This is a genomic window from Cyanobium sp. LEGE 06113 (genome assembly GCF_015207615.1).
Genome location: NZ_JADEWM010000003.1, coordinates 1 through 111,002, shown reverse-complemented (window position 1 = coordinate 111,002; position 111,002 = coordinate 1). Strand labels below are relative to the sequence as shown.

Annotated in this window: 107 protein-coding genes, 2 tRNA genes and 5 pseudogenes (1 of these 114 running past the window's edge); 69 read left to right on the top strand and 45 right to left on the bottom strand. The window is 67.7% G+C overall.

Translation table 11 applies throughout. The annotated features are described in order from the left end of the window. The 3 genes in view from IQ220_RS06685 to IQ220_RS06675 are tightly spaced (at most 22 nt apart) and all read left to right on the top strand, a layout consistent with a single transcriptional unit that may run on beyond the window. Nucleotides 1-974, top strand: partial view of an ABC transporter ATP-binding protein gene (locus IQ220_RS06685; RefSeq protein ID WP_193913856.1) — the 3' portion only. It extends 811 nt beyond the left edge of the window; 974 of the gene's 1,785 nt are visible here — the last part of the coding sequence; the start codon falls outside the window, past its left edge; its stop codon occupies nt 972-974. Beyond that, the gene (locus IQ220_RS06680) at nt 971-1,333 is read left to right on the top strand and encodes a hypothetical protein (RefSeq protein ID WP_193913855.1); all 363 of its coding nucleotides are present in this window, start codon (nt 971-973) and stop codon (nt 1,331-1,333) included. The genes IQ220_RS06685 and IQ220_RS06680 overlap by 4 nt, the downstream gene beginning before the upstream one ends. Before the next feature lie 22 nt (nt 1,334-1,355). After that, nucleotides 1,356-1,577, top strand: coding sequence for a DUF6447 family protein (locus IQ220_RS06675; protein ID WP_186696836.1), 222 nt, complete (start codon nt 1,356-1,358; stop codon nt 1,575-1,577). Nucleotides 1,578-1,608: 31 nt separating this feature from the next. On the opposite strand, the gene IQ220_RS06670 is transcribed toward IQ220_RS06675, so the two are convergent. From IQ220_RS06670 to carB, 3 genes and pseudogenes are all read right to left on the bottom strand, one after another. Then, nucleotides 1,609-2,973: a sodium:alanine symporter family protein gene (locus IQ220_RS06670; RefSeq protein WP_228008997.1), complete on the bottom strand. Its 1,365-nt coding sequence runs from the start codon at nt 2,971-2,973 to the stop codon at nt 1,609-1,611. Nucleotides 2,974-3,070: 97 nt separating this feature from the next. Continuing rightward, nucleotides 3,071-3,718 (bottom strand): DUF3386 domain-containing protein, encoded by a 648-nt coding sequence (locus tag IQ220_RS06665; RefSeq protein WP_193914177.1) that lies wholly within the window; start codon nt 3,716-3,718, stop codon nt 3,071-3,073. Between the two features lie 113 nt (nt 3,719-3,831). Further along, nucleotides 3,832-7,151 (bottom strand): annotated as a pseudogene (gene carB, locus IQ220_RS06660) (carbamoyl-phosphate synthase large subunit). A gap of 125 nt (nt 7,152-7,276) precedes the next feature. On the opposite strand from carB, the gene IQ220_RS06655 reads away from it, so the two are divergent. The 10 genes from IQ220_RS06655 to asnB all read left to right on the top strand — a co-directional run bounded on the left by IQ220_RS06655 (nt 7,277) and on the right by asnB (nt 15,244). Further along, nucleotides 7,277-7,912: a DUF3318 domain-containing protein gene (locus IQ220_RS06655; RefSeq protein ID WP_186696840.1), complete on the top strand. Its 636-nt coding sequence runs from the start codon at nt 7,277-7,279 to the stop codon at nt 7,910-7,912. Beyond that, nucleotides 7,905-8,363 carry a ribosome silencing factor gene (gene rsfS, locus IQ220_RS06650; RefSeq protein WP_228008956.1) on the top strand — a complete coding sequence of 153 codons (459 nt, stop codon included), beginning with the start codon at nt 7,905-7,907 and terminating at the stop codon, nt 8,361-8,363. The genes IQ220_RS06655 and rsfS overlap by 8 nt, the downstream gene beginning before the upstream one ends. Nucleotides 8,364-8,371: 8 nt before the next feature. After that, complete coding sequence (locus IQ220_RS06645; RefSeq protein WP_186700572.1) at nt 8,372-8,866, top strand: CGLD27 family protein; 495 nt, start codon at nt 8,372-8,374, stop codon at nt 8,864-8,866. Between the two features lie 27 nt (nt 8,867-8,893). After that, on the top strand, nt 8,894-9,865 hold the full coding sequence (locus tag IQ220_RS06640; RefSeq protein WP_193913854.1) for an asparaginase: 972 nt from the start codon (nt 8,894-8,896) through the stop codon (nt 9,863-9,865). A gap of 46 nt (nt 9,866-9,911) precedes the next feature. Beyond that, nucleotides 9,912-9,988 (top strand) — tRNA-Met (locus tag IQ220_RS06635). A gap of 78 nt (nt 9,989-10,066) precedes the next feature. Beyond that, complete coding sequence (locus IQ220_RS16015; RefSeq protein ID WP_255510594.1) at nt 10,067-10,195, top strand: hypothetical protein; 129 nt, start codon at nt 10,067-10,069, stop codon at nt 10,193-10,195. Nucleotides 10,196-10,207: 12 nt separating this feature from the next. Continuing rightward, nucleotides 10,208-11,641, top strand: coding sequence for an urea transporter (locus IQ220_RS06630; RefSeq protein ID WP_193913853.1), 1,434 nt, complete (start codon nt 10,208-10,210; stop codon nt 11,639-11,641). Nucleotides 11,642-11,662: 21 nt separating this feature from the next. Continuing rightward, nucleotides 11,663-11,836, top strand: a complete 174-nt coding sequence (locus IQ220_RS06625; protein WP_193913852.1) for a hypothetical protein — start codon at nt 11,663-11,665, stop codon at nt 11,834-11,836. A 182-nt stretch (nt 11,837-12,018) separates the two neighbouring features. Next, on the top strand, nt 12,019-13,104 hold the full coding sequence (locus tag IQ220_RS06620) for an aspartate carbamoyltransferase (protein WP_193815215.1): 1,086 nt from the start codon (nt 12,019-12,021) through the stop codon (nt 13,102-13,104). 73 nt (nt 13,105-13,177) lie between these two features. Continuing rightward, the gene (gene asnB / locus IQ220_RS06615; protein WP_193913851.1) at nt 13,178-15,244 is read left to right on the top strand and encodes an asparagine synthase (glutamine-hydrolyzing); all 2,067 of its coding nucleotides are present in this window, start codon (nt 13,178-13,180) and stop codon (nt 15,242-15,244) included. Here asnB and IQ220_RS06610 read toward each other — a convergent pair. Then, nucleotides 15,214-15,975, bottom strand: a complete 762-nt coding sequence (locus tag IQ220_RS06610) for a DUF1028 domain-containing protein (protein ID WP_228008955.1) — start codon at nt 15,973-15,975, stop codon at nt 15,214-15,216. The genes asnB and IQ220_RS06610 overlap by 31 nt on opposite strands. A gap of 222 nt (nt 15,976-16,197) precedes the next feature. Here IQ220_RS06610 and IQ220_RS06605 point away from each other — a divergent pair, with 222 nt between their 5' ends. Together IQ220_RS06605 and IQ220_RS06600 are read left to right on the top strand one after the other, a co-directional pair. After that, nucleotides 16,198-17,529, top strand: a complete 1,332-nt coding sequence (locus tag IQ220_RS06605; RefSeq protein ID WP_193913850.1) for a Zn-dependent hydrolase — start codon at nt 16,198-16,200, stop codon at nt 17,527-17,529. A gap of 10 nt (nt 17,530-17,539) precedes the next feature. Then, nucleotides 17,540-19,174, top strand: a complete 1,635-nt coding sequence (locus tag IQ220_RS06600; RefSeq protein WP_228008954.1) for a GMC oxidoreductase — start codon at nt 17,540-17,542, stop codon at nt 19,172-19,174. A 250-nt stretch (nt 19,175-19,424) separates the two neighbouring features. Here IQ220_RS06600 and IQ220_RS06595 read toward each other — a convergent pair whose 3' ends face one another. Both IQ220_RS06595 and IQ220_RS06590 read right to left on the bottom strand, forming a co-directional pair. Continuing rightward, entirely contained in the window at nt 19,425-19,673 is a 249-nt protein-coding gene (locus IQ220_RS06595) for a DUF2811 domain-containing protein (protein WP_193913848.1), read from the bottom strand. A gap of 376 nt (nt 19,674-20,049) precedes the next feature. Next, a complete protein-coding gene (locus IQ220_RS06590; protein WP_193913847.1) occupies nt 20,050-21,156 on the bottom strand; it encodes a sirohydrochlorin chelatase in 1,107 nt (368 codons plus the stop codon). Between the two features lie 202 nt (nt 21,157-21,358). Between IQ220_RS06590 and IQ220_RS06585 the strand changes: the two genes are divergently transcribed. From IQ220_RS06585 to IQ220_RS06560, 6 genes are all read left to right on the top strand, one after another. After that, the gene (locus IQ220_RS06585; protein WP_186696849.1) at nt 21,359-21,565 is read left to right on the top strand and encodes a chlorophyll a/b-binding protein; all 207 of its coding nucleotides are present in this window, start codon (nt 21,359-21,361) and stop codon (nt 21,563-21,565) included. Between the two features lie 75 nt (nt 21,566-21,640). Then, nucleotides 21,641-22,312 carry a ParB-like protein gene (locus IQ220_RS06580; RefSeq protein WP_193913846.1) on the top strand — a complete coding sequence of 224 codons (672 nt, stop codon included), beginning with the start codon at nt 21,641-21,643 and terminating at the stop codon, nt 22,310-22,312. Between the two features lie 3 nt (nt 22,313-22,315). Continuing rightward, entirely contained in the window at nt 22,316-24,403 is a 2,088-nt protein-coding gene (locus IQ220_RS06575) for a cation:proton antiporter (protein ID WP_228008953.1), read from the top strand. Nucleotides 24,404-24,498: 95 nt separating this feature from the next. Beyond that, nucleotides 24,499-24,945, top strand: coding sequence for a universal stress protein (locus IQ220_RS06570; RefSeq protein WP_193913845.1), 447 nt, complete (start codon nt 24,499-24,501; stop codon nt 24,943-24,945). Between the two features lie 64 nt (nt 24,946-25,009). Continuing rightward, the gene (locus IQ220_RS06565; protein ID WP_193913844.1) at nt 25,010-25,645 is read left to right on the top strand and encodes a TMEM165/GDT1 family protein; all 636 of its coding nucleotides are present in this window, start codon (nt 25,010-25,012) and stop codon (nt 25,643-25,645) included. A 21-nt stretch (nt 25,646-25,666) separates the two neighbouring features. Further along, nucleotides 25,667-26,350: a hypothetical protein gene (locus IQ220_RS06560; RefSeq protein WP_228008952.1), complete on the top strand. Its 684-nt coding sequence runs from the start codon at nt 25,667-25,669 to the stop codon at nt 26,348-26,350. Nucleotides 26,351-26,354: 4 nt separating this feature from the next. Here the strand turns inward: IQ220_RS06560 and IQ220_RS06555 are convergent, their stop codons facing one another. Beyond that, nucleotides 26,355-27,107, bottom strand: coding sequence for a phycobilisome rod-core linker polypeptide (locus tag IQ220_RS06555; protein WP_193913843.1), 753 nt, complete (start codon nt 27,105-27,107; stop codon nt 26,355-26,357). Between the two features lie 164 nt (nt 27,108-27,271). Here IQ220_RS06555 and bioA point away from each other — a divergent pair, with 164 nt between their 5' ends. Further along, nucleotides 27,272-28,585 carry an adenosylmethionine--8-amino-7-oxononanoate transaminase gene (gene bioA, locus IQ220_RS06550; RefSeq protein WP_228008951.1) on the top strand — a complete coding sequence of 438 codons (1,314 nt, stop codon included), beginning with the start codon at nt 27,272-27,274 and terminating at the stop codon, nt 28,583-28,585. 19 nt (nt 28,586-28,604) lie between these two features. Here bioA and IQ220_RS06545 read toward each other — a convergent pair whose 3' ends face one another. Next, a complete protein-coding gene (locus IQ220_RS06545; RefSeq protein ID WP_193913842.1) occupies nt 28,605-29,246 on the bottom strand; it encodes a histidine phosphatase family protein in 642 nt (213 codons plus the stop codon). A gap of 223 nt (nt 29,247-29,469) precedes the next feature. Here IQ220_RS06545 and IQ220_RS06540 point away from each other — a divergent pair, with 223 nt between their 5' ends. From IQ220_RS06540 to IQ220_RS06530, 3 genes are all read left to right on the top strand, one after another. Next, complete coding sequence (locus tag IQ220_RS06540; RefSeq protein ID WP_186696854.1) at nt 29,470-29,751, top strand: 2Fe-2S iron-sulfur cluster-binding protein; 282 nt, start codon at nt 29,470-29,472, stop codon at nt 29,749-29,751. Nucleotides 29,752-29,870: 119 nt separating this feature from the next. After that, nucleotides 29,871-32,297 (top strand): glycogen/starch/alpha-glucan phosphorylase, encoded by a 2,427-nt coding sequence (locus IQ220_RS06535; protein WP_193913841.1) that lies wholly within the window; start codon nt 29,871-29,873, stop codon nt 32,295-32,297. A 177-nt stretch (nt 32,298-32,474) separates the two neighbouring features. Then, the gene (locus IQ220_RS06530; protein ID WP_186696856.1) at nt 32,475-32,786 is read left to right on the top strand and encodes an RNA-binding protein; all 312 of its coding nucleotides are present in this window, start codon (nt 32,475-32,477) and stop codon (nt 32,784-32,786) included. A gap of 148 nt (nt 32,787-32,934) precedes the next feature. Here IQ220_RS06530 and IQ220_RS06525 read toward each other — a convergent pair whose 3' ends face one another. The 3 genes from IQ220_RS06525 to IQ220_RS06515 form a co-directional block, all read right to left on the bottom strand. Then, nucleotides 32,935-33,735: an acyl-CoA desaturase gene (locus tag IQ220_RS06525; RefSeq protein ID WP_193913840.1), complete on the bottom strand. Its 801-nt coding sequence runs from the start codon at nt 33,733-33,735 to the stop codon at nt 32,935-32,937. Nucleotides 33,736-33,849: 114 nt separating this feature from the next. Further along, nucleotides 33,850-34,299 (bottom strand): helix-turn-helix domain-containing protein, encoded by a 450-nt coding sequence (locus IQ220_RS06520; RefSeq protein WP_193913839.1) that lies wholly within the window; start codon nt 34,297-34,299, stop codon nt 33,850-33,852. A 317-nt stretch (nt 34,300-34,616) separates the two neighbouring features. Further along, nucleotides 34,617-36,785, bottom strand: a complete 2,169-nt coding sequence (locus IQ220_RS06515) for a glutamine synthetase III (protein ID WP_193913838.1) — start codon at nt 36,783-36,785, stop codon at nt 34,617-34,619. A gap of 484 nt (nt 36,786-37,269) precedes the next feature. Here IQ220_RS06515 and IQ220_RS06510 point away from each other — a divergent pair, with 484 nt between their 5' ends. The 6 genes from IQ220_RS06510 (at nt 37,270) to IQ220_RS06485 (ending at nt 41,493) form a co-directional block, all read left to right on the top strand. Beyond that, entirely contained in the window at nt 37,270-37,521 is a 252-nt protein-coding gene (locus IQ220_RS06510) for a DUF2811 domain-containing protein (RefSeq protein ID WP_186700588.1), read from the top strand. A 19-nt stretch (nt 37,522-37,540) separates the two neighbouring features. Next, nucleotides 37,541-37,924 carry a DoxX family protein gene (locus IQ220_RS06505; RefSeq protein ID WP_193913837.1) on the top strand — a complete coding sequence of 128 codons (384 nt, stop codon included), beginning with the start codon at nt 37,541-37,543 and terminating at the stop codon, nt 37,922-37,924. A gap of 77 nt (nt 37,925-38,001) precedes the next feature. Beyond that, nucleotides 38,002-38,613, top strand: a complete 612-nt coding sequence (locus IQ220_RS06500) for a sigma-70 family RNA polymerase sigma factor (RefSeq protein ID WP_228008950.1) — start codon at nt 38,002-38,004, stop codon at nt 38,611-38,613. Next, nucleotides 38,613-39,344, top strand: a complete 732-nt coding sequence (locus tag IQ220_RS06495; protein ID WP_193913834.1) for an anti-sigma factor — start codon at nt 38,613-38,615, stop codon at nt 39,342-39,344. Before IQ220_RS06500 ends, IQ220_RS06495 begins: the two co-directional genes overlap by 1 nt. Further along, on the top strand, nt 39,344-40,357 hold the full coding sequence (gene arsS / locus IQ220_RS06490) for an arsenosugar biosynthesis radical SAM (seleno)protein ArsS (RefSeq protein WP_193913832.1): 1,014 nt from the start codon (nt 39,344-39,346) through the stop codon (nt 40,355-40,357). Before IQ220_RS06495 ends, arsS begins: the two co-directional genes overlap by 1 nt. A gap of 26 nt (nt 40,358-40,383) precedes the next feature. Next, entirely contained in the window at nt 40,384-41,493 is a 1,110-nt protein-coding gene (locus IQ220_RS06485) for a methyltransferase domain-containing protein (protein ID WP_193913830.1), read from the top strand. A gap of 62 nt (nt 41,494-41,555) precedes the next feature. On the opposite strand, the gene IQ220_RS06480 is transcribed toward IQ220_RS06485, so the two are convergent. Further along, nucleotides 41,556-41,627: transfer RNA gene (locus tag IQ220_RS06480), tRNA-Lys, on the bottom strand. 136 nt (nt 41,628-41,763) lie between these two features. Between IQ220_RS06480 and IQ220_RS06475 the strand changes: the two genes are divergently transcribed. The 4 genes and pseudogenes from IQ220_RS06475 to crtH all read left to right on the top strand — a co-directional run bounded on the left by IQ220_RS06475 (nt 41,764) and on the right by crtH (nt 45,559). Next, on the top strand, nt 41,764-42,270 hold the full coding sequence (locus IQ220_RS06475; RefSeq protein WP_193913828.1) for a gamma carbonic anhydrase family protein: 507 nt from the start codon (nt 41,764-41,766) through the stop codon (nt 42,268-42,270). A gap of 80 nt (nt 42,271-42,350) precedes the next feature. After that, nucleotides 42,351-42,473, top strand: coding sequence for a photosystem II protein Y (locus tag IQ220_RS06470; protein WP_186696866.1), 123 nt, complete (start codon nt 42,351-42,353; stop codon nt 42,471-42,473). Nucleotides 42,474-42,501: 28 nt separating this feature from the next. Continuing rightward, nucleotides 42,502-43,878 carry an FADH(2)-oxidizing methylenetetrahydrofolate--tRNA-(uracil(54)-C(5))-methyltransferase TrmFO gene (gene trmFO / locus IQ220_RS06465; RefSeq protein ID WP_193913826.1) on the top strand — a complete coding sequence of 459 codons (1,377 nt, stop codon included), beginning with the start codon at nt 42,502-42,504 and terminating at the stop codon, nt 43,876-43,878. Between the two features lie 140 nt (nt 43,879-44,018). After that, nucleotides 44,019-45,559 (top strand): annotated as a pseudogene (gene crtH / locus IQ220_RS06460) (carotenoid isomerase). A gap of 83 nt (nt 45,560-45,642) precedes the next feature. Here the strand turns inward: crtH and IQ220_RS06455 are convergent. Next, the gene (locus IQ220_RS06455; RefSeq protein WP_193913824.1) at nt 45,643-46,704 is read right to left on the bottom strand and encodes an amidoligase family protein; all 1,062 of its coding nucleotides are present in this window, start codon (nt 46,702-46,704) and stop codon (nt 45,643-45,645) included. Nucleotides 46,705-46,714: 10 nt separating this feature from the next. Next, on the bottom strand, nt 46,715-47,311 hold the full coding sequence (locus tag IQ220_RS06450; RefSeq protein WP_193913823.1) for a hypothetical protein: 597 nt from the start codon (nt 47,309-47,311) through the stop codon (nt 46,715-46,717). Nucleotides 47,312-47,533: 222 nt separating this feature from the next. Here IQ220_RS06450 and IQ220_RS06445 point away from each other — a divergent pair, with 222 nt between their 5' ends. From IQ220_RS06445 to IQ220_RS06430, 4 genes are all read left to right on the top strand, one after another. Then, entirely contained in the window at nt 47,534-48,295 is a 762-nt protein-coding gene (locus IQ220_RS06445; RefSeq protein ID WP_193913821.1) for a TIGR01458 family HAD-type hydrolase, read from the top strand. Between the two features lie 263 nt (nt 48,296-48,558). Further along, nucleotides 48,559-49,809, top strand: a complete 1,251-nt coding sequence (locus IQ220_RS06440; protein ID WP_193913819.1) for a hypothetical protein — start codon at nt 48,559-48,561, stop codon at nt 49,807-49,809. A 248-nt stretch (nt 49,810-50,057) separates the two neighbouring features. Continuing rightward, nucleotides 50,058-50,354: a hypothetical protein gene (locus tag IQ220_RS06435; protein WP_186696869.1), complete on the top strand. Its 297-nt coding sequence runs from the start codon at nt 50,058-50,060 to the stop codon at nt 50,352-50,354. Beyond that, nucleotides 50,351-50,902, top strand: coding sequence for a hypothetical protein (locus IQ220_RS06430; RefSeq protein ID WP_193913817.1), 552 nt, complete (start codon nt 50,351-50,353; stop codon nt 50,900-50,902). The genes IQ220_RS06435 and IQ220_RS06430 overlap by 4 nt, the downstream gene beginning before the upstream one ends. Here IQ220_RS06430 and IQ220_RS06425 read toward each other — a convergent pair. After that, on the bottom strand, nt 50,867-51,634 hold the full coding sequence (locus IQ220_RS06425; protein ID WP_225875612.1) for a response regulator transcription factor: 768 nt from the start codon (nt 51,632-51,634) through the stop codon (nt 50,867-50,869). The two genes, IQ220_RS06430 and IQ220_RS06425, sit on opposite strands and share 36 nt — an antisense overlap. Before the next feature lie 262 nt (nt 51,635-51,896). On the opposite strand from IQ220_RS06425, the gene IQ220_RS06420 reads away from it, so the two are divergent. Beyond that, nucleotides 51,897-52,175 (top strand): DUF6761 family protein, encoded by a 279-nt coding sequence (locus IQ220_RS06420; RefSeq protein WP_186696871.1) that lies wholly within the window; start codon nt 51,897-51,899, stop codon nt 52,173-52,175. A gap of 31 nt (nt 52,176-52,206) precedes the next feature. Here IQ220_RS06420 and grxD read toward each other — a convergent pair whose 3' ends face one another. From grxD to IQ220_RS06400, 4 genes are all read right to left on the bottom strand, one after another. Continuing rightward, the gene (gene grxD / locus IQ220_RS06415) at nt 52,207-52,530 is read right to left on the bottom strand and encodes a Grx4 family monothiol glutaredoxin (RefSeq protein WP_186696872.1); all 324 of its coding nucleotides are present in this window, start codon (nt 52,528-52,530) and stop codon (nt 52,207-52,209) included. Between the two features lie 4 nt (nt 52,531-52,534). After that, entirely contained in the window at nt 52,535-52,768 is a 234-nt protein-coding gene (locus IQ220_RS06410; RefSeq protein WP_193814745.1) for a BolA family protein, read from the bottom strand. A 43-nt stretch (nt 52,769-52,811) separates the two neighbouring features. After that, complete coding sequence (locus IQ220_RS06405; protein WP_228007197.1) at nt 52,812-53,306, bottom strand: hypothetical protein; 495 nt, start codon at nt 53,304-53,306, stop codon at nt 52,812-52,814. A gap of 72 nt (nt 53,307-53,378) precedes the next feature. After that, nucleotides 53,379-54,200: a 1-acyl-sn-glycerol-3-phosphate acyltransferase gene (locus IQ220_RS06400; protein ID WP_193913815.1), complete on the bottom strand. Its 822-nt coding sequence runs from the start codon at nt 54,198-54,200 to the stop codon at nt 53,379-53,381. 128 nt (nt 54,201-54,328) lie between these two features. Between IQ220_RS06400 and IQ220_RS06395 the strand changes: the two genes are divergently transcribed. Together IQ220_RS06395 and IQ220_RS06390 are read left to right on the top strand one after the other, a co-directional pair. After that, nucleotides 54,329-55,078, top strand: coding sequence for a pyridoxine 5'-phosphate synthase (locus tag IQ220_RS06395; RefSeq protein WP_193913813.1), 750 nt, complete (start codon nt 54,329-54,331; stop codon nt 55,076-55,078). Beyond that, complete coding sequence (locus tag IQ220_RS06390; RefSeq protein WP_193913811.1) at nt 55,075-55,395, top strand: MgPME-cyclase complex family protein; 321 nt, start codon at nt 55,075-55,077, stop codon at nt 55,393-55,395. The genes IQ220_RS06395 and IQ220_RS06390 overlap by 4 nt, the downstream gene beginning before the upstream one ends. A 6-nt stretch (nt 55,396-55,401) precedes the next feature. Here the strand turns inward: IQ220_RS06390 and IQ220_RS06385 are convergent, their stop codons facing one another. After that, on the bottom strand, nt 55,402-55,767 hold the full coding sequence (locus IQ220_RS06385; protein ID WP_193814750.1) for a hypothetical protein: 366 nt from the start codon (nt 55,765-55,767) through the stop codon (nt 55,402-55,404). Nucleotides 55,768-55,917: 150 nt separating this feature from the next. Between IQ220_RS06385 and IQ220_RS06380 the strand changes: the two genes are divergently transcribed. The 7 genes and pseudogenes from IQ220_RS06380 to IQ220_RS06360 all read left to right on the top strand — a co-directional run bounded on the left by IQ220_RS06380 (nt 55,918) and on the right by IQ220_RS06360 (nt 67,625). Next, on the top strand, nt 55,918-56,388 hold the full coding sequence (locus tag IQ220_RS06380) for a metallophosphoesterase (protein ID WP_370566359.1): 471 nt from the start codon (nt 55,918-55,920) through the stop codon (nt 56,386-56,388). Then, nucleotides 56,340-56,609, top strand: a complete 270-nt coding sequence (locus IQ220_RS16485; RefSeq protein WP_370566358.1) for a hypothetical protein — start codon at nt 56,340-56,342, stop codon at nt 56,607-56,609. The genes IQ220_RS06380 and IQ220_RS16485 overlap by 49 nt, the downstream gene beginning before the upstream one ends. Before the next feature lie 14 nt (nt 56,610-56,623). Continuing rightward, nucleotides 56,624-57,562 (top strand): annotated as a pseudogene (locus IQ220_RS16480) (exodeoxyribonuclease V subunit gamma); the annotation flags it as partial. A 1,495-nt stretch (nt 57,563-59,057) separates the two neighbouring features. Then, nucleotides 59,058-59,879, top strand: coding sequence for a hypothetical protein (locus IQ220_RS15650; protein ID WP_370566379.1), 822 nt, complete (start codon nt 59,058-59,060; stop codon nt 59,877-59,879). Continuing rightward, nucleotides 59,876-63,637, top strand: a complete 3,762-nt coding sequence (locus tag IQ220_RS06370) for a UvrD-helicase domain-containing protein (protein ID WP_193913803.1) — start codon at nt 59,876-59,878, stop codon at nt 63,635-63,637. The genes IQ220_RS15650 and IQ220_RS06370 overlap by 4 nt, the downstream gene beginning before the upstream one ends. Beyond that, nucleotides 63,634-65,247, top strand: a complete 1,614-nt coding sequence (locus tag IQ220_RS06365; protein WP_370566357.1) for an ATP-dependent RecD-like DNA helicase — start codon at nt 63,634-63,636, stop codon at nt 65,245-65,247. The genes IQ220_RS06370 and IQ220_RS06365 overlap by 4 nt, the downstream gene beginning before the upstream one ends. Before the next feature lie 563 nt (nt 65,248-65,810). Continuing rightward, nucleotides 65,811-67,625, top strand: a complete 1,815-nt coding sequence (locus IQ220_RS06360; protein WP_193914165.1) for a DEAD/DEAH box helicase — start codon at nt 65,811-65,813, stop codon at nt 67,623-67,625. A 15-nt stretch (nt 67,626-67,640) separates the two neighbouring features. On the opposite strand, the gene IQ220_RS06355 is transcribed toward IQ220_RS06360, so the two are convergent. Continuing rightward, nucleotides 67,641-67,841, bottom strand: coding sequence for a hypothetical protein (locus tag IQ220_RS06355; protein ID WP_186696882.1), 201 nt, complete (start codon nt 67,839-67,841; stop codon nt 67,641-67,643). A 309-nt stretch (nt 67,842-68,150) separates the two neighbouring features. Between IQ220_RS06355 and IQ220_RS06350 the strand changes: the two genes are divergently transcribed. From IQ220_RS06350 to IQ220_RS06340, 3 genes are all read left to right on the top strand, one after another. Continuing rightward, nucleotides 68,151-68,477, top strand: a complete 327-nt coding sequence (locus IQ220_RS06350; RefSeq protein ID WP_193913801.1) for an RNA-binding protein — start codon at nt 68,151-68,153, stop codon at nt 68,475-68,477. A 48-nt stretch (nt 68,478-68,525) separates the two neighbouring features. Continuing rightward, nucleotides 68,526-70,376 carry an ABC transporter ATP-binding protein gene (locus IQ220_RS06345; RefSeq protein WP_193913799.1) on the top strand — a complete coding sequence of 617 codons (1,851 nt, stop codon included), beginning with the start codon at nt 68,526-68,528 and terminating at the stop codon, nt 70,374-70,376. A 153-nt stretch (nt 70,377-70,529) separates the two neighbouring features. Further along, nucleotides 70,530-71,372, top strand: a complete 843-nt coding sequence (locus IQ220_RS06340; protein ID WP_228007136.1) for an LCP family protein — start codon at nt 70,530-70,532, stop codon at nt 71,370-71,372. Between the two features lie 30 nt (nt 71,373-71,402). Here the strand turns inward: IQ220_RS06340 and IQ220_RS06335 are convergent, their stop codons facing one another. Further along, the gene (locus IQ220_RS06335; protein WP_193913797.1) at nt 71,403-72,449 is read right to left on the bottom strand and encodes an FAD-dependent oxidoreductase; all 1,047 of its coding nucleotides are present in this window, start codon (nt 72,447-72,449) and stop codon (nt 71,403-71,405) included. Between the two features lie 34 nt (nt 72,450-72,483). Next, on the bottom strand, nt 72,484-73,050 hold the full coding sequence (psbP, locus tag IQ220_RS06330; RefSeq protein WP_186696887.1) for a photosystem II reaction center PsbP: 567 nt from the start codon (nt 73,048-73,050) through the stop codon (nt 72,484-72,486). 109 nt (nt 73,051-73,159) lie between these two features. Here psbP and recR point away from each other — a divergent pair, with 109 nt between their 5' ends. Together recR and lipA are read left to right on the top strand one after the other, a co-directional pair. After that, complete coding sequence (recR, locus tag IQ220_RS06325) at nt 73,160-73,729, top strand: recombination mediator RecR (protein WP_255510577.1); 570 nt, start codon at nt 73,160-73,162, stop codon at nt 73,727-73,729. A 10-nt stretch (nt 73,730-73,739) separates the two neighbouring features. Then, nucleotides 73,740-74,651, top strand: coding sequence for a lipoyl synthase (lipA, locus tag IQ220_RS06320; RefSeq protein ID WP_193913795.1), 912 nt, complete (start codon nt 73,740-73,742; stop codon nt 74,649-74,651). An 18-nt stretch (nt 74,652-74,669) separates the two neighbouring features. Here lipA and IQ220_RS06315 read toward each other — a convergent pair whose 3' ends face one another. Both IQ220_RS06315 and IQ220_RS06310 read right to left on the bottom strand, forming a co-directional pair. Further along, nucleotides 74,670-76,058, bottom strand: a complete 1,389-nt coding sequence (locus IQ220_RS06315; protein WP_193913793.1) for a glutamate decarboxylase — start codon at nt 76,056-76,058, stop codon at nt 74,670-74,672. 56 nt (nt 76,059-76,114) lie between these two features. Then, a complete protein-coding gene (locus tag IQ220_RS06310; protein ID WP_370566355.1) occupies nt 76,115-77,104 on the bottom strand; it encodes a carbon-nitrogen hydrolase family protein in 990 nt (329 codons plus the stop codon). Nucleotides 77,105-77,472: 368 nt separating this feature from the next. On the opposite strand from IQ220_RS06310, the gene IQ220_RS06305 reads away from it, so the two are divergent. Further along, entirely contained in the window at nt 77,473-77,964 is a 492-nt protein-coding gene (locus IQ220_RS06305; RefSeq protein ID WP_193913791.1) for a globin domain-containing protein, read from the top strand. A gap of 29 nt (nt 77,965-77,993) precedes the next feature. Here the strand turns inward: IQ220_RS06305 and corA are convergent, their stop codons facing one another. The 5 genes from corA to IQ220_RS06280 form a co-directional block, all read right to left on the bottom strand. Next, on the bottom strand, nt 77,994-79,145 hold the full coding sequence (gene corA / locus IQ220_RS06300) for a magnesium/cobalt transporter CorA (protein WP_193913789.1): 1,152 nt from the start codon (nt 79,143-79,145) through the stop codon (nt 77,994-77,996). After that, on the bottom strand, nt 79,142-79,291 hold the full coding sequence (locus IQ220_RS06295) for a hypothetical protein (protein WP_193913787.1): 150 nt from the start codon (nt 79,289-79,291) through the stop codon (nt 79,142-79,144). Before IQ220_RS06295 ends, corA begins: the two co-directional genes overlap by 4 nt. 109 nt (nt 79,292-79,400) lie before the next feature. After that, the gene (locus IQ220_RS06290; protein ID WP_370566354.1) at nt 79,401-80,075 is read right to left on the bottom strand and encodes a Coq4 family protein; all 675 of its coding nucleotides are present in this window, start codon (nt 80,073-80,075) and stop codon (nt 79,401-79,403) included. Between the two features lie 20 nt (nt 80,076-80,095). Next, nucleotides 80,096-80,701 carry a nitroreductase family protein gene (locus tag IQ220_RS06285; protein ID WP_193913785.1) on the bottom strand — a complete coding sequence of 202 codons (606 nt, stop codon included), beginning with the start codon at nt 80,699-80,701 and terminating at the stop codon, nt 80,096-80,098. A gap of 56 nt (nt 80,702-80,757) precedes the next feature. Further along, nucleotides 80,758-80,913, bottom strand: a complete 156-nt coding sequence (locus IQ220_RS06280; protein ID WP_186696894.1) for a hypothetical protein — start codon at nt 80,911-80,913, stop codon at nt 80,758-80,760. Between the two features lie 49 nt (nt 80,914-80,962). On the opposite strand from IQ220_RS06280, the gene IQ220_RS06275 reads away from it, so the two are divergent. Next, nucleotides 80,963-81,760: a carboxylesterase gene (locus IQ220_RS06275; protein WP_193913783.1), complete on the top strand. Its 798-nt coding sequence runs from the start codon at nt 80,963-80,965 to the stop codon at nt 81,758-81,760. Here IQ220_RS06275 and katG read toward each other — a convergent pair. Then, nucleotides 81,738-83,957: a catalase/peroxidase HPI gene (gene katG / locus IQ220_RS06270; RefSeq protein WP_193913781.1), complete on the bottom strand. Its 2,220-nt coding sequence runs from the start codon at nt 83,955-83,957 to the stop codon at nt 81,738-81,740. The genes IQ220_RS06275 and katG overlap by 23 nt on opposite strands. A gap of 568 nt (nt 83,958-84,525) precedes the next feature. Between katG and IQ220_RS06265 the strand changes: the two genes are divergently transcribed. The 3 genes from IQ220_RS06265 (at nt 84,526) to IQ220_RS06255 (ending at nt 87,422) form a co-directional block, all read left to right on the top strand. Continuing rightward, a complete protein-coding gene (locus IQ220_RS06265; RefSeq protein ID WP_193913779.1) occupies nt 84,526-84,993 on the top strand; it encodes a hypothetical protein in 468 nt (155 codons plus the stop codon). 138 nt (nt 84,994-85,131) lie between these two features. Continuing rightward, on the top strand, nt 85,132-85,719 hold the full coding sequence (locus tag IQ220_RS06260; protein ID WP_193913777.1) for a hypothetical protein: 588 nt from the start codon (nt 85,132-85,134) through the stop codon (nt 85,717-85,719). A gap of 233 nt (nt 85,720-85,952) precedes the next feature. After that, on the top strand, nt 85,953-87,422 hold the full coding sequence (locus tag IQ220_RS06255) for an N-6 DNA methylase (protein WP_193913775.1): 1,470 nt from the start codon (nt 85,953-85,955) through the stop codon (nt 87,420-87,422). Nucleotides 87,423-87,444: 22 nt separating this feature from the next. On the opposite strand, the gene IQ220_RS06250 is transcribed toward IQ220_RS06255, so the two are convergent. Next, on the bottom strand, nt 87,445-88,047 hold the full coding sequence (locus IQ220_RS06250; protein ID WP_193913773.1) for a hypothetical protein: 603 nt from the start codon (nt 88,045-88,047) through the stop codon (nt 87,445-87,447). A 462-nt stretch (nt 88,048-88,509) separates the two neighbouring features. On the opposite strand from IQ220_RS06250, the gene IQ220_RS06245 reads away from it, so the two are divergent. The 5 genes from IQ220_RS06245 to IQ220_RS06225 all read left to right on the top strand — a co-directional run bounded on the left by IQ220_RS06245 (nt 88,510) and on the right by IQ220_RS06225 (nt 93,703). Then, the gene (locus tag IQ220_RS06245) at nt 88,510-88,791 is read left to right on the top strand and encodes a hypothetical protein (protein ID WP_193913771.1); all 282 of its coding nucleotides are present in this window, start codon (nt 88,510-88,512) and stop codon (nt 88,789-88,791) included. Between the two features lie 257 nt (nt 88,792-89,048). Further along, entirely contained in the window at nt 89,049-91,559 is a 2,511-nt protein-coding gene (locus tag IQ220_RS06240) for a hypothetical protein (RefSeq protein WP_228008949.1), read from the top strand. Nucleotides 91,560-91,789: 230 nt separating this feature from the next. Then, the gene (locus tag IQ220_RS06235; protein ID WP_370566353.1) at nt 91,790-92,338 is read left to right on the top strand and encodes a GNAT family N-acetyltransferase; all 549 of its coding nucleotides are present in this window, start codon (nt 91,790-91,792) and stop codon (nt 92,336-92,338) included. 87 nt (nt 92,339-92,425) lie between these two features. After that, nucleotides 92,426-93,046, top strand: a complete 621-nt coding sequence (locus IQ220_RS06230) for a LysE family translocator (protein ID WP_193913769.1) — start codon at nt 92,426-92,428, stop codon at nt 93,044-93,046. Nucleotides 93,047-93,193: 147 nt separating this feature from the next. After that, nucleotides 93,194-93,703, top strand: coding sequence for a bifunctional 2-polyprenyl-6-hydroxyphenol methylase/3-demethylubiquinol 3-O-methyltransferase UbiG (locus tag IQ220_RS06225; protein ID WP_193913767.1), 510 nt, complete (start codon nt 93,194-93,196; stop codon nt 93,701-93,703). A gap of 8 nt (nt 93,704-93,711) precedes the next feature. Here IQ220_RS06225 and IQ220_RS06220 read toward each other — a convergent pair whose 3' ends face one another. Genes IQ220_RS06220 through lysA form a run of 10 tightly spaced genes read right to left on the bottom strand, consistent with a single transcriptional unit; the run spans nt 93,712 to nt 102,744 of the window. After that, nucleotides 93,712-95,136 carry a mechanosensitive ion channel domain-containing protein gene (locus IQ220_RS06220; RefSeq protein WP_193913765.1) on the bottom strand — a complete coding sequence of 475 codons (1,425 nt, stop codon included), beginning with the start codon at nt 95,134-95,136 and terminating at the stop codon, nt 93,712-93,714. Continuing rightward, nucleotides 95,136-95,660, bottom strand: a complete 525-nt coding sequence (locus IQ220_RS06215; RefSeq protein WP_193913762.1) for a hypothetical protein — start codon at nt 95,658-95,660, stop codon at nt 95,136-95,138. The genes IQ220_RS06220 and IQ220_RS06215 overlap by 1 nt, the downstream gene beginning before the upstream one ends. Further along, on the bottom strand, nt 95,660-96,013 hold the full coding sequence (locus tag IQ220_RS15640; protein ID WP_228008948.1) for a hypothetical protein: 354 nt from the start codon (nt 96,011-96,013) through the stop codon (nt 95,660-95,662). Before IQ220_RS15640 ends, IQ220_RS06215 begins: the two co-directional genes overlap by 1 nt. Continuing rightward, entirely contained in the window at nt 95,932-96,693 is a 762-nt protein-coding gene (locus IQ220_RS06210; protein ID WP_228008947.1) for a hypothetical protein, read from the bottom strand. The genes IQ220_RS15640 and IQ220_RS06210 overlap by 82 nt, the downstream gene beginning before the upstream one ends. Continuing rightward, the gene (locus IQ220_RS06205; RefSeq protein ID WP_193913760.1) at nt 96,687-97,703 is read right to left on the bottom strand and encodes a DUF952 domain-containing protein; all 1,017 of its coding nucleotides are present in this window, start codon (nt 97,701-97,703) and stop codon (nt 96,687-96,689) included. The genes IQ220_RS06210 and IQ220_RS06205 overlap by 7 nt, the downstream gene beginning before the upstream one ends. Then, nucleotides 97,696-98,655, bottom strand: a complete 960-nt coding sequence (locus IQ220_RS06200; protein ID WP_193913758.1) for a rhodanese-related sulfurtransferase — start codon at nt 98,653-98,655, stop codon at nt 97,696-97,698. The genes IQ220_RS06205 and IQ220_RS06200 overlap by 8 nt, the downstream gene beginning before the upstream one ends. 10 nt (nt 98,656-98,665) lie before the next feature. Continuing rightward, a complete protein-coding gene (gene bioB / locus IQ220_RS06195; RefSeq protein WP_186696904.1) occupies nt 98,666-99,637 on the bottom strand; it encodes a biotin synthase BioB in 972 nt (323 codons plus the stop codon). A gap of 57 nt (nt 99,638-99,694) precedes the next feature. Continuing rightward, a complete protein-coding gene (locus IQ220_RS06190) occupies nt 99,695-100,471 on the bottom strand; it encodes an isoprenyl transferase (RefSeq protein ID WP_193913756.1) in 777 nt (258 codons plus the stop codon). Beyond that, nucleotides 100,468-101,298: a diadenylate cyclase gene (locus tag IQ220_RS06185; protein WP_186696906.1), complete on the bottom strand. Its 831-nt coding sequence runs from the start codon at nt 101,296-101,298 to the stop codon at nt 100,468-100,470. Before IQ220_RS06185 ends, IQ220_RS06190 begins: the two co-directional genes overlap by 4 nt. Before the next feature lie 21 nt (nt 101,299-101,319). After that, nucleotides 101,320-102,744 carry a diaminopimelate decarboxylase gene (lysA, locus tag IQ220_RS06180; protein ID WP_370566352.1) on the bottom strand — a complete coding sequence of 475 codons (1,425 nt, stop codon included), beginning with the start codon at nt 102,742-102,744 and terminating at the stop codon, nt 101,320-101,322. Nucleotides 102,745-102,788: 44 nt separating this feature from the next. Here lysA and IQ220_RS06175 point away from each other — a divergent pair, with 44 nt between their 5' ends. From IQ220_RS06175 to IQ220_RS06155, 5 genes and pseudogenes are all read left to right on the top strand, one after another. Continuing rightward, nucleotides 102,789-103,325: a GNAT family N-acetyltransferase gene (locus tag IQ220_RS06175; RefSeq protein ID WP_193913751.1), complete on the top strand. Its 537-nt coding sequence runs from the start codon at nt 102,789-102,791 to the stop codon at nt 103,323-103,325. A gap of 162 nt (nt 103,326-103,487) precedes the next feature. Beyond that, nucleotides 103,488-106,065: pseudogene (locus tag IQ220_RS06170) on the top strand (ATP-dependent Clp protease ATP-binding subunit). Between the two features lie 63 nt (nt 106,066-106,128). Further along, on the top strand, nt 106,129-107,322 hold the full coding sequence (locus IQ220_RS06165) for an iron-containing alcohol dehydrogenase family protein (RefSeq protein ID WP_193913749.1): 1,194 nt from the start codon (nt 106,129-106,131) through the stop codon (nt 107,320-107,322). A 47-nt stretch (nt 107,323-107,369) separates the two neighbouring features. After that, complete coding sequence (locus tag IQ220_RS06160) at nt 107,370-108,230, top strand: alpha/beta fold hydrolase (protein WP_228008990.1); 861 nt, start codon at nt 107,370-107,372, stop codon at nt 108,228-108,230. After that, nucleotides 108,227-108,835, top strand: a complete 609-nt coding sequence (locus IQ220_RS06155) for an LmeA family phospholipid-binding protein (protein WP_228008946.1) — start codon at nt 108,227-108,229, stop codon at nt 108,833-108,835. The genes IQ220_RS06160 and IQ220_RS06155 overlap by 4 nt, the downstream gene beginning before the upstream one ends. A 6-nt stretch (nt 108,836-108,841) precedes the next feature. Here the strand turns inward: IQ220_RS06155 and IQ220_RS06150 are convergent, their stop codons facing one another. The 3 genes and pseudogenes from IQ220_RS06150 to IQ220_RS16215 form a co-directional block, all read right to left on the bottom strand. Continuing rightward, entirely contained in the window at nt 108,842-109,687 is an 846-nt protein-coding gene (locus IQ220_RS06150; RefSeq protein ID WP_186696912.1) for a phosphatidate cytidylyltransferase, read from the bottom strand. Next, on the bottom strand, nt 109,684-110,337 hold the full coding sequence (cbiT, locus tag IQ220_RS06145; protein WP_225875617.1) for a precorrin-6Y C5,15-methyltransferase subunit CbiT: 654 nt from the start codon (nt 110,335-110,337) through the stop codon (nt 109,684-109,686). The genes IQ220_RS06150 and cbiT overlap by 4 nt, the downstream gene beginning before the upstream one ends. Nucleotides 110,338-110,372: 35 nt before the next feature. Continuing rightward, nucleotides 110,373-111,002: pseudogene (locus IQ220_RS16215) on the bottom strand (lysine decarboxylase); the annotation flags it as partial.

The following is a 111,002-nucleotide window of genomic DNA, read 5'->3' as shown; positions in this document are numbered from 1 at the left end:
CCGGCATCCTCACCGTGCTCTGGATCGGCGCCTGGCGGATCCAGTCGGGGCAGCTCGACAGCCAGGGCTTCAGCAGCTACGTGGCCGCCCTGCTGATGCTGATCGATCCGATCGCCCACCTCACCACCAACTTCAACGAATTCCAGCAGGGCCAGGCCTCCCTGCAGCGGCTGCGGGCGATCGAGAACGAGCCCGTCGAAACCCCCGACCGTCCCCAGGCGCAACCCCTGGGTCCGGTGCGCGGCGCCCTCCAGCTCGAGCAGGTGTGGTTCGCCTACGGCGACGGCGAGCCGGTGCTGCGCCAGGTGAGCCTGGAGGTGAAGCCCGGCCAGGTGGTGGCCCTGGTCGGCCCCTCCGGAGCCGGCAAGAGCACCCTGTTCTCGCTGCTGCTGCGCTTCAACAACTGCCAGCGGGGCCGGGTGCTGCTGGATGGCCACGACCTGGCCGACCTGCGCGCCCGGGAGCTGCGCCAGGCCGTGGCCCTGGTGCCCCAGCAGAGCAGCGTGTTCTCGGGCACGGTGGCCGAGGCGATCGCCTTCGGGCGGCCGGCCACCGCCGAGGCGATCCGCCAGGCGGCCCGCCTGGCCAACGCCGATGGCTTCATCAGCCAGCTGCCCCACGGCTATCAGAGCCGGCTGGAGGAACGGGGCCGCAACGTGTCCGGCGGCCAGCTGCAGCGGCTGGCGATCGCCCGGGCCGTGCTGGGCAATCCCGCCGTGCTGTTGCTCGATGAGGCCACCAGTGCCCTCGACGCCGAGGCCGAGGAGGCCGTGCAGGCCGGCCTGCAGACCGCCATGGCCGGCCGCAGCGTGCTGGTGATCGCCCACCGCCTCTCCACCGTGCAGAAGGCGGATCGCATCGTGGTGCTGGAGGCGGGCCGGATCGTGCAGCAGGGCAGCCACAATCAGCTGATGGCTCAGGACGGTCGCTACCGGCAGCTGTGCCGCCGCCAGTTCATCCACCTCGAACCATGACCGGCAGCCCCATCGGCTCGGCATTCGGCTGGGAATACCGCGTGATCCAAATCGATGTGGAGAGCGGCAACCCGCCGGAGCCGCCCTCGCCCCAGAGCGACAGCGAGCGGCTGGGCGGCGCCCTCAGCCCTGAGTTCCTGGAGCGGGAGTTCCCCCAGCAGTACAGCCCCCTCAACAGCACCCCCCGGCACCCCGCCGAGCAGCTGCAGTTCTTCCTCAATGCCCTGGGCCGGGAGCACTGGGAGATGGTGGAGGCCGCCCAGGTGGGGCCGTTGCTGATGTTCGTGTTCAAGCGGCCCCTGGCAAGCGCAGGAGGGTCCCTTCGCGCTGATCCCGGGGCAGGTCCGTCCGTAACCTGAGGGCACCTCAGCGTTGCGCATCTTGACCTCCACCCCCCAGCAGCCTCCCGTCCTCACCTTCGAGGGCAAGCGCTACGACCTCAACAGCCTGCCCAGTGAGCTCAAGGAACTGGTGAAGGGCATGCAGGTGGCCGATGCCCAGTTGCGCATGCACGAGGACACCCTCAAGGTGCTGGCCGTGGGCCGTCAGGCCATGGCCAGCCAGCTGAACGACAAGCTCAAGGCGATTGCACCCCTGCCCTGAGCCCCTGCCCCGATCCAGCGGTGGCCCGCCCTCAGCTGCGGGCCTCCCCATCGAAGCGGTAGGCCCGGGTGAGCCGGAACACGGTGCCGGAGAGCAGCAGCAGGCCGATCAGGTTGGGGATCGCCATCAGGCCATTGAGGGTATCGGCCACGGCCCAGACGGCGCCGCGGTCGCCGGCCACCGAGCCGATCACCACCACCGCCACCCACACCAGCCGGAAGGGCAGGATCGCCTTCACCCCGAAGAGATATTCGGTGCAGCGCTCGCCGTAGAAACTCCAGCCCAGCACCGTGGTGAAGGCGAAGACCACAAGCCCCACGGTGACCATCCAACCGCTGCCGGCGATGCCCATGTTGAAGGCACTGATCGAAAGATTGGCGCCGGATTCACCACTTTCATAGGCACCGGTGATGATGATCACCAGCGCCGTCATGCTGCAGATGATGATCGTGTCAATGAAGGTGCCGAGCATCGCCACCGTGCCCTGGCGCACGGGATCGCGGGTGCTGGCGGCGGCGTGGGCGATGGGGGCGCTGCCGAGGCCCGCCTCGTTGGAAAAGATGCCCCGCTTGAAGCCCATCAGGATCACCTGGGCCAGGGTGCCACTTGCCGCGGCCTTGCCGGTGAAGGCGTTGGAGAAAATCGTGCCGAAGGCGGCAGGGATCTCGGAAGCATTCGCCAGCATGATCAGCAGGCAGGCCAACACATAGAGAATGGCCATGGTCGGCACCACAGCGGATGCGGCCTGGGCGATCCGGCTGATGCCGCCGATGATCACACCGAACACCAGCGCGCCCAGCACCACGCCCGTGACCAGACGCGGGATCCCCACGGTCTGCAGAGCACTCGAAACCTCAAAGCACTGCACTCCGTTGCCGATTCCAAAGCCGGCAAGCATGCCGAACAGGGCAAAGAGGCCACCGAGCCAGGCCCAGCCAGGGCCAAGACCGTTGCGGATGTAATACATCGGCCCGCCCACATGGTTGCCGAGGGGATCCAACTCGCGGAAGTGCACGGCCAGCACGGCCTCCGCATACTTGGTGGCGATGCCGAAGATGGCGATCAGCCACATCCAGAACACCGCCCCAGGTCCGCCAATGGCGATGGCACCGGCGACACCGGCGATGTTGCCGGTGCCGATCGTGGCCGAGAGCGAGGTCATCAGGGCCTGGAACGGCGAGATCTCACCGTCCTTGGCGGAGCCGGCATGGCCCAGCATCATGCGCACGCCATAGGGGAGCCGCCGCAGTGGCATGAACCCCAGCCCCACCATCATCACCAGGCCGGTGAGGGCAATCAGGGTCACCGTGGGCCAGCCCCAGGCGAAGCTGTTGATCGGGGCGTTGATGGCCCTGATCGTGTCTTCAAGGCCGACGGGAAGTTGCCCCAGTGGCAGGGGGTTGCCAACAGGGGCTGTGGGAATACCCAAGGCGGAGCGCACGGTGGTGCGTGGATGGTGTCACAGGCAACGCCTTCGGGCAACGCAGCCGTGCTCAGCAGGCCTGAAGATCCAGAAACCTGAACAGCTGGCGGCTGGCCGGAGTCTCGCCATGGGCCTCGGTGGCCACCTCCCGCTCGCTCAGCACCCAGGGGCCCCCGTCGCAGAGGGGCACGAAGGTGTCGGTGAAGCGGCTGAGGCCGCCGCGGGCGGCGCCGGTGGCCGGATCGGCGTACTGGCTGGTGTAGGAGCGGCTCAGATAGCCAGCACCGGTGTGGGTCACCGACTCGGTGAAGATCGTCACCACCGTGCCGTGGATGTGGCGGTGCACCATCGTCACCACGTCGTCCTTGATGCGGTAGCGGTCACCGCTGTTCTTGCCACCCACGATCACCTCGGTGCCCACGGCATCGGTGCTGCCAGCCGTGAAGGTGTTGGCGCCGTGGGTCTGCTCGAAGCTGCGGCGCACCCGGTGGATCGCCACCTCCCAGAGCTGGGAGGCCATCGCCTTGTGGATCTCCTCGTCGGCGATGCCCTCCACCTGGGCCTTGAGGTCGGCGCCCACGCTGAAATGGCCCTCGGCGCGGCGATCAGCCTGCTCCCAGGAGCAGCGGCCCTTGTAGCCCGCGAAGCCAGGATCCCAGGTGTAGCGGTTCTCGTAGGCGGCGCGGAAGGCGGCGGTGCAGTCGCTGCCTTCTGGAATGGCGGCAACAGTCGTGCCGGCTGTCGTGGCGGCAGTGCTGGCGGAGCTGGTGGTGGCGGTCACGGGCTTGGGCGCAGGGCCCCAACGCTACCCAGGTGAACGGCGGAGCTGGCTCAGACCCTCGCCATCGGATGGATGTCCTGCAGGGCCGTCACCGTCAGGTGTTGCTTCTGCAGGGCCCCGATCGCCTCCACGGCCGCCCGCGCTCCCGCCAGGGTGGTGAGGGTGGGCACGGCGTAGTCAAGGGCCGCCCGGCGCAGATAGGCGTCATCGAAGGTGGCCTGGCGGCCGATCGGCGTGTTCACCACCAGCTGGATGCGACCGGAGCGGATCGCGTCCTCGATGTTGGGCCGCCCCTCATGCACCTTGAGGATCACCTCCACCGCCAGGCCCTGCCGGGCCAGCACCGCGGCGGTGCCGGCGGTGGCGATCAGCTCGAAGCCCAGGTCGGCCAGGCCGCGGGCCACGGGCACCAGGGCCGGCTTGTCGCGGTCGTGGGTGGAGAGGAACACGCGGCCGCCGGTGGGCAGGCTCTCGCCGGCCCCCTGCTCGGCCTTGGCGTAGGCCATGCCGAAACTGGCGGCGAGGCCCATCACCTCACCGGTGCTGCGCATCTCCGGGCCCAGCAGGCTGTCAGAACCGGGGAAGCGCTTGAAGGGCAGCACCGCCTCCTTCACCGCCTGCAGCGGCGGCTGCGGCTCGCTGCGCAGGCCCAGCTCGTGCAGGGTGCGCCCCGCCATCAGGCGGCTGGCCACCTTGGCCAGGGGCACGCCGGTGGCCTTGGCCACGAATGGCACCGTGCGGGACGCCCGGGGGTTGGCCTCGATGATGAACACCCGCTCCGCTCCGTCCGGGCTGCGCTGCACGGCGAACTGCAGGTTGATCAGGCCGCGCACGTTCAGGGCCAGGGCCAGATCGCGACTCCAGGCGCGGATGGTGGCGAGGCTCTCCTCCCCCAGGCTCACCGTCGGCAGGCAGCAGGCCGAATCGCCGGAGTGGATGCCCGCCGGCTCGATGTGCTCCATTACGCCGCCGATCATCACCGTGCCGGTGCTGTCGCAGAGGGCATCCACATCCACCTCCACGGCGTTGTCGAGGTACTGGTCGATCAGCACGGGGTGGTCGGGCTCCACGGTCACGGCCTCGGCCATGTAGCGGTTGAGCTCCTGGGCGTTGAACACCACCTCCATGGCCCGGCCGCCGAGCACGTAGCTGGGCCGCACCACCACCGGGTAGCCCACCCGCTCGGCCACGGCCAGGGCTTCCGGCTCGCTGCGGGCCAGGCCGTTGCGGGGCTGGCGGATCTCCAGCCGCCGCAGGATCGCCTCGAACTGCTCGCGGTCTTCGGCGGTGTCGATCGATTCGGGGGACGTGCCCCAGATGCGGGTGCCGGTGGCCTGGCCCTCGGCCGAGGCCAGCCAGCGCAGCAGGGGCAGGGCGAGCTTCAGGGGCGTCTGGCCGCCGAACTGCACGATCACGCCGGTGGGCTTCTCGCTCTCGATCACGTTGAGCACGTCCTCGAGGGTGAGCGGCTCGAAGTAGAGGCGGTCGCTGCTGTCGTAGTCAGTCGACACCGTTTCCGGGTTGCTGTTCACCATCACCGTGGCGAAGCCCTCGTCCTGCAGGGCAAAGGAGGCGTGGCAGCAGCAGTAGTCGAACTCGATGCCCTGGCCGATGCGGTTGGGACCGCCACCCAGGATCATCACCTTCTGACGACTCTCGGGCTGCACCTCATTCTCCGGGGGCAGCGCCGCCAGGCTGCCATCGGCGGCGATGCGCTCCAGCGGTCGCTCGTAGGTGGCGTAGTGGTACGGGGTGTGGGAGGCGAACTCAGCGGCGCAGGTGTCCACCGTCTTGAACACCGCATTCACCCCGAGGGCCTGGCGGTGCCGCCTCACGGCCAGCTGGTCGCTGCCGGTGGCCCAGGCGATCTGGGGATCGGAGAAGCCGAGCTGCTTGAGCCGCAGCAGGGGGCCGGCCTCCAGCTGCTCGAGGCTGCGCCCCCGCAGCAGCTGCTGCTCGGCGCTGAGGATGCCGCGCAGCTTGGCCAGGAACCAGGGATCGATGGCGCTGAGGCGGTGGATCTCGGCGTCATCGAGGCCAGCCACCATGGCGGTGCGCACCGCGAAGATCCGCTCCGGCGTGGCCGTGCGCAGGGCCGCGTTCAGGGCGGCGGGCTCAGGGCTGGCATCAGGCGGTCACAGCCCCAGCCGGCATGGCCGGTTTCCAGGGAGCGCAGGGCCTTCTGGAACGACTCCTCGAAACAGCGGCCGATCGCCATCGCCTCCCCCACCGACTTCATCGAGGTGGTGAGCACCGCCGGGCTGCCCTGGAACTTCTCGAAGGCGAAGCGGGGAATCTTCGTCACCACGTAGTCGATCGTGGGCTCGAAGCAGGCCGGCGTGGCGCCGGTGATGTCGTTGGTGATCTCGTCGAGGGTGTAGCCCACCGCCAGCCGGGCCGCCAGCTTGGCGATCGGGAAGCCCGTGGCCTTGGAGGCCAGCGCCGAGGAGCGCGACACCCGCGGGTTCATCTCGATCACCACCACGTCGCCGTTGGCGGGATTGATCGCGAACTGGATGTTGCTGCCGCCGGTGTCCACGCCGATCTCGCGGATGATCGCGATCGACTGGTCCCGCAGGCGCTGGTACTCCCGGTCGGTGAGGGTCTGGGCCGGCGCCACCGTGATCGAATCACCGGTGTGCACCCCCATCGGGTCGAGATTTTCGATCGAACACACGATCACCACGTTGTCGGTGGTGTCGCGCATCACCTCCAGCTCGAACTCCTTCCAGCCCATCAGCGACTGCTCGATCAGGATCTGGGAGACGGGGCTGGCCTCCAGACCGCTCTTGCAGATGGAGCGGAACTCCTCCGGGTTGTAGGCGATGCCGCCGCCGCTGCCCCCCAGGGTGAAGGCCGGCCGGATGATGCGCGGGTAGGTGCCGATCACCTCGCCCACCGACTCCGCCTCCTCGAGGTTGTTGGCGATGCCGGAGGGACAGACGGCCACGCCGATGCGCCCCATCGCCTCCTTGAACAGCAGCCGGTCCTCCGCCATGCGGATCGCCTTGAGATCGGCGCCGATCAGCTCCACGCCGTGCTCGGCCAGGGTGCCGTTCTCGGCCAGGGTCACCGCCAGGTTGAGGGCGGTCTGGCCGCCCATGGTGGGCAGCAGGGCATCGGGCTTCTCGGCAGCGATCACCCGGGCCACCACCTCGGGCGTGAGGGGCTCGATGTAGGTGCGATCCGCCATGTCCGGATCGGTCATGATCGAGGCCGGGTTGCTGTTCACCAGCACCACCTCAAACCCCTCGGCCCGCAGCGCCTTGCAGGCCTGGGTGCCGGAGTAGTCAAACTCGCAGGCCTGACCGATCACGATCGGTCCCGAGCCCAGCAGAAGAATCCGCTTCAGGTCCGTGCGGCGGGGCATGGGCGTGGTCGGCGGCCAAACCCGATCAGGCTCTCATGCCCTGGTGGCCCCTGACGTTCAGCGCCAACCGAGCCAGGCCGCAATGGTGGCTAGGCTGCATGTTCTCCAGATCACCATTCCTGTCGATGAGCGAACTCCAGCGCCTCAAGGGGCTGCTGCCTCCGGAAATGCAGAGCTGGGTGTTCGTGGAAGCCGCAGCTTCGGTTGAACCTCCCCTGATCACCATCGAGGAGATCGGTCGCGATGAGATCGAGATCCAGGTGGACCTCGAAACCTGGGATGGCCTCGCCCTCGACCACCGCAACCTGCTGTTCTGGCACGAGGTGGGCCGGGTTCAGAACGACGCCGTGCCCCGGGACGGCTGGGAGATGGCGGCGCTGGCGATCGGCCTGGGCGGCGCCATCGGTGAGCTCTGGGTTCAGGATGGTCTGCTGCTGCTGATGGCCCTGGGCCTGTCGGGCTTCGCGGGCTACCGGCTCTACCTCAAGAACAACTCCGAAAAGCGGCTGCAGGATGCGATCAGCGCCGATGAGCGGGCGATCGATCTGGCCTGCCGCTTCGGCTACACCCTGCCCAACGCCTACAAGAGCCTCGGCGGTGCCCTCAAGGAGCTGGCCGAGCAGACCCGCAAGAAGAAGAAGCGCACCTTCTACGAAGACCGCCTCGAAGCCCTGCGCAAGAGCGCCGGCAAGGCCCGGGCCGAGATGGCCCAGCAACAGGGATCACGGCAGTCGGTCACGAGTGAAAACGTCTATGGCTGAGCCGATCAACGCCGCCCCATGGCCTCCGGCCGCGCCAGTGCCCGCGGCCCAGGCCACCGCCCCGCTCCACTCCCCCCGCGACCCCCAGACCGAAGCCCTGGCCCGGCTGGTGGCTGACGCCTGCGACGACCGCAAGGCCGTGGACATCCGCCTGATCCGGATGGATGAGGTGTCGTCCCTGGCCGACTGGTTCGTGATCTGCAGTGGCCTCTCCGACGTGCAGGTGCGCGCCATCGCCCGCTCCGTGGAAGACAGGCTCGAGGAGGTGCATGGCCGCCTGCCCCTGCGCCGCGAGGGCCAGGCGGAGGGCCGCTGGGTGCTGCTCGACTACGGCGAGGTGATCGTGCACGTGCTCACCCCGGCAGAACGCAGCTACTACGACCTGGAGTCGTTCTGGGGCCACGGCGAACAGGTGCCCTTCGTAGGCTCAGCTGCAGATCTCAACGCCTGAGCGTGACCATGGAGCTGCTCGGGCCCTGCCCGGTACCGCCGGACCAGCGCCCGCTCAGGCAGTACGAAGAGCTGCGCGGCTCCTGGTTCTTCGCCTGGCCTGCCGAAAGCCTCGATGGCCTGATGCGTCCCCTGCTGATCAGCTGGCTGCTGGTGGCCCCGCTGAGCGTGCTGGTGGCCAGCGGCAGCTGGGTGCTGCGTCACGATCCGGCCCGCATGGTGGTGGCAGGGGCGGCCGCCGCCATCGCCCTGCCCACCCTGCTGCTGGTGCGCCAGTGGCTGGGCTGGAGCACGATCCACAGGCGCCTGGTGAGCGAGCGGGTGGACTACGAGGAGTCCGGCTGGTACGACGGCCAGGTCTGGGAGAAGCCCCTGTCCTGGCGGCAGCAGGATCTGCTCGTGGCCCAGCACCAGGTGCGGCCGATCCTGGCCCGGCTGCAGCAGGCCATCGGCCTGGCGGCCACCTTGATGTTGCTGGGGGCGAGCCTCTGTCAGGCTCTCTGAGCACGGCCAGATCGACCGCCTCCCCGTATGTCCCTGCCCCCCAGCTTCGGCGGATCGGCCCGCAGCTCCATCCCGCCCCTGGAAGTGAGGCTGCTGCGCAACGGCATTGCCGAATCCCGCCACCGGGTGCATGCGGTGGTGTGCGACGGCCGGGGCCGCGTGCTGATGCGGGCCGGCGATCCCCAGCAGCTGAGCTTCGTGCGCTCGGCCCTGAAGCCGTTTCAGGCCTCGGTGTTCGTGGCCAGCGGCACCGCCGACCAGATCAACTGCGGCGAGCGGGGCCTGGCCATCGCCTGCGCCTCCCATGCCGGCACCTCCAGCCATGCCCGCGAGGCCTTCCGGCTGCTGTGGGGCGCCGAGGTGGAGGCCGAGCAGCTGCAGAGCCCGGTGCCCGAGCACGGCAGCAGCCCCCTGGAGCACAACTGCTCCGGCAAGCACGCCGCTTTCCTGGCCACCTGCCGGCGCATGGGCTGGGCCCTGGAGGGCTACCTGCAACCGGAGCATCCCCTGCAGCAGGAGGTGCTCAAGCGGGTGGCCGAACTGCTCGGCCTGCCCGCCGCTGAGCTGGTCACCGCTCGCGACGACTGCGGCGCCCCCACCCTGCAACTGCAGCTGGCCCAGATGGCCCTGCTCTACGCCCACCTGGGAGCCGGGGCCCAGCCCGACCTGGAGCGGCTCAGCCGGGCGATGCTCAGCCACCCGGAGCTGGTGGCGGGCGAAGGCCGCTTCGACACCGAACTCATGCGCCTGGGCCATGGCCAGGTGCTCAGCAAGGGCGGAGCCGAGGGGATCCAGTGCCTGACCAGGGTGGGTGAGGGCCTGGGGGTGGCGATCAAGGTGGAGGACGGCGCCGGGCGGGCCAAGCACGCCGTGGCCCTGCACCTGCTGGAGCAGCTCGACTGGCTGACGCCGATGACCCTGGAGGAGCTGCGCCGCTCCTTCCTGGAGCCGGCACCCCATCTGCAGCTGGACGTACGCGGCGAACTGCGCTTCGACTGAGCTCAGCCTGTAGCGCAGGACACCGGCTGGTACAGTCCTCTGGTGCCGCGGGGTAGAGCAGCCTGGTAGCTCGTCGGGCTCATAACCCGAAGGTCGCGAGTTCAAATCTCGCCCCCGCCACCACTTGTTTGCTCTCCAACAGGCCCCGGTTTTCCGGGGCTTTTTTTGTGTTCAGGCTGTGTTGCGTTGGAGGCTGGCGCCATGACCGAGCTGCAACGGGCCCTGCTGATCTTCGTGCTCGGCGGCCTGGTGACCCTGGCCACGGTGGTGATGGTGCTGCGGGGCCACCGGCGCTGGCACCAGCGCGATCCCTTCGATGACCCCGGTTGATGCCCTCCGCCCATGACAACTGACGCGATGCTGGCGCCGGGCACCGCCTGGCTGCTCCTGGTGGGCTTCTCCGTGCTCTGGATCGCCCTGGGCATCTGGTGGGGCAGGCGCGGCAGCGGCGACGCCGACGACTACCTGCTGGCCGGCCGCAACATCGGCCTGGCCCTGAGCACGGCCACCCTGATGGCCAGCTGGGTCACCGGCAACACCACCCTGGCGGCGCCTGAGGTGGGGTACACCCTCGGCCTCTGGGGCATGTTCGGCTACGCCCTCGCCGGCCTGGGGCTGTTCCTGTTCGCCCCCCTGGCGGTGCGGATCAAGCGGCTGATGCCCCGGGCCCGCACCAGCGGCGACTTCGTGCGGCTGCGCTACGGGCGGCTCTGCTGGGCCCTGTTCCTGCTGATCACCATGGCCTACACCCTGGGCTTTCTGATCACCCAGGGGATGGGAGCCGGCCTGCTGCTGCAGTCGCTCTCGGGCTTCGACTACCGCCTCGGCATGGTGTGCGTGATCGGTGTGTCCACCACCTACACCCTGTTCGGCGGCATGCGGGCGGTGGTCGGCACCGACTTCATCCAGTCGCTGCTGATCATGGCGCTTCTGGTGCTGGTGGCCGTGCTCGGCTTCAGCCGCTTCGGCACCGATCAGGTGTACACGGCTCTGGCCAGCGAGCATCCCGGCCGCCTGAATCTGCTGCTGCCGGCAGGGCTGCTGTTTGCCTGGAACACCGGGCTGTTCAGCATGGGCGAGGTGTTCCACAACAACATCTGGTGGTCGCGGGTGTTCGCCAGCCGCCCCTCGGTGGTGTTCCGCTCCTTCGTGCTCGGCGGCTTCGCCTGGGTCACGGTGCCGATCGTGACGGGCGCCATCGCCCTGATGGCCCTGGCCCAGAACCTCGAGATCCCCCAGGTGAACATGGTGTTCCCGATCGTCACAGCCCAGCTGCTCGGCAGCGGCGGCGCCGCGGTGGTGTTCGTGATCATCTTCGCCTCGCTCACCTCCACCCTCGACTCCCTGCTCGCCGCCACGGCCGATCTGATCGCTGAGGATGTGATCGCCCACTGGTTGCGACCCGAGTCCACCGACCAGCAGATCCGCCAGGCCGCCCGCCGGGTGGTGGTGGCCCTGGGACTGCTGACCATGCTGCTCTCCTGGCAGTACGTGACCTCGATGTACCAGCTGCTGCTGTTCACTGGCGCCCTGGTGGCCTCCACGATCTGGCCGATCGCCATGGGGCTCTACTGGCGCCAGGCCAACCGCCAGGCGGCCATCGCCGCCATGCTGCTCGGCTCGATCAGCGGCCTGCTGGCCTACTGGCTGATCGCCCCCTACTGCGCCGCCCTGGTGTCCGCCGCCGTCTCGGCCCTGGTGATGGGCCTGGGCAGCCACTACTGGCCCGAGCAGTACGACTGGCGCCAGCTGGCCGGCGAACCCGAGAGTCCCTGAGTCGTGTCCATCCCCCAAGCCATGGCCCTGTTTCCCTCCCTGCTGCTCAGCACCAGCGCCCCGGCCGGCTCGTGGCTGATCTCCGGCTGGTGGTTCGGCCTGGTGGTGTACGGCAGCATCGCCGGCCTGGTGCTGGCCGTGCTGGTGATCCTGGGCATCTGGTTTGTGGAGTGGCGCAATGGCCGGGTCTGGTAGCGACGCAGCGGGCTGGCCGTCAGCGCGAGCCCCTCGGAAACGGTAAATACCGCTACTTTCTACCGCTTCCGATGTTGCAGAAAACACAAGATTTTCCAGTCAGCCACCCGATCGAGGCGGAAGATGGAGCCTTCCACCCCGTTCGACCACAACATCCCCAGCCCCCGGGATCAACTTTGACGATGCACTCTCCCCACTTCAATCGGCTCGGTCCTGATGTCTATGGGAACGCCCACCCACAGGCCCTGCTCGAGCAGATCCGCGAGCACGGCGGGGCGCTGAGCGATCTGATGAACCAGCATGTGATCTCCACCCTGCAGTACAGCGCCAACTCGCTGCTGCAGGTGTTTCGGCTGGCGGCGAAGTTCGAGAGCAACCCCGAGCGCTACATCCGCTTCAACAGCCCGCTGCAGCGCAAGATCCTGATCAACGCCTTCTACGAGCCCAGCACCCGCACCCGGCTCTCCTTCGACAGCGCCTGGCACCGGCTGGGCGGCGACACGATCACGATCACGGATCGCAGCACCACCGGCATCGCCAAGGGGGAATCGCTGCGGGACGTGGCGGAGATGTTCAACAACTATGGCGACTGTGTGGTGTTACGGGATACCAACGCTGAGGCTATCTACCAGATGACCGAATCGCTGCGGATTCCGATCATCAATGCCGGCAATGGCATCGATGAGCACCCCACTCAGGCCATGGCCGACCTCTACACCATCTTCAAGTGGCGTCCCCAGCTGGTGGAGAAGGATGTGCCCGCCGATCAACGCATCCGCATCGGCATCGTGGGCATCCCGAAGCGCATGCGCACGGTGCGGTCACTGCTGCGCATCCTCACCAAGTTCCCTCAGATGATCGATGAGCTGGTGCTCTTTCACGAGCCGGGGATCGACCCCGGCGAAGCCGAGAGCTACTTTGATCCAGGCCAGCGGGAGGAGCTTGAGCAGGCTGGCATCAAGGTGCTCACCAGCGACGATCTCAGCGCCGCCGTTCCAGACCTCGATGTGATCTACATCAATGCGATCGCCTGGGTGGGGGACAACTACGAGGTGCACGGCCGCAGCTTCCACCTCACCGCCGATCTGTCCTACCGGCCTGAGGCGATCATCCTCCACCCCCTGGCCAGGGGAGCGGAGCTGGGCACCTGTCTCGATGGCACCCCCCACAACTGGTACTTCTCCCAGGCGCGCGGTGCCGTGTTCATCCGCATGGCCCTGCTCACCTGCATGGTGGAGCGCACAGACCAGGTGATGGACATCATCTGAGGTCCAGCGGGTGCGCCGTTCAGGCCGATCCCCTCACGTTCAGCATTTCGAGATTTCATCCAGGAGACGGTCTATGTGTGGCATCGGGGGAGTGTTCCAACTCCAGCCCCAGCAGCCGATCGACGAGCAGGTGCTCGTCAACATGGCGGCGATCCAGGTGCATCGCGGCCCTGATGGCTTCGGGGTGAGGGGCCTGCCCGATCAGGGTGTGGGCTTCTGCCATGCCCGCCTCTCGATCATCGACCTCGATGCCAACCGCGGCCGCCAGCCATTCGTGTCTGAGGACGGCCAGCTGCTGATGGCCCACAACGGCGAGTTCTACGACTTCCAGGCCATCCGCGCCTCGCTCACGGCCCAGGGCCATCACTTCAGCAGCAAGAGCGATTCGGAAATCCTGCTGCGGCTCTACCAGCAGCGGGGCCTCGAGGCCAGCCTGCCCCTGCTGCGCGGCGAGTTCGCCTTCGCCCTGTTCGACAGCCGCCTCGACACCCTCTACCTGGTGCGCGACCGCTTCGGCGTCAAACCCCAGTACTGGACCCTCACCGAGGAGGGCCTGGTGTTCGGCTCCGAGCTCAAGGTGCTGTTCGCCCATCCCGGCGTGCAACGGCGCTTCAGCTCCGAGGGCCTGTTCCACCAGCTGATGCAGACCATGGTGCCGGGCAGCACGGCCTTCGAGGGGGTGCACCAGCTCAAACCCGGCCACGTGCTCACGGTGCGCCGCCGCGACGGCCGCTTCAGCATCGAGGATCAGCCCTACTGGGACGTGGATTTCCCCCGCAGCGGCGAGCGCGATGCCGGCCGCAGCGAGGCCGACCACATCACCGCGGTGCGCCAGGCCCTGCTGGAAGCGGTGGAGGTGCGGATGGTGGCCGATGTGCCCGTGGGCTGCTACCTCTCCGGCGGCATCGACTCCTGCTCGATCCTGGGCCTGGCCGCCGCGGTGAGCCAGAACCCTGTGAAGGCGTTCACGATCGGCTTCGACGACAGCCGCTACGACGAAACCCCGATCGCCACCTCGATGGCCGAGGCCACCGGCGCCGATCAGCTGGTGATGCGTCTTTCCGGCAACGAGCTCTATGGCCATCTGGAGGCCACGATCTGGCACACCGAGCGCACGATCTACAACACCCTGGCGGTGGCCAAGTTCCTGATGAGCCGCGAGGTGAACCGCTCCCACTACAAGGTGGTGATGACCGGCGAGGGCTCCGATGAGCTGTTCGGGGGCTATCCCGCCTTCCGCCGCGACATGTTTCTGCATGGGCTGCAGGACCTGCCGGAGGCGGATCGCCAGGAATGGGAGCAGCTGCTGCAGGAGGCCAACCAGCTGGTGCAGGGGGCGATGCTGGCCGAGGAGCAGGTGCACGATCCAGCCCTGGAGGCTGTGGTGGGCTTCACGCCCAGCTGCCTGCAGCCCTGGCTGGCCTGCGCCCCCCTGGTGCCCGATCTGCTGGCACCGCAGCACCGCCAGGCCTGCGCCGATTACCAGCCCGGCGCCGCCATCGCCGCCACCCTCGATGCCTCCCAGCTGGAGGGCCGCCATGCCCTCGACCGGGCCCAGTACGTGTGGATCAAGACGATGCTGGAGGGGCAGATCCTCACCTGGGGCGGCGACCGGGTGGACATGGCCCACGCCATGGAGGCGCGCCCCGCCTTCCTCGATCACCATCTGGCCGCTGTGGCGGTGCAGGTGCCCCCGGAGCTGCGCATCAAGGGCAAAACGGAGAAGTACGTGCTGCGGGAGGCCATGCGCGGCCTGCTGCCCGAGCAGCTCTACCGCCGCGAGAAGTTCGCCTTCATGGCCCCACCGGCCCACGCCGACCCCGAGAAGCGCGCCGCCATGCAGGTGCTGGCCGACCGCCACCTCAGCCCCGAGGCCATCGAGCAGGCGGGTCTGCTGGATCCAGCCGGGGTGGCGGCACTGTTCGCCCGCCACGACGATCCCGCCACCAGCCCGGCAACGCGGGTGCAGCTCGACGCCGTGATCAATCACCTGATCGGCGTGCAGATCATGCACCAGCTGTTCGTGGCCGCCGATGTGCCGGCCCAGGCCCGGGAACTGGCCGACCGGCTGGGTTGGCGACCGGGCGCCGCCGATCAGGCGGAGCCGGCCTACGCGCTGATCGGCATGTCGGGCGGCTGAGCCGTATCCACCGCTGCCGCTGCCGCCGCTGCCGACGGAAGCTCGGCGGTCTGGGCCACCCCCAGGGTGGTGGGCAGGGTGGCGCGGAAGCCGGTGTAATAGGTCTCGCTGGTTTCGGCCAGGATCTCGCGCAGGGCCAGCAGCGGCTCGGGGTGATGGTCCACCCGGAAGTCGATGTGGGGGTAGCTCTCCTGGTGCATCACCAGCAGGGCTGCCGACTGACGGCCGCGGTAGTCGCCGCCGTGGGCTTCAGCGGCCTCCAGGGCCGCCATCAGGCGCTCCTCCAGGGCGAGGCCGTGGCGCTCAGCGGCCATGTAGGCCTCGGCCATCGCCAGCAGCACCAGCTCGGAGGCCAGGTAATTGCCCGCCACCGAAAAGCCCGGGTAGCAGCGATGGGCCGCCAGGCCAGCGCAGTCAGGGCCTGTCCAGGCGGCGGTGCGGCCCTGGCTGTCCACCAGGTGCACCTGGCGGCCGTCGCGACCCGGATCGTCCTGCAGCAGCGACTCCAGCACCGCCTCGGCGCCCAGCTCACCGCCGCTCTGCAGCTGAAGCTGCTCCAGCCGGTCGAGCCCCCAGGGACCGAAGTAGGGGTTGGTGCTGGCCTGGGTGGCCACAGCTCCCACGCCTGATCGGGCATGGGGTACGAGGGAACCCACGGCCAGGTGGCGGGTGGCAACGCCCACCCCGGTCATCCCGGTGGGGCGATCCCAGGCAACGATCGAGTAGGTCATCGCGGGTGGGTGGGTAGGACGTGATGGGAGCCATGGAGGCCCACCACGCGTGGTGCGGAGAATTAGGTTCTGGAGATGATTGACGATCCTGGTTCGTGAGTTTGTGCCTAACGGCACCGTTGATCAGACCCGCACCCGGCCGGGTCGATCAACGGGGATCGTGCGCACCCCGATCAGCCGATTCTCCTCAGCCGCTTTTCCTCAGCCGACACGGCCCCTGCCATGACTCAGCTTAGCGCCGCTTCCCTGGGCCAAAGCCCCCTCAGCAACGGCCATCTCGGCACCGACAGCGCCTCTCTGGCGGCAGTCAGCTCGCTGCTGGCGCTGCGGGCCGATCGGGAACGCCTGGCCCTCAGCCTCGAAGCCCTGGCCTGCATCGGCCGGGTGCCCTCGGGGGCCGTGCGCCGGCTGGCCTTCAGCGACGAAGACCGCGCCGCCCGCGCCCTGGTGCAGGGCTGGATGGAGGAGGCCGGCATGGCCGTGCGCATCGATGCCGCCGGCAATCTGATCGGCCGCTACGGGGGCCTCGACCCCACGGCTCCCGTGCTCGCCACCGGCTCCCACATCGACACGGTGCCGGAGGGGGGCCACTACGACGGAGCCCTGGGGGTACTGGCCGGGCTGGAGGTGGTGCGGGTGCTGGCGGAGCACAACCAGCGCCTGCAGCACCCGCTCGAGCTGATCGTGTTCGCCGATGAGGAGAGCACCATGGTGGGCTGCAAGAGCCTGGTGGGCCGCGCCTCCGACGACCCCAGCACCTACACCACGGCCCTGGGGGTGCCGATTCAGGAGGGCCTGGCCAGCATCGGCGGCTCCTGGGAGGAGCGCGCCAGCGCCCGCCGGGCGCCCGGGGAGATCGCCGCCTTCGTGGAGCTGCATGTGGAGCAGGGGGGCGTGCTCGAGGCCGTGGGCAAGGACATCGGCGTGGTGGAGGGGGTGGTGGGCCAGCAGCGCTACACGATCAGCGTCAGTGGCCAGGCCAACCACGCCGGCACCACCCCCATGGGCATGCGGCGCGATGCCCTCACCACCGCCGCCCAGATCATCCTGGCGGTGGAGGACATGGCCCTCCACTTCCCAGGCGATCCGGTGGCCACGGTGGGCAAGCTGCAGGTGTGGCCCAATGCCGCCAACATCGTGCCTGGCCGGGTGGAGTTCACCCTCGACATGCGCGATCTCTCCCACAGCGTGATCGACCACATGCGCGCCCACCTGGAGCGCAAGATCGAGAACATCGCCGTGGCCAGCCGCACCCGGATCGCGATGACACCGCAGTTTGTGGTGGATCCCAGCCCGGCTGATCCGATGGTGCAGGCGTTGATCACCGAGAGCTGCCAACAGCTGGGGCTGAGCCACACCCACCTGCCCAGCCGCGCCAGCCACGACTCCCAGGAGCTGGGCCGGCTCACCGCCATGGGCATGATCTTCGTGCCCAGCCGCGACGGCGTGTCCCACTCGGCCGACGAGTACACCACGCCGGAGCAGTGCGAACAGGGCGTGAATGTGCTGCTGCAGACCCTGATCCGTCTGGATGCCAGCCTCTCCGGCAGCTGAACTCGGGCCGATGACCGAGCGCCCTGACGCCATCGTGGTGGGATCGGGCGCCACCGGGGGGGTGGCCGCCATGGTGCTGGCGGAGGCCGGACTTCGGGTACTGGTGCTCGAGGCCGGGGCGGAACTGGGCGCCGCCCGCGCCCGTGGCGCCGAGCCGCTCAACAGCCTGCGGCGGCTCGCCCACCTCTCCAGCGGTCGGCAGCGCCTGCAGGCCCACCACCCCGGCTACTGGAAGCACAACCCCGAACTGTTCGCCGACGAGCGCCTCAACCCCTATTCCACCCCGCCCGACCGCCCCTTTCTCTGGACCCGCGGCCGCCAGCTGGGCGGCAAGAGCCTCACCTGGGGGGGCATCACCCTGCGGCTGAGCCGCTACGAATTCAAGGCCGGTGAACGCGATGGCCAAGGGCCCAGCTGGCCGATCGACGAGCCGGATCTCGCGCCCTACTACGACCGCCTCGAGCGGTTGCTGGGGGTGCATGGCCAGGCCGACGGCCTGCCCCAGCTCCCCGACGGCCAGTTCCTCGATCCCCTGCCCCTCACCCCGGGCGAACGGCACCTGCGCCAGGCGATCGGCCGCGAGCTGGGCCTGCCCCTGATCCACTCCCGGGGCTTCAACCTGCACCGCGGCCCCGGCTGGTGCCGCTCATCGAGCCCCGGCAGCACCCTGGCCCGGGCCGTGGCCACTGGCCGCACCGTGGTGCGCAGCGGCACCCTGGTGAGCCACCTCGTGATGGAGCCGGGCCAGGAGCGGGCCCGCGGGGTCGTGGTGGTCGACAGTCACAGCGGCGAGCGGCAGGAGCTGCAGGCGCCGCTGGTGGTGCTGTGCGCCTCCACGATCGAGACGCTGCGGATCCTGCTGCACTCCGGCGAGGCCTGCAGGCGCGGCGGGCTGATCGATCCCTCCGGCAGCCTGGGGCACTATCTGATGGACCACGTGTCCAGCAGCCGCTTCTTCTCGGTGCCCGGCCTGGCCCCGCCCCCTGAACCAGCCGAGCTCTCCGGCGCCGGCAGCTGCTTCATCCCCAACACCGTGAACCTGGATGGGGCCAGCCAGGAGGGCTTCCAGCGCGGCTACGGCCTCTGGGCGGCGGTGCAGCGCTTCGATCCGCCCAGCCTGCTGCAGCGCCGCCGCGGTGAGGCCGTGGGCTTCCTGATCGGCCATGGCGAGGTGCTGCCCCGGGCCGACAACCGGGTCAGCCTGAACGGCGATCAGGTGGATGCCTGGGGGCTGCCGACGCCGCACATCTCCATGGGCTGGGGGCCGAATGAAGCCGCGATGGTGGCCCACATGCAGCAGCGCATGGAGGCCGTGGTGGCCGCGGCCGGGGGCGCGATCCGTCCGCTGGAGGATCTGTTCGTGCTGCCGCTGCTGGAGCCCTGGATCCGCTCCAGCCACGCCACCGGCCAGGGCGCCGCGCCCCCCGGCTACTACATCCATGAGCTGGGTGGCGCCCGCATGGCCGCCAGCGAGGAGGAGGGGGTGGTGAATGCCTTCAACCAGTGCTGGCGCGCCCCCAATGTGCTGGTGGTGGATGGGGCCTGCTGGCCTGGCGCCGGCTGGCAGAGCCCCACCCTCACGGCCATGGCGATCACCTGGCGAGCCTGCGAGGCCGCCACCAGGCGACTGCGCCGGGGGGACTGACCCCGGTGCCGGGGGGAACATCTGAGGCCCCTGCGTCAGGAGACAGCCACAGCGGAGCAGATCCTGTGTCTGTTGGCACAACCGCTGAGGCCCCTGGTCCGCACAATGGCGGGGCGACCTTTAACCGGGTCGGGCAAGGGAGAACGAGAGCGAAGGTTGGCGCCTTCGCTCTTTTTTTATGGGCGATTGCTGCTTCGCTCGGCGCGGCTGGCTCGGAGTGGACGCTCTGAGTGGGAGTCATATTTGCGCCTCAGAGCAGGAACAGACCGTTCAGGTAGTGCTGTTGCACGCAGGCATCGGTGCAACCGTTCTGGAACAGAAATGTGGCCAGGGCCGAAGTTGTGAGGCCATGCTGATTCCAGCCCGGGTGGGTGGCGAGAAAGCGCTGCAGCGCGCTGAACACCACATCCGCCACCTCGCTCTCCAGCACCGCCGCAGACTCTCCCCTGGCGCCATCACCAGCCTCAGGCTCCTGGGCAGGGGGAGGGGTCCAGTCCATCGGCATCAGCGCTGCGGCAGTGGGGCTCAGTACGCCACATCCCCGAGCCTTCGTCAAAGCCGGGGCGCCCTGACCACGGCAGGGCATTGCAGGCTGAGACTTGCTGCCGCGCATCAGCTGTTGATCAGCTGAAGCAACAGCCGCCGACCCAGGAGCGCCCCAGCGCCACGGTGTCAAGACGACGCTGAACAGATCGCCGAAATCCCCAGCACCCCCGCCGCAACGGTCATCGGGAGCACCGTTCTGGGGAAAACCCCCTGCCAATCTGGGGAAAAGCCCCAAAACATGGGGAAAGGCTTCAATGATCAGTCTTGCTGATCTGGGGGCCTGGAGCCGCGAAGCTCCCACGCGAGACAACTGCGCCAGGTGCGGCTGGCTACGCCGTCGCGCCACCGGAGCGCAGGGTGCGGGGGCCCAGGGGGTGGTCGGCGTGGGGGTAGACAGGGTGGTGGTGGTGGCCATGGCCATGGCCGTGCTCGCTGGCCGCGGCCCCCAAGGGGATGGGAACCCCATCGGGCTGACAGGCTCCGGTGCATTCGCGCTCGCACAGGTCACAGCCATCCGTGAGCCCTTCCACATGGTGGTGGTGGCTGTGCTGCGGCGCCCCCACATCCGTTTCAAAGCCGAGCACCTGGGCCCGGTATTTGCAGAGGGAGCAGTTCATCGCGGTGTCGCCCCGAACCACATCCATCACCCGCTCCTCGAAGGTGTCGAGCACATGGGGATGGTCACCTAAATAGGCGGCCTGAATGAATTCCAGCTCGGGATGATCGGCCGCCACGCGCTCGGTGTGCTGCACGATCCGGCTCACCAACACCCCTGAAAAAAGGAAGTAGGGAAACACCACCACCCGGCGGTAGCCCAGTCGCACCGCCTGGCGCAGGCCTGGCTCCACCAAGGGAAAAGTGACGCCTGAGTACACCGTTTCGCCCCAGCCGAAACCAAAGCCCTCCACCAGCATGCGGGTGACCTTGGCCACGTTGGAGTTGGCATCGGGGTCGGACGACCCGCGCCCCACCACCACCAGCAGGGTGTCCTGCAGGGGCACAGAGCCGGTGGCCCTGGCGAGGGCCTCCCGGATCCGGGCCCCGGCGGCCTGGATCATGCGGCGATCCACCCCGAGCTCCCGGCCGTAGTCGATGCGCAGTCCGGTTTCGGCCGCGTAGGTGTTGAGCACCGAAGGGATGTCGTTCTTGGCGTGGCCCGCCGCAAACAGCATCGCCGGCACCGCCAGGATGTGCTCCGCACCGCGGCGGCGCAGGGTCTCCAGACCGTCGCGCAGGATCGGCCGGGCGAACTCCAGGTAGCCGTATTCCAGGGGCAGCGGCCGCAGCCGCTGCTGCAGCTGCTCGGCCAGGGCGGCAAACTCGGCCACCGCCAGGCGGTTGCGGCTGCCATGGCCACACACCAGCACCCCGAGGGAACGGCCCCCGGCCGTGGGGGCGGCATCGGCCAGAAACGAAGCGGAAGCCTGTGAACTCATGGCAACGGAAGCCTGTCACGACCCTATCGCCGCCTCAGCCGCGTCCTGCTGGGCCTCCGAGCTGAGCGGCAGGACGCAGGAGGGGCGGGCCCGGGGCGGACCGATCAGCGCTGCTAAGGCCAAAAATAAGCAGATCAAAACCCATTGGTGGTCAAGATCCTGCATTGATTCGTAACATTGGCCCATCGTTGCCATGGCTCCCATGACGTCCTCCTCCCCCCAAGCCGACGAGCGCTGGTTCCTGAACGCCGCCGCTGCCCAGATCCATGCCGAGCAGCTGCAGCGGGCCGAGCGCTTCAACGGCCGCGCCGCCATGCTCGGCTTTGTGATCGGCGTGCTCACCGAAGCCATCACCGGCCAGGGCATCCTGCACCAGATCGGCCTCGGCACCCTGTTGAGCCAGGGCTGAGGCCCTTCCGGCGCCCCAGGATGGTCCCGGCGGCTTTCCAGGCGAGGATGGCACTGATCCGGTCCGTCCTCGCCGATGGCGCTGCGCCTTCCCCCCTATCAGCAGTTGCCCCCACCCCGGCCGGACACACCCCTGATCGAGCTGCCTGTGGCCAGCCTGCGGCCCACCCAGCTCTGCGTGGGCATGGCCGAAGTGCGCAGCCGCCAGAACGACTTTCAGGCTGAAGACCGCGGCGAACGCCAGCGCTACCTGGGCACCAAGCCTGTGCCCCTGGTCCGCAGCGGAGCAGGGGAGGTGTGGATGGTGGATCGCCACCACCGCCTCAGGGCCCTGCTGGAGCTTGACCCCGCCGCCACCGCCTTTGGCTATGTGGTGTTGGATCTGCCCACGGGCGACCGCACCGCGGTGCTCCAGCACCTGCTGGGCCTCGGCTGGCTGTACCTCTATGACGGTCGCGGCCTCGGTCCCCTGCCTGCCTCGGTGCTGCCGGACCAGCTGCTGGGCCTGCATGACGACCCCTTTCGCAGCCTCGTGTGGCGCCTCAAGAAGGAGGGGGTGATCGAGCCGGCACCCCTGATCCCCTTCCACGAGTTCCGCTGGGGCGCCTGGCTGCGCAGCCGCTCCCTGCCCCCCTTCAGCTCGGCTCAGCTGCAGCCGGCCCTGCCCGCCGCCCGCACCCTGGCCCGTTCCGCCGCCGCCAGCCACCTGGCCGGCTGGAAGAGCGCCCTGCGGCGGCGGAGCCCCTGAGCCATGCCCCCCAGCAGCGGCATGGCCGTCTTCCTGCACGGATCGCCCCTGGCGGTGTTCGCCCTGCTGCTCAGCCTGAGCGTGCTGGTTCCGCCCCTGGCCCGCTGGCTGCGGCTGCCCGATCTGGTGGGCCTGCTGGCCGCCGGCGTGCTGATCGGCCCCCATGCTCTGGGGTGGCTGCAGACCGAGGGCCCCACCGTGGGGCTGCTCTCCGACATCGGCGTGATCTACCTGCTGTTCATCGCAGGACTGGAGATCGATCTGGCCGAATTCGCCCGCATCCGCCAGCGCTCCTTCCAGTTCGGCCTGCTCACCTTCAGCCTGCCCCTGCTGGGGGGGGCCGGCCTGGCCCTGGCCTACGGCTACGCGCCCCTGAGCGCCGTGCTGCTGGGCTCGGTGCTCGCCTCCCACACCCCTCTGGGCTATCCGATCGTGCGCAGCTACGGCGCCGTGGGGGAAGAGTCGGTGGTGGTGGCCATCGGCGGCACGATTTTCACCGACCTGGCCGCCCTGCTGCTGCTCGCCCTCTGCATGGGGCTGAGCCGCGGGGAACTCTCAGCGCCGGCCGTGGCCCTGCTGCTGGGCAAGGTGGCCCTGTTCGCCCTGCTGCTGGTGGGCACGATCACCCAGCTGGGCACGGGCCTGGTGCGCCGCAGCGTCAACAACGACAGCCAGCTCTTCGTAGCCGTGCTGCTGACCCTGTTTGTGGCCGGCCTGGGGGCTGAACTGGCGGGGGTGGAGAAGATCGTGGGGGCCTTCCTGGCCGGCCTGGCCGTGAACCGCGTCCTGCCGGAAGGGAGGGTCAAGGAGCAGGTGGTGTTCGTGGGGGCCGCCCTGTTCATCCCGATCTTCTTCATCGACCTGGGGCTGCTGCTCAACCTGCCCACCTTCTTCAGCACCATCCTGGGCAGCCCCTTCGCGATCGCCCTGATCGCCACGCTGATCACCACCAAGGGGCTCGCCGCCCTCTGGGCCGGCCGGATCTACCGCTACAACAGCACCCAGGTGCTCACCCTGTGGTCGTTGTCGCTGCCCCAGGTGGCGGCCACCCTGGCCGCCACCTTCGTGGGGTTTCGCGCCGGCCTCTTCGACGCCGCGGTGCTCAACAGTGTGCTGGCGATGATGGTGGTCACCGCCACCCTCGGCCCTGCCCTCACCGCCCAGGCCATCCCCAGGCTGGCCCAGGCCACCGCCGCGTCGCTGACCGCGGAGGGGGCCGGTCGCCTGGCCCTGGTGCGGCGCTCGCTGCGGGTGCTCCTGCCGGTGTCGAACCCCAGCAGCGAGGCGCGGCTGTTCGCCCTGGCCGGGCTGCTGATCGGGGGCTCCTCCGAGGATCCCGGCCTGGTGCTGCCCCTGGCAGTGGTGTCACCGCGGCAGGCGGAGGCCGGCCACGCCAGCCCCCTGGCGATGGCGGCGAGCCTGGCCAGGGCCCGGGAGCTGCTCCAGAGCGCCAGCTCGATCGCCGAGGCCGATCAGGTGCCCTGCCAGCCCCTGCTGCGCGTGGACAGCGATGTGGCCGCCGGCATCGCCCGGGTGGCGATGGAGCAGGCCAGTGACCTGGTGCTGATGGGCCTGGCCCGCCCCGGCAGGTTCGGCCAGTGGCTGTTCGGCGACCTGGTGGAGGCCACCTGCCGCCAGGTGAGCTGCCCGGTGGTGGTGGCCGGTCTGCGCCGCGATCCCGCCAGCCTGAAGCGGCTGCTGGTGCCGATCAAGGACGTCACCGCCGGCGCCCTGGAGCAGTTTCAGCTGGCCGAGCGGCTGGCCGCCGCCCTCGGCGGCAGCATCACCCTTCTGCACGTGCCCGACCTGGGGCAGAGCAGCCAGCAGCGGGCTGAGGTGGAGGCCCAGCTGGCCCGCTGGCAGCCCGGCGCCGAGGGCCAGGCGGTCTCGGTGGCGATCAAGGTGGACATCCGGCCCGACCAGAACATCGAAACCAGCATCGAGGACGCCGCCCGCAGCCACGACCTGGTGATCCTGCGGTCCCAGCGCCGCCTGGTGGCCGGCCTGCCCATTCCCGCCGGCGGCCGCATGGGAGGGCTGATGCGACGCCTGAGCATCTCGGTGCTGGTGATCAGTGATCCGCTGCACTGAAGGCGCTGCCCTGAATCCGCTGCAGCGGGAGTGCGCGAAGCCCGGGCGCCAGGCCAATGGCGGGGCTAAACCGGAGTCAGGCACCGGGCTTCACCATGACGTTTCAACACCTGCTTGTCGCCACCGATGGTTCGGAGCTGTCGCAGCGGGCCCTGCTGCAGGCCCTGGCTCTGGCCAAGGCCCTGGGGGCTCGGCTGCGCATCCTGACGGTGGAGGGGACCTTGCCGGTCTCCCTGGTGGGAGCGGGAGAACTGGTGGACACCGGCGCCATCGAGGCGCTGATGAAGGCGGCCCAGCTGCAGTCGCAGCAGATCCTGGACGCCGCCGCCGCCACGGCGGAACAGGCCGGGGTGAGCGCTGAGGTGGTGAAACGGATCAGTGCCCAGCCCTCCATGGCGATCCTGGAGGAGGCCCGCAGCCAGGCCTGCGACCTGATCGTGATGGCCTCCCACGGCCGGCGCGGGCTGCAGGGGCTGCTGCTCGGCAGCGAGACCCAGCGGGTTCTGACCCAGAGCTCCTGTCCGGTGCTGGTGGTGCGTTGAGCGGGTGTGGCAGCAGCCGCTTTGGTGGTATTAAGAGGATTCGCTGGGGGCTGGGGCGGTGAGCATGGATCCGGGCCTGGCTGCCTTCGGCTCCGGCCTGAGTGCCATCACCGTGGCGGAGCTCGGCGACAAGACCTTCTTCATGGCCCTGATCCTGGCGGTGCGGCACCCGCGCCGCTGGGTGTTTCTCGGCAGCTTCGCGGCCCTGGCGGTGGTGACCCTGCTCTCCCTTGGGGTGGGCTACGGCCTGCGGGAGCTGCTGCCGGTGCGCCTGCTGCCCTGGCTGGCGGGGGGCCTGTTCCTGGTGTTCGGCATCCGGCTGCTGCTGGAGGCCCAGGCCCTGCCGGCCGATGCCGCCCGTGGCGAGGCCCTGGAAGCCGAGCAGGCCGTGATCGCCGCCGATCGCCAGCTGCTGAGCAGCCGCCCCCTGGCCGTGATCTGGGAGGCCTTCGCCCTGGTGTTCATCGCTGAACTGGGCGACCGCACGCAGCTGGCCACGATCGTGCTGGCCACCGCCCCCGGCTTCACCTTCGCCGGACTGCTGGCCGGCACCCTGCTGGGCCACGCCCTGGTGACGGCCCTGGCTGTGGGATCAGGCCGCTGGATCGGCGACCGGGTGGATGAACGACTGCTCTACCGCCTGGGGGGCGGCCTGTTTCTGCTGTTCGCCGTGGTGGCCTTCCGCCAGGCCCTGGGCTGACCCTTACGCTGCCCACCAACCTTGCGTGAGCTGGTGGTGGTGAAGGACGAGAGCAGCAGGACCGAGGAACTGCAGGCCCTGGGCTGGTCCGCGGAGGACCTGCGCCGCTATGAGGAGCTGTGGGAGTACCGCCAGCGCTGGGGAGCGATCAACCTCGAGCCGGAGGATCGGGCCTTCCTGCGCAAGGCCGAGGCCCTGCTGCCCAAGCGCCAGAAAGGGAAGTCGGCCCAGAAGAAGACCCTCCAGGAGAAGTCCCACTACCGCTGGCTGGCTCTGCACCGGGACGCCATGGCGGCCAGCCCGGCCGAGCAGCAGCTGGCCGAAGGGGAGATCGGTGCCTGGCGCGTGCTGCTGGAAGAGGAGCTGGCCGTGCTCGATCACTACCAACCCGTGCTCGGCCTGCCCGACACCCTCAAGGCCCGCACCCTGCAGGAGCGGCGGGAGGCCTGGATCGCAGCACTGGACGAGACAGCCTCCAGCCTCAGCTTCGACTTCCAGGCCCCGATGGCGGAGTTGAAAGCACGGGAGAGCACCAGCTGGAAGCCCCTGCGCGGCGAGGCCAACAGCGACCAGAGCTATCCCGTGCTGACGGCCGAGGCGGCCAGGAGCTTCCGGGCCAGCATCCGTCAGGAGCTGGCCGCCGCCATCAGGGAGAGCTTTCCCTCCCTCCAGGACAGCAACAAGCCAGCCCCCCCCAGCCCCTGAGGGCTCAGGTGCGCAGCATGGCGACCACGGTGATCAGGCTGACGACACTGAGGAAGCCCACACCGAAGAGGATCGTGCCCGACCAGACCTTGCGGGCCAGGGGGCTGGGCTGATCGCGCAGCCAGGCGGGCCTGGGCACACCGGGCTGCCAGGGGCTGGAACCGGCGGAGGGCAGGCGGCGGGCATTGGTGTCACGCCAGTAGGCCCCGTAACGGGGAGCCTGCTGGTTGAAGGGGACCTGGCCCACCGCCTTGCCGGCCAGGGTGCGGGAGCGCTGGAACGGCACCTGATCGTCGCCGAACTGGCAGAGGTACTCGTCAGACTCCAGCAGGGCATCCACAAAGGCGGGCAGCCCCTGTTCAGCGATCAGGATCGACCAGGCGATCCGCTCCTGGTCGCCGTACACCGGCCGGCCCAGCACCCGGCCCACCACCTGCTCCACGATCTGGTAGTTGCTGTTGCAGCGGTAGAAGTCCTGGCGGAACTTCTCGGAGAGCAGCAGGCCCCGGATGAAGTCGCGCATGCGGATCTGGCCTGAGCGCAGTTGCGACTCCAGCACGGGGTCGCGGTCGCTGCGGAAGGCGTGGAAAAAGATCTGGCGGTAGGCCTGGTCGATCTGCAGATCCACGCTGGCGGGATCCTGGGTCGGCGTCAGGGCGAAGGGGGCCCTCAGCGGCGACTCCTCGGTGGCCGGCATGAAGTTGGCGACCCGGGCGTTCACGGCCGTGGGCTTGACATCCAGCAGGGGCAGAGCCATGGAAGAGAGAAGAGGGCGTTGAGGGAAGGTATCCAGCTCCGTCCAAAATCTGACGCTGCCTGGGTAAAAACTCACAGAGCGTGACCTCAGTTCATGGACCTTTGTTGCCGCGGCCGAGCAGACTCTCCCCTGGCCGGCACGCAGCCCGTCTGAGACAGCCCACCATGCAGCTGAACGTGCCGCTGACCATGCCGCAGGACTTCGATCCTCAGCCCCGCTGGCATCCGCACCTGTGGCACCCCACCACCCAGGTGGCCACGGCGCCGGTGCCCCTGCGGGCCGTGGCCGGCCGTGGCGCCCTGCTGGAGCTCGATGACGGCCGCACCCTGATCGACGCCATCAGCAGCTGGTGGGTGACCCTGCATGGCCATGCCGAGGCCAGCATCGCCGCGGCCGTCAGCGCCCAGAGCCAGGCCCTCGAGCAGGTGATCTTCGCCGACTTCAGCCATGGCCCGGCCGAGCGGCTGGCGGAGCGGCTCAGCGCCCTGACGGGGCTGGAGCGGCTCTTTTTTTCCGACAACGGCTCCACGGCAGTGGAGGTGGCCCTCAAGATCGCCTGGCAGTGGTGGCACAACCAGGGGGCGGAGCGCCGCCAGCTGGTCGCCTTCGAGGGGGCCTACCACGGCGACACCGTGGGGGCCATGGCCGTGGGGGCCCGCTCCCTGTTCACCACCCCCTTCGATACATGGCTGTTCTGCGTGGCCCGGGTCGACTGGCCCCACACCTGCTGGCACGACGCCAGCGTGGAGACCAGGGAACAGGCGGCCCTGGAGGCCCTGGAGCGGGCCCTGGCCGTGCCCACGGCGGCGGTGATCCTGGAACCCCTGATCCAGGGAGCTTCCGGCATGGCGATGGTGCGGCCGGCCTTTCTGCAGGCGGTTGAGGCGAGGGTGCGGGCCAGTGGCGCCCTGCTGATCGCCGATGAGGTGATGACCGGCTTCGGCCGCAGCGGCGCCCTGTTCGCCTGCCAGCGGGCGGGCCTCCAGCCCGACCTGATGGCCCTCTCCAAGGGGCTCACCGGCGGCTTCCTGCCCATGGGGGTGACCCTGGCCAGCGAGCGGCTCTACCAGGGCTTCGTCAGCAGCGACCCGATGGCCACCTTCTTCCATGGCCACAGCTTCACCGCCAATCCCCTGGGTTGCGCGGCCGCCCTCGCCAGCCTCGACCTGCTGGAGGCCTGCCCGGAGCGCTACGGCAGCTTCGAGGCGCGCCACCGGCCCCGGCTGGAGGCCCTCAGCCGCCACCCGCTGGTGCGGCGTCCCCGCTGCCTGGGCACCGTGGCGGCCTTTGACGTGGCTGTGAACCAACCGGGCTACCTCAGCGCGGTGGGCCGCCAGATTCAGCGCCACTGCCTGGCGGAGGGGGTGTACGTGCGACCCCTCGGCAACGTGGTGTACCTCCTGCCGCCGCTCTGCCTCGACGAGGCCCAGCTGGAGCGCTGTTACAGCGCTCTGCACTCAGCTCTCGATCAGCTCTGAAACAGAGCCGAAGCCCCCGTCAGCCGGGGCCCGCCACGGGGGCATTCCAGCAGCCCAGAGCCGGGATGCCCCGATACCACGAGAGCACTGAGCGTGAGGAGGTGTCGAGCAGCAGCTGGGCACCGGCCGCCGCCGGCAGCTCCAGCCAGCGGGCCGCCAGCACCCGCAGCAGGTGACCGTGGGCGAACAGCACCACCGGCCCCTCGGCCGCGCGGGCCCTGGCGATCACCCGATCCGCCCGGCGGGCCACCTGGCCCGGGGATTCCCCCTCCGGGCAGCCATGCCGGAACACCAGCCAGTCCGGCGCCTCGGCGTGGATCTGGTCTGTGGTCAGCCCCTCGTAGCGGCCGTAATCCCACTCCCTCAGATCGGGGTCGATGACGGCCCGCTCCGCCAGCCCCGCCAGGGCACAGGTCTGGCGTGCCCGCTGCAGCGGGCTGCAGAGCACCAGGGCGAAGGGCCGCGCCGCCAGGGCCGGCTGCAGCTGACGCGCCTCGGCTTCGCCCCGCGCGCTGAGCGGCAGATCGGTGCGGCCGGTGTGCTGGCCCGAAAGGCTCCAGGCGGTCTCGCCGTGGCGCACCAGCAGCACCTCGTGGGGCGTCGCAGCAGCTGGCGGGGGTGGCTGGCGACCAGAAGGAGGGGGCGGAGCCGGGGCGGTCATCGCTCAGGGGCCTGCGGCGGCGGTAATGGGCTACCAGCCTGCCGCCGGGCCCGAGCGACTGAGGGCCGAGCGGTGTGTCCCTGCTCCCCCACGCCCCATCGGGGCACGGGGGAGGGAAGCCAATGTGATCGAATCATCACAGCGGTGTTCCCGATCACAGGATGGGAACGGCGCCGGGGATGCAATGGAGTTCTCCCACCGAGCGCCCCTGGGCTCCCTTGCCATGGCCAGCTTCACCATCAGCCTCGACGACGGCCGCAGCTTCAGCTGCAGCGACGACACCTACATCCTGGATGCGGCTGAAGAGGCGGGCATCGATCTGCCCTATTCCTGCCGGGCCGGCGCCTGCAGCACCTGTGCCGGCAAGGTGCTCAGCGGCAGCGTCGACCAGTCGGACCAGAGCTTCCTGGACGACGAACAGATCGAAGCCGGCTTTGCCCTGCTGTGTGTGAGCTACCCCCAGAGCGACTGCTCAATCAAGCCCGACATGGAGAGCGAACTCTGAGCTGCCCCGACGAGCCCTGACCCGCTTCCCTCACAGGGCCGGCCTTCTGTAGTGATCCCGACAGCACCAAGCTGGCGCCAGAAGCAGAACGGATCTTCTTTCAGCCCGTCCCGGCTCCCATGGCCGATCCCAGCTCCATGAGCCGAAGCTGCTTCATCCACCGGCCCCTGGCCGAAGACATGCAGCGGCATCTGTTCTTCAGCCAGGCCAAGGCCCCCTCGCTGGCCACGCGCCACGACCACTACCGCAGCCTCGCCCTGGCGGTGCGCGATCGCCTGCTGCACAACTGGGTCGACACCGCCGAGACCTACACCCGCGCCCAGGTGCGCACGGCGGTGTACCTGTCGGCGGAGTATCTGCTTGGACCTCACCTCGACAACAACCTGGTGAACCTGGGCCTGCGCCAGGAGGCCGAGGACGCCTGTGCCCAACTGGGGCTCGACCTGGAGAAGCTGATCGACGAGGAGCCGGAACCGGGGCTGGGCAACGGCGGTCTCGGCCGGCTGGCCGCCTGTTTCCAGGAGTCGATGGCCACGCTGGAGCTTCCGGCCATCGGCTATGGCATCCGCTACGAGTTCGGCATCTTTCGTCAGCAGATCACCTCCCGGGGCCAGCAGGAGATCACCGATGCCTGGCTGGCCCAGGGCAACCCCTGGGAAGTGATCCGGCCGGAGTGGAGCTACCCGGTGACGATCGGCCAGCACACGGTGATCGGCGTGGCCTACGACACGCCGATCCTCGGCTATGGGGTGCGCACCGCCAACACCCTGCGCCTGTGGGCCGCCGCAGCGCCTGAGGCCCTCGACTTCGCCTCCTTCAACGCCGGCGATTACACCAAGGCCGTGCTGCACAAGATGCAGTCGGAAACCCTCTCCAAGGTGCTCTATCCGAACGACGAGATGGAGCAGGGCAAGCGCCTGCGCCTCTCCCAGCAGATCTTCTTCGTGAGCTGCTCTCTGCAGGACATGTTCCGGATCCTCAAGGGTCAGGGGCTACCCGCCACCGCCTTCCACACCAAGTTCGCCGTCCAGCTCAACGACACCCACCCAGCCATTGCCGTGGCCGAGCTGATGCGGCTGCTGCTGGATGAGCACCACCTCGACTGGGAGACCGCCTGGGGAGTCACCACCGCCAGCCTCAGTTACACCAACCACACCCTGCTGCCGGAAGCCCTCGAAACCTGGGGGGTGGAGCTGTTCGAGCAATTACTGCCGCGCCACCTGCAGATCATCTATGAGATCAACGCGCGCTTCCTGCGCATGGCCCGGATCAAGTACCCGGGCCAGCCTGAGAAGCTGGCGCGCCTCTCATTGATCCAGGAGGGTCCGCAGCGCAAGGTGCGCATGGCCAACCTGGCCGTGGTGGGCTGTCACCAGACCAACGGGGTGGCCGAACTGCACAGCGACCTGCTGCGCCGCCACGTGCTCGCCGACTTCGCCGAGCTCTGGCCCGATCGCTTCACCAATGTCACCAACGGCGTCACGCCGCGGCGCTGGATGCTGGTGTCCAACCCCGGCCTGGCCAGCCTGCTGGATGAGGTGATCGGCAGCCAGTGGCGCCGCGATCTCACCCATCTGCAGGATCTCTCCGGCCACATGGAGGATCCGGGCTTCCTGGCCCGCTGGATGCAGGTGCGTGACGCCTCCAAACAGCGCCTGGTGCACCACATCCACCAGAGCCAGGGACTGCTGCTCGATCCGGCCTCGATTTTCGATGTGCAGGTGAAGCGGATCCACGAATACAAGCGCCAGCACCTGGCGGCCCTGCACGTGGTGGAGCGCTATCTGCGGCTGCGCAACGGCGAGGACCTGCCGCCCCGCACGGTGATCTTCGGGGGCAAGGCCGCTCCAGGCTATGCCATGGCCAAGCTGATCATCCGGCTGATCATCGGCATCGCCGAAATCGTGAACATGGATCCCGCCATGGAGGGCCGGCTGCGGGTGGTGTTCGTGCCGAATTTCAGTGTGAGCCTCGGCCAGAAGATCTATCCCGCCGTGGACCTCTCCGAGCAGATCTCCACCGCCGGCAAGGAGGCCTCCGGCACGGGCAACATGAAGATGGCCCTCAACGGCGCCCTCACGATCGGCACCCTCGATGGCGCCAACGTGGAAATCCGGGACCGGGTGGGCGCCGAGAACTTCTTCCTCTTCGGCCACACCGCTGAACAGGTGCAGGAGTTCGATCAGATGGGCTACCACCCCATGCCCTGGATCGAGAAAGACCCCGTGGTGCGCGCCGCGATCGAGTTGATCGGCGCCGGCCACTTCAGTGAGGGCGATCGCGACCTCTTCCATCCACTGCTGGCCAACCTCACCAGCCACGATCCGTTCAAGGTGATGGCCGACATCGGCGGCTACCGGCTGGCCCAGGAGCAGGTGGATGCCTGCTGGCAGGACCCGACCCGCTGGGCGCGCATGTCGGTGGCGAACACCATGGGCTGCGGCTTCTTCTCCAGCGATCGCTCGATTCAGGAGTACGCCGAGCGGATCTGGAACGTGCAGCCCATCGCCGTGGAGGCCACAACCAACGCCTTCCAGAAGGCCTGAGCCCCTGGGCCAGCTTCCGGAGCGTCCTGCTTCAGTCGTGTAGGGTGAAAGGGATTCAAAAGCAGTCTTCAGCAGGTTTCTCTCCGAAACGGCGGCTCCAACAAGGTTTCTCCACTAGGCCAGCAACTTTTCTCAGGGCTTCGACGAATCGATTCATTGACTCAAAGACCAGATTTCATGACCATTTACGTAGGCAACCTCTCGTTCGACGCTGAGGTTGAAGACGTTCAGCACCTGTTCTCCGAATACGGCGCTGTGCGCAAGTGCACCCTGCCCCTCGACCGTGACACCGGTCGCAAGCGCGGGTTCGCCTTTGTTGAGATGGCCAACGAGGCCGACGAGACCAAGGCCATCGACGATCTTCAGAACGTCGAATGGATGGGCCGCAACATCCGTGTCAACAAGGCTGAGCCCCGCACCGGTGGTGGCGGTGGCCGCCAGTACGCCGGCGCCGGTGGCGGTGGCGGTGGCGGCGGCAGCCGCTGGTGATCAGACCGGTTGACTCGGCTGGTCTCACCAGCTGAGTCAACCGGCACGCACTGATTCAGCTCCCCAAGCCGTCCCTCTCGGGGGCGGCTTTTTGCTGTGACCTGTTGTGTGACTCCCGGCGCCGGCAGGGGCCGCAGTGGCGCCAGCCTCAGCGTGCCCTGGCCAGGAGCGCGTGATCACTCGGCAGCCGCAACTGACTGGCCCAGCCGAGTTTCTGCAGCAGGCGCACGAAGCTGTAGGTGGGATCAGGCAGCCGGCGCACCTTGCCATGGCGCAGCGTGAACCCCTGCCGCACCGAAGCCTGGAAGCCATGGTGCAGGTTGTGCCAACCCTCACCCAGGGTGATCAGTGCCACGAAGCCATTGTTGCGGCTGTCATCGCCCGTGTTGAAGGGCTGGTCGCCGAAGAGGTGGGCCAGGGAGTTGACGCTGGCCACAGCGTGGTAGAGCACCACGGTGCTGAGACAGAACGCGCCCAGCCACTCCAGCCCGCCCAGTTGCCAGGAGAGTGCCGCCAGGGCCAGCACGGGCACCACGTGCAGGCGATCCATCGTGCGCAGCACCGGATCGGCTTCGATGTCTGCCGGGAGTTCGGCAGGGTGGAACTGGGGCGTGAGCAGCCAGCCCACCTGGGAGTGCCAGAAACCGCGCCAGCCGTTGGCGGATTGCAGCGGCGTGTGGGGGTCGGCCGCCGTATCCACATGGCGATGGTGCTGCAGGTGGTGGGCTTTCCACCAACTGGGGCCCATCTGGCCCGAGGAGCAGGCCACCAGGGAGCCGATCCACCACACCATGCGCGGAGCTCGGTAGCTGCCGTGGGTGAGCAGCCGGTGGTAGATGGCGGTGGTGCCGAGCATCCTGAGCAGATAGAGGGCCAAGGCCCAGAGGGCCGCTCCCACACCCAGCCCAGTCCACAGCAGTACGGCGCAGCCCAGATGGATGAGAATCATCAGCTTGGGGCCCAGGCCGTGCAGCAGCCGCCTCAACAGGAAGGGGCGTTGGCCGGCCGCAACAGGGGTTGACAGAACAATCTCACGGACAGGATTGATCCTAGGCAAATGGGCCTAGGCGGATGAGGCCTGCGCCAGCACCAGGGCCGCCCGCTGCGGATGGCCACGGCGAAAGTGGCGATCTTGCTCAGCCCGCCGGCAGGTGAGCAGGAACAGGGGCATGGCGATGCCGAAGGTGGCTTCGAAGCGTGTCAATGTGTCTGGACTGCGCTGCAGGCCACAGGCCAGGATGGCCCTGGTGAGTGAGCGGCAGGGCTGCCTGGTGATGGCCGCAAACAGGCGGTTGAGCCGATGGTGCTGCAGGGCCTCGTAGGGGGTCATGCCCCGCGACTGGTCAAAGCAGAAGTCGAGGCAGGCCTCCGAAATGCCCAGGGCGTCGGCCACTGCGGCCATGGCGATCGGACGCCGGAAATGCAGAGCGAAATAGCCCAGGGCCTGGCCCACCACCAGGCGGCTCAGGGCTGGGCTCGCCGCGGGGCAATCCCTGGGAATGGCGCGGATCAACGGCAGGACTCCCGATCCTGAGGGCATGCCCTCGTCATAGGCAGGACATGACGGGAGCACCAGAAGTGTGGGCTGGAGTGGAACAGATCGATGCCTGCTGCAACCAACCGAATCAGGGCTGATGAGCGCGAATCAGGGCCTGCGATCGGGAAGGTCGCTGGGGCGCAGCACAATCACCACCGCGCCTACCACGATCAGCACGATCAGCACCAGGCCGGCCCCGATCGGAAGCGCCACATCTGGATCCATGGGTCGCTCTGGGCAGGGGGCTTTCGCCATCCTGCCCAGAGCCAACCGAACGTGCGAGCCAGCCAGGCTCAGCGCATGAACAGCATCTCCTGGTAGGTGGGCAGCGGCCAGGCGTCATCGTCGATGAGCTGCTCGAGACCATCGGCGGCGGCGCGGATCTTGAGCATCACCGGCAGCAGCCCATCGGCACAGTGGCGCAGGTGGGCATGAATGCCGTCGGGATGCACCACCATGGCCTCCTCCAGGGCCGTGCAGCCTTCCAGCAATTGCCCGCAAAGCGTCTCCATCGTCTTGAGCATGGAGGTGTCGGGGGACAGGCCCACCTTCTCCTGGCTCTTGATCGAGAAGGCCATCTTGCCCAGGGTGTCCGACACCGCCGGATAGATCTGGGTGCGGGCCAGGCGCACCAGCAGGCGGGCCTCCACCTCGATCGCCTGCACGTACTGCTCGGCGTAGACCTCGAAGCGGCTTTCGAGCTCCAGCGGCGAGAGCACGCCCTGGCGCTCGAACAGGGCCGTCACATCAGGCCGCTCCAGCACCGGCAGGGCGTCGGCGGAGGTGGGCAGGTTCTCGAGTCCACGCTCCTCCACGGCGATGCGGTGCCATTCGGAGGAATAGCCATCCCCCCCGAACACCACATCACCGTGCTGGTTCATGACGTCCTTCATCACCGCCAGGGCCGCCTCATCGAGGCTGCTGCCGGCGGCCATGGCGGCCTCCAGCTGGTCGTTCAACCACTCGAGGGAATCGGCCAGGATCGTGTTCAACACCACCAGGGGACCAGCCACCGACTGGCCGGAGCCAACAGCCCTGAACTCGAAGCGGTTGCCGGTGAAGGCGAAGGGTGAGGTGCGGTTGCGGTCGCCGGGATCCTTGTTGAGCTCGGGCAGGGTGTCGATGCCAAGGGACATCAGCGCCGCCTGGGCCGAACCCTGCAGGCTGCCGGAGCGGATCTGCTGGAACACATCCTCCAGCTGACTGCCCAGATACACCGAGATGATCGCCGGCGGCGCCTCGTTAGCCCCGAGGCGATGGTCGTTGCTGGCGGTGGCGATGGCGGCCCGCATCAGCGGACCGAACAGGTGCACGCCGCGGATCACGGCGGCGCAGAACAGCAGAAACTGCAGGTTCTCGTGGGGCGTGGAACCCGGATCGAGCAGATTGCCCTGGGTGGGGTTGCCGATCGACCAGTTGACGTGCTTACCGCTGCCGTTGACGCCGGCGAAGGGCTTCTCGTGCAGCAGGCAGCTGAAACCATGCCTCTTGGCCGTGCTCTTGAGCACGGTCATGGTGAGCTGCTGGTGGTCGGTGGCCACGTTGGCGGCCTCGAAGTAGGGCGCCAGCTCGAACTGACCCGGGGCCACCTCGTTGTGGCGGGTCTTGGCGGGAATGCCGAGGCGATACATCTGCCGCTCGACGTCCTGCATGAACACCTGCACCCGTTCGGGGATCGCACCGAAGTAGTGGTCATCGAACTGCTGGCCCTTGGCCGGAGGGGCTCCCACCAGGGTGCGACCGGCGAGCTGCAGATCGGGCCGCAGGGCGGTGAAGGCCGAATCCACCAGGAAGTACTCCTGCTCAGCACCGCAGCTGGAGTTCACCGTGGCGATTTCGGTTTCACCCAGCAGCTTCAGCAGGCGCTGGGCCTGCTTGTTCATCGCCTTGTTGGAGCGGAGCAGCGGGGTTTTCTTGTCGAGGGCCTCGCCGGTCCAGGACACGAACACCGTGGGGATGCAGAGGGTGACCCCATTGGGGGTCTCCATCAGATAGGCCGGACTGGTCACGTCCCAGGCGGTGTAGCCGCGGGCCTCAAAAGTGGAGCGGATGCCGCCGTTGGGGAAGGACGAGCCGTCAGGTTCCCCCTGAACCAGCACCTTGCCACTGAATTCGGTGAAGGCTGAACCATCCCCCTGGGCCGAGATGAAGCCGTCGTGCTTCTCCGCGGTGAGGTTGGTGAGCGGGTAGAAGACGTGGGCGTAGTACAGGGCACCGCGGCTTGTGGCCCAGTCCTTCATGGCCTGGGCGACCACATCGGCCACGGAGGTATCGAGCTTGCTGCCTTCGCGGATGCAGCGCTGGATCGATTTGAAGACGTTCTTCGGCAGCGCCGATTTCATCTTCTCGAGCGTGAACACATCGCTGGCCCACAGCTCTTCAAGAGAGGTGGCGGGCGTGGTGGGCACCAGGGGCCGCGCCAGGATCGTGTCGATGGCGTGGAGCCGCGGGTTTGAAGGCATAGTCCGAAAATGGGCTGTGGGTTAGCCAAGCCCGCCGACCATCCCCCCCAATGGCGCGATTGATACAACTCGTCGAAGTGCTTCTGGACCGACGCGGTGGAGCGATGACCAGAAGGCCTCTGGGCCGCTGCGACCGATCACCATTGCTGAGCAATCAACTTTTCCGCCGCTCCTGTGGTTTTTCCCCACTGGCACGCGGGGTTTTCCCCAGCCTTCACGGCGGGCAACCGGCCCAGCGGCGCCGGCGTGGCCAATCTCCGTGGAAAAGCGGTTCTCCCGTTGACGGCCCGGGACTGAGGCCTGACGGACTCGGGGCAAGCCGGCAGCAACTCCCCAGGAAGCCCCATCCCCACTCACTTCTCACCGTGCGTCTTGGCGGGATAGGGCCCTGAGCCACAGCTTTGACGCCGGCCACACGCCATGGCCTGATGGGGTCGAAGCGCGACTGAGCCCCTTGAGCGACACCCCGTTGAGCCGCAGCCCGATGAGCGCCATCCCCAACCATGCCCCGGCCACCGTGTCGATCGAGAACCAGTTCCCCGAAGACCTGTTCGAGGCGATGGGCGAGTTCGTGCGCACCCATCCCCAGTGGGACCAGTACCGGCTGATGCAAGCCGCCCTGGCAGGATTCCTGTTCCAGCAGGGCTGCCAGGATCGGGCCGTGGTGCGTCACTATCTCGACGGACTGTTCCAGCGGGAGAACACCTCCGGCAAGCCGGGATCGGCCCCAGCCTGAACAATCTGCCTGCCCAGCCATGACCCGCTCGTTTTCCTGGTGGGCCGCCCTCGGGCGCACCCTGCTCTGCCTGGTGTTCCTGCAATCCCTGCTGGGCAAGCTGGGGGGCTTCGGGGCGGTGGCAGCCCAGATGCAGCAGCGGGGGCTGCCCATCCCAGCAGTGGTGCTGGCGGTGTCGATGGCCCTGATGGCCGTGGGCTCGGTGCTGGTGATCAGTGGCTGGCGTCAGCGCCTGGGGGCTGCCCTGTTGCTGGTGTTCCTCGTGCCCGCCACCCTGGTGTTCCACACCGCCCTGGAGGATCCCCAGGAACGGATCCAGCTGTTCAAGAATCTGGCCATCATGGGGGGCCTGCTGCTGGTGATTGATCGGGAGGCGCCATCCGATCGGCCTGTTCGCCGGTAGAGGATCCAGACCCGCTCCCTACCAAGACGGCCATGGCGCCCCCGCACCCCCGATCTGCCCAGGGAACAACTGGCGCCTTGAAGCAGCCAGCTGGGCTGCACGCCGGCTCAGCCGACGCGCCGGACCTGGAGATCGACCACGGTGATCTGGCGTCGCTCTACGACGCCTACAGCCCGGCGGTCTACCGCCTGGCCCTGCGGCTCTGCCGCAGCAGCCACGCCGCCGAAGACCTGGTGCACGATGTGTTCCTGCGCTTCTGGCGGCAGGGCAGCTATGACCCCAGCCGGGGGCCCGTGCTGGCCTATCTGCTGCTGCTCACCCGTTCGATGGCCCTGAACAAGCTGTCCCAGCAGCGCAACCGCTGGCAGATCCTGCAGCAGTGGTCCCACCAACTGCTGGGCCACGAGCCCCCCAGCACCCAGCGCTGGGCCGAACTCACCGACCTGGGCGAGCGCATGGCCCTGGCCCTGGGTCAGATCGATCCCAAGCAGCGGCAGGTGCTGGAACTCGCCTACTACCAGGGCCTGAGCCAGTCCGCGGTGGCGGAGCGGCTGCAGATCCCCCTGGGCACGGTGAAGACCCGCTCCCGCCAGGGCCTGCTGGCCCTGCGGCGCCACATGGTCGATTTCCAGGCCGGTCCTGGCCCCGTCGGCCAGCCCAGTCCCCCCTCTCCCTCCCCGCGCCGCTGATGTCCGCACCCGATCTGACACCACCGACCGGCAGCGCTCTCGATGAACTGCTGGCCGGCCACGCCCTTGGCGATCTCGATGAGGCCGAGCAGGCGGAACTGCAGCGCCACCTGGCCGCCGACCCGAGTCTGCAGGTGCGTCTCGACGAGCTCACCACCACCCTGCAGCTGTTGCCCCTGGCCCTGCCGAACCAGGAGCTCCCGCCAGCACGGCTGCGGCGGCGCCTGCTCAAACCGGCTGCCCCCGCCCCGGTCCGGCCCGCGACCGCGCCACGCCCCCGCTGGGCGGGTGTGGCCATGGCCGCCATGGCCGGCGCTCTGGTGCTGATGGGCGTGCAGGTGCAGCAGCTGCGCCACCAGCTGGCCGAACGGCCGCCGACCAGCGGCTCCCCGGGAGATCCCCTGCCCGTGAGCCGCACCATGGCCCTCAAGGGCATGACCCCCAGCGGTGCCGTGAGCGGCCAGGTGGTGGTGCAGGCCGACCAGGGCTACAACCTGTTGCGGCTGAAGGGCCTGCCTGCGCCCCCGGCCCAGCACGTCTACCGCCTCTGGGCGGAGGTGGACGGCCACCAAGTGGGCTGCGTGCAGTTCGTGCCCGACCTGGCCGGCACCGTGTCGATGCCGATTCCCACCGAACCCTCCAGCAGCGCCACCAAGTTGAGCATCAGCCTTGAACCCCTGCGCCCGGGGGGGGATCAGCCCCGGGGTCCCCGCGTCCTCACCAGCGTCTGATGTCCAGCGTGTTCCTCGGCACCAGCACCAGTCCAAGCAACGGCACCAGCAGCGGCAGCAACGGGTTATCGGCAGGGCCGCAGGCCTTTCCAGCCCTGCGGCGCCAGGCCCTCAGCTGCCTGCAGGTGAACCTGGGCTACCGCTGCAACCAGAGTTGCAGCCACTGCCACGTGGGGGCGAGCCCGACCCGCACCGAAAGCATGGATGCCGCCACCGCGGCCCTGATCCCCCAGGTGCTGAAGGCCAGAGGTCTGGGCAGCCTGGATCTCACCGGCGGCGCCCCGGAGCTGCATCCGCTGTTTCGCCAGCTGGTGCGGCAGGCGCGCCAGCTGGGGGTGACGGTGATCGACCGCTGCAACCTCACCATCCTCAGCGAACCCGGCCAGGAGGACCTGGCGGCCTTCCTGGCCGACCAGGAGGTGGTGGTGGTGGCCTCCCTGCCCTGCTACTCCGCCGACAACGTGGATCGTCAGCGCGGCGATGGCGTGTTCGAGCGCAGCATTGCCGGCCTGCAGCAGCTCCAGGCCCTCGGCTACGGCGAGCAGGGCTCAGGCCTGGTGCTGAACCTCGTGTACAACCCCCAGGGGGCCGCCCTGCCGCCGCCCCAGCAGCAGCTGGAGGCGCAATACAAGCAGGTGCTGGAGCGCGATTTCGGCCTCCGCTTCAACCAGCTGTTCGCCCTGGCCAACATGCCGATCCAGCGCTTCGCGGCAGTGCTCAAGGCCAGCGGCCAGCTGGAGGGCTACCTCGAGCTGCTGCGCTCCAGCCATCGCGACGCCAACCTGGATGGCGTGATGTGCCGCTCGCTGATCAGCGTCGACTGGCAGGGGCAGTTGTTCGACTGTGACTTCAACCAGATGCTCGACCTGCCTGCCGGCGGCAGTGACAGGCCCAGGCTCCACCTGAGGGATCTGCTGCGGCTGGATCCCAGGCACCAGCCGATCGCCGTGGGCGAGCATTGCTTCGGCTGCACCGCCGGCAGTGGCTCCAGCTGCAGCGGCTCCCTGGCCTGACGCCACCCGGACTCCTTCCTCTCGCCATGACCACCACCAGTGACCGGGCCGCCTGCGACGCCGCCCAGCCCGACCAGGACCTCAGCCGCCAGGTGCAGCACTATTACGGCACGGTGCTGAGCAGCAGCGCCGACCTGCGCACCAGTGCCTGCTGCGACGCCACCGCCCTGCCGGCCGACCTGAAGCCACTCCTGGCCCGCCTCCACCCCGAGGTGCTGGCCCGCTACTACGGCTGCGGCCTGGTGATGCCCCCCCTGCTGGAGGGCGCCCGGGTGCTGGATCTGGGCTGCGGCAGCGGCCGCGACGTCTACCTGCTCGCCCAGCTGGTGGGCCCCACCGGCAGCGTGGTGGGGGTGGACATGACCGCCGAGCAGCTGGCGGTGGCCCGCGAGCACCAGGCCTTCCATGCCGAGCAGTTCGGCTTTGCCAACGTGCAGCTGCTGGAGGGGCGGATCGAGCAGCTCGACGCCCTGGGGCTTGAGCCGGGCAGCTTCGATGTGGTGGTGTCCAACTGCGTGGTGAACCTGAGCACCGACAAGCGGGCGGTGCTCAGCGGCGTGCGCCGCCTGCTGCGGCCGGGGGGAGAGTTCTATTTCGCCGATGTCTATGCCGACCGGCGGGTGCCCGAGGCGCTGCGCCTCGATCCGGTGCTCTACGGCGAATGCCTCGGCGGCGCCCTCTACTGGAACGACTTCCTGCGCCTGGCCCGCCAGGCCGGCTTTGCCGACCCGCGCCTGGTGGAGGACCGTCCCCTGGCGATCACCGACCCGCAGCTGGCCGCCCGCACCGGCGCACTGCAGTTCTTCTCAGCCACCTACCGCCTGTTCCACTGCGACAGCCTCGAGGACGCCTGCGAGGACCATGGCCAGGCGGTGATCTATCGCGGCAGCGTGCCGGGCCAGCCCCATCAGCTGGACTTCGACAAGCACCACAGCATCGAGACCGGCCGGGTGTTCCCGGTGTGCGGCAACACCTACCGGATGCTGGCGGAGAGTCGCTTCGCTGAGCACTTCAGCTTCATCGGCGACTTCAGCCGGCACTACGGCCTGTTTCCCGGCTGCGGCGGCACGCTGCCCTTTGAGCCCGGTGGCCGGGAGCTGCCCACTGCCGGGGCGGAAGCGGGCAGCTGCTGCTGAGCAGTCGAGCGTCTGCAGACAGATCAGCGGCGCCGCTGGATCAACGCCGCGTCGGATCGCAATGGGTCGCCTGAGATTCGAACTCAGGACCAATCGGTTAAAAGCCGAGTGCTCTACCGCTGAGCTAGCGACCCGCGCCCTTGGGGCACCCATGGAACGTATCACCCCGTGGCGACCTCCTCCAAACAGCACAGCGGGCGGGTTCTGGAGCCCGGAAAATGGCTCCGACCCAGTCCGCCAGTTCGCCACCCCAACCTCCGGCATTCGACCATGGCTCCCCTCCCCTGGCCCGACCCCACCATCCACCCCGACGCCTGGGTGGCCCCCAGTGCGGTGGTGATCGGCGCCGTAGAGCTGGCTGAGGGGGCCAGCCTCTGGCCCACCGCCGTGGCCCGCGGTGATCTCTGCGCCATCCGCATCGGTGCCGGCAGCAATGTGCAGGACGGGGCTGTGTTGCACGGCGATCCTGGCCAGCCCGTGCTGATCGGCGCCGGCGTGACCATCGGCCATCGGGCCGTGATCCATGGCGCCACCCTGGAGGACGGGTGCCTGATCGGCATCGGCGCTGTGGTGCTCAACGGCGTGACCGTGGGACGGGGAGCCCTCGTGGGGGCTGGATCGGTGGTGACCCGCGATGTGCCGTCCGGCGCCGTGGTGATGGGGGCCCCGGCCCAGGTGAAACGCCAGCTCAGCGAGGAGGCGATGGCCGAGCAGCTCGACCATGCCCGCCACTACCGGGAGCTGGCCATGGTCCATGCCGGGCGCGAGGCCACCTAACAAAACCAATCAGAGCACCAGCCCGGAGGCACCACAGCGGCGGCCTGTCCTTAAGATCACCAAACTTCCCTCTGCCCTCCATGGACGCTCGGCTGGTGCTGGTTGCCGCTCCGATCCTGCTCGCTGCAGGCTGGGCCGTGTTTCACATCGGCCGCGCTGCCGTGGGCCAGCTGCAGCTGATGATCAGGCGCGCCCGCGCCTGAGTTCACGGCAGACCAAACCGATTCCTCCGTGCCCTCTGAGCAGCCAGTGATCACCGTGGTAGGGGCTGGCCTGGCGGGCACGGAAGCTGCCTGGCAGATCGCCAGCGCAGGTCTGCCCGTGCGGCTTGTGGAGATGCGGCCCTTGCGCCACTCCCCAGCCCACCACAGCGCTGAATTCGCCGAGCTGGTATGCAGCAACAGCTTCGGCGCCCTCTCCAGCGACCGGGCGGCCGGGCTGCTGCAGGAGGAACTCAGGCAGCTGGGTTCGCTGGTGATCGCCATGGCCGATCGCCATGCGGTGCCCGCCGGTGGCGCCCTGGCGGTGGATCGGGGCCGCTACAGCGCAGCCCTCACCGCCACCCTGGAGCAGCACCCCCTGGTCAGCGTGGAACGCCGCGAGCAGACCGACCTGCCGGGGGCCGACGCGATTGCCGTGCTGGCCACCGGCCCCCTCACAAGCGAGCCCCTGGCCGACGATCTGCGCCGCTTCACCGGCCGGGACGACTGCCACTTCTTCGATGCCGCCAGCCCGATCGTGGCTGGGGAGAGCATCAACCTGGAGGTGGCGTTCCGGGCCTCGCGCTACGACAAGGGCGACGCTGACTACATCAACTGCCCGATGGATCGGCAGCAGTTCCTCGCCTTCCGCGAAGCCCTGCTCAGCGCCGAACAGGCCGAACTCAAGGACTTCGAGCAGCAGAGCGCCACCTTCTTCGAGGGCTGCCTGCCGATCGAGGAGCTGGCCCGCCGCGGCGAGGACACCATGCGCTATGGCCCGCTCAAGCCGATCGGACTCTGGGATCCCCGCTGGGGCGATCTGTACGACCGCGACGTGCGCCGCGCCAAACGGGCCTACGCCGTGGTGCAGCTGCGCCAGGAAGACAAGGACGGCCGCCTGTGGAACCTGGTGGGCTTCCAGACCAACCTCAAATGGGGCGAACAGAAGCGGGTGCTGCGGCTGATTCCCGGACTTGAGCAGGCGGAGTTCGTGCGTTTCGGTGTGATGCACCGCAACACCTTTCTCGAGGCCCCGCAGCTGCTCGATGCCACCCTGCAGTTCCGGCGGCGCCCCAACCTGCTGGCCGCGGGCCAGATCACCGGCACCGAGGGCTACGCCGCGGCGGTGGCCGGCGGCTGGCTGGCCGGCAGCAACGCCGTGCGCCTGGCACGGGGCCAGCAGCCCCTGAGCCTGCCGCCCACCACGATGATCGGCGCCCTCACCCACTTCATCGCCGAGGCCCCCAGTGGTCGCTTCCAGCCGATGCCGCCGAACTTCGGGCTGCTGCCGGAGCTGCCCCAACGCATCCGCGACAAGCGCCGCCGCTACGGCGCCTATCGCGACCGGGCCCTGGAGGCCCTGAAGCCCTTCGTTCAGCGGGAGCTGGCGGGCCTGGCCGCCTGCTGAGACGGCCCAGCCTGTCGAGCTGTGGGTGGACCAGCCGCTCAGGTCCCAGCTGGCGATCGGGCCGGATGTGCAGTTCCCCGCGCCAGACGCCACGGCTGGTCTCGGTCCTAGGGTCGCGCCCTGTTGAGAGCGAGACCACGGTGGAGCGGCCAGAGTGGGACGCGATTGTGATCGGCTCCGGCATCGGTGGGCTGGTCACCGCCACCCAGCTGGCTGCCAAGGGCGCCAGGGTGCTGGTGCTGGAGCGCTACCTGATCCCGGGCGGCAGCGGCGGCAGCTTCAGGCGCGAGGGCTACACCTTCGATGTGGGCGCCTCGATGATCTTCGGCTTCGGCGAGAAGGGCCACACCAACCTGCTCACCCGCGCCCTGGCCGATGTGGGCGAGCACTGCGCCACGGTGCCCGATCCAGCCCAGCTGGCCTACCACCTGCCCGATGGCCTGGAGGTGGCGGTGGACCGTGACTACGACACCTTCATCGCCGATCTCACCGCCCTGTTCCCCCACGAGGCCAGGGGCATCCGCGCCTTCTATGACACCTGCTGGCAGGTGTTCCGCTGCCTCGATGCGATGCCGCTGCTGTCGCTGGAGGATCCCGCCTACCTGGCCAAGGTGTTCTTCAAGGCGCCGCTGGCCTGCCTGGGGCTGGCCCGCTGGCTGCCCGAGAACGCTGGAGCGGTAGCGCGGCGCCACATCCGCGATCCGGCGCTGCTCAAGTTCATCGACATGGAGTGCTTCTGCTGGTCGGTGATGCCGGCGGATCTCACGCCGATGATCAACGCCGGCATGGTGTTCTCCGACCGCCACGCCGGCGGCATCAACTACCCCCGCGGCGGCGTCGGCACGATCGCCGAGAAGCTGGTGGCGGGCCTGGAGCGCCACGGCGGCACGATCCGCTACCGCTGCCGTGTCACCCGGGTGCTGCTGGAGAACGGCCAGGCCGTGGGGGTGGAGCTGGCCGATGGCGAACAGATCCACAGCCGCCGGGTGGTGAGCAATGCCACCCGCTGGGACACCTTCGCGGGGGAGGATTCGCCGCGAAGCACCCTGGTGGAGGCGGCTGACACCCCCGCCGCCGAGGCCACCTGGCGGCGGCGTTACAAGCCCTCCAGTTCCTTCCTCTCCCTGCACCTCGGCATCGACGCCGCCCTGGTGCCCGAGGGCTTCCACTGCCACCACCTGCTGCTGGAGGCCTGGGAGGCGATGGAGGCCGAGCAGGGGGTGGTGTTCGTGTCGATGCGACGCTGCTCGATCCCTCCCTGGCGCCTGAGGGCCGCCACATCCTGCACAGCTTCACCCCCAGCGCCATCGACGCCTGGAGCCAGCTCAGCCCGGGCGCCTACGCCGCCAAGAAGGAGGCCGATGCGGCGCGCCTGATCCAGCGGCTGGACACGATCCTGCCTGGCCTCAGCGGCGCCATCCGCCACCGGGAGATCGGCACCCCCCGCACCCACCGGCGCTTCCTGGGCCGCAGCGGCGGCAGCTACGGGCCCGTGCCGGCCCTGCGGCTGCCGGGGCTGCTGCCGATGCCCTTCAACCGCACCGGCGTCAGCGGGCTCTACTGCGTGGGCGATTCCTGCTTCCCCGGTCAGGGCCTCAACGCCGTGGCCTTCAGCGGCTTCGCCTGCGCCCACCGGATCGGTGCCGACCTGGGGCTCAACCCCTGGGCGCTGCCGGCCTGAGCAACGGGGCATACCCAACTGGCCGGTGACGCCTCTGCCTGGCGCCCTTGTGTTTGAAGGTATCACCCCTGCAAGGGGCGGGATCATCGGACAAAGATCCGATCGAACGCGGCCATGGCGGCCGGGCTGGCATCCAGGGGATCACGGCAGACCTGATGGTGGGGGAGCATGGCCTGGCGCAGCACTCGTTCCAGGAGCCTCGCCGAAGAGATGACACTGGCCGTGTCCAGAATCACAGGCAGGATCCTCACTTCAAAGGTGAACTTGTTCGGCTCACCTTTCACAAGATTGCAGAGGTTGAAATCGCAGAATTTGGTGAGAGGAATCTGGGCCAGCTGCGCCCTCGCCTCGGGCCAGTTCAGGCTGGCAAACGCCTCGGGGCGCACGAGATCGATCAGGCCTGGAGGCCATCCCCCCAGCCGTGTGCAGAGGGGATTAGTGCGCAGCGTGCGTTTCAGAATCTCTCCATAGTGGTTCAGGAGCAGAATCAGGTTGCGCATGGTTCGCGCCGAGCAGAGTGGAGCGGCATCGAAGTGCAGGTGGGTGGCCCCCTCCACGGGAGCCCGGAATCCGAGCGCCCGAGCCTGCTCCAGCAACAGGCCCAGGTGGAGGGCGTGGTCGCTGTCGAACGGTGGCGTAATCAGCTCACAGGGCCGTTCCCGTTCTCCGGGCAGTGGAACCGCCATGGCGATGGGTTGCCCGGCGACATCCGTGAGTCGCATGACTGAGCCCGGGAGGGTCTCCACCCGGCCACCGAACAGCTCAGCCACAGGGTTGAGCACCTGCGACAGAGGGAGTTCGGCACGGGTGTGCCTGTCGATCAGGCGCAGAAGTCTGGCGTCGTCGCTGACGATGCGATACCAGCCAGATTTCGATGGCTGGCTCTTGTCCAGGTCACGTTGAAGGGTCAGGTCATCAACACAGCGGGCCCGCAGCCTGCCGCTGCGATCGATCACCTGAAACCCCAGCGTGAGGTTGTCGGCAATCGGGCTGGCCCCGAGATGGGCGGTTTCTTCCTGCGGGTGAAAAAAAGGCTGAACACATCCACCGCAGGCCCGAGCGATGACCAGAGCCAGATCCCGTCGGCTGGATCCTTGCGGAGCCAGTAATTCAATTTCAACCCCCAGCCGCCAGGTCACGGTCATCCATGGCTCCCTAGCTCTCCTCCGCTCTGCTGCCGTACAGCTGCTGAGCTTGTGCGAGGGTCCGATCGAGTTTCTCGTCATCACTGATGGCAAGTTTCCTCTCCACACGCAGCTTTGATTCCCAGATCAGGGCTTGCTCGGTATCGCCGTAGTTCCAATACCTTGTCAGCACTTCAATGTCGTCATAGGTGTAGCTGGATTCTCCGAACAGCTCCAGCGGCCCTGATGGGTTGATCGCGCTGACGGCATTGCTGCGTGCCTCCAGGAGCATCCCCTCCAGGAGGCCGACATCTCTGGGACCGAAGAGAATTTTTCTGCCGATGCGAAGTTTGGCCTCGCTGGCCGTCTGGCCCCACAGCTCGGCTAGAACCCTGGCATCCCAGTAGTCATAGTCGCTGGAGGCATAGGCGGAGATTTCCCTGGCGCTGCTATCGGCCTGTGAGAGCCATCCCGTTGCAGCAGCCGTGAGTGGGGGTGCAGCTGGATGGTCCACTTGTGGCCACCCCGAAGCCACTACAGCGGCTTGTGAGAGTGCCACGGCCAGAGCCCCCACAGCTCCGAGGCTGATGATTTCCAAGCTGATCAGAGATCTCAACGGCTTCTTCATTCGGTTGCCTCACAGATTCACAGGTTGCTCAGCTCGGTTTCCCCTGTCAAGCCAGTTGTGGCATCACAGAACGTGCCCGTTCGGAACTCGTAGCAGCCATGGTGGGCAGGCTCCTAAGGGCGGCAGTGATGGAGTTGCCGATCCCGTGGGTGGTTGGCCCATCTGACAGGCCGCACACGCGTCCGACAACATGGTGCTGAGGGGACCCGCAAACTGCTTCCCATGCTTCCTGATGCCCTGTTCCTTGATCTGAACGGCGTGCTCTACGACCACCCCGGGGCGCCGTTGCCTGGAGCGATCAGCACCCTGGGCTGGGCAAGGCAACATGGCCTGCCGATCCGGTTTGTGACCAACACGGCCACCCGTGACCATCAGCAGATCGAGCGTGATCTGGAGGTGATCGGCATCCGCGTGCAGCCGGGCGAACTGTTCACTGCACCCCTGGCAGCCCGGGCCTGGATTCAGGAGCGGGGACTCACGCCCTATTGCCTGGTGCATCGGGCGATCCGAGACACCTTCTCGGATCTGGAGGGAGACAGTCCGAACTGCGTGCTGCTGGGCGATGCTCGTGAGGATCTCACCTATCCATCGCTGAATCGGGCCTTGAGGCTGGTGCTGGACGGTGCTCCCCTGATTGGCCTGGGCATGAATCGCCTGTTCCGGGAAGGCGGGGAGTGGATGCTGGATGCGGGGGCCTTCATCCGTGGGCTCGCCTGGGCGGCCAAGGTGGAGCCGATCGTGATGGGGAAGCCTTCGGCCGCCTTCTTTGCGCAGCTGGTGGCCGATGCAGGCGTGCCAGCAGGCGCCTGCCTGATGGTGGGTGACGATGCTGAAGCCGATGTGGCCGCCGCCCTGGCGGCTGGGCTACGCGGCTGCCTGGTCCGCACGGGCAAGTATCGCCAGGGCGATGAGCGGGGTCTTCCACGCCAAGCCCTGGTGATCGACAGCATCGCCGCGCTTGCCGGGGCCCTGGAACAGCAGTGACCACTTCGCAGCAGAGGAGTGTATGCAGGACCAGATCAGTCTGTAGTGGTAACGACCAATCAGCGACGTTTGACATCGAAAGAGAAGCGACCAGATGTCGGCTAAATCAATTACCAATCACCTCCAACCATCCATGTCAAGCCATTGAGACAGAATCAAAAATCATCAACGCGATTGCATCTTGATTCAAAGATCTGCAAGAGGTCAGCATGCCTACAACTTGTTGATGATTATTATGCTCAGTGTCTTTGCTTGCTGAGTACATGAACGGATCCGCGGTGAAAATCATCAGCAGAGTGTTCGGGATTGCTGCAGGCTGCGGTGCGGTCTTGACACCGTTGAGCCTGCCATCAGCGGTACGGGCCCAAAGCTACGACACAAAAGTTTTGGAGATCACGGTAAAAACAACTCAAACGACGGATTCCGGAGAAGACGAAGTCTTCTTTACGATCATTGATCACAGTGGGAAAACAATTCGCGTGCCGAGTGGATCTGGCTATCACTCCATGAATGAAGACGACGCGACACTTGATACCTGGGTAACCACCACAGACGTGAAGGTGCACAAACAAGATGGGCTCCGGTCGTTACCAATTATGCTCAATTTCTGGGAAGATGACAGTGGTGCCAATGCCGATGACGTTTTAGGGCTGATTATTTTCAGCCCCGACGCATCCAAAGGAACTGCAAAGGGGTCGCAGAAAGGGATGGCTTCGGGTTATACGTTCAGCTGGACTTTGAGAGACAAGGTTTCTGGTGCTCGCCCCAGGACTTCCCTTGATCCCACAGATCCTGTGCAAAAACAGGGTGAAGCCGCGTCAACCCGTGATCAAGCCTTGAAGATCAAGGAATATCCAGTTGTGAATGACAGCATTGAATTAGACAACGTCGGCACGCAGACGCCAAAAGTGGATTTGATCGCTCGAGGACGACTTGGCACCTACGCCGAAACAGTCTATCTGATGATTGATCTCAAAGACACCAAACTGGCGGCCTCCAAAACAGCACGCCTGCAGTTTGATAGCACAGAGACCCGTGGTTGGTATCTAGAACAAGCCACGGTGGAAATCATTCCCCTCAATAGAGGTTTTAAGCTCGAGAATGGAGGGCCAGATACGTCCGTTTCACGAGGTTCAATCAGCTCCACCAGCGGGGTGGGACTGGGATTAGGGGTCTCGGCAGATGGCGGTTCAGCTGAAAACAGTAGTTCGTTTTCTGTATCCTACAGTGAAGATCTGGAAAGCTTCAGCGCAGAAGATTTAACAAACAAGCCCGATCTGAAAAGCCTCTACCTTCTTTCAGCCACCCGCAAGGTGGGTACAGCCTTTGCTGGTGTAGGTGGCTTGGTGCCCTACTCCAAGCCAAAGGATCTCATTCTGATGAGTGCCGAAGGGCAGTTTACTGGTACACCACTAAATGAGCTGCCTGCCCAGGCCAAAGGAAATTTCCCGGTTTTACGGTGGGAACATGGGAGGTTCCTGCTGGCTTTTCCGGGCCTGCAGACTTTCGAGTAGATATCACTCTGAAGCTCAGAAAGACGGACAAAGACAACAACGTCTTCCAGGTTTCATCACAATCTGAATCAGCAAGCCGCAAATATTCCAAGACGTTGCGATACATGATTCCAGAGAGCTTGTGATCGTCAGCCGCTCTGAGGCCGATCTCGCCTGTCGAGGGCAGTCGGCCTGAAGCCGCCATGCCCTACAGCCACGTCGTCGCTGGGAAGTTTCATAACGTGGGAAAGTCCATAGCTTCCCCTGAGATGTCCAGCAGCTCGTCCCCGCCTGAGCAACCGAGCGCGGCCCAGCTGGCCCTCTACCTGGAGCAGCGGGGCGACCTCAGCAAGCCCTGGCTGCTGCAGATGCTGCGTCTGGCCAAGTTGAAGGAATCGAAGCATGAGCTTTCCCCCGAGGACTACCTGGAGCGGCTGCAGGAGGCCCACGCCGATCTGATGCGGTTGGGCGCGTTCTGGAAGGGGCGCGAGCAGGAGGTGTTCAGCGGGGCCTACAGCCCCTCAGCGCTGCTGGAACCCCTGCCGGGCTCTCCTGGCGACCGATGACCCCAGCGACCCAGCGCTACCCGATGGCGCCGCTGATCCGCTTCACGCTGCTGGGCCTCTATCTGGCCCTGGTGGTGCCGTTGCCGGCCCTCGCCCCGGCGGGCGTCAGCGGCGCCATGCTGGTGCTGGCAGTGGCGTGGGGCCTGGCTCTGGTTCTCGCCCTCACCAGCGAACGGGTCGAGCTCGATGGCGAGGGGATCAGGGTGGGCCATCCCCGCTGGTGCAGCTGGCTGCTGCGCCGTGGCTGGAGCCTGAACTGGACCAGCATCACCGCCCTCACACCCGTCACCACCAGCCAGGGTGGCCGGGTGTACTACGTGCGCTCAAGCGATGGCTCCGCCTGGCTCCTGCCCCAGCGCGTGGCCCGCTTTCCAGACTTCCTCGATCGTTTCGCGAAGGGGACGGGCCTGAGCGTCAAGGGCATCGGACGGATCAGCCCGCCATGGACCTACCAGTTGCTGGCCGCTCTCAGCGCTCTGATGCTGGCTGGCGAACTGATCTGGGCACTGGCGTCAGGCCAGGGAATTGACCGGATTGGGCAGGGGTGAACCCACCGGCAGCAGGTCAGGTCCGGCCGCAGGATGCTCGGGAAGGGTGTCGAGGCTGAAGCGGTAACCCTGCTGACGCACGGTGTCGATACCGCCGCCCTCCCCGAGGCCGGCCTGCTCCAGCTTGCGGCGCAGCGTGAGCACCTGGGTGTCCACGGAACGGGGGCCGCCACTGAACGGGGGCCAGGCCATGCGCAGCAGTTCCTGGCGGCTGCGCACCACCCCCGGGGGCATCAACAGGGCACAGAGCAGGGCAAATTCGCGCGGACTCAACTCCACGGGCTGGTCGCGGAGGGTGACCTGTCGCAGCAGCAGATGCACCTCCAGGGGGCCCACGCAGACCTGCTCCTGCAGACCCGTTGAGCTGCGACGCAGCAGGGTGCGGCAGCGGGCAGCGAGTTCCTCGAGCCCGAACGGCTTGCGCAGCACGTCGTCAGCGCCGGCATCGAGCAGGGTGACGACGGGCTCGGAGCCCGAGCGGGCCGTGAGCACCATCACCGGGCAACGCAGCTGGCTGGCCAGGCGCAGAGCACTGCTCTCATCCAGCAGTTCCGCGCTGATCAGCAGGTCAGGCGACTGGTCGCGGCACACTTCCAGGGCCTCTTTGGCCGTGGCGACGGCGGCAGCCAGGTGGGAATCCTGGCGGAGGCGCTGGGCCAGAACGGTGCGGAGGGTGGCGTGGGGATCAACCACCAGCACACGCTTGGCCAGATCGGAAGCAGGCTGCGGCAAGGGAGGTTGTTCGGGTGGCACCGCTGTGTGGGTCAAGACCCTGAGTCATTCCAACCTAACGGTCCTGTCGAGCCGTGGCACGTATCAGCCGTGGCTGTAAACAGGAGCCTGGTGTGCTGCGGCGCAGACCTCAGCACCCCGCAGACCCCCTCAGACCCCTGCAGGGACCTGAACCAGGAGCGCTCAGAGCGTGTGGTTCGGTGGTCCGCTCCGCGCCCGTCAACGATCATGGCCACAATGGTCATCAGGGTCAGCCCTCACCATGAACGCGCTTCAGCACCCCGACGCCATCCGCCACTTCCAGTCGCTGTGTGACGCCTGCCAGGAGCTCTCACTCCGGCACCACGGCCCGGCGGACCTGCGGCTCTATGCCGATGGCTACCTGCACGCACTGCGCCGCACCGCCGTGCTCGACCCCCTGGTCCTGCGGCGGCTTGAAGATCTGGTGGAACGCTGGATTCTCGACCCCTCCAGCTTCATCGGCCCAGACGGCGACCCCAGAGCGCTGTACGAGAGCGGCTACGAAACCGGCCGCCGCTAGCTGGATCACGGCAGCCAGGCCGACCTGGAGTTCAGCTGGCGAGGGCCACCGCCAGCTGCTCCTTGAGCTCACCGGAGTTGTACATCTCGATCAGGATGTCTGAACCGCCGATGAATTCCCCGTTCACATACACCTGAGGGATGGTGGGCCACTCGGAGAATTCCTTGATGCCCTGGCGGATCTCAGCGTCGGAGAGCACATCGAAGCTGTCGAAGGGCACGCCGAGGGCGTTGAGGATCTGCACCACGTTGTTGGAGAAGCCGCACTGGGGCATCAGCTTGGTGCCTTTCATGAACACCACCACCGGGCTGCTGGTGACCAGCGTCTGAATGCGCTGTTTGACAGAAGCGTCCATGGAATCAGCTAGGGGTTGAAGTTTGCAGGGCCAGGGCATGGATCGCCTCACTGGCCAGTTCCTGGCGCAGGGCGCCATACACGAGTTGATGCTGGCGGATCCTGGTGAGACCGGTGAAGGCCGTGGACACCACCGTCACCTGGAGATGATCCCCACCACCGGTGAGATCCTCCACCGCGATCTGGGCATCGGGCATGGCGCGCTGGATCGCGTCCTTGACCTCGTCTGGTTGCACCATGGGGCGGGCCTCGCAACGGCGGGAATCTAGGGGTTTGTGCGGCTCAGCTGGCCGCTGCCGCCTGGCCGGCCGTGTAGGGCGTGGTGGCGAAACCGATCTCCAGCAGCATCTGGTAGGCCTTGCGGCCCTCCTCGGTGGTGGGGGTCATCACCTTCACCACCTCCACCAGCAGGGGCACGGCCACCTCGGGCTCGTTCTGCCGGCGGAACAGGGCCGCCAGCCGCAGGTTGGTCTGGGCCATCAGCTCCAGGGCCTCCCTGCCCTTCTGATCCATCTCCCGCGGAATGCGGGCGTCGAGGCCGCGGAAGGAGCCGCTCAGATCGCGGTAGAAGCCCAGCAGCCGACGGCAGTAGTCGCGGGCGAGGTCAAAGTTGCGGCGGGCCTCAGTGAGATTGCCGCTGGCGGCGGCCGCATCCCCCTGAGCCAGCAGACGCCGCGCCGCATCGAGGCTGATCGGGCTCTGGGTTCCGGCCAGGGTGCGCTCAGGGGCCTGCTGGGACAGCGCCGGGGTCGCCCCCACGGGCACGAGCGCGGCCATCAGGGCCAGAGCAGTTCCGCACAGACGGCGCTTGAGCCTAGGCACGGCAATGGGTGTCATGGTGGCGAAACTCTAAAGGGGCTGGTCTGGAGCACCGGAACACGGTTTTGGCAATGACGGCACGCCGATGCTCGCGGCCGCCTGGCTCTCCAGAACCGTCATGGCGGCGGCGAGCTGGGCTGTGAAGGCCTTCGCCGCCTCCCGACCCTCGCCCTGGAGGCGCATCGGCGCTCCGATGCGGAGCGCGGCGCGGCCGCAGGGGAGGGCCAGGCTACGGCTGTAGGCAATGCCCACGGGCAGCACGGGCACCACCACCCCCTTGCTCTCGGCCAGCAGTGCGAGGCGGGCCAGCCCCTGCTGCAGCCGAGGCACGCTGGGCTCCCGGCGGATGCGGCCCTCCGGAAACACCACCAGCTGTTCGCCGGCCTCCAGCAGCTCCACGGCGTAGCGCAGGCTGGCCAGGGAAGGCCGCAACTGGTTCACCGCAAAGCAGCCCAGCCGCTGCAGGAACCAGCCCTGCAGCCCCTGCATCTCATCAATGGTCACCATGAAGCGGCAGTCGCGTCCGCTGACGCGGCGGCCTGCCGCGTAGGGGAGCAGCAGGGCATCCCAGCGGGCCTTGTGGGTGGGGGCCAGCAACACAGGACCGCTGGCCGGCAGGAACTGCTGGCCCTGCACCTGCAGGGAGCGAAACCACAGAGGCAGGGCCAGATCCTGGGTGGCCAGCATCGCCACGGGCGCCAGCCAGGGGCTGATGCCTCGGCAGACGCTGCGCTCCCGGGAGGGCTCGGGGAGCTGGGGAGAGCCGGCATCGGCGCGGCTGAGGCGGCCCGGGCCCTCGGATTCCGCCTCCGGCTGGGCCATGGTCGCGACGCGCTCCTGGGTCGAGGTCATGGGGGAAAGCTACGGAGTCACTGCCGCCTGTCGCCGCCCGGGCGGGCAGTTGACCCTGCGGCCCAACGGCGGCAGCGCGATCGCCCCGGGGCTGCTCCATAGGATCCGCAAGGCCCCCTTCCGCTGCCATGGCCAGCCTCGGCGTCAACATCGATCACATCGCCACCGTGCGCCAGGCCCGCCGCACGGTGGAGCCCGATCCGGTCAGCTATGTCCTGCTGGCCGAGCTGGGTGGCGCCGATGGCATCACCGTGCACCTGCGCGAAGACCGCCGCCACATCCAGGACCGTGACGTGGAGCTGCTGCGCCAGACCGTGCGCAGTCGCCTCAACCTGGAGATGGCAGCCACCGCCGAGATGGCCGCCGTGGCGCTGCGCCTGCGGCCCGACATGGTGACCCTGGTGCCCGAGAAGCGCGAGGAGGTGACCACCGAGGGGGGCCTCGACGTGGCCGGCCAGGGCGCTGCGCTGGCGGATCTCGTGGGCCGTCTGCAGCAGGAGGGCATCGGCGTGAGCCTGTTCGTGGATCCCGTGGCGCAGCAGCTGGAAGCCAGCCAGGCCAGCGGCGCCCGCTGGGTGGAACTGCACACCGGGGCCTATGCGGATGCCGCCTGGAGTGAGCAACCCAGGGAGCTGGCCCGGCTCTGCGAGGCCAGCTTCATCGCCCGCAGCCTGGGCTTGAGGCTGAACGCCGGCCATGGCCTCAACTACCAGAACGTGGAGCCGGTAGCGGGAATCGAGGGCATGGAGGAGCTGAACATCGGCCACAGCATCGTGGCCAGGGCCCTGGCCGTGGGGCTGAGCCAGGCCGTTCGCGAGATGAAGGCGCTGGTTCAGAATCCGCGCCGCGACCCCCTGTTCGGCAGCCTGCAGCCATGAGCACCTATCACTTCGTTGCCGCCAGCGAGTCGTTCCTCACGGTGGAGGAGCCCCTGGAGGAGGTGCTGCGCGAGCGGGTGCGCCACTACGGCGAACAGGGCAAGGCGATCGATTTCTGGCTGGTGCGTCGGCCGGCCTTTCTGGAGGCCCCGGAACTCGCCGCCAGCACCAGCACCGTGCCCAGGCCCGCTGCGGCGGTGGTCTCCACCGACGAGAAGTTCATCACCTTCCTGAAGCTGCGGCTGGAGTTCGTGCTGGTGGGCCAGTTCGAGGCCCCCAGCAGCGCCATCGCCGATCCCCTGGCCAGCCTGGCCTGAGCCGGTTCAGAACAGCCCGAAAAAGCGCTTGCGTTCGGGCGGAGCGGCCTGATCCTGCTCTGCCGGGCTGGAGCCAGGCTCGGGCCTGGCCCGTCCCTGGCCCCCGTCCTGCTGATAGCGGGGCTTGTTGTCGCCGATGGTGAGCAGGGCCTCCTTGTTTTTCCACCACACCCAGTCGCGGATCGGCGGCGTGTCGCGCAGCTGCTCGCGGGTGAGGCCCAGGCCGAGCTTGGCGGAGGCATTGAGCAGCACATCGAGCATCTCCTCGCCGTTCGAGCAGCGGGCCAGGGCCTCGTTGGTGCGGCGGGCGCCGTTGAGGGCCTTCACCAGGGCCCGCACCCTCTGCAACACCGTCAACGACTGCAACTCCATGGCTCCCGGTGCAGGTGAGGCGAACCGTACCAGTGCTGTCCGGGAGTTGAGGGCCAGGGCCCGAGCCCATCCTGTTGGGCGCTGATTGCGGGCTGATTGCTGACAGGTTGGGCGTCCAGGGGCCAGACTGGCAGCAACGCAGACCTCCTGATGACGCCCCCCGCCGTTCCCTCCCGCCACTGGGTGATCGGGGACGTTCATGGCTGCGCCGACGCCCTGGAACGACTGGCCGCTCTCCTGCCCCAGCGCGACCGGCTGGTGCTCTGCGGCGATGTGATCAACCGGGGCCCCCAGATCGAGCGCAGCATGGAACTGGCCTGGGGCCTTGTCTGCTGCGGCCGCGCCGTGTGGCTCCAGGGCAACCATGAGGCCAGCCTGGTGCAAGCCCTGAAGCAGCAGGGCCCGGGCGCCCGGGAGACCTTGGCCGCCTGCGAGACCTACCGCCAGCTGGGGGATCACCGCTGCCGCCTCTGGCTGGAGCGGCTTGAGGCCCTGCCCCTGATCTACCGGGGAGCCGGTTGGTGGCCACCCACGCCGGCTTCGATCCCGACAGCTGGGAGCCCTCGCTCACGGTGCGGCAGGCGTTCTGGGACACCTATGACGGCCGCTTCGGCGATGTGATCGTGGCCCACACCCCCGGCAAGGCCGTGCGGCGCAAGAACCGCGGCCAGATCGTGCTGATCGACACCGGCGCCTGCTACGGCGGACGCCTCTCCGCCTATTGCCCCGAAACCAGGGCCAGCCGCAGCGTGGCCGGCGACCGTCCCTGGTTCATGGATCCCGTGCCGCAGCCCATCGCCCCCGCGCCGGTTTCTCCCTCCCGCCTGGCCGCTCCGACCTGAGCCGGGCGCCGGCCGTGCTCACCGTCTTCCGCAGCAACCGGGCCGAAACCCTGGCCAGCCTGCTGGCCGTGCAACTTCGCGAGACGCCGCCGCCGCCGCTGGAGACCGTGCAGGTGGTGGTGAACACCTGGCCCACCAGCCGCTGGCTGGGCGAGCAGCTGGCGGTGGAGCTGGGGGGCATCGCCGCCAACATCCGCTACCCCTTCCCCGGCAGCCTGCTGCGCCGGATCCTGGAGGCCGTGCTGGGCGGGGAAGGCGGCGAGCGCGATCCCTGGCGGGCCAGCGATCTGGTGTGGCCGGTGCTGGAGCTGCTGCCGGCCCTGGCGGACGAGCCCGCCGCTGCCCCCCTGCGCCGCTGGCTGCAGCAGCGGGGCGGTTCAGGCCAGGAGCTGAGGCTGGCCCAGTGGCAGCTGGGCCGCTGCATCGCCGATGCCCTCGACGACTACGCCCTCTACCGCCCCGACCTGCTGGGCCAGTGGTGGCAGGGGTTGGACGAGGGCAGCGACTGGCAGGCCCTGCTGGTGCGGCAACTGCGCCAGAAGCTGGGGGTGAAGCCCTTCGGGCTGCGGGTGCGGGAGGCCGTGGAGCGGCTGCAGCGGCATCCGGAGGCCTGCCCCGAGCTGCCCGCCCGCCTGCGCCTGTTCGGCCTCAGCAGCATGGCTCCGGTGCAGGTGGAGCTGCTGCACGCGCTCAGTGGCCGCATGGCGGTGGAGCTGTACTTGCTCACGCCCTGTCCCGACCTCTGGCAGCACTGCAGCAGCCGCCGCTCCCTGCTCAGCGATGCCGTGGCCCTGCGCCAGCCCCTGGGGACGGACTGGCTGGCCCAGGCGGGGGGGCTGGAGGCCCGCTTCGGGCGGCTGGGGGCCGAGTTTCAACAGCTGCTGGAGGGCACCGGCGAGAGCCAGCTGGGGGCTAGCCAACAGGCAGACCTGTTTGTCGATCCCACCAGCCTCCCCCCCCTTGCCGGCCCGGGGCAGCCGGCACCCCTGCTGCGTCAGCTGCAGCGCCAGCTGGTCGATCCTGCCGGCGCTCCCGAGCTGACTCGGGCCCGGGGGGATCGCTCGCTGGAATTCCACGCCTGTCCGGGGCAGCTGCGCCAGCTGGAGCTGGTGCGGGACCGCATCCTGCAGCTGCTGCATGACGACCCCAGCCTGCAGCCTCGGGACGTGCTGGTGATGACGCCCCAGGTGGATGCCTTCGCGCCGCTGGTGGCCTCGGTGTTCGGCGACCGCGAGGCCACCGGGGTGGCGCTCGACTGGCGACTCACCGATCGCAGCCAGCAGGGCCAGAACGGTCTGGGGCCCAGCCTGCTGGCCCTGCTGCGCCAGGCGGGGGAGAGGCTCACCGCCTCGTCGCTGCAGGCCCTGCTGGAGAGCCCGGCCCTGCGGCAGCGCTTCCAGCTCAGCGCCGAGGAGATGGCCGACCTGCACCGCAACCTGCAGCGGCTCGGGTTCCGCTGGGGACTGGATGGCACCGAGCGGGGCGGCGAGGCCTGCGGCAGCCTCAGCTGGGCGATCGATCGGCTGCTGCTGGGGCTGGTGCTGCCCGAGACGCCCGGCCTGGCCCCGGCGGAGACGGCACCGTTTGCCGCAGGCGCCAGCCTGGAGCTGCTGGGGCGCTGGCTGCACTTGCTGGGCCGCCTGCGCCACTGGCTGGAGCGCTGGCGACGGCCTCGCAGCTGTAGCGCCTGGGCCAGGAGCCTGCAGGCCGGCCTGGAGGATCTGTTCGGCGACGCAGGGGAGGCGGCCTGGGAGCTGCCGCCGCTGCTGGCCGCCATCGACGACTGGCAGCGGGCCGCTGCCGGCTGCGCGCTGCACCTGGCGGCTCCCGTGGTGGCGGCGGTGCTGGAGGAGCGGCTGGCGGAGGAGGCCGGCCGGTTCGGCCACCGCAGTGGCGCCCTCACGATCAGTGCCCTGGAGCCGATGCGGGCGATTCCGCACCGGGTGATCGTGTTGATGGGCCTGGATGGGGGCCGTTTTCCGCGGCAGAGCCGCCGGCCCGGCTTTCACCACCTGGAGCGAAAGCGGCAGCTGGGCGACCCCAGCCCGGCGGACCAGGATCGCTACGCCCTGCTGGAGGCCCTGCTCTCGGCGCGCGACCACCTGCTGATCAGCTGGAACTGCCGCGACGAGCGCAAGGGGGAGCCGCTGCAGCCCGCCACCCCGGTGAGCCAGTGGATCGGCTGGCTGGAGGGTGCGCTCAGCTCGGAGCAGGGGGCATCAGGCTGGTGCAGGAGCATCCCGCCAACCCCCTCGAGCGGGCCCATTTCCTCCCCACGGCGGAGGGGCCGCCGGCCAGCTGCGACCGCCGCCGGCTGGCGGCCCGGCAGCTGCTGGATCGGCCGCAGCCCCCCAGCCCCTGCGTCCCCTGGCGGCCACGGCGGCCCCGCAGAGCACCGCGCCCAGCGCCTCCCCCATCAGCCCCTACGAGGACCTGCGCCGCTGGTTGGTGCAACCGCAGGGGAGCTGGCTGGAGTCGCTCGGCCTGCAACCGAAGGAGTGGAGCGAGGCCATCGAGGATCTGGACGCCGCCGGCCTGGACGAGCGCCAGCGCTCCTCCCTGCTGCGCCAGGCCCTGGGCCGGGGCGAGGCCTGCCCGGCCGATCCTGCGGATGATCCCCTGGCTGAGGCCGTCAGCTGGCTTGAGGCCCAGCGGGGGCGCGGCCTGCTGCCGCCCCTGGCGGGAGGAGAACTGGAGGCCGAGGGCCTGGCGCAACGCTGGCGCGACCTCACCGAAGCCCTGGAGGCCCTGGGACCGGCGCAGCAGCGGTTGGCCAGCTGGCAGGCGTGGCAGCAGCAGCTGCCCTGGCGCGGCAGCTGCGTGGTGCTCGTGCACACCGCCCGGGCCCGCAGCCGCCAGCGGCTGGAGCTGTGGCTGCGGCTGCTGCTGGCCGCCGCCGCCGACCAGCAGCCCAGCGGGGCCGTGCTGGTGGCCCGCGGCAGCAAGGGATTCGGGAAGGAGCTGGAGCTGCGGGCCCCCGATGCAGCGGGCGCCCGGGCCGAACTGGAGCGCCTGGCCGCCCTGCGCCAGCGGTGGCGGCAGCGCTGCTGGCCGGTGCCGCCGCAGACGGGCTGGGCCTTGCTGCAGAAAGGCGACAGCGCCGCGATCAGCTGCTGGGAGGGGGGCTTCCAGCTGGCTGGTGAGCGGCTGGAGCCCGAGCAGGCCCTCTGTTTCGGGGCTGAGCTGCCGGGGGTGGTGCTGCTGGAGCAGAACCCGGTGCGGGAGCTGGCCGCCGAGCTGCTCGCTCCGCTGCGGGAGCGGCTGGCATGAAGGCTGTGTTCGAGGCCAACCGCTTTCCGCTCACGCCGGGGCTGAGGCTGCTGGAAGCGAGCGCCGGCACCGGCAAAACCTTCTCCCTGGCCCATCTGGTGCTGCGCTTCGTGAGCGAGGCCGAGCTGCCCCTGAACCAGCTGCTGGTGGTGACCTTCACCAACGCCGCGGCCGCCGAGCTGCGCGAGCGGATCGGCCGGCGCCTGCAACAGGCCCTCACCGTCCTGGAGGCGGGGGCAGCAGCCGGGGAGGGGAATGGAGCGGGCCATCGGGCGGACGTGGATCCGGCCCTGGCGGACTGGCTCACCTGGGCCCGGCCCCGGGCCGAGGCCCTGCGGGCGCCCCTGCTGCTGGCGCTCGAGGACCTCGACGGGGCCGACATCACCACCATCCACGGCTTCTGCCTGCGCAGCCTGCAGCGCCATGCCCTGGAGTCGGGCCATCCGCCCGAGCTGCAGCTCGACACCGATGCCGCCCCCCTGCTGCGGCAGGTGTGCCACGACTACTGGCGCCAGCAGGTGCTGGCCCTGCCAGCCCACCTGCTGGCGGGGGTGCAGAGCCAGCTCAAGGGCCCGGACACCCTGGTGCAGTTGCTGGCGCGGCTGGATGGCGATCCCGCCCTCGCCCTCGACCCCCTGCCCGAGGGGATGGACGCCCATCAGCCCCTGACGGACCAGCTGGTGGGCCTCTGGCGGAGCAGCTGGACCCACTTCTGCGCTCTCTGGGCCCGGCACGGCCAGGCCCTGGAGGCCAGCCTCTGCAGCACGGCCGCCGACTGGCGCTCCAGGGGGATCAGCAAGACCGGTACGTACTCCCCCCGCCCCCGAAAGGACCGCTGCGCCATCGTGAGGGCCTGGATCGCGGCCCAGCCGGACGGTGGCGACCACGCCGCCTGCCTGGCCCAGAAGGAACTCAACGATTACTTCCACCCCGGCGCCTTCCTGAAGCAGGCCAGGCCGATCGAGGCCACTGCCCCGTCAGGCCCCGGCGGCCGGGAGCCGAGACTTCCCGAGCGCCCCCTGATGGAGGCCGTGGCAGCCCTGCTGGAGGGTCCGGCGGAGGCGCTGCTGCTTCACGCCTGCCACTGGGGCCGCCGCGAGTTGGCCCGGCGGCGGCAGCGCAGCGGCCGCATGGGCTATGGCCAACTGCTGGAGAGCCTGGATCCGGGCGAGGACCCCCACGCCCACTCCCCCCTGCTGGAGGCCGTGGCCCAGCGCTACGCCGCCGCCCTGATCGACGAGTTCCAGGACACCGATCCGATCCAGTGGCGGATCCTGTCGCGGGCCTTCAGCCCGGAGCGGCACCGGCTGGTGCTGGTGGGTGATCCCAAGCAGGCGATCTACCGCTTTCGCGGCGGCGAGCTGGCCACCTACAGGCTCGCGGCCGCTGCGGCTGAAACCAGCGGGGGCGTCAGCGCCCTCACCACCAACTACCGCGCCACGGCAACCCTGATCAAGGCCTTGAACGGCCTGATGGAACCGGGCCTGCGGCGCTCCGGTCTGGAGGTGCCCCAGGTGGAGCCCCGGCCCGGTCAGGCGGCCCCAGGGGCCCAGGGCCCGCCCACCAGCCTGGAGCTGCTCTGGCTGGGCAGCGGCGAGGGTGCCGGCGAGGCCCCCCAGACCAGCACGGAGCTGGAGAAGCGCCTGCCCGGCCAGGTGGCCCGGGTGGTGGTGGAGCTGATCGCTGGCGGCGAGGTGCCCCAGGACATCTGCCTGCTGGTGAACACGCACCGCCAGGCGGAGCAGCTGCGGGCCGCCCTGGAGCGCTGCCGGATCGCCAGCCGGCTGGTGATGGACGGCGATGTGTTCACCAGCCCGGCGGCCACGGCCCTGCAGCGCCTGCTCGATGCCCTCGCCCACCCCGGCCATCCCCGCCGTCTGCGGCTGCTGGCGGCCTCACCGCTGCTGGGCTGGAGTGCGGCGGAGCTGGCCGCGGCCAGCCCGGAGCGGTGGAGCGCCCTGGCCGCGGAGCTGGCCGAGGGCGCCGAGCAGCTGCAGCGCCGCGGGCTGATGGGCGTGCTGGCCGCGCTGCTCGACGCCCCGGGCCTGGCCCGGCTCGCCCCGGGCGGCAGGGTGCTGGCCGATCTGCAGCAATGCGCCGTGCTGGTGCAGCAACAGCTGCACAGCCACCGGCTCGGGCCGGCCGCCGCCGCCGACTGGCTGCGGCAGCGGCGCCTGGAGCCGGACCCCGATCCCCCCGAGACGCACCAGCCCCACAGCGACCTGGAGGATGGGGCCGTGTGGGTGGTGACGATCCACCGCAGCAAGGGCCTCGAATACCCCGTGGTGCTCTGCCCTTACCTGTGGAAGGCCCCCAGCCGCCGCCTGACCGGCCCTGGCCTGCGCTGGCAACCACCGCACCATCCGGCACCGGTGCTCGACCTGCACCTGAACGCCCACTGGGGCCAGGGCTGCCAGGCCCGGCTGCAGCACAGCGAAGCGGATCTGCAGGAGGCGGAGCGGCGGGCCTACGTGGCCTGCACCAGGGCCCGGCGGCGCCTGCTGCTGGCCTGGGGTCCGGTGAAGGAGCAGCAGGGCAACCCCCTGCACAGCTGGCTGTTCGGCCAGGAGCCCCCGCCGGGGCTGGACGACGCTCCCTACACCGACCCCTCCGACCAGGAGTGGCGCCAGCGCCTCGACCAGGAGATCGCCCGGCGGAACCTGCCGATGCGGCTGCGCGACCTTCCCGGTCCGGGCACACCCGTGCAGGTGGCGCCAGCGGCTGCGGTGGGCCCTGAGCTGGCCGTGGGGCCTGTGCCCAGCCACCGCCTCGATCGCAGCTGGGGCCGCAGCAGCTACACCAGCTGGACCCGGGGCAGCCACGCCGCCGCGCCCCAGACCCTGGAGGAGGGCCGCGAAACCGATGGCCTCGCCCTGGAGCTCGAGCTGCCGGAGCCGCTGGCCGCCTCCGAGGCCGGCGAGCCGTCCGGGAAGCCGGAAGCAACATGGCCAGCCGAGAGCCCCCTGGCGCACTTCCCCCGCGGCTCCCAGGCGGGTGATTGCCTGCACCGCATCCTCGAGCAGCTCGACTACCAGCAACCCGCTGCCGAGCAGGCCGAGCTGGTGGGCCGCGAGCTGCAGCGCAGCAGCATCGCCGCCAGCCACCTGGAGAACGCGCTCTCAGGGCTCGACCAGCTGCGCCTGAGCCCCCTGGGTGGCCCGCTCGGGGCCTTCCAGCTGGACCAGCTGCCCGCGGCGGAGCGGCTGAACGAGATGGGCTTCGATCTGCCCCTGGGCCTGGTGCGGGCCGAAGCCCTGGCCCGGCCATTCCGCGATCACCCCGGCGGCGCCTGCGGCGCCGACTACGCCGACCGGCTGGCCCTGCTAGAGGTGCATGACCGCGGTTTCCTGACCGGTTCGATCGATCTGGTGTTCCGCCAGGGCGAGCGCTGGTGGGTGCTCGACTGGAAGAGCAACTGGCTGGGCGAGCGGGATGCCGACGGCCAGCCCCTGGCCTGCGGCCCCCGCCACTACGGCCCCGGCGCCCTGGCCGCCCTGATGGCCGCGAACCACTACCCACTGCAGGCCCACCTCTATCTGGTGGCCCTGCACCGCTACCTGCGCTGGCGTCTGCCGGGCTACGACCCCGCCTGCCACCTGGGCGGCTATGCCTACGTGTTCCTGCGTGGCGTGCCGGGGCCATCGGAGCGGGCGCGGCAGCAGGCCACCCAGGCCGAGCTGCTGCCGGGGATGGCGGTGGAGTGTCCGCCCCTGGCGCGCCTGCTGGCCCTGGATCGGGTGCTGGAGGGGGCGGCGTGAGCCCCTCCCCCGCCACCCTGCCCGACCCTTCCGGCGACCCGCGGCCGGCCTGGCTTGCCGCCCTGGCCGCCTCGCTTGCGGAGGCCCTGCCGCGGCTGCATGGCGTCGAGGGCGATCCGGCCCTGGACACCGTGATCGCGGCCCTCACCGGCGCCCTGGCGGAGGGTCAGCTGGAGCTGCTGCTGGCCGATCCCGAGCAGCGCCGGGCCGTGGCGGCCTCACCCCTGGCCAGCGACCCCTGGGGCCCCCTGGTGCTGGAGGGCGAGCGGCTGTTGTGGCGGCGTTGGCACGCCCAGCGCCAGCAGGTGCTGGAGGCCCTGATCCAGCGGGCCGGGCAGCCCTCCGCCCTGGCGGAGGCTGGGCCGGTTCCGGCCCTGGCCAGGCTCGACTCAGATCAGCAGCGGGCGTTGGCGGCCGTGCTGAATCACCGGCTCGTGCTGCTGGAAGGCGGCCCAGGCACCGGCAAGACCAGCACCGTGGCCGGGATGCTCGAGGCCGTGCGCGAGCGGAACGGCGGCGCCCGCATGCATCTGGCGGCACCCACCGGCAAGGCCGCGGCCCGGCTGCGGGCCAACCTGGCCCCCAGCGAGGCGGTGCCCTGCACCACGGTGCACCGCCTGCTGGAGAGCCAGGGGGAGCGCTTCGGACGCAACCGCCAGCACCCCCTGGAGCTGGATCTGCTGGTGATCGATGAGGTGTCGATGCTCGACCTGGCCCTGATGCAGGCGGTGCTGGAGGCGTTGCCGGCCCAGGCCAGCCTGGTGCTGGTGGGGGATGGCGCCCAGCTGCCGCCGGTGGGGCCCGGGCCGGTGCTGCTGGAGCTGCAGCGTGCCGACAGGCGGCAGGCCCTGGGGCCCGCGGCCGTGGAGCTGCGCACCACGTACCGCAACGGCGGCGCCATCGCCGAGCTGGCGGCCAGCCTGCGACCCAGCCCTGGCCCCAAGCCGGTGGACGCGGCGGCGCAGGGATCAGGCGACTGGCGTCATCTGATCCCCCAGCTGCGCCAGCTGCAGCCCGGGGCCAACCTGGCCTGGCGGCAGACCTCTCCGCGGCGGTTGCCGGGGGAACTGCTGGAGCGGCTGCAGCGGCAGCAGCAGGAGCTGCGCCGGCTCTGCGACAGCACCAGGCCCGGCGACCAGCAGGCTGAGGCGCGGCTGCTGGCCCAGCTCGATGCCCTGCTGGTGCTCACGCCCGTGCGCCGCGGTCGCTGGGGGGTGGAGGCGATCCATCGGGCCCTGCTGGGGGAGCGCCTGGAGCAACCCGTGCAGCAGTGGCCGCTCGGAACGCCGGTGCTCTGCCAGCAGAACCTGCCCGAGCTGGGCCTGGCCAACGGCGATGTGGGGATCCTCACGCGGCCGGCAGCGGGGCAGGAGCCACGTCTGCTGTTCGGCGTGGGAGGCGGAGAGCATCTCTGGCTCCATCCCGCCCAACTGCCTGCACGGCAGCCTGCCCTGGCCCTCACGGTGCACAAGGCCCAGGGCAGTGAAGCCGAGGAGGTGTGGATCCTGATGCCGGACACGGGTCGCCCCAGCGACCGCTTGCTGTACACCGCCCTCACCCGGGCCAGACAGCGGGCGGAGCTGATCACACCAGAGGGTGATAAAGTTTGATTTCACCCTTTTCTCAAGGGCAAGGCAGTTCTAAGGATTTTCAAGAACTCAAGGATTTCAAGGAGATCCGCGCCCCTTGGCGCAATCTCAACGGCAGCAAGGTCAACGGCTCCTCAGCCCATCGCCTCAGCGTCGTGCATGTCATCGACCGGCGGGAGCCCACAGCGACGACACCCCCTTGATGGTCCAGCGGTTCCCTCCATCTGGGCATCTGCCGTCCTGCGAAGAAGGATTCCACCAGGCCCTGGCCTGGACAGGTTCGATTGACTTCCGTGACTGAATCGTTCAGCGGCACCAGCGTCGTGTGCCCCGACCCCACCACCACCCCCAGCGACACCATTTCCCTCACTCCCCAGAGCGTCCAGATCGACGACACGACGGCCCCTGCGGCCACAGCGGCAGACCCCTCGGCAGACGCCAGCGGCTCCCGTGAGCCGGCCCCTGACGCCGCAGCTGCAGCTCCGATCATTCCCAGCGAGAACGTGTCCGGCACGGCGGTACCCACCCAGACATCGACTCCTGGCCTCCAGTCAGCCGCCCACGAGACGGCTGCTGTTCAGGAACTGACCACTCAGGGGAGTGGTGCTGCAGACACTGCTGCGACAGCGACCTCCACGGCTGGCAGCACCGGCCACGGCCCAGAGACCGCCGGCGGCGACCAGCCGGGTCCGGCCAGTGGCTTCGCCCACTTCGGCTTCGGCCCGGAGCTGCTGCAGGCCCTGGAGGCCGTGGGCTACAGCGAGCCCTCGCCGATTCAGTCGGCGGCGATCCCCGAACTGATGCTGGGGCGCGACCTGGTGGGCCAGGCCCAGACCGGCACCGGCAAGACGGCGGCCTTCGCCCTGCCGATGCTGGCCGGCCTGGACCCCGAGCAGCGCAAGCCCCAGGTGCTGGTGCTGGCTCCCACCCGGGAACTGGCCATCCAGGTGGCTGAGTCCTTCAGCAGCTACGCCTCCCATCTGCCCCAGGTGCGCACGGTGGCCGTCTATGGCGGCGCCGACTTCCGCGACCAGATCCACCATCTGCGCCGCGGTGCCCAGATCGTGGTGGGCACCCCCGGCCGGGTGATGGACCACATGCGCCAGGGAACCCTGGACCTCTCGGAACTGCGGGCCCTGGTGCTCGACGAGGCCGATGAGATGCTGCGCATGGGCTTCATCGACGACGTGGAGTGGGTGCTGGGCCAGCTGCCCGAACAGCGCCAGGTGGTGCTCTTCTCGGCCACCATGCCCGCCGAGATCCGCCGGATCTCGCAGCAGTATCTGAACAGCCCCGCCGAAATCACGATCAAGACGCGGGCCGCCGACGCGAGTCGGATCCGTCAGCGTTACCTCACCGTTCAGGCCCCGCTCAAGCTCGCCGCCCTGGAGCGGGTGCTCGAGAGCGAGACCAGCGAGGGGGTGATCATTTTCGCCCGCACCAAGGCGATCACCCTCAACGTGGCCGAATCGCTGGAGGCCCACGGCTACGACGTGGCCGTGCTCAACGGCGACGTGCCCCAGGCCCAGCGGGAGCGCACGATCGAGCGGCTCAAGACCGGCCAGGTGAACGTGCTCGTGGCCACCGACGTGGCCGCGCGAGGCCTGGACGTGGAGCGGATCGCCCTGGTGATCAACTACGACATCCCCTTTGACGGCGAGGCCTACGTGCACCGCATCGGCCGCACCGGCCGGGCGGGCCGCAAGGGCGACGCGATCCTCTTCCTCACCCCCCGGGAGCGGCGCTTCCTGGGTGGACTGGAGCGGGCGGTGGGCAAGCCGATCGAGCCCATGGAGGTGCCCAACAACGCCACGATCAACCAGAGCCGTCTCGATCGCCTGCGCCAGCGCCTCACCGGCGCCCTGCAGCAGAGCGCCGTCAGCGCCGACGAACGGGCCCTGCTGGGCGAGATCCTGCAGCGGGTGGCTCAGGAGCAGGGCTGCAGCCCGGACCAGCTGGCCCTGGCCGCCCTGGAGCTGGGTCTGGCGGGCAAACCCCTGCTGCTGCAGGGCAACGACGACTTCACCCAGGTGCGGCCCCAGGGCCCGGCCCGCCGCGACGGCCGCGACGGGGGTCGCGACTTCCGTGATGGGGGTCGCGACGGTGGCCGAGAGCTGCGTCGCGGCGGACGCCCCGAGCGCTCCCTGGGGGCACCGGAAGCCGACATGGACCGCTTCCGGGTGGAACTCGGCTGGCGCGACCGCATCAAGCCGGGCAACCTGGTGGGCGCGATCGCCAACGAGACCGGTCTGCAGGGCAAGGCGATCGGCCGGATTCAGATCTTCGATGCCCACAGCATCATCGATCTGCCGAAGGGCATGCCCGAAGACATCTTCGCGAGCCTGCGGGAGCTGCGGGTGCTCAACAAACCCCTGCAGATCTCCCGCTTCCGGGGCTGAGTCCAGCCCCTGGGCTCAGGCCCAGAGCCTGGTGACACTGGTGCAGTGGCTGCCGCTGACCTCGGTCAGCTCCATCACCTCCACAGCCGCGATCAGGGAGGGCTGCACGTCCTGGCTCTCGGTCTGCACCAGGCTCTGAAGCAGATCGAAGCGATCCTGGGGTGCCAGCTCGCCGTCTTCGCTCCAGGCCAGGCTCCAGGGAACGGGGGCCGTCATGGCATCCACCTGATCAGATCACGATTTGCTGACAATGCCCCAGCGACCGGGAGCAGCGCAGCTTCTTCAGAGTCTTTTCGGGAACTGCTTCAGGCTTCTTTACGCTCGCCCCGGCCGCCGCCGCCCCCCGTCAGCGACGGGTGGCCAGGGATACCTTCTGCCGGACAGCAGAGGCTTGTGCGCTGCTTCGCCCCCTAAATTGGGTTCCATTCCTGTTGGCACCGCAATGGTGCTGCGCCGGTTCGCCACGGCGGGGCCAGCACTCATTCTTTCCGTTCACAGGACTTCGTTCCAGGTTCTGCTTCATTCATGACCATTTACGTTGGCAACCTCTCCTTCCAGGCTGAACGCGAGGACCTGCTCGATCTCTTCGGCCAGTACGGGGAGGTGCGTCAGTGCAGCCTGCCGCTCGATCGAGAAACCGGGCGCAAGCGCGGCTTCGCCTTTGTGGAACTCGCCAGCGACGACGATGAGCAGAAGGCCATCGACGATCTCCAGAACGTGGAGTGGATGGGGCGGATGATCCGGGTCAACAAGGCCACCCCCCGGGAGGGCGGCGGTGGCGGGCGCGGCGGCTACGGCGGCGGCAACCGCGATGGGGGCGGCGGCTATGGGGGCGGCGGCAACCGCTGGTGATCCCGGAAGGGGAGAGTGGGGCCTGCATGCCCAGCCCTTTCCTCTGCCATGGCGCCACCGCCCGCTGCCCCGTTTCCTGCCGCCGCCACGGCCCATCCCCAGGCTCAGCCCTCGGCCCTGCGGCGCCTGCTGGCAGCCCTTGGGCCCCACCGGCGTCTGGTGAGGCTGGCCGCGGCCTGCTCGGTGCTCAACAAGCTGTTCGATCTGGCGCCGCCGGTGCTGATCGGCCTGGCGGTGGATGTGGTGGTGCGGCAGGACACCGCCTGGCTGAGCAGCTTCGGGGTGAGCAGCGTGGCCGGCCAGCTGGGTGTGCTGGCGCTGCTCTCCTTTCTGATCTGGAGCGCTGAGTCGCTGTTCGAATACCTCTACGGCGTGCTCTGGCGCAACCTGGCCCAGACCGTGCAGCACGAGCTGCGCCTCGAGGCCTACGACCATCTTCAGCAGCTGGAGATGGCCTACTTCGAAACCAGCAGCAGCGGCCGGCTGATGGCCGTGCTCAACGACGACATCAACCAGCTGGAGCGCTTCCTCGACCACGGCGCCAACGAGATCCTGCAGCTGCTCACCACCGTGCTGGCCGTCGGCGGCGCCATGGCCGTGCTCTCGCCCACGGTGGCGGGGCTGTCGTTCCTGCCGATCCCGGTGATCCTGTGGGGGTCGCTGCGGTTCCAGAAGCGGCTGGCCCCGCGCTATGCCGCCGTACGGCAGCAGGCCGGCGACCTGGCCAGCCAGCTCAGCACCAACCTGGGCGGCATGCTCACGATCAAGAGCTACACCGCCGAGGGCTGGGAGCTGGAGCGGCTGCGGCGGCAGAGCCAGGCCTACCGCCAGGCCAATCGTCGGGCGATCGGGCTCTCGGCGGCCTTCGTGCCGCTGATCCGCTACGCCATCCTGTTCGCCTTCATCGCCATCCTGGTGATCGGTGGCCTCCAGGCCGAGCGGGGCGCCATCGCCACGGGCACCTATGCCTTTCTGGTGTTCATCACCCAGCGTCTGCTCTGGCCGCTGACCACCCTGGGCCGCACCCTGGACGACTACCAGCGGGCCATGGCCTCCACCAACCGGGTGCTCGACCTGCTCGACACCCCGGTGACCATCCCGGCCGGTGAGCGCCCCCTGCCCGTCGAGCAGGTGCGGGGTGAGATCCGCTTCGAGGCCGTGCAATTCGGCTATGGGGGCCGCGAGCCGCTGCTGCAGGCGTTCGATCTGGCAATCCCGGCGGGCAGCACCCTCGGCATCGTGGGGGCCACCGGATCGGGCAAGAGCACGATCGTGAAGCTGCTGCTGCGGCTCTACGCGATCCAGGCCGGTGAGATCCGTCTGGATGGGATTCCGATCCGCACGCTGCGGCTCGATGACCTGCGCCAGGCCATCGGCCTGGTGAGCCAGGAGGTGTTCCTGTTCCACGGCACGGTGGCCGAGAACATCGCCTACGGCAGTTTCGAGGCCAGCCCCGCGGCCATCGAGGCCGCCGCCCGCCGCGCCGAAGCCGACGCCTTCATCCGGGCCCTGCCCCAGGGCTACGCCACGGTGGTGGGGGAGCGCGGCCAACGCCTCTCCGGCGGCCAGCGCCAGCGCATCGCCCTGGCCCGCGCCATCCTCAAGGACCCGCCGGTGCTGGTGCTCGATGAGGCCACCGCCGCCGTGGACAACGAGACCGAGGCCGCCATCCAGCGCTCCCTGGAGCAACTCACCGCGGAGCGCACCACCCTGGTGATCGCCCACCGTCTCTCCACCGTGCGCCATGCCGATCGGATCGTGGTGATGGACCAGGGCCGGATCGTGGAGAGCGGGCGCCATGACCAACTGATCCGCGCCGGCGGGGTCTACGCCAACCTCTGGCGGGTGCAGGCCGGCCTGCGCCGCGATGAACAGCTCGACGAGATGCTTAGGGCCTAAGCCGCCAGAGGGGCTGCCCGTCCAACCGGCTCAGCGGCAACCGTGCCCCACGCCGCTGTGCAATAGCGTTTCTCCATGAAGACCAGCGAGGCCCGGCGGGCCCCCCATCAGCAGCCTCGACAGCGGCGACGGCGTGGGCCGGTGCTGCTGGCCATGCTGATCGGGCTGGGGGGCGGGCTGCTGGCGTCCATGCCGCTGGCCGACTGGTTGAGCGGCACCTCGTTGCCGGAGAACCCCCGCATCACCAACCCCTTTGCCGCCTGGAGCGGCATCGGCGACCAGAACATCCTCGTGCTGGGCACCGATGCCAGCGGCGCCAACACCGATGTGATCGCCACGCTGCGCATCAATGGCGGCATCACCAGCATCACCCAGGTGCCCCGCGACACCTACATCGATCCAGAGGGCTACCGCCCCACGAAGGTCAATGCCCTCTACGCACTGGGGGGCACCGAGCTGCTGGAGAGGGAGCTCTCCTTCAAGATGGGGCGCCCGATCACCCACCACGTGGTGGTGAATCTGAACGCGATCAGCCGCATCTCCGACGCCCTCGGCGGCATCGACGTGGATGTGCCCAAGCGGATGCGCTACACAGACAGAAGCCAGGGGCTCTCGATCGATCTCCAGCCCGGACCCCAGCTGCTCAGGGGCAACGACCTGGAGGGCTTCCTGCGCTTCCGCCATGACGAGTGGGGCGACATCGGCCGCATCGAGCGACAGCAACTGGCCCTCAAGGCCCTGTTCCGCAAGCTCACCCGGCCTGAAAACCTGGTGCGGCTGCCGATGCTGCTCGCCGCCGGTGGCAACGACGTGAAGACCAACCTGGGGCCGATGGAACTGGGGGGCCTGATCACCGCCATGGGCAGCACCGAACTCAAGACAGAGCGCCTGGGGGGACGGCCCTTCATGCTCGATGGCATCAGCTACTGGGAGGCCGACTGGCCCAGACCGGCCGGCGAAGGCGACGGCAGCTTCGACAACAACTACGTGTACTGAGGTTTGCCCCGCTGACTGAGGCTCACTCCGTTACTGAACCGGATCGGCCGCGGCAGTAGCGATGGCCTGGGCCAGGCGCAGCGCCTGCTGGGGCACCTGGCTGAAGGCCGCCGAGAAGCCGCTCAACACCCACAGCCCCGGCGCCCCGCCCACCGGGCCCACCAGCGGCATGGCCGTAGGGGAGAAGGTGACAGGCACCTGGCGGTAGCGGGCGGGGGCCCCAGCCAGGGCAGGGCTCAGGCCGCTCAGCCCCTGGCGCAGGCGCTCCTCCATCGCCGCCGGATCCGGCTGCGGCGTATCGGGCGCCTGCGCACCCACCGCAGCTTCCGCACCCACCAGGCTGATCTGGCCGGCCAGCCAGCGATCCGCGCTCGGCACCAGGCCGGCATCCACCACCCAGGCCAGTGGCCCTGGGGCGAGGGTCTGGCGTTCCAGGGCAGGCCGCTGAAACCGCCGCGGCAGGGTCAGTTCAGCCGGCCAGCAGAGGCCCCGGGGCGGGGCTTCGGCGAGCTCCAGCACCCCCGCCCAGCTGGTCTGCAGGCCTGGTTCCAGGGCAGGCCAGAGCTGGCGGCAGCCGGCACCGGCGGCCAGCACCACCTGGGCGGCCTCCAGCCCAGGATCCGCAGCTGAGCCGCTGGCGCCACCACCAGCAGCCGGGGCCGGCTCCAACACCAGCCGCCAGCCGCCCGGGCCGCGCTGCAGCGGGCCCCGCACCTGAGCCGGCAGCACCCGCACCCCAGCGGCGGCCAGGGCGGCGGGCAGGGCGGCCAGGAACAGCGGCGCCTCCACCTGGGCGGCGGGCAGGGGCAGGCGATCCAGCCAGGGAACGGAAGCTGCGGGTTCGGCCGCGCTGTGCAGCCGCAGCCAGCGGCAGCGCAGCCCCAGGGGGCCATGGCGGAGTTGCAGCCGCAGCCAGGGCAGGGCGGCCGGCAGGGGCATCAGGCCGTAGCTCAGCTCTGTGGCGGCGGGCCCAGCCCCCTCCACCAGCACCACCTCCAGTCCCAGCGCCGCCAGCTCCAGGGCCACCAGCCCGCCGCAGAGGCCGCCCCCCACCACCACCACAGCAGCAGCCGCCATCGCCGTGTCCCTGGCCGGCTCCCGCCGTTCCGGCTCAGACCAGCAGCGTGAAGGAGGTCACCACCTGGTGGAACAGCTCGTTCACCTTGTCCCAGCGCGCCTCATTGGTGCTGGCCGCGAAGGTGTACAGGCGCCCCCGGTCCACCACCACCGTGGCGAACTCGTGGCGATCGCGGTCGTCGAGGTGCACCGCGTACTCGAGGTCGTAGAAGGTGCGGCCGTCCTGCTGGCGCTCATCGGCCTGGAGCAGCTCCGCCTGGCGGCCACTGCCCTCGGTGGCGATCACGGCCCGGCGCAGCTGCTCCCCCACGGCCACCGCACTGCCCAGGCTGGTGAGGTCGCTCTCGGGGGTCACCTCGGAGATCACCAGGCTGAGGGTCTCGTCACTGTTGATCAGGTCGTGAAACACCACCTGGGGGCCACCGCTCACCTGCACCCGCACCCAGCCGGTGGGATAGAGGAAGGCAAAGCGGCCGTCTGGGTTCTGGAAGCGGTTCAGCCCCGCTGAAGCGGCACTGCAGCCCACCAGCGCCACGGCCAGCAGCAGGGCCAGAGCCCCCCGCACAAGGGGCCGAGGCAGCAGGGCGGAGGGGCTGGTCATGGCAGGGAGAGGGGGACCGATGGCGCCATTCTGCTGCGAGCGCCGGCCCGCCTACATTCAGCCCACCTGCGGCGGTTCGCTGAGCGGCTTCACGCGCCCGTTGGCCCGGCTGATCGACCAGTTCGAGCGGCTGCCCGGCATCGGCCCCCGCACGGCCCAGCGGCTGGCCCTGCACCTGCTGCGCCAGCCGGAGGAGCAGATCCGCAGCTTCGCCGAGGCCCTGCTGGCGGCCCGCAGCCAGGTGGGCCAGTGCCAGCGGTGCTTTCACCTCTCGGCTGAGCCCCTGTGTGAGATCTGCCGCAATGAGGAGCGCCGCAATGGCCAGCTCTGCGTGGTGGCCGACTCCCGCGACCTGCTGGCCATGGAGCGCACCAGGGAGTTCCGGGGCAGCTATCACGTGCTGGGCGGCCTGATCTCGCCGATGGACGGGATCGGCCCGGAGCTGCTGCAGATCGGACCGCTGGTGCAGCGGGTGGCCGATGAGGGCATCGAGGAGCTGATCCTGGCCCTCACCCCCAGCGTGGAGGGAGACACCACCAGCCTCTACCTGGCCAGACTGCTCAAACCCTTCACCACCGTGAGCCGCATCGCCTACGGCCTGCCCGTGGGCAGTGAGCTGGAGTACGCCGACGAGGTGACCCTGGCCCGGGCCTTCGAGGGGCGGCGGCGGATGGAATGAACCAGCAGCCATGAGCCAGACCTCCAGCCGTTACAGCAGCATCGCCCCGGCCGAACGGCTGCCCGCCTGGCTGCGGCGACCGATCGGCGAGGCCTCCGCCCTGGAATCGGTGCAGGGGGTGGTGAAGCAGCAGCGGCTGCACACCATCTGTGAGGAGGGCCGCTGCCCCAACCGGGGCGAGTGCTATGCCGCCGGCACGGCCACCTTCCTGCTGGGCGGTCCGATCTGCACCCGCAGCTGCGCCTTCTGCCAGGTGGACAAAGGCCGGGCGCCGCTGCCCGTGGACGGGGCCGAGGCCGAGCGGGTGGCGGAGGCCGTGGCCACGCTGCAGCTGCGCTATGTGGTGCTCACCGCCGTGGCCAGGGACGATCTGGCCGACCACGGCGCCAGCCTGTTCACCGCCACCATGGCCGCGATCCGGCGCCGCAGCCCCAGCGTGGCCCTGGAGGTGCTCACTCCGGACTTCTGGGGCGGGGTGGCCGATCCCGAGGCGGCCCTGGCCGCCCAGCGCCTGCGGCTGGCCACGGTGCTGGCGGCAGCGCCAGTGTGCTTCAACCACAACCTCGAAACCGTGGAGCGGCTGCAGGGGGAGGTGCGCCGCGGCGCCACCTACCGCCGCTCCCTGGGACTGCTGGCCGCAGCCCGGGAGCTGGCCCCCGCCATCCCCACCAAGAGCGGCCTGATGCTGGGGCTGGGGGAGAGCGAGCAGGAGGTGGTGGAGACTCTGCGCGATCTGCGGGCAGTCGACTGCCAGCGCCTCACCCTGGGCCAGTACCTGCGCCCCTCCCTGGCCCACCTGCCGGTGGCGCGCTACTGGACCCCGGACGCGTTCGAGCGCCTCGGTGCCCTGGCCCGGGAGCTGGGCTTCGTCCAGGTGCGCAGCGGGCCGCTGGTGCGCAGCAGCTACCACGCCGGCGACTGATCCGCGGCCAGACACGACCTAGAGATGGTTGTAGGAGGCCGCCTCGGCAGCCGAGAGGGGCACGCTGATCGGGTGCTGCTCGAAGTGGTCGATCGCCTGGCGGATGTCCTGCAGCAGCAGATCGGCCATGTCGCGGCTGAAGCCGCGCCGCACCATGATCCGCTGGAAGGCCTGGCTGGCGAGGGCGCCGGTGAAGGGGTAGGCGGGCACCTGCCAGCCCCTGCTGCGCAGGCGGTCGGCGAGGTCGTAGAGGCTGAAGCCCGGATCAGTGCCCGGCTGCAGCTGCCACACCACGGCCGGGATCCCCTTGGCGGGGTCGCCGTCGTGCAGCACCGAGAACAGCGCCAGCCTGGCCAGCTCGGCGGCGAGATAGCGGGCCACCTGGTAGGCCACGCCATGGGTGAGGCGGTAGCCCTCCCGGCCCAGGCGCACGAAGGTGTAGTACTGGGCGATCACCTGGCCGGCCGGCCGCGAGAAGTTGATCTGAAAGGTGGGCATGTCGCCCCCCAGATAGGACACGCTGAAGACCAGCTCCTGGGGCAGATCACTGGCCTGGCGCCACAGCACCCAGCCCACCCCCAGGGGGGCCAGGCCGTACTTGTGGCCCGAGGCATTGATCGACTTCACCCGTTCGAGGCGGAAGTCCCAGGGAGGCAGATCCGGGGCGGTGAACGGGGCCAGAAAGCCGCCGCTGGCGGCGTCCACGTGGATCGGTACGTCCAGACCGGTGCGGGCCTGGAGGTCGTCGAGGGCGGCACTGATGGCCGCCACATCCTCGTAGAGGCCGTGATACGTGACGCCGAGGGTGGGCACCACCATGATCGTGTTCTCATCCACCTGGGCCAGCACATCCGCTGGTGTGATGCAGAGACGGCCCGGCGTCATGGTGATCTCGCGCAGCTCGATGTCCCAGTAACGGGCGAACTTGTGCCAGCAGATCTGCACGCTGCCGCACACCATGTTGGGCTTGTCGGCCGGCAGACCCGCCGCCTGCCGCGCCGCCCGCCAGCGCCACTTGGCCGCCATGCCGCCGAGCATGGCCGCCTCGCTGCTGCCGATGGTGGAGCAGCCGGTGGCGCCGGCAGGGGCATGCCAGAGGTCGGCCAGCAGGCTGACGCAGCGGCGTTCCAGTTCGGCGGTCTGGGGGTATTCGTCCTTGTCGATCAGGTTCTTGTCGAGGCCCAGATCCATCAGGGCGTGGACTTCGGGCTCCTCGCAGGTCTGGCAGAAGGTGGCCAGGTTCTGCTTGCTGTTGCCATCGAGCAGCAGCTCCTCCGTGAGGATGGCGGCGGTGAGAGCGGGCTCCTGGCCCTCGGCGGGGAACAGGTCCAGCGGCAGTGGCCGCACCAGCAGCTCGGCCTCCTGCTGATCGCGTTGGCTGGTGGCGCCGGTGAGGTGCAGGGCCATGGGCGGCTTGAGGGGGCCAGGGCCCTCACCGTATGCACGCGGCGCGAGATCGTCCGTCAGCCGGCGGGGGCCTGCAGCGGGCCGTAGAGGTCCGGGCGGCGGTCGGCCCGGTAGGTGGTGCCCTCCGGGTGCGGCGCGCGGAACTCAGCGGGGATCAGGTCGGCGAGCAGCAGGGTGGGGCGGTTCTGGGCGGCCAGCAGCAGGGCGCCATCGGGGCCGCAGATGACGCTGTTGCCCAGGTAATGGGCCCACGGCTCCCCCTCCACCAGCTCATGGCCGCAGCGGTTGGCGTAGGCCACAAAGCAGCCGTTCTCGAAGGCATGGGCCGGCAGCAGGTTGCGCGACACATCGGGGTAGGGGTGTTCGGTGCGGCGGCCGTCGCTGAGGCGCACCCAGATGTCGGCGGCGGTGGGGATCAGCACCAGGCTGGCGCCGGCCAGGGCCAGCAGGCGCGTGAGCTCCGGGAACTCGGCCTCGTAGCAGTTGAGCAGGCCCACGCCGACACCGTTGACGGCGTGCACGGTGAAGGGCTCGCCCTCCTCGGCCAGCCTGTAGCCCTCGCTCCAGAACAGCCGTTCATCCGGACCCCAGAGGTGGGTCTTGCGGTAGTTCTTGAGCAGGCTGCCGTCGGCGGCCACCAGGGCGATGGCGTCGTAGAAGCGCACCTGGCCGCCCACCAGGGCCCGCTCGGCGTAGGGGCAGGCCATGGCCAGGCCGTGGCGGCGGGCGCAGGCCGCCACCCGCTCCAGGCTGGGACCATCCACCGGCTCCGCCAGCCGGCGCACCCGCTCCGGATCGCTGGCATAGCCGCTGAGAAACAGCTCGGGGAAGGCCAGCAACTGGGTGCCCCAGGTGGCGGCCTCGGCGGCCACCTGCTCCAGGCGCAGCAGGTTTGCCTCCACCGCTTCTGGGGTTCCCGCCGTCCCCTCCCCCTGCCAGAGAGCGAGCCGCAGCCCCTGCCCGGGGGCGGGCGGCGTGGGCAGCAGCCGGCTCAGCAGCAGCGGCGGCAGCGCGCTGAAGGGGGATTCCTGGGGATGGGGGAGCACAGCGGCGGCTGCGGGAGGTCACGGCCCAGGAGTCTGGGGGCCCGTGCAGCGCGATCGCTTCGACCACTGCACTGGGGCGATCTCGATCCTGCAGGAGCAAAAGACGCCCACGCCATCGCCGTCAACCAACAGCATCGTCAGGAGGTTCGGCTGATCCAGCGGATCCAGCAGGGCCTGCACCTGATGGGCCTCTGCGCAGAGAGCGGGGCGGGATCGTCAGCGCAGTGTGGTGTCCCAGGCAGCCTGCGACTGAGCGGGAGGGCCTCGATTGGTCACCGGCGTCTTGGTCTGCGCACAGCGCTTTGATCACTCTTCAGTCCCTAGCCAGAAGCTTCGGCGTAGGGTGAGCTATTACCAACGCATTGAACATGACGATAGGGATCTCTCAGAAGACGATCGACATTGTCAAGGCCACTGCTCCGGTGGTGAAGGAGCACGGCGAGAAGATCACCTCTCGCATGTATGAAATCGCCTTTTCAGAGCGGCCTGACTACAAGCTGGGATTTGAGAGCACCTGGATGATTGATGCCCATGGCAACGGGCAGGCCAAGAAACTGGCTTCATCTGTCTATGCTTATGCAACCCATATCGATCGACTTGATGAACTTGCCAAAGCGGTTGACGCCATCGCCCACAGGCATGTTGCCTGCCGGATCTTGCCCGAACAGTACCCCCTGATTGGAGAAAAACTGCTCCAGGCCATGAAAGAGGTTCTGGGTGATGCCGCCACTGATGAAGTGATGGCCGCATGGACCGAAGCCTATGGGGCTTTGGCAGCCATCCTCATTGATGCAGAGGCAAGTCTGTACAAGCAGAACGACATTGACCTGGTCGAAAAGCTCGGCACAAGCCAGATCTAGGTGCGCAGAAGCCAGATGGGAGTGGGTCTCTACCGACCCAAGCGCCCGCCGCGGTCCGATCCCCCACGCTGGGACGGCCAACCGCGCTGGGCTGTCCAGTCGTCGAACCAGCCGCGCCGCCATAACCAGTAGCTCTGCAGCATGGCAATCAGGGCCATGAAGGCCAGGGCCAGGGGATAGCCGAAGCTCCACTTGAGTTCGGGCATCCGCACGAAGTTCATGCCGTAGATGCCCGCCACGAAAGTGAGCGGGGCAAAGATGGTCGACACGATGGTGAGTGTCTTCATCACCTGGTTCATGCGACTTCCCATGCTGGCCATGTAGGCATCGGTCACGGCATCGCACTGGTGCCGCAATAACTCCACATGTTCAAAGATCAGCGCCACCTGCTGATCCATATCCCGGAAACCTCTCAGCGCCTCGCCGCCGAGCAGGCGATGGTTCTGGCGCAGCAGGATCATGATCTGGGGCCTCAGGGGCCACACCTGGCTGCGGATCTGCCTCAGGGTGGCGCGCACCTGGTAGGTGCGGTTCAGCAGGCTCGGCCTGGGGTTGCGCAGGGCTGCCTCCTCCATGCCATCCAGCAGATCGGCCAGTTCCTCCAGCATCGGGAAGAGCTCATCGAGCAGCTCATCGATCAGGAAGTGCAGCAGATCATCGAGATCCTCCTGGCCGGGCGGCGGCCTCAGACCCAGCAGCCAACGGCTGAGGCGGGGAAAGGCCTCCGGCTTGGGGGCTTCCTCGAGGCTCAGCAGCAGGTTGGGCAGCAGCAGCAGACCCACCTGCTCGGAGATCAGCCGCGCCGGCGTTCGCGAAAAGCTGAGGCGGTGCATCACCACCAGCACCACGTCCTCCACGGCATCGAGGCGGGTGCGCTGGGGCGTGTCGATCAAGGGGGCGTGCAGCAGTTCAGGAACGCCCACCCGTGCCAGCACCTCGCTCACGAGCGCCGCATCGGCCTGGCCCTGCAGGCGCAACCAGCAGGGCATGCCCGTGGCCAGCAGGGCATCGAGATCGTCGAGGTTGTTGAGGCGCTGCTCCACGGCCCCATCGGGTGTGAACAGCAGGGCCGAGAGGCTGGTGGGCGGCTGGCCGCCGTGCACGAACAGGGGCCCGGGAAGCTCGCCCGGCCGCTCCTGCAGCCGGCGGGACACGAGCGACCCCGGGGCGAGTCGAATCATTCAGCGCTTCTCGCCAGGGGCGGAGCGCAGGGGGGCAGCGCCGGGCTGAGCCGGCCCTCCAGGGCCATCCCCGTGCCGAGGAAGGCGGCCTGCAACAACAGACAGCAGCCGATCTGGCGGCGCTGAGCCCAGAGCAGCACGGCCATGGTGGGGGTACGGCGGGGCCACCCAGTTCATCGCCCCGGCGGCTGGGGGGCTGTCGCCGGGGCGACGCTTGGAGGGATCGCGGCATACACGGGCGCTGGCCTGACCATCTCAGGCACCGGCCGCCGGCAGTCCGAGCTCCTGGCGCCAGGCCAGCAGGGGCCGCTCCCAGCCCTCCTCCAGTTTGGCGGCCACCACCAGGCTGGCGGCCAGGCCCATCGAAAAACCGTGGCTGAGGGCCCGCAGCAGGGGCTCAAGCGGCTCATCCTCCTGGAGCACATTGAGCAGACCGCCGAAGATCAGCATCACTGCCAGGGGGGAGCGCACCTGGGCCAGGTTGAAGGCCTGCAGGCCCAGTTCCCCGGGCCCGTCCACGCCGAACCCGGTGAGCACGTGCACGATGTCGTGGGTCTCGCGCAGCCGGTGGGTGAGGTACTGCTGCGGCGAGGTGATCGGCGTGGGATCGATCAGGCTCTCCGCCGTCAGACCCTGGCCGCGCAGGTGCTGGGCGTAGGCATGGCCCAGGCTGCCTGCGGGCAGTGCCAGCAGCTGATCGAGATCCACCGGGGATGGCCGCCAGCCGGCTTCCACCAGGGCGGCCATCCCCGGGTGCTCCAGCAGATGGCGCTGCATCTGGGTGGCGAGGGGACTGCCCTGCAGATGGCGGGCAATGGCGAACACGTTGTCGAGCTCGCCTGGATGGTTGAGGAACTGACCGAGGCTGGCCACCAACCGCAACGACTCCAGCCGTTGCTTCAGCTGCTGCATCATCGCGGCCGTGCCCATCGAATCAAGCCCAGCATGGATCAGAAGTGGTTCTCCACCACCAGCTCTTCCAGAGGCACCTGACCGGGCTTGGGCCAGGGCTCCTTGGTGCCCTTGCCGATGGCCACCAGCGGACCCATCACATGGTCGGAAGGCAGCTGGATCAGCTGGGCCAGCTGTTCGATCTCAAAGCCGATCATCGGGCAGCTCTGATAGCCCATGCCGGTGGCGGCCAGCATCATGGTCTGCATCGCCATGCCGATCGAGCGCTGGGCCTCATCGCGCTGCAGCCACTCGCGGCCTGCGTGGAAGGGGCCCATCCAGCCCACCAGCAGCTCAGCCACCTCCTGGGGCGCATTGACCCAGTAGCGCTCGGGGTTCTTGGCAAAGGCCCTGGTGTCGGCCGTGAACAGCACCAGCAGGGAGGCGTCAGTGATCTGGGCCTGGTCGTTGCCCAGCTCGGTGCGGATGCGGGCGCGCAGCTCGGGATCCCGCAGGATCACAAAGCGCCAGTGCTGAATGTTGAAGCTGGTGGGGGCCTGGATGGTGGCCTCCAGCAGGCGGCGCTCCTCCGCAGGCGTCAGCCGGTGGCTGGGATCGAACTGCTTGACGGAGCGCCGGCTGACGATGGCCTCAAACACATCCATGGGGCTCTGGCTCCCTGACAAGCGATTGGTGGGGGCAACTTAGGGAGTGGTGGGGCTCAGGGCAGCGTGAAGCCGGAGGTGTTGAGGTGCTTGAGGTCGAGCATCACAACGGTGGACCACACCACCACGGCCAGGCCCGCCAGCACGCCAAGCACCACCAGGGCACTGATCAGACGCGATCTGAGGGAGGGGTCGGAGTTCGTCTCGGCCATGGGGGACACCAGCAGAACGCCAGTGTGGCACTGCCCTAGGCCTGGAACGATGAGCCCGATCACGGCAGGACAATCCCCCCTCGGCGTGCTGCTGCTGCATGGCTTCAGCGGCGGACCCAGCACCTTCACCAGCCTGGAGCCGGCCCTGCGGCCGCTCGGGCTGCCCCTGGCCGTCCCACGCCTGCGGGGTCACGGGGAGGCGTCGCCCCAGGGCCTGGCCGGCATCATCTGGGCCGACTGGCTCGCGGATGCCACCAGCGCCCTGGCGACCCTGCGGGCCGCGCTTGGGGCTGGGGCTGGCGCCGAAAACGGCAGCGTGATCGTGGTGGGCCACAGCATGGGGGCCCTGCTGGCGCTGCTGCTGGCGGCCGAGCAGCCCGGGGCGATCGACAGCCTGGTGCTGGTGGCCACACCACTGCAGCTGGGTTCTCCCCTGGCTCCGGGGCGGCCGCTGGGGGGGCTGGTGCCGCTGCTGGGCCGGCTGCTGCGCCGCTGGCCCCTGCCGAAGGATTACGTCGATGCGGCCCTGGCCGCCAGTGACCCCAGCTATCCCTGGGTGCCGATGGATGCCCTGCTCTCCTTCCTGGAGCTGATTGGGGTGGCCCGGCGGCGACTCCCCGAGGTGAAGCAGCCGGCCCTGATCCTGCACAGCACGGCCGACCGGGTGGTGGCGCCCGCGGCGGCGAACCTGCTGGCCGCCGAGATCGGCAGCCCCAGCAGCCGGGTGCGCACGGCCTGGTTCGAGCGCAGCGGCCATGAGCTGTTCCGCGACGTGGAGCAGGACGCCGTGATCGACGCGGTGGTGGCGTTTGTGAGCGAGCGGATCAGGCTGGCGAGCGGAGGTTGAAACAACCGAGCTCCATCACCTTGGTCCAGGCCGCCACGAAGTCGGCCGCGAAGCGGGCAGCGCCATCGGCCTGGGCGTAGACCTCGGCGATGGCCCGCAGCTGGGCATTGGAGCCGAACACCAGGTCCACCCGGGTGGCGGTCCAGCGCAGCGCACCGGTGGCGCGGTCGCGGCCTTCGAAGTGGTCGGGGAGGCTGCTGCCTGCGGCCTCGGGGCTGGGGGTCCAGACCGTGGCCGTATCGAGCAGGTTCACGAAGAAGTCGTTGCTGAGGGTGCCGACCCGGTGGGTGAAGACGCCATGGCTGGATCCGCCCGCATTGGCGCCCAGCACCCGCAGGCCCCCCACCAGCACCGTGAGCTCGGGGGCGCTGAGGCTGAGCAGCTGGGCCCGGTCGATCAACAGTTCCTCGGCCCGCACCGCAAAGGCCCGCTTCTGGACGTTGCGGAAGCCATCGGCCTGGGGCTCCAGCACCGCGAAGGAGGCGGCATCGGTCTGCTCCTGGGAGGCGTCGGTGCGGCCGGGGCGGAACGGCACCTGCAACAGCTGACCGGCTGCGCTGGCCGCCGCCTCCACGGCAGCCGATCCGGCCAACACGATCAGATCGGCCATGGACACGCGGGTGCCATCGCTCTGGGCGGCATTGAAACCCTGCTGGATGCCCTCGAGCACCAGGAGCACCCGCGCCAGCTGCTCGGGCTGATTCACCTCCCAGCTGTTCTGGGGATCCAGGCGCAGGCGAGCGCCGTTGCTGCCGCCGCGCTTGTCGGAGCCGCGGAAGGTGGAGGCGGAGGCCCAGGCGGTGGACACCAGCTCGGGCAGCGTGAGCCGCGAGGCCAGCACCAGGCCCTTGAGTTCGGCGATCGCGGCGGCACCGATGAGGGGATGGTCCACGGCGGGCACCGGGTCCTGCCAGATCAGGTCTTCGGCGGGAACATCGGGGCCGAGGTAGAGAGCCTTGGGCCCCATGTCGCGGTGGGTGAGCTTGAACCAGGCGCGGGCAAAGGTGTCGGCAAAGGCCTGCTGGTCGGCGTGGAAGCGCCGGGAGATCGGCTCGTAGATCGGATCGAAGCGCAGCGACAGATCGGCGGTGGTCATCATGGGCCGGTGGCGCTTGCCGGGGTCGTGGGCGTCGGGAATCAGGTGCTCCTCGCGCACATCCCTGGCGCGCCACTGCCAGGCACCGGCCGGACTCTTCTCCAGCTCCCACTCGTAGCCGAACAGCATCTCGAAGTAGCCCCGGTCCCAGGTGGTGGGGTTGGGCTTCCAGGCGCCCTCGATGCCGCTGGTGGTGGCATCGACGCCCTTGCCCGTGCCGAAGCGGTTGTGCCAGCCCAGCCCTTGCTCCTGCAAGGTGGCGCCCTCCGGAGCCGGGCCCACCAGCTCCGGATCGCCGGCGCCGTGGGCCTTGCCGAAGGTGTGGCCGCCCGCCACCAGGGCCACGGTTTCCTCGTCGTCCATGGCCATGCGGGCGAAGGTCTCGCGCACATCGCGGCCGGAGGCCACCGGGTCGGGCTCGCCGTTGGGGCCTTCCGGGTTCACGTAGATCAGCCCCATCTGCACCGCAGCCAGGGGGTTTTCGAGGTCGCGGTCGCCGCTGTGGCGCTCATCCCCCATCCAGCTGGTCTCGCGGCCCCAGTAGATGTCTTCCTCCGGCTGCCACACATCCACACGGCCGCCACCGAAGCCGAAGGTGGGGAAGCCCATCGATTCGAGGGCACAGTTGCCGGCCAGGATGATCAGATCGGCCCAGGAGAGGCTGGTTCCGTACTTCTGCTTGATGGGCCAGAGCAGCCGCCGGGCCTTGTCGAGGTTGCCGTTGTCGGGCCAGCTGTTGATCGGCGCAAAGCGCTGGTTGCCGGTGCCGCCGCCGCCACGGCCATCGCCGGTGCGGTAGGTGCCGGCGCTATGCCAGGCCATGCGAATGAACAGGCCGCCGTAGTGGCCCCAGTCCGCCGGCCACCAGTCCTGGGAGTCGGTCATCAGGGCATGGAGATCCCGCTTCACGGCGGCGAGGTCCAGCTCGCTGAAGGCCTGGGCGTAGTTGAACTCCGCCCCGAGCGGGTTCGAGGCGGGCGCGTGCTGGTGAAGGATGGCCAGATTGAGCTGGTGGGGCCACCAGTGGCGGTTGGCCTGGTCGCCCGCCGTGGTGGGGGCCCCGGAGCGGCCCGCGAAGGGGCACTGGCTGATGGCCGTCATCGACGAACTCCGGGGGAATGGGGTGGGCTGGGGCCTATGGGGAAGGTAGGTAGCGGGGGGCGGGAGGGCTGTGGGGCTTTACAAGGCTTACGGGCTTCTGGGTTGGGGCCACGGAAGCGGGGATTAACCGGAAGGGTGGGATTTTACTGACCGATGCGGTAAACCTCAGGAAAACAGCGCCGATGGATAAGGTATTGACTGGATCGTGTTTGATCCGGTTTCTTCAGAGAGCAGATTCTCTGTAGCAGTTTGAACAGCGCGTTACCGGGTCCGCATCAACTTCTCAGCCCTGCGCGCCGCAGCCAAGAAAACCTGCCGTGGCAAGGCCTGGGGTTCGCTGCCGCAAGGTGAGGCAGTGCTTATCCTGGCAAGGGCAGAGTTTGGGAGGTGGTTAACGGACCCGCCCAATCAGCGTTGCTTCGACCGTGTTTTTACGGTTGTTCTCGGTGCCTAGGATATCTGCACGGCTAAACAACAGCAAGCTCGAGCCGACACCGCCTGCTAGCCGAACGACGTTCGTCAAGAACGGCGGTGCGGCTCAGCTAATCGTTATGTGTAATTAACCATCGTGACGGCAATGTGGCTTAAGCAACTCGACGTTAGTGACCTCATAGCAGAAGCGCCGCCGCTGGCGATGGCTGAGTTATCGGGAAGCTTTGACATTGAAACTGCAGCTAGCTACTTATGGAAAGACGGACCATTTCCACCTCAAGGCGCTCCAAAGCCAAAAGGCAAGGAAATGCTGCATTACATCTCAGACGACCGCCCTCCTAAACACTTCTGGGAGCACATAAAACACGAAGTCTTCTTATTAGTATGTACAAAAGACAGAAAGTACGCTCGGCTACGAAAATCCTTAGATGCGGCAGCAGAAAATGGCAAAGTCCCAATGACTGGACTCATCGCGGCAACGATAGGAGATAAGCTGGGCGTAGAGGCAGCAGTAATTAGTGGCTTATGTGCTGTTGCTCTATATGCCGTACTTAAGGTTGACAAAGAAGCATACTGCAGCAAAGAATGTGAACACTACACATAACAAAGGTTCAAACTGACTTGCTACAGCGCGCTTCTCTCCAGCGGCTTCGCATTATCGCTGTCGAGAAGCGCACTTTAACACGCATGTTATCCGAGCGTTATATTGAGTCCATTGCCAGCACGTACACCCTGTCTTAGATTGGAGCCACACTCTCGAAATCGCATCCCAAGGCATGGAGAATCCACAATTCCCAACGATCAGCAGAAAGAGCTAGCAATCTATATTGCGAACCTGGCCACACCGCAAGAGAAGGAGGCTCTTGCGGTGTGGATTAACAAGCTGCTGGAGATTAAGAAATCAGATCTTTCTCTAATAGAGCAAGCAAAGAATGCAGTTTCGCTTACGGCTCAAAGCAGCGTAGTTCTTCCAACTCTTAAGCTTATCGCCCGAGAAGGTAAGCGTTTGGCCTGGGATGATCGAGGACTTCAAGGAAAGATGGGATTGGGTGGCGCCGCGATTGGCCTGGCCCTCTTTGGTACCCAGGGTGCCGGCATAGCTGCACTAGGAACCGCAATGGGGGTGCCGCTCTGGGTCGTATTCGGAGCAGGAGCAGCATTTTTGGGAGTTCTCTACGAAGAGATCACAAGAATGAGGCCTGAAACCCAAGAGGGCGATACAGTAGCCCAAGGGAAAGTTTCCAACCTTTCCTCGCCAACATCGGAATCAACTCCCAAGCTGATACCATCAGAGCAAGAAGTGATAGACGTTGAGATTCTCGACGCGTAGCGGCAATAGGCACTTTGAATCCACATAACCAGCCCCTCGAGTGGACAGGCCACCACCAGATCCCTTTTGTGCAACCCCGAGCACTATGCCTGCCACTCAGGGGCAGCGTTAGGCGAACCCGAAGTCGAACCGGCATCGCACATGAATGTCGGTTCAGCCTCACCGTCATTGCCTCAGCAAACCTTGCCATTGCGCACCCCATGCAGTACCTTTGTATTATCTGAGGCTCTCCGATGGGGCGGCACCGCAAAGTTGTAATAGCCAGCGATGGCATTGATCGCAGGGAAAAAGGCTATTATTCAACGCCAGAGTTTGTGGCCCATTTTCTATCAAGCAAATGCCTTGAGATAGCCCCTAATGCAAGGCGTGTCCTTGATCCTTGCGCAGGCAAAGAAGAACTTCTGCCGCTGTTCATAAAAAAAGGCATTAGCACTGATACGTTCGACATAATTGACCACGGTATCCACGGCGCCACAAGATTTGAACAAGCCGACTTCTTAAAGTTCTATGCATCAACGTTTGCCGAGATGCCGCTATTTGCTAGCGCTAGGCATTCCGATCATGACATTATTATCGCCAATCCTCCGTACAACTGTCACGAAGTAGACTATATTCGGAGAAATAAGCTTTGGCTTGGATCCGTTTTTGCAGAAGTCGGTGTCCATAATATGTACTCTATGTTTATGTATGCACTAATACGAATGGCAAAGCCGGGTTGCGTCATTGGGCTAATTGTTTCCGATTCATTCTTAAGTCATACGGCACATGCGCCTCTGAGGGAGTATCTCATCAAGAACTGCTCAGTTGAACTTATTGCTCTTTGCCCAACAGACTTATTCAAGTCGCAGAAAGCGGATGTCCGAACATGTATAGTCGTTCTACGCAAGGAGGGAACTCAGGGAGCAGTGGAAGTCCTGAACAGACCCAAGTCTGAGGCCGACTTTCGTAACGCCATAGCTAGACAGTCATTTGAGAGATTGTCTCTATCAGAGATTCTACTGCAATCCAAGGATGATGCAAACGAGTTTATTATTGGCTGCCCATCCGATATACGACTGTTGTTCTCCTGTGATCGAATAGGAACCAAATTCAAATGCGTAACAGGAATATCAACTGGAAATGATAAGAGATTCCTGTCAAAAGTTCCCACTTCAGATCACTCAGTTCCCTTTTACAAGAATCCTGCAGGGCGTCGATTCTTTTGCCCTCCTGACGCGTTTCTTCCGAACAACTTCCTTGAAATCGAGAAGAAAGAAAGAACATTTATGGTCAGGAATAAGTCCCTTCTCATGCAGAGTGGCGTTAGCTGCTCTTCAATGGGTGTTGCATTTGGGGCTTGTCGCTTGCCTGAAAATGCAACTTTTGGAGTCAATGCAAATATTATTTGCGATGATAATGACGCCTGGTGGCTGCTTGGCTATCTAAATAGTTACTTGGTTGGGTATCTTGTCCGTGGCGTTATGCTAAGAACGAATATGATTACATCTGGCTATGTATCACGAATACCGCTTATAAGCATAAGCCCTAGCGCTAAAGAAGAAATTGGGGAAATTGCAAAAATAGCGTATAAGAGCAAGATGTCTCATGGCCACGAGGAAGCTATCGAAGACATAAACTCTATAATTTACGACGAGGAGGAAATTTCTCTTGACTCTCAGCTTATGCTGGAAGTCTTTTCGAGGGAAATGCTTAAACGTGTCTAACTCAGTTTATTTCCTCAAATGGTTACGATTTCTTTTTCTTGTTTAGCGCTGCTTCAATTTCAAGTGCAAGTAGTTCCATGAACTCCTTGTTTGATCTGGGTATGGCCGTGCTTATATCCTTATATTTTGAGGACTGAAGATTGCCATTGTTGCTGGGGTTGACGTATATGTCAGGCAGCCATGCCAACGGGAAGACGGATGCGCTTGTTAGCTCTATGCTCATATCTCGGTTGAACTTAATAAACATAGTTGCCACGAACATCTCGGCTTCCGGATAGTTCATATAAAATTCCTGTAGCTTTAAGGCTTTCGAGATATCATCTTTATTCGTTCTTCCGCCAACTACTGCTGACTTGATATTTATAAAAGCAGGCTTTGAGTCGCCTTCTACGAGGCATTGAAAATCATAGACACCAACCTCCGAAGTTGCAGGCTTGATCTCTGCGAATCCAAGATCTTTATGGTGAAGTTCAATGTTCTGAGTGATTAGCTCTTCCAAGATTCGCCAAACGGTTCTACCCTTCGCAGCATTTCTCCATCCATATGGAAACTGATCAGTTCTTCCAATCTGAACAGGCCCAATCATTTCACATAGACGTAAAAGCGATTTCTCAATTGCCTGCATTCTGGTTTCTGTGTTATGCATTGAAATTGTGAATGAATAAAGTGAGTGAGGATTAGGCCGCAGACTCGGTGGCCCGAAACAGACTTGAAGAAAGCTTTCTCATTTGTCGTTGCTTAATCCACTCGATCAGGCAACTATCCAACCACTTGAACACTAGCCAGAAAGGGCTCAGAAGGAATAGTTCTCCCGTACTACAGGTGTGTGGTCGATGTGGCCGTCTGCTGTCTTGATCGTGCAAAGATGCTATGGGTTGCTTGATTCTGCATAAGTCGCCTAACATCAAGATGCAGCGGGCGGGCTTCAAATAAGTCTTGAATGAAGGCGCTTGATCTCCCCGCCGCTGATCTTGAGCGTTATGCTGCGCCCAAGCCACCAATGCGCGCCGTATTAGTGTTAGGCGCACGCACATTCCCCCGGTTGTTTCAGTGAAGATGAATGAGTTTGGAAGTGAGGCCGAGGGACGTGAACCTTAACGACTACGAGAAGAAATATTTTTCGACCTTTGAAGCCTTCGCTGAAACGGTCCGCTTCATCTTGGAGAAGGCGTGGCTAGCTGCCGATAATCTGCCTCGGCCTCAGTCAGTTCAGTGCCGCGCTAAAGGGATCGAAAGCTTGCGGCGCCGCCTAGCCGAGGAGGGCAAGCTGGACACCCAGACGCTGGAATTTGACCGGCGCGATCTCGCTGCGCCCGGCTCATCTTCTACACCAATAATGACGTTGACCGCTTCCTCGCATCGCCACTGATCCGCGAAAATTTCGAGATTGAGGAGGACTCGACCAGGATCCACCATCCCACCCCGGAAAACAAAGAGACACGATACCGAGCAGTTCACTACACGGTCCGGCTTCGTGAAGATCGCATACGCCTTCCAGAGTATGCGATCTTCGCTGGCCTGCGCTGCGAAATTCAGGTCCAGACCATTCTGAACCACGCTTGGTCCGAGACCTCCCACGACATTCTCTACAAAGACAAGCTGGGTGATGGCTACGGCGGGAAAGCCATGAAAAGTATCGCCCGCCGGTTTGAGCGGATCATGGACAAGTACCTGATCCCGGCTGGCTTTGAGATTCAGAAGGCCCAGCAGGAGTATGAACGGATCCTCCAGGGCAAAGAGCTCTTCGACAAGGATATCTCCAACCTGCTGGACAATGCGCAGAACAATAACGAGCGCTACGACATTCTGTCAGGACTGAAAGATTACGCTATCCCGAATTACGACGACCTGCCGGCGGCCTACGAGGGATTGAAAGTTCCTCTGCTGAGGGCAGTCAAAGCCGCGCGCGGCACGGAGCCCGTTCCAATAGAAACGACCTACGGAAATATGGAGGGCTTCAAGGCCGATGCTGTGACGAAGCTTGTCGTGGAGATCGCCAAAAGTCTAAGCTACGCCGATGTAATCGGAACGCTGCAACTACTTATCGACATTTATCGGGACGAACCAAACGAAGATATTCGCCGGGAGATTGTAAACGCCGTCAAAACCTTGTCAAAGTATAACATCGACGCCTACAACCAGGTAGGGCCGATGCTCCAGATGGCATTGGTAGATCACCTTGCCGGAATGAGCGATGCCGAGGTGGACAGTATTCAGCCCATCGCCCTTACCGTCTGGACTGAAGCAATTCAATCAGACATCACCGGTGCAAAGTGGAAGGCGGACTCCGTAGTCTTGAGTACGGGGGCCGTGCCCGCATCCGATCAGCTCATGGAGGTTCGCGACAAGGCGATCAAAGCTCTTTTCGCAGCCTATGATCGATCGTACGACGATGAGCAGAAGCGCGCAGTTCTCTCAGCTCTGGACGCCGCAACAAGGACTCCCAATCAAGAGCAATATTCTAATGAGCTCCTGGCCATCACGCTCAAGGATGCGACACGCATTGTCGAGTTCGTGACCGAACGCGTTATAGATGCGAGCTACGAGCTACTGCAGCACCTGGAGCACCAATTCCTCTACGATTATTTCCGGGCGAAGGGTCTTACCGATGACCCGGAAAATCGGTTCGGTTGTCAGGCCGAAGCCAAAAGTCTCGTGGCCGCAATCTTGAGGTTCCGTGACACAATCAACGCCGATAATCGGTTTATCCGATACAAGGTTCTGGTCGGATTTGAATCCGTTTACCCCGGTCACTGGACCGAAGAGGAGTTCGACTACAAGGGGGCCGACGAATATCGGCGCAGGGAGGCTGATCGCTACATCGAGGAGATCAATGCGGCGAACGAGCACGATTGGTTCGACCTGATTGCGCGTTGCGCGGAAACCAAATCGAGCGATCTTGCCACGTTTCCGGTTTTTGGCAATTTCATCAGCAAGCTGGCTGAGTGTAAGCCCGAAGTGGCCGACCGGTTCTTGGCAAGAGCCTCGGCCGATCTGCACAACTTCCTTGCCGGCTTCCTCAATGGTCTGGCCCTAAGCGGCCGATGCGATATCTATGAACGGATCTTGGAGAGTGAGCTTGAGTCTGCCAGGAACCTCGCAGGCGTAGCGCGTCACCTTCGCTATTCAGATGTTAAGAAGCCTGATTTCGCCGCTCGCCTCCTGAAGCGCGCAATTGATAAAGGCGACGGAATAGCGGTCATCGAATGTCTATTGTTTGCTTTGGAGCATTACGGGACGGAGAAGATCGCAGACGCCGACACGTTCCTGAGTGATGCCCTGACCTTCCTGAATGACCGCAAAGACGCGCGCTGGGTCTCAGGAGCGTGGTTTCTGCAGAAGGCCAAAAAGTTCTATGAGGAATTGACTCCGGAGAGGACGGCGCAGGTCCTACAGAGTCTGGGCTATCTTCGCAAAGTGAACTATCAGGTCGAGCGCATTTTGGTTCGGCTGGCCGAGTGCCAGCCGGAGGCGGTCTGGGACTACTTCGGATCTCGGCTCGCCAGGGAGGCCGCGGAAAGCGAGAACGAAGAGCGCTTCGAGGCGGTACCGTTCCAGTTCCATGGCTTGGAAAAGGATCTCTCGAAAGACCCACAACTTGCAATCAGCAATGGGCTGTCCTGGTTCGCGCGTGACCAGAAGCTATTTCAGTTTCGAGGGGGGCGCCTGCTCAGCATAGCGTTTCCCAATTGCACTCCGGAGTTCGCTGCTGCGCTCGCCGAATTGGTAAAGTCCGGCGGCGATACGGAGGCTGATTTCGCACTGGCGATTCTCCAGAACTACTGCGGTGAGACTTCCACCCACAATGTCTTGAAGGAAATTGTGTCTCGGTTTCCAGAAGATGCCAACAAAATGAGCCGGGTCCGGATCAGTATCAACAGCACCGGTGTGGTCCGTGGTGAATTGGGCTTTGCGGAAGCATGGCAGTCCAAGAAGGAATCCTTGACGGAATGGCTCGCAGACGAACGTCCAGCGGTCAAAGCGTACTCCGAAAAGCATATCGCAGAACTCGACCTCATGATCGCGTCAGAACAGCGCCGTGCCGAGGCTAAAAGGGAAATGCGAAACAGAAGCTATGACGAGGAGGATTACGAGCCAGACTGTAATGATAGTGACGGAGGCGAACCGGCGGGCTGATCGGTGCCGCCGTCAGTATTCCGCCAGATACGTTTAATTCCCATACCTGCCGTGAACGACTCGAATTGCGCCGCCTCCGTTAGCCACAGACACGTCTGCTTTAGCTTGAACGGCGACAATCAGGCATCTCTCAACCAAAATGCCGCATAACATCAGCCTGCAGGCGACCGCCTACAGCCTGCGCTCCTCCGTCGCTCCGGCTTCCGACGGCGCCTGAGGCACAGCGTTAAATGGAGGTGGCACGGATGAAAATGCCAACTAGAATCAGAACCCAACGACTATCCCTTCGGAAGCATGAGCTCAAGGACCTCGAAGCCTTTCAAGCCTTCTTGAGCGACCCAGTGGCATCGCGCTACATGGCATTCACGCCCGAACAGAAGACGCAGGCAGGGGCACGTCAAATGCTGGAGTACGTGATTGGTTCGTATCAAACGGCCACTCCGATATGCTCATTGACGATTGCCGATCTGTCGACGGATCAATATCTGGGCTCATGTGGGGCGAACCCGGACGGGAAAGATATCGAAATATATTATACGGTCATGCCAGAGCATCAGGGCAAAGGCTATGCAACAGAAGCGGCTAGAGCACTGCTTAACTACCTCAGTGCGACCACGGAATCGAGGCTGATTGCCTATGTCATTTTAGAGAGTCTGCCCTCGGTTCGCGTAGCTGAACGACTTGGCTTAATCGATGCGGGACCAATTCGACGTAAAGCAGTAACCGGAGATCAAGAACACGAAACACTTTCGGGTCGGAAGTACGTACTACCAAAATGACTTCCGGCTATGAGATCTCTCCACACGACTGCATGCCGCGACTGGTGAGCCCTTGCCACTAGTCAATAAGAATAGACGCGAGACTCTATGACACTTGTCGAATCAATCACCCTGTTTGGAATCATGGTCTTGCTCGCCGCATTACCAAGTTCCAGTGTTGCTTTGGTGATTGCTCGTGCAGCCACTTTTGGCCCAGCCAATGGAATTGCAGTGGGCATTGGCATCGTCCTCGGCGATCTTCTCTTTGTGGCACTTGCCATAGCAGGAATGTCAGCAGCAGCAGAAATGTTTGGCGGCTTTTTCGTCGTAGTCAAAGTTATCGCTGGGCTCTATTTAATCTGGCTTGGAATAAGACTTTTGACTTCGAGCTCCGCTCCGCCGAGAGTGCCTCTTGAGTCGCACCAAGGGAAAAGTCTGGCCGCTAGTCTGATTGCTGGTTTCGCTTTAACTCTCGGAGACATCAAAGCAATTCTATTCTACGCGAGCCTCCTACCAGCATTTATCGACTTAGCCGTTATCAGCGTCCAGGAGATCCTAACAATAGTCGCAATTACCATATTAAGCGTTGGTGGTGTCAAAGTTGCTTATGCATTGCTAGGCGCAAGGCTTGCCAGTATCGCAGGTCGCAACAGGTTTACTGGCGTTTATCGCAAAACCATTGGTAGCATCATGATTGGCGCAGGAGGCTTCTTAATCATTAGAACCTAGCATCACTATTTCGGTTATACGAGCCGACTCCCCCTCTGCAACATGCCAAATTACCGTATCACTTATGGCTGGCGTTAATCACTGCATATCTTTGAATTCTCGATAGGCCTTGAGACGAGCAAATATTCCAATCAATCAGACGACCTAATGCAGAGCTGGATCGTGAATGCCGATCAATGGACAGACATCATCCGTGGTGGCGGTATCGAAAGCCGCCGACTCGTGACAGTTCAAGCTATCGTTGACGCGGTGCTCGCTCAACAACCAAAGCGAGTACTCGACCTGGGCTGTGGTGAAGGTTGGTTGGTTCGGAGGCTTTGTCAACAAGGAGTTGATGCTGTGGGATTGGACGGCTCACCGACCCTGATTGCAGCGGCTCAGTCTGCGGGAGGTGGCAAGTTTCAGGTTTGCACATACTTCGAATTAGCCAACAATCCTAGCCATGCTGGCAACGGCTTCGATGTGATCTCGGCCAACTTTTCCATTCTCTACCAGGAGGCTGCTGCGCTATTGAAAACCCTTAGGCGGTTACTCGTACCACGAGGCAGGATCGTGCTGCAGTCGCTACATCCCTGGTCAGTGGCCGATGCGTCTTGCGATGGCTGGCGCGAAGAGAGTTTTCACGATTTCGAGGGCTCCTGGCTGCCCATGCCTTAGCCCACCGTTCAGGTTCCATCCTGCGTTGACTGGAGAGATCCACCCAAGCGCGGCTCCAACACCCGCCGTAACCGCCCCCTGAGCCACTGCAAGGGATTGCCCAGATCCCCCTCCTGCAACAAGCCCCGCTCCCGCAGGCAGCTCTCGTAGCTGCGCAACACATCGCCGCGGCGGGCCAGGGCCTGCAGCACGATCTCGGCAAAGTCGGGCCGGTTCTCCAGCAGCAGGCGCACGTTGCCGCTGGGGATCTCGAACAGCACGGCGTCCTCCTGCACCCACATCGCCGTGGGGTAGGGCACCTGCAGCAGCAGCGGCAGCTCGCCGAAGAACTCACCGCGGCCGAAGCTGAACAGTCGGTGGCTGATGCGTTCGGTTTCGTGGATGGCGCTGATCCTCCCCTCCAGCACCAGATGCAGCGCCCGGCCTGGGGCTCCCTTCTCAACCAGCATCTGCCCCGCCGTCACCCGGCGGCGGGCGCCACTGCCCACCAGCTCCCGCAGGCGCCGCCCATCCATGTTGGCGAAGCAGGGGATGGCGGCCAGCTGTTCATCCAGATCAAAAGCCAGGGGCGCCCCAGGGCCGGCCTCGGGCAGCAACTGCAGAATCTGCTTCTCACCCAGCAGGTGGATGTCACGACTCTTCAGGGCCCTGTGGATCGCGTAGTTCATGGCGCTGCGCAGCAACAGCTGATTCTGGATCTCGGCCGTCCACACCCACAGCTCGAATTCCAGACCGTCGCGGCCGATCTGGTGCAGCACCACCTTGGGGGCGGGGTCATCCAGCACCCTCGGTTCCTCCAGGGCCACCGCCAGCAGCGCCTCGGTGACCAGCAGCGGATCGCTGCCGTGCATCACCCGCACCGCCAGATCCACCCGCCCCTGGGAGCTCAGGTAGCTGAGGTTGTGCACGAGCGTGTTGGTGATCAGGGCGTTGGGGAGCACGATCTCCGAGCCCTGGAAGGTGCGGATCACGGTGGAGCGGAACGAGATCTCGCGGATGAAACCCTGGGTGCCCTCGAACTCGATCAGATCGCCCACCTTCAGCTTGCCCTCCATCAGCAGGGTGAGGCCGCTGCTGAGATTGCGGGTGAGGTCCTGCAGCCCGAAGCCGAGGCCCACCCCCAGCGCCCCGAACAGCACCGCCAGGGCGCCGAAGTCGAGCCCCATGCCCTGGGCCACCGCCACGTAGCCGAAGGCCGCCAGGCCGATCGCCAGCAGCGTGCCGATCGCCTCGCGGCGGCCCTCCGGCAGGCCCAGCCACAGCAGCAGCCGCTTGGCCAGCAGGAAACGCAGCAGCCGGGCCGCCAGCGTCACCACCAGCAACAGCAGCCCCACCCCCAGCAGCCAGCCCAGGGTGATCGTCTGGCTGCCCAGGGGCAGCAGCGGCGCGTTGAACAGGCGGATCAGGCCGTCCCAGGCCAGCGCTGGGGTCATCACCGCCGCTCCAGCCGCCGGGCGCTGCGCCGCAGCCCCTCGGTGCAGTCGCCCTGCATCAGCAGGCCGGCGCCGCCCCACAGCAGCCGGGCCGGCAGGTCGGCCGCGCCGCCCCCCAGCTCCCGCAGCGGCTCAAAGCCCAGCTGGCGGAAGTAGCGCACCAGGCGGCGGTGCTGGCGGTCGTCATCGCGAATCGCCAGCAGCTGCGCCCGGCGGCAGGGGGTGGCCTCCAGGGCCCAGGCGAAGCTGGCCGCCCAGATCAGTGCCCCCACCGCGGCGCTCTCCTCTCCCTGCACCCGCATCGTGTCGAGCCGAAGCCCAGCGGCCGTGGGCAGGGCCCAGCCCTTCAGCTCCCCCAGCAACACCAGCCGCTCCTCCTGGGCGCCCCCAGCCTGGCGGCGGGCCACCCCCACCCGCAAGCTCCAGCCCACGGCGGCCAGGCGCCCCACCTGCAGCCGCAGCAGCAGGCCCCGCTGGCGGGCCTGCGCTTCCAGCTGGGCCAGGCTCGGCAGATCGGGCTCCATTACGCCGGCTTGCCGCAGCTGGGGCAGTAGGGGAAGCAGGCGTAATGCAGCGCGCCGCACTGGCTGCAGTCGTGCTGCAGCTGCAGGCCGCAGTGCATGCAGTAGTTGGGCAGCACGCCCTCCCGCCGCGGCAGGCTGCGCTCGCAGCTGGGGCACTGGCTGCGCGCCAGCGACTGCAGGGCCTTCTCGTAGCGGATCGTGTGCTGGCGCTGCTCCTGCGGCGCCGCCTGCTCCTGCTGTTTGCGCGCCAGGTAGCCATTCAGCCAGCGGATCAGGGCCCGGCCCACCAGGAAGGTGAGCAGGGCACCCACCCCATAGCGGATGTAGGCGCCGAAGCTGGGCAGATAGGGCACCAGCTCCACGAAGAAGGCGAACAGGCCGAACAGCAGGAAGCCCCACACGAAGGGCCACTGGTCGCTGCGGCGGAAGCGGCGGAACTGCCACAGCGACAGCCCCAGCAGCGGCCCCACCAGCAACAGCCGGATGCCGAAGGCTGCAGTTCGGCCCGCTGCCGGGCCGCCTGGAAGCGCCCCTGGGCCTCGGACTGCAGCAGCTGCAGCTGCTGCCGGGGCACCGCAATCGAGGCCTGCACCTGCCGCAAGCGGGCCGCCAGTGCCGCCTGCTCGCCGCTGAGCTGCTGTTGCTGCTGCAGCAGCCCGTCGAGCTGGCGGGCCCGGGCGATCACCTCCGGGTTCTGGTCAGACTGGGCCGTGGCCGAGCGGGTGGAGCGCCAGTTGTCGAAGCTGGCCTTCTCGCGCTCGTAGCGGGCCTGGGCCTGCTGCTGGCGCTCGCCCAGGCGCTCGGCCTGCTCCTGCAGCGCCTCGCGGCGGCTCTGCAGCGGTTGCAGCTCGGCCTCCAGGGCCGTTTTGGCGGGCTGGTCGAGGAACTGCTCGAGTCTGGGCGGGCTGGAGAGCAGGGGCAGGTCGGCGATCAGCGCCCCGCCCACCTGGATCAGGAAGTAGGCGAACAGCAGGGCGATCAGCCACTGGCCGGCGCGCACCAGCCGTTCCGGACCTCGGGAGGGGTTCACCATCGTGAGCTCCGGCTTGGCCCATCCTCAGGGCACCAGGGCCAGGCCGCCAGCACCGCCGCCAGCGGCAAGGGCCCGTGCAGGTGAGGAAACAGCTCGCCGCTGTGCGGCGCCGGCTCCAGCCGCACCACCGCGCCCGCCGCCGCCAGCCGATCCGGGTCGAGCACCAGCAGCCTCAGCTCGGCGGGATCGAGGTCGGCGTAGAAGCGGCCATGGCTGGCGGCCAGCTGGTGGGCCTGGCTGAGGTGGATGAAGCCCTCCTGCTCCAGCGAGCGGCCGCGGGTGGAGCGGCGGTAGCTGCCGGCGGCCTGTGCCGCCTGCCACTCCTGCCGCAAGGCCAGGTGATAGAGCCAGCCGGGCGACCACCACCCCTGGCGGGCCGCCCAGGGCGGATCCAGCACCGCCGCCAGTTCCGCTCCGGCCAGAAAGCGGCCCAGCCAGGCCTGCAACGGCTGCAGCGCCGCTTCGGCGTCAAAGCGCTGCGGATCGGCCAGGCGGAACTGGCGCACAAACGGCAGCAGGGCCATGTCGGCCAGGGACGGCCGCTCGCCCAGCAGCCAGCCGCCGGACGCCAGCCGTTGGTTCCAGCGGCGCATGATCGCCAGGGCCGCCTGGCGGTGGCTCTCCTGCTCCCCCTCGGCACCAAACCGGCCGGCGTACTTGTAGCGGTCCAGGTGGTGCTTGAACGGCCCGTCGTTCTCCGCGATCAGCGCCTCGATGGCGGCGGCCTCGGCCGCGCTCCAGCCCTGCAGCCAGCCGTGGGGATCGCGGCGCGCCAGGGCCCAGCCCATCACCGCCAGGCTTTCCTCGATCACCCGCTCCCCCTGCACCAGCACCGGCACCGTGCCCTTGGCCGACGCCGCCAGCAGCTCCGGCGGCTTGGCCTTGAGGCTCACCTCCCGCAGCTCCAGATCCACGCCGGGCTTCAGCCCCGCCGCCGCCAGGGCCAGCCGCGCCCGGATCGCATAGGGGCAGCGGCGGAAGCTGTAGAGGATCGGCCGCGCTTCAGCCACCGCTGCTGGGCGGCACCGGAAAGCGCCGGCCGAGGTGGTCCTCGCCGCGCTGGCGGGCCAGCGCCATCTGGCGCTGGCGCTCGGCGTAGCGCAGGCGATCAGCGCTGTTCTGACGATCGACGCAGTGGCGGCAGCTCACCCCCTCGGCGTAGCTGGGCAGCTGGCGGTCGGCGGCGGTGAGGGGCATGCGGCAGCCGTGGCAGAGGCTGGCCTCGCCCGGCTCCAGCTGGTGATTCACGGCCACCCGCTGGTCGAACACGAAGCACTCTCCCCGCCAGCTGCTGCCCAGCTGAGGCCGTTCCTCAAGGTAGCGCAGGATGCCGCCATGCAGGTGGTGCACCCCCTCAAAACCCTGCTGCAGCAGGTGGGCCGTGGCCTTCTCACAGCGGATGCCGCCGGTGCAGAACAGGGCGATCGCCTTGGGGCGGCGCTGCTCCACCAGGGGCCGCAGCTGCTGCTCCACCCAGGCGGGGAACTGCCGGAAGCTGGTGGTGCCCGGGTCGATGGCGTCGTCAAAGCTGCCCAGGGCCACCTCGTAGGCGTTGCGGGTGTCCACCACCAGCGTGTCTGGATCGCGAATCAGGGCCTCCCACTGATCGGGCGCCACGTGGCGGCCCACCGACGCCGCCAGGTAGGGGCGCAGGGAGGCATCGCCCAGGGTGACGATCTCGCGCTTGAGCCGCACCTTGAGCCGGTGAAAGGCCTGCTGGGGCGCCTCGGCCCGCTTCACCTCCAGGGCGGCCAGGCGCGGATCGGCCCGCAGCAGCTCCAGCAGCGCCTCCACCGCCTCGGCTGGCCCGCTCACCGTGCCGTTCACGCCCTCCGGCGCCAGCAGCACCGTGCCCCGCACGCCGCCGGCCTCGCCGCAGGCCAGCAGGCTTTGGCGCAAGGGCGGCAGCTCCGCCGGATCGAAGGCGGCGAAGCGGTAGAAGGCAGCCAGGCTCAGGCCCATGGGGAGCGGCTCAGGCAGGGCACAGCGCCGCCGCCGCCCCCTCCACCGTCACGCCGGCGGCGGCGAGTAGGGCCTGGTCGGCGGCCACGTCGGGGTTGCCGGTGGTGAGCAGGGTGTCGCCGTAGAAGATCGAATCGGCGCCGGCCAGCAGGCAGAGGATCTGGGCCTCGCGGCTGAGCTGTTCGCGGCCGGCACTGAGCCGCACGCGGCTGCTGGGCATCAGGATCCGGGCCGTGGCCACCATCCGCACCAGCTCCAGCGGATCCAGCGGCGGCTGCTCCTGCAGCGGCGTGCCCTCCACCGCCACCAGGGCATTGATCGGCACGCTCTCGGGGTGGGGATCGAGGTTGGCCAGCACCTCGAGCAGCCCGGCCCGGTCGCTGAGTGCCTCGCCCATGCCGATGATGCCGCCGCAGCAGACGGTCACCCCGGCCCGCCGCACCCGCGCCAGGGTCTCGAGCCGCTCCTGGTAGGTGCGGGTGCTGATGATGCGCTCGTAGTGCTCCGGGCTGGTGTCGAGGTTGTGGTTGTAGGCGGTGAGGCCCGCCTCGGCCAGCCGGGCGGCCTGGGCGTCACTGAGCATGCCGGCGGTCACGCAGGCCTCCAGGCCCAGCGCACGCACGCCGCGCACCATCTGCAGCATCGCCTCGAAGGGCGCCCCGTCGCGGATCTCACGCCAGGCCCAGCCCATGCAGAAGCGATGGGCACCCGCCTGCCTGGCCGCCCGGGCCCGCGCCAGCACGGGCTCCACCTCGAGCTCCGGCCGGCCGCTCACATCGGCGCTGTGGTGCATCGACTGGGGGCAGTAGGCGCAGTCCTCCTCACAGCCGCCGGTCTTGACGCTCAGCAGCGAGGCCAGCTGCACCCGGTAGCCGGGGTTGGCCTGGCGGTGCACCTGCTGGGCCTGCCAGAGCAGCTCCATCAGCGGCGCCTCCAGCAGGGCCTGGATCTCGGCGCGGGTCCAGTCGTGGCGGTGGGTCACTGAGCGGGGCGGGGAAAGGGCAGGGTGGGAAGGGTGGACAGCCAGGGCGGAGGCCGCTCAGGGGGCCGGGTCCACACCGCCGAAACGGCGCTGGCGGTTCTGATAGTCCAGCAGGGCGGCGTGCAGGGCCTCGCCGTCGAAATCGGGCCACAGCACATCGGTGATGTGCAGCTCGGCGTAGGCCAGCTGCCACAGCAGGAAGTTGCTGATGCGGTGTTCGCCGCTGGTGCGGATCAGCAGATCGGGATCCAGCTGGCCGGCGGTGTGCAGTTCGGCGGCAAAGCACTGCTCGTCGATGCTGGCCGGGTCCAGCTCCCCTTCGGCCGCCCGCTGCGCCAGGCGCCGGGCCGCCCGCACCAGCTCCGCCCGGCCGCCGTAGTTGGTGCAGACGTTGAAGCGGATGCCGCTGCCGGCGGCGGTGCGGGCGGTGGCCTTGGCGATCAGGTTCTGCAGGCCCAGGGGCAGGGGCTCCAGATCCCCCAGAAAGCGGATGCACACCTCTTCGCGCTCGAGGCCCTCGATCTCCCGCTGCAGCACCCGCTCGAACAGGGCCATCAGGAAGTTCACCTCCTCGCCGGGCCGGTTCCAGTTTTCGGTGGAGAAGGCATAGGCCGTGAGGGCGCCCACGCCCCAGTCGCTGCAGAGCCGCAGGGTGCGCTTGAGCGCTTCCACCCCGGCCCGGTGGCCCACCACCCGGGGCAGGCCGCGCCGCTGGGCCCAGCGACCGTTGCCGTCCATGATCACCGCCACATGGGCCGGCAGCCGGGCGGGATCCAGCCCCGCCGGCAAGGGATGGGTCTGCCTTGTGCTGCTGGTCGCCAGGGCGCGACTCATCCGCGGGAATCCGGCGTGTCCTTGGTCACGGTACGCCCGCCGGCCTGGGCCAGCGCCCGGGTGAGCAGATCATGAAGACGGCTGCTGGTGATCGGCCTCTCCAGGCGGCCCTGGCAGGCCAGGGCCAGGGTGCCCGTCTCCTCGGACACCACGATCGCCAGACAGCGGTCGAAGCGCTCCGTGAGGCCGATGGCGGCCAGGTGGCGGGTGCCATAGCGGTTCATCCCCTGGCGCGAGAGCGGCAGGATCACGCCCGCCGCCAGGATGCGGTTGCCCTTCACCAGCACCGCGCCGTCATGGAGGGGGGTGTCGGCGGCGAAGAGGTTGAGCAGCAGATCCACCGAGAGCTGGGCGTCGATGGCCAGGCCGGGGCTGAGGAAGTCCTCAGGGCGCAGGTCGCTGCCCAGATCCACCACGATCAGGCCGCCGCGCCGCGCCTGGGAGAGGCGTCCGGCCGCCTCACTCAGCACCCCCACCGAGCTGGACATCAGCTGGTCGCGGCTGCGGTTGCCGAACAGCAGCCCCAGCCGGCCCGTGCCCAGCAATTCCATCAGCCGCCGCAGTTCCCCCTGCCAGAGGATCGCCAGGGCCAGGCTGCAGGCCAGCACCAGGGCATCCACCAGCTTGGTGGTGAGCGGCAGGTTGGCGAAGCGCTGCACCAGCCAGGCCATCGCCACCAGCAGCAGGTAGCCGCGCAGCAGCCACAGCGTGCGCGCCTCGGTGACCCGGCCCAGCACCACCATGCCGAGGGCCGTGGCGCAGACCAGATCAATCAACAGACGCCAATCCAGCAGCCGAAGCCAACCTTCCAGCCACGGCCCGGTCACGCCTGAACCCAATTCTCGGCGTCAGATTACCGGCGTCAGGCGCGCTGGCAGAACGTCGTAGCGCAGTAGGTCTTCCGGCTGCTCGCGGCGCTGCACCAGCTCCGCCTGACCCTCATGCACCAGCACCGCCGCCGGCCGTGGGATGCGGTTGTAGTTGGAGGCCATCGAGGCGTTGTAGGCGCCGGTGGCGAACACGGCCAGCAGGTCGCCACTGGTGGCCGGCGGCAGGGCGATCTCCGGCAGCAGCACATCGCCTGATTCGCAGTGCTTGCCCGCCACCGTCACGGTCTCACTGGCCTCAGCGGTGGGCCGGTCCACGAGCAGGGCGGTGTACTGCGACTGATAGGTGATCGGGCGGGGGTTGTCGCTCATGCCGCCATCCACGGAGAGGTAGGTGCGCAGGCCCGGGATGGCCTTGCGGCTGCCCAGTTCGTACACCGTGACTCCGGCGGTGGCCACCAGGGAGCGGCCCGGCTCACACAGCAGGCGGGGCAGGTCGAGCCCCCGCTCGCGGCAGGCCGCCGCCAACGCCCCGGCCACCGTGCTCACCCAGGCCTGGATGGTGGGCGGGTCGTCGCTGGCGACGTAGCGAATGCCCAGACCACCGCCCACATTGAGGTCGCTCACGGGGTGGCCGTGGCCACGGGCCTGGGCCAGGGCGTCAGCCATCACGCCGGCCAGGTCGTGGTGGGGCTGGAGCTCGAAGATCTGGGAGCCGATGTGGGCGTGCAGCCCGGTGAGGCGCGCCCAGCTGCAGCTGGCCAGGTGGCCCAGCACCTGGGGCAGCTGCTCGGGGTCGAAGCCGAACTTGCTGTCCAGGTGGCCGGTGCGGATGTACTCGTGGGTGTGGCACTCGATGCCTGGCGTGAAGCGCAGCATCAGCCGCACCGGCTGCGCCAGGGAGGGGGCCAGGGCGCTGAGCAGCTCGATGTCGCGCCAGTTATCCAGCACCACCGTGACGCCCGCCTGGGCCGCCAGGGCCAGCTCCTCGGGGCTCTTGTTGTTGCCGTGCAGCACGATGCGCTCGGGCGGCATGCCCCCGCCCAGGGCGGTGAGCAGTTCCCCGGCGGACACGGCATCGAGCCCCAGCCCTTCCTGCGCCACCAGGGCGGTGATCGCCAGGGAGCTGTTGGCCTTGGAGGCATAGAGGGCCAGGGAGGGGCCGGGGTAGGAGGCGGCCAGGGCGTCGCGGTAGGCCCGGCAGCTGGAGCGCAGGGTGGCCTCATCCAGCACGTAGAGGGGCGTGCCGTAGGTGCGGGCCAGATCGCTCAGGCGGCAGCCCCCCACCACCAGGCGCCCCTCGGCGTCGAGGCCGCTGCTGATCGGGGCCAGGTTGCGGTTGGGGCTGGAGGCATCGCAGCCGCTCTCGAAGGGCTGCTGGGCCAGCGCCGCCTGGGGCGCTGGCTCGGAGGCTGGCTCGGTCCCGGTGACGGGCTCGCTGGACATCACCATGGAAAGACCGCAGGTCGGGGGCGCGACGACACAGACGAATGTACGGAAACAACCGAGGCAGCAGGGGGCCCGGCGAGCCGGTTGAGGGCGGCCTGCGCCTCAGCCGGCTGGGCCCTGGGCAGCTGGCGGCCTGCCAGGACCTCGACGCCGCCGCCCTGGGCCAGCTCTGGAGCACCGCCCAGTGGCAGGCGGAGCTGGCCGATGCGGCGCGCCTGGCGATGGGCCTCTGGCAGGGGGACGCCCTGGTGGCGATGGCCTGCGGCTGGCTGATCGTCGATGAGTTGCACATCACCCTGGTGGCGGTGCGGCCGCAGCAGCGGCGCCGCGGCCTGGGGCGGCAGGTGCTGCAGGCCCTGCTGGCGGAGGGCCAGGGCCGCGGCGCCAGGGCCGCCACCCTGGAGGTGGCTGAGGGCAACCGAGCCGCCCTGGGCCTGTACGGCGCTCTGGGGTTCAGCAGCCGCGGCAGGCGTCGCGATTACTACCGCAGTGGCGAGGCGGCCCTGATCCAATGGCTGCCCCTCACGCAGCCGCGCCCAGGCGATCGAGCGGACAACACGATCGACCGGTGCGGATAACCGGCTTTTCTTATTGCACAAGAGCTGCAATTTGCTGGTCTGAATTGCACTGAAAAGCGGCCAGCCTCTTGCCATCACTGGCTTTAGCGAACTGAGCTCCCCGCAACCACACCACCCTTTCAACCCTGATAGGTTGGGTGAACTTGCACCAGGCCCCGCCCCATGTTCGAGCGGTTTACCGAGAAGGCCATCAAGGTGATCATGCTGGCCCAGGAAGAGGCCCGCCGCCTTGGTCACAACTTTGTGGGCACTGAGCAGATCCTGCTGGGTCTGATCGGCGAGGGCACCGGCGTCGCCGCCAAAGTGCTCAAGTCGATGGGCGTGAACCTCAAGGACGCCCGCGTCGAGGTGGAGAAGATCATCGGCCGTGGCTCCGGATTCGTGGCCGTTGAGATCCCCTTCACCCCCCGCGCCAAGCGCGTTCTGGAGCTGTCCCTGGAGGAAGCCCGCCAGCTGGGCCACAACTACATCGGCACCGAGCACCTGCTGCTCGGCCTGATCCGTGAGGGCGAGGGCGTCGCCGCCCGGGTGCTCGAGAACCTCGGTGTCGACCTGGCCAAGGTGCGCACCCAGGTGATCCGCATGCTCGGCGAGACCGCCGAAGTGGCCGCCGGTGGTGGCAGCAAGGGCTCCACCAAGACCCCCACCCTGGACGAGTTCGGCAGCAACCTCACCCAGCAGGCCTCCGACGGCAAGCTCGATCCGGTGGTCGGCCGGCAGAAGGAGATCGAGCGGGTGATCCAGATCCTGGGGCGCCGCACCAAGAACAACCCCGTGCTGATCGGCGAGCCCGGCGTCGGCAAGACCGCCATCGCCGAGGGCCTCGCCCAGCGCATCAACTCCGGCGACATCCCCGACATCCTCGAGGAAAAGCGCGTTCTCACCCTGGACATCGGCCTGCTCGTCGCTGGTACCAAATACCGCGGTGAGTTCGAGGAGCGCCTCAAGAAAATCATGGAGGAGATCCGAGGTGCCGGCAACGTGATCCTCGTGATCGACGAAGTGCACACCCTGATCGGCGCCGGCGCCGCCGAAGGCGCCATTGACGCCGCCAACATCCTCAAGCCGGCCCTGGCCCGCGGCGAGCTGCAGTGCATCGGCGCCACCACTCTCGACGAATACCGCAAGCACATCGAGCGGGATGCGGCCCTGGAACGCCGCTTCCAGCCCGTGATGGTGGGTGAGCCCTCCGTGGAAGACACCATTGAGATCCTGCGTGGCCTGCGGGAGCGCTACGAGGAGCACCACCGGCTCAAGATCGCCGACGAGGCCCTGGTTGCCGCAGCCACCCTGGGCGACCGCTACATCTCCGACCGCTTCCTGCCGGACAAGGCGATCGACCTGATCGACGAGGCCGCAGCCGGGTGCGGCTGATGAACTCCAAGCTGCCCCCTGCCGCCAAGGAGGTGGACAAGCAGCTGCGCGGTGTGCAGAAGGAGAAGGAGGAAGCCGTGCGCGAGCAGGACTTCACCAAGGCCGGCGAACTGCGTGACCGCGAAGTGGAGCTGCGCGATCAGATCCGCACGATCCTGCAGGCCCGCAAAGAGGACGAAACGCCCTCCCCTGAGGCTGAGTCTGCGGCTCCCGATCTGGGCACGGTGACGGCCCTGATCGGCAACGCCGACCCCGACCGCGCTCCGATGGTGTCCGAGGAGGACATCGCCCACATCGTGGCCTCCTGGCTGGTGTGCCCGTGCAGAAGCTCACCGAGAGCGAGTCGGCCAAGCTGCTGAACATGGAGGAAACCCTCCACCAGCGGCTGATCGGCCAGGACGAAGCTGTCAAGGCGGTGTCCCGTGCCATTCGCCGCGCCCGGGTGGGTCTCAAGAACCCCAACCGGCCGATTGCCAGCTTCATCTTCTCCGGTCCCACCGGCGTCGGCAAGACCGAGCTCACCAAGTCGCTGGCGGCCTACTTCTTCGGCAGTGAGGAGGCGATGATCCGACTCGACATGTCCGAGTTCATGGAGCGCCACACGGTCAGCAAGCTGATCGGCTCGCCTCCTGGCTACGTGGGCTTCAACGAGGGCGGCCAGCTCACCGAAGCGGTGCGGCGCCGGCCCTACACCGTGGTGCTGTTCGACGAGATCGAGAAGGCTCACCCCGACGTGTTCAACCTGCTGCTGCAGCTGCTGGAGGACGGTCGCCTGACCGACTCCAAGGGCCGCACGGTGGACTTCAAGAACACCCTGATCATCATGACCTCGAACATCGGTTCGAAGGTGATCGAGAAGGGTGGCGGCGGACTCGGCTTTGAGTTCTCCGGCGGTGCCGCCGAAGACACCCAGTACAACCGCATCCGTTCGCTTGTGAATGAGGAGCTGAAGCAGTACTTCCGCCCCGAATTCCTCAACCGTCTCGACGAAATCATCGTCTTCCGCCAACTCACCCGCGACGAGGTGAAAGAGATCGCCGAGATCATGCTCAAGGAGGTGTTCCAGCGCATGGATGACAAGGGCATCCACCTCTCCGTCACCGAGGCCTTCAAGGAACGGCTGGTGGAAGAGGGCTACAACCCCTCCTACGGCGCCCGTCCCCTGCGCCGGGCCGTGATGCGCCTCCTGGAAGACTCCCTGGCCGAGGAGTTCCTCTCGGGCCGGATCAGCGAGGGCGATTCCGCCCTGGTCGATGTGGGCGAGGACAAGCAGGTGGTGATCCGCAAGCAGAGCGCCCTGCCCGTGATGCCCGAACTCGCCGGCGCCGCGCCTGAGGCCTGCCGCCCCTGGCTGCCTCCCTGCTGAGGCAGCCGTCTTCAACCGCCCGGCTCAGCAGCTGGGCGGTTTTATGTTCATTACGATGGGTTGATGCGCCAGCGTTCCCGCCGGGGCTCTGTGGAGCCCACCAGCCCAGCCCGCGATCGGGCGGTTGCCGCTGCCTCGGCCCCGGCCACACCTCAGGCCCACCGCATCGCCCCCGCCGAGGTGCTGCGTGGTGAGGGGGCCTGGCAGCAGGCCCTGCCCCGCATCACCCGCCTCTGCCACCGCCCCCTGTTACTGGGGCGAGGGCCCGCCACGCTGCCGCTGCGGCAGAAGCTGGAGCAGAGCCTGCGCCAGGAGGGGCTGACGCCCCAGCTCGAGCGGCTGGAGCACGACTGCTGCGAGCTGGACCTGGAGCGCCTGGGGCGCAGCCTGGCTGACGGCGGCAGCGAGGGCCGACCCGATGCCGTGATCGCCAGCGGCGGCGGCAAGGTGCTGGACGCCGGCAAGCTGCTGGCTCACCGCCACGGCCTGCCCTGCGTCACCGTGCCCACCAGCGCCGCCACCTGCGCCGGCTGGACGGCCCTGGCCAACGTCTACAGCCCGGAGGGCGCCTTTCAGCACGATGTGGAGCTGCGGCGCTGCCCCGAGCTGCTCGTGTTCGACCATGCGCTGGTGCGCACCGCCCCGGCCCGCACCCTGGCCAGTGGCATCGCCGACGCCCTGGCCAAGTGGTACGAGGCCTCGGTGAGCTCCGCGGCCAGCAGCGACGGACTGATTCAGCAGGCCGTGCAGATGGCCCGGGTGCTGCGAGACCAGCTGCTGTTCGACGCCGAACAGGCCCTGCTGGACAGCAGCAGCGAGGCCTGGGTGCGGGTGGCGGAGGCCTGTGGCCTCACCGCCGGGCTGATGGGTGGCATCGGCGGTGCCCGCTGCCGCACCGTGGCCGCCCACGCCGTGCACAACGGCCTCACCCAGCTCAGCGCCAGCCATGGCGCCCTGCATGGCGAGAAGGTGGGCTTCGGCATCCTGGTGCAGCTGCGGCTGGAGGAAGTGCTGGGGGGCAATCAGCTGGCCGGCCAGGCCCGGCGGCAGCTGCTGCCCCTGTTTCGCCAGCTCGACCTGCCCGCTGATCTGGCCGATCTGGGCCTGGGCCAGGCCACCCTGGAGCAGCTGCAGCAGGCCTGTGCCTTTGCCTGCGCCCCCGGCTCCGACCTGCACCACCTGCCCTTCAGCGTCAGCGCCATCGATCTGATGGCCGCCCTGGTGAGCACCCGCTGCGGCGAGCGGGTCGCCGCGTGAGCGCCGCTGCTGAGGCCTGCGGCCCGCTTGAGCTCAGCTCCCAGGCCCTGGTGGAGCGGGCGGCCCGGGAGCTGCTCGATCCCCAGGGCCGCGCCCTGGCCCAGGCCGTGCAGTGGTGGCCCCTGCAGGGCCTGCCCGACCTCTGGCCCGTGGCGGTGCTCGGCCAGGGGCCACCGCTGCTGCTGCTGCACGGCTTCGACAGTTCCTTTCTGGAGTTCCGGCGCATCGCCCCACGGCTGGCCCAGAGCCATCAGCTGTTCATCCCCGACCTGTTCGGCTTCGGCTTCTGCCCCCGTCCCGCCCAGGCGGCCTATGGCCCCGCCGCCGTGCTGGAGCACCTCACCGCCCTGCTGGCGGCCATCGCCAGCCGCAGCCCGGAGGCCGCACCGCTCGGCCTGATCGGCGCCTCGATGGGCGGCTCCGTGGCCGTGGAGCTGGCCCGCCGCCACCCCGGGCAGATCAGCCGCCTGCTGTTGCTGGCCCCCGCCGGCCTCACCGGCCGGCCCATGCCCCTGCCGCCGCTGCTGGATGGACTCGGGGTGCGCTTCCTGGCCCGGCCCGGTGTGCGGAAGGGCCTCTGCCGCAGCGCCTTCGCCGATCCCGATCGGGATGTGGGCCCCGCCGAACTGGAAATCGCCTCCCTGCACCTCGCCGCGCCGGGATGGGGCCAGGCCCTGGGGCGTTTCGCCCGCTCAGGCGGCTTCGCCGGCTGCGGTGCTCCGCTGCCGCCCCAGCCGATCGCGGTGCTGTGGGGGGCCAACGACCGCATCCTGCGTCAGCCCCAGAAACGCGCCGCCCTGGCCCTGCTCGGGGAGCGGGTGCGGGAGCTGGAGCCGTGCGGCCACCTGCCCCACATCGACCAGCCGGAGTGCGTGGCCGCCACCTGGCTGGCCGGCAACGGCGCATGAGTGGCCCCCTGCTGCAGTTGCTGGCAACGGGCCTGCAGCTGTGGATTCGCCGCCAGTGTGAGCAGATCGGCGCCCTCTCGCTGGAGCTGGAGGGCCGGGATCTGCAGCTGCTGCGCGGCCGGCTGGCCGGGGCCCAGCTCCAGGCCCGGCAGGTGCGCTACCGGGGGCTGGAACTCGACGCGGTGACGCTCACGAGCGAGCCGATCAGCCTCCAGGTGGCTGGACTGCGGCGGGGCCAGGCCATCGAGCTGGGTCAGCCCTTCGGGATCAGGGGGGAGGTGCGGTTCAGCCCCGAGGGGCTGGAGCACTCCCTGGCCCAGGCGAGCTGGCAACCCCTGGCCGACCAGCTCGCCGGCCAGCTGCTCGGAAGCGCCGCCTGGCGGGGGAGCAGCCTCAGCCTCCGCCGGGAGCACCTGGTATTGAGAAGCCATGGGGCGCTGGAGCTGGAAACGAGCCTGAGCGCGGAGGCCGGCACGGTGCTGATCCGTGCCGTGGATGGCAGCGCCGAGCTGCGGCTGCCGATGGACCCGGCCGTGCGGATCGAGCGGGCCGCCGTGGAGAACGGCCGGCTGGTGCTGCAGGGCCGGGCCACGGTGACGCCCTGAAGCCCCTCAGGACTCAAGCAGCGGCAGCACCAGGGTGACCAGCGAATAGACCACCGCCGGCACGAACAGGTAGCTGTCGATGCGATCGAGGATGCCGCCATGGCCGGGGATCGCATCGCCGGAATCCTTCAGGCCCGCATCGCGCTTCATCATCGACTCGGTGAGATCCCCCACCAGGGCGAACAGGGCCACCACCGCCCCCAGCACCGCCCCGATCAGCCAGCCCCAGCTCCAGCCGATCCAGAAGCCCCCCACCGCCCCGACGGCCATCGCACAGGCCACCCCCCCCAGGGCGCCCTCCACCGTCTTGCCCGGCGAGATCGGCGAGAGCGGCCGCCGGCCCAGCCGCCGGCCGATGGCGTAGGAGCCGATGTCCGTGGCCACGATCAGAAAGCAGGCCAGCAGCGTGAGCTCGAGGCCGGAGTCGGGCAGATCGCGCAGCTTGATCCAGTGGCTGGGCAGAAAGCCCAGGTAGAAGAGGCCGAACACCGAGGCGGCGATGTCGGCGATGGTGCCGGTGACGGGCTGCAGCAGCAGCCAGCCGCAGATCACCGCGCCGGAGGCGGGCAGCACCGCCGCGGCCACATCGCCGGCCAGCCAGCTGTCGGTGCCGGCGAGCTGGGTGGTGGCCAGCAGCAGCTGCACCGCCACCAGGGTGGTCTTGGTGGCGGGCCGAATGCCCTTGAACTGGGCCATGCGGAAGAACTCCAGCAGCCCCAGATGCACGATCACGCCCACGGCCACGGTGAACCACCAGCCGCCGAGCATCACCACCACGAAGCCGAAGCCCCCGGCCGCCCAGCCGCTCAGCAGGCGCGGCAGTGATGTGCTGGTGCGGGGCTGTGGAATCACGGCCGCTCAGCGGCGATCAGGAACAGGGGCTCAGCCGCGGCCAGCTTGGCCTGGCTGCCGCGGCGCTGCATGCGGTGCACGGTGGCCTGCACCACCTGCACATCGCGGGCGGCGAGCTGCCCCAGGGTGTCGGTGGCATCCACCAGGCCCTCCAGGCTGGCGGTGCTGATCACCAGCCGCCCCGCCGGCTGCAGCGCCTGCCACACCACCCGCAGCACATCGCCGAGGGGCCGGCCCACCTCCAGCACCACCCGGTCGGGGGCGGGGGGCAGGGCCGCCAGATCGTCGGGAGCCGCGCCGGGGTGGATGTGGAGGTTGACAATGCCGAGCCGCTGGCGGTTCTGCTCCAGCAGGGCAATGGCTTCCGGGTCGCGCTCGAGCGTGTGCACCTGGCCCCGGGGCATCAGGCGGGCGATCTCCAGGGCCAGGGCGCCGGTGCCGCCGCCCACGTCCCACACCAGGGAATCGGCCCGCGGCCGCAGGTGGGCCAGCAGCATCACCCGCAGCTCCATCGGTGTGGGGCTGAAGCCCGGCGCCGCATCAAAGACGCCATCGGGCAGTCCGGGGGTGACGAAATCCCACTGATAGGGAGGCGTCGGAGACGCTGCAGTGGGGTCGTCGATCACCGGCGAGGCCTGTGGAGCGCGCAAAACAGGGGGCGTGGCACGCCGCTGGCGATCCCGCGTCAGCCCACCACAACCCTCACCGTATCAGCGATCAGGCCGGGCCAGAGGTGCCGTTGCCGCTGCAGCCAGTGGGCCCGGGCCGGATCGATGCGCTCTCCCGGAATCAGCAGTGGAATCCCCGGGGGATAGGGGCAGAGGGGCTCAGCAGCGATCCGGCCCGCCGCCGCCGCCAGGGGCACGGGCTCTGCGGCGGCCCGCCAGGCCAGGGCCACCGGCATCTCCGGTTGTGCCACCGCCGCCAGAGGCGGGGGACTGAAGGGCGGCAGCGGCGCACCGCCCAGGGCCTGGCGCAGGGCGGACAGCGCCCCAGGCAACCGCCGCACCACCCCGGCCGGAGGCACCACTCCCAGACAGAAGGTGAGGCTGCCGGGCTCCGCCAGCTCCGCGATCACCCCCCGCTCCAGCAACCAGCGATCGGCCTCCACCCCATTGAGGCCCATCGCGGCCGTGGGCAGCACAAGCCGCAGCGGGTCCTGACTGGCCAGCAGCGGCAGATCCAGGCGGCGGCAGCGGCGTGCTGCAGGTGGTGGGCTTTCCACCAACTGGGGCCCATCTGGCCCGAGGAGCAGGCCACCAGGGAGCCGATCCACCACACCATGCGCGGAGCTCGGTAGCTGCCGTGGGTGAGC

Bases quoted from the DNA above. Each gene is read 5' to 3' on its own strand.
- bioA (WP_228008951.1), top strand. From the start codon at position 27,272: ATGCAGCTGAACGTGCCGCTGACCATGCCGCAGGACTTCGATCCTCAG.
- psbP (WP_186696887.1), bottom strand. From the start codon at position 73,050: ATGACCAGCCCCTCCGCCCTGCTGCCTCGGCCCCTTGTGCGGGGGGCT.
- IQ220_RS06640 (WP_193913854.1), top strand. From the start codon at position 8,894: ATGTCCCTGCCCCCCAGCTTCGGCGGATCGGCCCGCAGCTCCATCCCG.
- IQ220_RS16015 (WP_255510594.1), top strand. From the start codon at position 10,067: ATGACCGAGCTGCAACGGGCCCTGCTGATCTTCGTGCTCGGCGGCCTG.
- IQ220_RS06570 (WP_193913845.1), top strand. From the start codon at position 24,499: ATGACGTTTCAACACCTGCTTGTCGCCACCGATGGTTCGGAGCTGTCG.
- IQ220_RS06540 (WP_186696854.1), top strand. From the start codon at position 29,470: ATGGCCAGCTTCACCATCAGCCTCGACGACGGCCGCAGCTTCAGCTGC.
- IQ220_RS06470 (WP_186696866.1), top strand. From the start codon at position 42,351: ATGGACGCTCGGCTGGTGCTGGTTGCCGCTCCGATCCTGCTCGCTGCA.
- IQ220_RS06590 (WP_193913847.1), bottom strand. From the start codon at position 21,156: ATGAGTTCACAGGCTTCCGCTTCGTTTCTGGCCGATGCCGCCCCCACG.
- IQ220_RS06605 (WP_193913850.1), top strand. From the start codon at position 16,198: ATGACTCAGCTTAGCGCCGCTTCCCTGGGCCAAAGCCCCCTCAGCAAC.
- IQ220_RS06445 (WP_193913821.1), top strand. From the start codon at position 47,534: ATGCTTCCTGATGCCCTGTTCCTTGATCTGAACGGCGTGCTCTACGAC.
- IQ220_RS06155 (WP_228008946.1), top strand. From the start codon at position 108,227: ATGAGTGGCCCCCTGCTGCAGTTGCTGGCAACGGGCCTGCAGCTGTGG.
- IQ220_RS06595 (WP_193913848.1), bottom strand. From the start codon at position 19,673: ATGGACTGGACCCCTCCCCCTGCCCAGGAGCCTGAGGCTGGTGATGGC.
- IQ220_RS06400 (WP_193913815.1), bottom strand. From the start codon at position 54,200: ATGACCTCGACCCAGGAGCGCGTCGCGACCATGGCCCAGCCGGAGGCG.
- IQ220_RS06165 (WP_193913749.1), top strand. From the start codon at position 106,129: ATGCGCCAGCGTTCCCGCCGGGGCTCTGTGGAGCCCACCAGCCCAGCC.
- corA (WP_193913789.1), bottom strand. From the start codon at position 79,145: ATGATTCGACTCGCCCCGGGGTCGCTCGTGTCCCGCCGGCTGCAGGAG.
- grxD (WP_186696872.1), bottom strand. From the start codon at position 52,530: ATGGACGCTTCTGTCAAACAGCGCATTCAGACGCTGGTCACCAGCAGC.
- IQ220_RS06600 (WP_228008954.1), top strand. From the start codon at position 17,540: ATGACCGAGCGCCCTGACGCCATCGTGGTGGGATCGGGCGCCACCGGG.
- IQ220_RS06175 (WP_193913751.1), top strand. From the start codon at position 102,789: ATGTACGGAAACAACCGAGGCAGCAGGGGGCCCGGCGAGCCGGTTGAG.
- IQ220_RS06240 (WP_228008949.1), top strand. From the start codon at position 89,049: ATGAAAAGTATCGCCCGCCGGTTTGAGCGGATCATGGACAAGTACCTG.
- IQ220_RS06515 (WP_193913838.1), bottom strand. From the start codon at position 36,785: ATGCCTTCAAACCCGCGGCTCCACGCCATCGACACGATCCTGGCGCGG.
- IQ220_RS06440 (WP_193913819.1), top strand. From the start codon at position 48,559: ATGAACGGATCCGCGGTGAAAATCATCAGCAGAGTGTTCGGGATTGCT.
- IQ220_RS06225 (WP_193913767.1), top strand. From the start codon at position 93,194: ATGCAGAGCTGGATCGTGAATGCCGATCAATGGACAGACATCATCCGT.
- IQ220_RS06505 (WP_193913837.1), top strand. From the start codon at position 37,541: ATGACCCGCTCGTTTTCCTGGTGGGCCGCCCTCGGGCGCACCCTGCTC.
- IQ220_RS06655 (WP_186696840.1), top strand. From the start codon at position 7,277: ATGAGCGAACTCCAGCGCCTCAAGGGGCTGCTGCCTCCGGAAATGCAG.
- IQ220_RS06410 (WP_193814745.1), bottom strand. From the start codon at position 52,768: ATGGTGCAACCAGACGAGGTCAAGGACGCGATCCAGCGCGCCATGCCC.
- IQ220_RS06250 (WP_193913773.1), bottom strand. From the start codon at position 88,047: ATGCAGGCAATTGAGAAATCGCTTTTACGTCTATGTGAAATGATTGGG.
- IQ220_RS06405 (WP_228007197.1), bottom strand. From the start codon at position 53,306: ATGGCCGCGCTCGTGCCCGTGGGGGCGACCCCGGCGCTGTCCCAGCAG.
- IQ220_RS06285 (WP_193913785.1), bottom strand. From the start codon at position 80,701: ATGGATGTGTTTGAGGCCATCGTCAGCCGGCGCTCCGTCAAGCAGTTC.
- IQ220_RS06210 (WP_228008947.1), bottom strand. From the start codon at position 96,693: ATGGTGAACCCCTCCCGAGGTCCGGAACGGCTGGTGCGCGCCGGCCAG.
- IQ220_RS06510 (WP_186700588.1), top strand. From the start codon at position 37,270: ATGAGCGCCATCCCCAACCATGCCCCGGCCACCGTGTCGATCGAGAAC.
- lipA (WP_193913795.1), top strand. From the start codon at position 73,740: ATGAGCCAGACCTCCAGCCGTTACAGCAGCATCGCCCCGGCCGAACGG.
- IQ220_RS06565 (WP_193913844.1), top strand. From the start codon at position 25,010: ATGGATCCGGGCCTGGCTGCCTTCGGCTCCGGCCTGAGTGCCATCACC.
- IQ220_RS06385 (WP_193814750.1), bottom strand. From the start codon at position 55,767: ATGGAGTTGCAGTCGTTGACGGTGTTGCAGAGGGTGCGGGCCCTGGTG.
- arsS (WP_193913832.1), top strand. From the start codon at position 39,344: ATGTCCAGCGTGTTCCTCGGCACCAGCACCAGTCCAAGCAACGGCACC.
- IQ220_RS06390 (WP_193913811.1), top strand. From the start codon at position 55,075: ATGAGCACCTATCACTTCGTTGCCGCCAGCGAGTCGTTCCTCACGGTG.
- rsfS (WP_228008956.1), top strand. From the start codon at position 7,905: ATGGCTGAGCCGATCAACGCCGCCCCATGGCCTCCGGCCGCGCCAGTG.
- IQ220_RS06305 (WP_193913791.1), top strand. From the start codon at position 77,473: ATGACGATAGGGATCTCTCAGAAGACGATCGACATTGTCAAGGCCACT.
- IQ220_RS06585 (WP_186696849.1), top strand. From the start codon at position 21,359: ATGACGTCCTCCTCCCCCCAAGCCGACGAGCGCTGGTTCCTGAACGCC.
- IQ220_RS06350 (WP_193913801.1), top strand. From the start codon at position 68,151: ATGACCATTTACGTTGGCAACCTCTCCTTCCAGGCTGAACGCGAGGAC.
- IQ220_RS06575 (WP_228008953.1), top strand. From the start codon at position 22,316: ATGCCCCCCAGCAGCGGCATGGCCGTCTTCCTGCACGGATCGCCCCTG.
- IQ220_RS06625 (WP_193913852.1), top strand. From the start codon at position 11,663: ATGGCCCTGTTTCCCTCCCTGCTGCTCAGCACCAGCGCCCCGGCCGGC.
- IQ220_RS06545 (WP_193913842.1), bottom strand. From the start codon at position 29,246: ATGACCGCCCCGGCTCCGCCCCCTCCTTCTGGTCGCCAGCCACCCCCG.
- IQ220_RS06535 (WP_193913841.1), top strand. From the start codon at position 29,871: ATGGCCGATCCCAGCTCCATGAGCCGAAGCTGCTTCATCCACCGGCCC.
- IQ220_RS06420 (WP_186696871.1), top strand. From the start codon at position 51,897: ATGAACGCGCTTCAGCACCCCGACGCCATCCGCCACTTCCAGTCGCTG.
- IQ220_RS06345 (WP_193913799.1), top strand. From the start codon at position 68,526: ATGGCGCCACCGCCCGCTGCCCCGTTTCCTGCCGCCGCCACGGCCCAT.
- IQ220_RS06395 (WP_193913813.1), top strand. From the start codon at position 54,329: ATGGCCAGCCTCGGCGTCAACATCGATCACATCGCCACCGTGCGCCAG.
- IQ220_RS06580 (WP_193913846.1), top strand. From the start codon at position 21,641: ATGGCGCTGCGCCTTCCCCCCTATCAGCAGTTGCCCCCACCCCGGCCG.
- IQ220_RS06355 (WP_186696882.1), bottom strand. From the start codon at position 67,841: ATGACGGCCCCCGTTCCCTGGAGCCTGGCCTGGAGCGAAGACGGCGAG.
- IQ220_RS06235 (WP_370566353.1), top strand. From the start codon at position 91,790: ATGGAGGTGGCACGGATGAAAATGCCAACTAGAATCAGAACCCAACGA.
- IQ220_RS06610 (WP_228008955.1), bottom strand. From the start codon at position 15,975: ATGACCTACTCGATCGTTGCCTGGGATCGCCCCACCGGGATGACCGGG.
- IQ220_RS06430 (WP_193913817.1), top strand. From the start codon at position 50,351: ATGACCCCAGCGACCCAGCGCTACCCGATGGCGCCGCTGATCCGCTTC.
- IQ220_RS06455 (WP_193913824.1), bottom strand. From the start codon at position 46,704: ATGACCGTGACCTGGCGGCTGGGGGTTGAAATTGAATTACTGGCTCCG.
- IQ220_RS06280 (WP_186696894.1), bottom strand. From the start codon at position 80,913: ATGGCCGAGACGAACTCCGACCCCTCCCTCAGATCGCGTCTGATCAGT.
- IQ220_RS06555 (WP_193913843.1), bottom strand. From the start codon at position 27,107: ATGGCTCTGCCCCTGCTGGATGTCAAGCCCACGGCCGTGAACGCCCGG.
- IQ220_RS06370 (WP_193913803.1), top strand. From the start codon at position 59,876: ATGAAGGCTGTGTTCGAGGCCAACCGCTTTCCGCTCACGCCGGGGCTG.
- IQ220_RS06200 (WP_193913758.1), bottom strand. From the start codon at position 98,655: ATGGGCCTGAGCCTGGCTGCCTTCTACCGCTTCGCCGCCTTCGATCCG.
- IQ220_RS06495 (WP_193913834.1), top strand. From the start codon at position 38,613: ATGTCCGCACCCGATCTGACACCACCGACCGGCAGCGCTCTCGATGAA.
- IQ220_RS06190 (WP_193913756.1), bottom strand. From the start codon at position 100,471: ATGAGTCGCGCCCTGGCGACCAGCAGCACAAGGCAGACCCATCCCTTG.
- IQ220_RS06620 (WP_193815215.1), top strand. From the start codon at position 12,019: ATGCACTCTCCCCACTTCAATCGGCTCGGTCCTGATGTCTATGGGAAC.
- IQ220_RS06435 (WP_186696869.1), top strand. From the start codon at position 50,058: ATGTCCAGCAGCTCGTCCCCGCCTGAGCAACCGAGCGCGGCCCAGCTG.
- IQ220_RS06295 (WP_193913787.1), bottom strand. From the start codon at position 79,291: ATGGCCGTGCTGCTCTGGGCTCAGCGCCGCCAGATCGGCTGCTGTCTG.
- IQ220_RS06475 (WP_193913828.1), top strand. From the start codon at position 41,764: ATGGCTCCCCTCCCCTGGCCCGACCCCACCATCCACCCCGACGCCTGG.
- katG (WP_193913781.1), bottom strand. From the start codon at position 83,957: ATGACGGCCATCAGCCAGTGCCCCTTCGCGGGCCGCTCCGGGGCCCCC.
- IQ220_RS06645 (WP_186700572.1), top strand. From the start codon at position 8,372: ATGGAGCTGCTCGGGCCCTGCCCGGTACCGCCGGACCAGCGCCCGCTC.
- IQ220_RS06230 (WP_193913769.1), top strand. From the start codon at position 92,426: ATGACACTTGTCGAATCAATCACCCTGTTTGGAATCATGGTCTTGCTC.
- IQ220_RS06335 (WP_193913797.1), bottom strand. From the start codon at position 72,449: ATGGCGGCTGCTGCTGTGGTGGTGGTGGGGGGCGGCCTCTGCGGCGGG.
- IQ220_RS06450 (WP_193913823.1), bottom strand. From the start codon at position 47,311: ATGAAGAAGCCGTTGAGATCTCTGATCAGCTTGGAAATCATCAGCCTC.
- IQ220_RS06525 (WP_193913840.1), bottom strand. From the start codon at position 33,735: ATGATTCTCATCCATCTGGGCTGCGCCGTACTGCTGTGGACTGGGCTG.
- IQ220_RS06530 (WP_186696856.1), top strand. From the start codon at position 32,475: ATGACCATTTACGTAGGCAACCTCTCGTTCGACGCTGAGGTTGAAGAC.
- IQ220_RS06255 (WP_193913775.1), top strand. From the start codon at position 85,953: ATGGGGCGGCACCGCAAAGTTGTAATAGCCAGCGATGGCATTGATCGC.
- IQ220_RS06290 (WP_370566354.1), bottom strand. From the start codon at position 80,075: ATGGGCACGGCCGCGATGATGCAGCAGCTGAAGCAACGGCTGGAGTCG.
- IQ220_RS06275 (WP_193913783.1), top strand. From the start codon at position 80,963: ATGAGCCCGATCACGGCAGGACAATCCCCCCTCGGCGTGCTGCTGCTG.
- IQ220_RS06220 (WP_193913765.1), bottom strand. From the start codon at position 95,136: ATGACCCCAGCGCTGGCCTGGGACGGCCTGATCCGCCTGTTCAACGCG.
- IQ220_RS06215 (WP_193913762.1), bottom strand. From the start codon at position 95,660: ATGGAGCCCGATCTGCCGAGCCTGGCCCAGCTGGAAGCGCAGGCCCGC.
- IQ220_RS06630 (WP_193913853.1), top strand. From the start codon at position 10,208: ATGACAACTGACGCGATGCTGGCGCCGGGCACCGCCTGGCTGCTCCTG.
- lysA (WP_370566352.1), bottom strand. From the start codon at position 102,744: ATGTCCAGCGAGCCCGTCACCGGGACCGAGCCAGCCTCCGAGCCAGCG.
- IQ220_RS06485 (WP_193913830.1), top strand. From the start codon at position 40,384: ATGACCACCACCAGTGACCGGGCCGCCTGCGACGCCGCCCAGCCCGAC.
- IQ220_RS06680 (WP_193913855.1), top strand. From the start codon at position 971: ATGACCGGCAGCCCCATCGGCTCGGCATTCGGCTGGGAATACCGCGTG.
- IQ220_RS06380 (WP_370566359.1), top strand. From the start codon at position 55,918: ATGACGCCCCCCGCCGTTCCCTCCCGCCACTGGGTGATCGGGGACGTT.
- IQ220_RS06340 (WP_228007136.1), top strand. From the start codon at position 70,530: ATGCTGATCGGGCTGGGGGGCGGGCTGCTGGCGTCCATGCCGCTGGCC.
- IQ220_RS06315 (WP_193913793.1), bottom strand. From the start codon at position 76,058: ATGGCCCTGCACCTCACCGGCGCCACCAGCCAACGCGATCAGCAGGAG.
- asnB (WP_193913851.1), top strand. From the start codon at position 13,178: ATGTGTGGCATCGGGGGAGTGTTCCAACTCCAGCCCCAGCAGCCGATC.